General features: G+C 45.2%; 76 protein-coding genes. 28 read left to right on the top strand and 48 right to left on the bottom strand.

What is annotated here, in order from left to right; genetic code table 11:
- The first annotated feature begins 265 nt into the window (after positions 1–265).
- Both DVG78_RS19840 and DVG78_RS19835 read left to right on the top strand, forming a co-directional pair.
- On the top strand, positions 266–610 hold the full coding sequence (locus DVG78_RS19840) for a LytR/AlgR family response regulator transcription factor (protein ID WP_114462788.1): 345 nt from the start codon (positions 266–268) through the stop codon (positions 608–610).
- Between the two features lie 420 nt (positions 611–1,030).
- The gene (locus tag DVG78_RS19835; RefSeq protein WP_114462787.1) at positions 1,031–4,294 is read left to right on the top strand and encodes a purple acid phosphatase family protein; all 3,264 of its coding nucleotides are present in this window, start codon (positions 1,031–1,033) and stop codon (positions 4,292–4,294) included.
- Positions 4,295–4,309: 15 nt separating this feature from the next.
- Here DVG78_RS19835 and DVG78_RS19830 read toward each other — a convergent pair whose 3' ends face one another.
- The 8 genes from DVG78_RS19830 to DVG78_RS19795 all read right to left on the bottom strand — a co-directional run bounded on the left by DVG78_RS19830 (position 4,310) and on the right by DVG78_RS19795 (position 13,140).
- Complete coding sequence (locus tag DVG78_RS19830; protein ID WP_114462786.1) at positions 4,310–5,353, bottom strand: glycosyltransferase family protein; 1,044 nt, start codon at positions 5,351–5,353, stop codon at positions 4,310–4,312.
- Between the two features lie 97 nt (positions 5,354–5,450).
- The gene (locus tag DVG78_RS19825) at positions 5,451–6,809 is read right to left on the bottom strand and encodes a methyltransferase RsmF C-terminal domain-like protein (protein WP_114462785.1); all 1,359 of its coding nucleotides are present in this window, start codon (positions 6,807–6,809) and stop codon (positions 5,451–5,453) included.
- Positions 6,810–6,928: 119 nt separating this feature from the next.
- Complete coding sequence (locus DVG78_RS19820) at positions 6,929–8,077, bottom strand: glycosyltransferase family 4 protein (protein WP_114462784.1); 1,149 nt, start codon at positions 8,075–8,077, stop codon at positions 6,929–6,931.
- Entirely contained in the window at positions 8,077–8,922 is an 846-nt protein-coding gene (locus DVG78_RS19815) for an ion transporter (protein WP_114462813.1), read from the bottom strand. Before DVG78_RS19815 ends, DVG78_RS19820 begins: the two co-directional genes overlap by 1 nt.
- Before the next feature lie 123 nt (positions 8,923–9,045).
- Positions 9,046–10,251 carry a hypothetical protein gene (locus DVG78_RS19810; protein WP_114462783.1) on the bottom strand — a complete coding sequence of 402 codons (1,206 nt, stop codon included), beginning with the start codon at positions 10,249–10,251 and terminating at the stop codon, positions 9,046–9,048.
- A gap of 11 nt (positions 10,252–10,262) precedes the next feature.
- Positions 10,263–11,054, bottom strand: a complete 792-nt coding sequence (locus tag DVG78_RS19805; RefSeq protein WP_114462782.1) for a hypothetical protein — start codon at positions 11,052–11,054, stop codon at positions 10,263–10,265.
- Between the two features lie 61 nt (positions 11,055–11,115).
- Positions 11,116–11,391, bottom strand: coding sequence for a hypothetical protein (locus tag DVG78_RS19800; RefSeq protein WP_114462781.1), 276 nt, complete (start codon positions 11,389–11,391; stop codon positions 11,116–11,118).
- Between the two features lie 117 nt (positions 11,392–11,508).
- Positions 11,509–13,140 carry an amidohydrolase gene (locus DVG78_RS19795; protein WP_114462780.1) on the bottom strand — a complete coding sequence of 544 codons (1,632 nt, stop codon included), beginning with the start codon at positions 13,138–13,140 and terminating at the stop codon, positions 11,509–11,511.
- 153 nt (positions 13,141–13,293) lie between these two features.
- Here DVG78_RS19795 and DVG78_RS19790 point away from each other — a divergent pair, with 153 nt between their 5' ends.
- Positions 13,294–14,625 carry a TolC family protein gene (locus DVG78_RS19790; RefSeq protein ID WP_114462779.1) on the top strand — a complete coding sequence of 444 codons (1,332 nt, stop codon included), beginning with the start codon at positions 13,294–13,296 and terminating at the stop codon, positions 14,623–14,625.
- A gap of 72 nt (positions 14,626–14,697) precedes the next feature.
- On the top strand, positions 14,698–15,036 hold the full coding sequence (locus DVG78_RS19785; RefSeq protein WP_114462778.1) for a hypothetical protein: 339 nt from the start codon (positions 14,698–14,700) through the stop codon (positions 15,034–15,036).
- Positions 15,037–15,082: 46 nt separating this feature from the next.
- Here DVG78_RS19785 and DVG78_RS19780 read toward each other — a convergent pair whose 3' ends face one another.
- From DVG78_RS19780 to DVG78_RS19760, 5 genes are all read right to left on the bottom strand, one after another.
- Positions 15,083–16,156 (bottom strand): phosphotransferase family protein, encoded by a 1,074-nt coding sequence (locus tag DVG78_RS19780; protein ID WP_114462777.1) that lies wholly within the window; start codon positions 16,154–16,156, stop codon positions 15,083–15,085.
- A 97-nt stretch (positions 16,157–16,253) separates the two neighbouring features.
- Positions 16,254–18,623 (bottom strand): M1 family metallopeptidase, encoded by a 2,370-nt coding sequence (locus DVG78_RS19775; protein ID WP_114462812.1) that lies wholly within the window; start codon positions 18,621–18,623, stop codon positions 16,254–16,256.
- A 110-nt stretch (positions 18,624–18,733) separates the two neighbouring features.
- On the bottom strand, positions 18,734–19,810 hold the full coding sequence (locus DVG78_RS19770; RefSeq protein WP_114462776.1) for an LptF/LptG family permease: 1,077 nt from the start codon (positions 19,808–19,810) through the stop codon (positions 18,734–18,736).
- Between the two features lie 199 nt (positions 19,811–20,009).
- Positions 20,010–22,052 carry a protein-disulfide reductase DsbD family protein gene (locus DVG78_RS19765; RefSeq protein ID WP_114462775.1) on the bottom strand — a complete coding sequence of 681 codons (2,043 nt, stop codon included), beginning with the start codon at positions 22,050–22,052 and terminating at the stop codon, positions 20,010–20,012.
- Positions 22,053–22,087: 35 nt separating this feature from the next.
- On the bottom strand, positions 22,088–22,684 hold the full coding sequence (locus tag DVG78_RS19760) for a hypothetical protein (RefSeq protein ID WP_147277125.1): 597 nt from the start codon (positions 22,682–22,684) through the stop codon (positions 22,088–22,090).
- Between the two features lie 135 nt (positions 22,685–22,819).
- Between DVG78_RS19760 and DVG78_RS19755 the strand changes: the two genes are divergently transcribed.
- A complete protein-coding gene (locus DVG78_RS19755; RefSeq protein WP_114462773.1) occupies positions 22,820–23,599 on the top strand; it encodes a LytR/AlgR family response regulator transcription factor in 780 nt (259 codons plus the stop codon).
- A gap of 295 nt (positions 23,600–23,894) precedes the next feature.
- On the top strand, positions 23,895–24,983 hold the full coding sequence (locus DVG78_RS19750; RefSeq protein WP_114462772.1) for a GntR family transcriptional regulator: 1,089 nt from the start codon (positions 23,895–23,897) through the stop codon (positions 24,981–24,983).
- 96 nt (positions 24,984–25,079) lie between these two features.
- Here DVG78_RS19750 and DVG78_RS19745 read toward each other — a convergent pair whose 3' ends face one another.
- From DVG78_RS19745 to DVG78_RS19700, 10 genes are all read right to left on the bottom strand, one after another.
- Positions 25,080–26,201 carry a glycoside hydrolase family 88/105 protein gene (locus DVG78_RS19745; RefSeq protein WP_114462771.1) on the bottom strand — a complete coding sequence of 374 codons (1,122 nt, stop codon included), beginning with the start codon at positions 26,199–26,201 and terminating at the stop codon, positions 25,080–25,082.
- A 91-nt stretch (positions 26,202–26,292) separates the two neighbouring features.
- Positions 26,293–28,122 carry a rhamnogalacturonan lyase gene (locus tag DVG78_RS19740; protein WP_114462770.1) on the bottom strand — a complete coding sequence of 610 codons (1,830 nt, stop codon included), beginning with the start codon at positions 28,120–28,122 and terminating at the stop codon, positions 26,293–26,295.
- A gap of 96 nt (positions 28,123–28,218) precedes the next feature.
- A complete protein-coding gene (locus DVG78_RS19735; protein ID WP_114462769.1) occupies positions 28,219–29,595 on the bottom strand; it encodes a glycoside hydrolase family 88/105 protein in 1,377 nt (458 codons plus the stop codon).
- 184 nt (positions 29,596–29,779) lie between these two features.
- Complete coding sequence (locus DVG78_RS19730; protein WP_114462768.1) at positions 29,780–31,027, bottom strand: sulfate adenylyltransferase subunit 1; 1,248 nt, start codon at positions 31,025–31,027, stop codon at positions 29,780–29,782.
- Between the two features lie 111 nt (positions 31,028–31,138).
- Positions 31,139–32,071, bottom strand: a complete 933-nt coding sequence (gene cysD, locus DVG78_RS19725; RefSeq protein WP_114462767.1) for a sulfate adenylyltransferase subunit CysD — start codon at positions 32,069–32,071, stop codon at positions 31,139–31,141.
- Positions 32,072–32,128: 57 nt separating this feature from the next.
- Positions 32,129–32,842, bottom strand: a complete 714-nt coding sequence (locus DVG78_RS19720) for a phosphoadenylyl-sulfate reductase (RefSeq protein WP_114462766.1) — start codon at positions 32,840–32,842, stop codon at positions 32,129–32,131.
- A 60-nt stretch (positions 32,843–32,902) separates the two neighbouring features.
- Positions 32,903–33,274: a nuclear transport factor 2 family protein gene (locus DVG78_RS19715; protein WP_114462765.1), complete on the bottom strand. Its 372-nt coding sequence runs from the start codon at positions 33,272–33,274 to the stop codon at positions 32,903–32,905.
- Positions 33,275–34,465 carry a trans-sulfuration enzyme family protein gene (locus tag DVG78_RS19710; protein ID WP_114462764.1) on the bottom strand — a complete coding sequence of 397 codons (1,191 nt, stop codon included), beginning with the start codon at positions 34,463–34,465 and terminating at the stop codon, positions 33,275–33,277. It lies immediately after the preceding gene.
- 107 nt (positions 34,466–34,572) lie between these two features.
- Positions 34,573–35,469, bottom strand: coding sequence for a sulfite exporter TauE/SafE family protein (locus DVG78_RS19705; RefSeq protein WP_229598280.1), 897 nt, complete (start codon positions 35,467–35,469; stop codon positions 34,573–34,575).
- A 213-nt stretch (positions 35,470–35,682) separates the two neighbouring features.
- Positions 35,683–36,864 (bottom strand): acyltransferase family protein, encoded by a 1,182-nt coding sequence (locus tag DVG78_RS19700; RefSeq protein ID WP_114462762.1) that lies wholly within the window; start codon positions 36,862–36,864, stop codon positions 35,683–35,685.
- 155 nt (positions 36,865–37,019) lie between these two features.
- Between DVG78_RS19700 and DVG78_RS19695 the strand changes: the two genes are divergently transcribed.
- Positions 37,020–38,093: an MBL fold metallo-hydrolase gene (locus DVG78_RS19695; protein ID WP_114462761.1), complete on the top strand. Its 1,074-nt coding sequence runs from the start codon at positions 37,020–37,022 to the stop codon at positions 38,091–38,093.
- 72 nt (positions 38,094–38,165) lie between these two features.
- Here DVG78_RS19695 and DVG78_RS19690 read toward each other — a convergent pair whose 3' ends face one another.
- The 5 genes from DVG78_RS19690 to DVG78_RS19670 all read right to left on the bottom strand — a co-directional run bounded on the left by DVG78_RS19690 (position 38,166) and on the right by DVG78_RS19670 (position 46,814).
- Positions 38,166–39,983 carry a glycosyltransferase family protein gene (locus DVG78_RS19690; protein ID WP_114462760.1) on the bottom strand — a complete coding sequence of 606 codons (1,818 nt, stop codon included), beginning with the start codon at positions 39,981–39,983 and terminating at the stop codon, positions 38,166–38,168.
- Between the two features lie 497 nt (positions 39,984–40,480).
- Positions 40,481–41,233, bottom strand: coding sequence for a response regulator transcription factor (locus DVG78_RS19685; RefSeq protein WP_310589132.1), 753 nt, complete (start codon positions 41,231–41,233; stop codon positions 40,481–40,483).
- 24 nt (positions 41,234–41,257) lie between these two features.
- On the bottom strand, positions 41,258–43,090 hold the full coding sequence (locus tag DVG78_RS19680; RefSeq protein ID WP_114462759.1) for a sensor histidine kinase: 1,833 nt from the start codon (positions 43,088–43,090) through the stop codon (positions 41,258–41,260).
- Positions 43,091–43,163: 73 nt separating this feature from the next.
- The gene (locus DVG78_RS19675) at positions 43,164–43,895 is read right to left on the bottom strand and encodes a GLPGLI family protein (protein ID WP_114462758.1); all 732 of its coding nucleotides are present in this window, start codon (positions 43,893–43,895) and stop codon (positions 43,164–43,166) included.
- 39 nt (positions 43,896–43,934) lie between these two features.
- Complete coding sequence (locus tag DVG78_RS19670) at positions 43,935–46,814, bottom strand: outer membrane beta-barrel family protein (RefSeq protein WP_114462757.1); 2,880 nt, start codon at positions 46,812–46,814, stop codon at positions 43,935–43,937.
- Between the two features lie 148 nt (positions 46,815–46,962).
- Here DVG78_RS19670 and DVG78_RS19665 point away from each other — a divergent pair, with 148 nt between their 5' ends.
- The 4 genes from DVG78_RS19665 to DVG78_RS19650 all read left to right on the top strand — a co-directional run bounded on the left by DVG78_RS19665 (position 46,963) and on the right by DVG78_RS19650 (position 52,575).
- Positions 46,963–47,796, top strand: coding sequence for an aminotransferase class IV (locus DVG78_RS19665; RefSeq protein ID WP_114462756.1), 834 nt, complete (start codon positions 46,963–46,965; stop codon positions 47,794–47,796).
- Between the two features lie 76 nt (positions 47,797–47,872).
- Entirely contained in the window at positions 47,873–48,637 is a 765-nt protein-coding gene (gene map, locus DVG78_RS19660) for a type I methionyl aminopeptidase (protein ID WP_114462755.1), read from the top strand.
- Between the two features lie 2 nt (positions 48,638–48,639).
- On the top strand, positions 48,640–49,149 hold the full coding sequence (locus tag DVG78_RS19655) for a cupin domain-containing protein (protein ID WP_114462754.1): 510 nt from the start codon (positions 48,640–48,642) through the stop codon (positions 49,147–49,149).
- A 129-nt stretch (positions 49,150–49,278) separates the two neighbouring features.
- Positions 49,279–52,575 (top strand): 3-coathanger stack domain-containing protein, encoded by a 3,297-nt coding sequence (locus DVG78_RS19650; protein WP_114462753.1) that lies wholly within the window; start codon positions 49,279–49,281, stop codon positions 52,573–52,575.
- 64 nt (positions 52,576–52,639) lie between these two features.
- On the opposite strand, the gene DVG78_RS19645 is transcribed toward DVG78_RS19650, so the two are convergent.
- From DVG78_RS19645 to DVG78_RS19635, 3 genes are all read right to left on the bottom strand, one after another.
- Positions 52,640–53,725: an aminotransferase class V-fold PLP-dependent enzyme gene (locus DVG78_RS19645; RefSeq protein ID WP_114462810.1), complete on the bottom strand. Its 1,086-nt coding sequence runs from the start codon at positions 53,723–53,725 to the stop codon at positions 52,640–52,642.
- A gap of 88 nt (positions 53,726–53,813) precedes the next feature.
- Entirely contained in the window at positions 53,814–54,482 is a 669-nt protein-coding gene (nth, locus tag DVG78_RS19640; protein WP_114462809.1) for an endonuclease III, read from the bottom strand.
- Positions 54,483–54,570: 88 nt separating this feature from the next.
- Positions 54,571–55,038 (bottom strand): hypothetical protein, encoded by a 468-nt coding sequence (locus tag DVG78_RS19635; protein WP_114462752.1) that lies wholly within the window; start codon positions 55,036–55,038, stop codon positions 54,571–54,573.
- Positions 55,039–55,292: 254 nt separating this feature from the next.
- Here DVG78_RS19635 and DVG78_RS19630 point away from each other — a divergent pair, with 254 nt between their 5' ends.
- Positions 55,293–57,548 carry a S9 family peptidase gene (locus DVG78_RS19630; protein ID WP_114462751.1) on the top strand — a complete coding sequence of 752 codons (2,256 nt, stop codon included), beginning with the start codon at positions 55,293–55,295 and terminating at the stop codon, positions 57,546–57,548.
- A 100-nt stretch (positions 57,549–57,648) separates the two neighbouring features.
- Here the strand turns inward: DVG78_RS19630 and DVG78_RS19625 are convergent, their stop codons facing one another.
- A complete protein-coding gene (locus DVG78_RS19625) occupies positions 57,649–58,263 on the bottom strand; it encodes an IMPACT family protein (protein ID WP_114462750.1) in 615 nt (204 codons plus the stop codon).
- Between the two features lie 174 nt (positions 58,264–58,437).
- Here DVG78_RS19625 and DVG78_RS19620 point away from each other — a divergent pair, with 174 nt between their 5' ends.
- Entirely contained in the window at positions 58,438–61,242 is a 2,805-nt protein-coding gene (locus DVG78_RS19620) for a M16 family metallopeptidase (RefSeq protein WP_114462749.1), read from the top strand.
- 80 nt (positions 61,243–61,322) lie between these two features.
- On the opposite strand, the gene lacZ is transcribed toward DVG78_RS19620, so the two are convergent.
- Complete coding sequence (gene lacZ, locus DVG78_RS19615; protein WP_114462748.1) at positions 61,323–64,727, bottom strand: beta-galactosidase, LacZ type; 3,405 nt, start codon at positions 64,725–64,727, stop codon at positions 61,323–61,325.
- Between the two features lie 236 nt (positions 64,728–64,963).
- Between lacZ and DVG78_RS19610 the strand changes: the two genes are divergently transcribed.
- Positions 64,964–65,740: a type III pantothenate kinase gene (locus DVG78_RS19610; protein WP_114462747.1), complete on the top strand. Its 777-nt coding sequence runs from the start codon at positions 64,964–64,966 to the stop codon at positions 65,738–65,740.
- 26 nt (positions 65,741–65,766) lie between these two features.
- On the opposite strand, the gene DVG78_RS19605 is transcribed toward DVG78_RS19610, so the two are convergent.
- The 5 genes from DVG78_RS19605 to DVG78_RS19585 form a co-directional block, all read right to left on the bottom strand.
- Positions 65,767–66,480, bottom strand: a complete 714-nt coding sequence (locus DVG78_RS19605; RefSeq protein ID WP_229598279.1) for a DUF2490 domain-containing protein — start codon at positions 66,478–66,480, stop codon at positions 65,767–65,769.
- Positions 66,473–67,135 carry a DUF4956 domain-containing protein gene (locus DVG78_RS19600; RefSeq protein WP_114462745.1) on the bottom strand — a complete coding sequence of 221 codons (663 nt, stop codon included), beginning with the start codon at positions 67,133–67,135 and terminating at the stop codon, positions 66,473–66,475. Before DVG78_RS19600 ends, DVG78_RS19605 begins: the two co-directional genes overlap by 8 nt.
- A 27-nt stretch (positions 67,136–67,162) precedes the next feature.
- Positions 67,163–67,969, bottom strand: a complete 807-nt coding sequence (locus DVG78_RS19595; RefSeq protein ID WP_114462744.1) for a polyphosphate polymerase domain-containing protein — start codon at positions 67,967–67,969, stop codon at positions 67,163–67,165.
- The gene (locus tag DVG78_RS19590; RefSeq protein ID WP_114462743.1) at positions 67,970–69,409 is read right to left on the bottom strand and encodes a CotH kinase family protein; all 1,440 of its coding nucleotides are present in this window, start codon (positions 69,407–69,409) and stop codon (positions 67,970–67,972) included. It lies immediately after the preceding gene.
- Between the two features lie 327 nt (positions 69,410–69,736).
- On the bottom strand, positions 69,737–71,674 hold the full coding sequence (locus tag DVG78_RS19585; RefSeq protein ID WP_158550058.1) for a T9SS type B sorting domain-containing protein: 1,938 nt from the start codon (positions 71,672–71,674) through the stop codon (positions 69,737–69,739).
- 149 nt (positions 71,675–71,823) lie between these two features.
- Between DVG78_RS19585 and DVG78_RS19580 the strand changes: the two genes are divergently transcribed.
- Positions 71,824–73,074 (top strand): bifunctional 3,4-dihydroxy-2-butanone-4-phosphate synthase/GTP cyclohydrolase II, encoded by a 1,251-nt coding sequence (locus tag DVG78_RS19580; RefSeq protein ID WP_114462741.1) that lies wholly within the window; start codon positions 71,824–71,826, stop codon positions 73,072–73,074.
- 74 nt (positions 73,075–73,148) lie between these two features.
- Here DVG78_RS19580 and DVG78_RS19575 read toward each other — a convergent pair whose 3' ends face one another.
- Positions 73,149–73,808 (bottom strand): hypothetical protein, encoded by a 660-nt coding sequence (locus tag DVG78_RS19575; RefSeq protein ID WP_147277124.1) that lies wholly within the window; start codon positions 73,806–73,808, stop codon positions 73,149–73,151.
- A gap of 83 nt (positions 73,809–73,891) precedes the next feature.
- Positions 73,892–74,602 carry an ATP-binding cassette domain-containing protein gene (locus DVG78_RS19570; RefSeq protein ID WP_114462739.1) on the bottom strand — a complete coding sequence of 237 codons (711 nt, stop codon included), beginning with the start codon at positions 74,600–74,602 and terminating at the stop codon, positions 73,892–73,894.
- 151 nt (positions 74,603–74,753) lie between these two features.
- Here DVG78_RS19570 and DVG78_RS19565 point away from each other — a divergent pair, with 151 nt between their 5' ends.
- Complete coding sequence (locus DVG78_RS19565) at positions 74,754–77,240, top strand: T9SS type A sorting domain-containing protein (protein ID WP_158550057.1); 2,487 nt, start codon at positions 74,754–74,756, stop codon at positions 77,238–77,240.
- 87 nt (positions 77,241–77,327) lie between these two features.
- Here DVG78_RS19565 and DVG78_RS19560 read toward each other — a convergent pair whose 3' ends face one another.
- Positions 77,328–78,836 carry a DUF4301 family protein gene (locus tag DVG78_RS19560; RefSeq protein ID WP_114462737.1) on the bottom strand — a complete coding sequence of 503 codons (1,509 nt, stop codon included), beginning with the start codon at positions 78,834–78,836 and terminating at the stop codon, positions 77,328–77,330.
- Positions 78,837–78,967: 131 nt separating this feature from the next.
- On the opposite strand from DVG78_RS19560, the gene DVG78_RS19555 reads away from it, so the two are divergent.
- Positions 78,968–79,471, top strand: a complete 504-nt coding sequence (locus tag DVG78_RS19555; protein WP_229598278.1) for a (deoxy)nucleoside triphosphate pyrophosphohydrolase — start codon at positions 78,968–78,970, stop codon at positions 79,469–79,471.
- Here the strand turns inward: DVG78_RS19555 and DVG78_RS19550 are convergent.
- Positions 79,461–82,325, bottom strand: coding sequence for a metallophosphoesterase (locus DVG78_RS19550; protein ID WP_114462735.1), 2,865 nt, complete (start codon positions 82,323–82,325; stop codon positions 79,461–79,463). The genes DVG78_RS19555 and DVG78_RS19550 overlap by 11 nt on opposite strands.
- Before the next feature lie 83 nt (positions 82,326–82,408).
- Between DVG78_RS19550 and DVG78_RS19545 the strand changes: the two genes are divergently transcribed.
- The 3 genes from DVG78_RS19545 to DVG78_RS19535 all read left to right on the top strand — a co-directional run bounded on the left by DVG78_RS19545 (position 82,409) and on the right by DVG78_RS19535 (position 87,670).
- Positions 82,409–84,559 carry a S9 family peptidase gene (locus DVG78_RS19545; RefSeq protein ID WP_114462734.1) on the top strand — a complete coding sequence of 717 codons (2,151 nt, stop codon included), beginning with the start codon at positions 82,409–82,411 and terminating at the stop codon, positions 84,557–84,559.
- A gap of 243 nt (positions 84,560–84,802) precedes the next feature.
- Positions 84,803–86,833, top strand: coding sequence for a tetratricopeptide repeat-containing sensor histidine kinase (locus DVG78_RS19540; RefSeq protein WP_114462733.1), 2,031 nt, complete (start codon positions 84,803–84,805; stop codon positions 86,831–86,833).
- Positions 86,834–86,884: 51 nt separating this feature from the next.
- Positions 86,885–87,670 carry a LytR/AlgR family response regulator transcription factor gene (locus DVG78_RS19535; protein WP_114462732.1) on the top strand — a complete coding sequence of 262 codons (786 nt, stop codon included), beginning with the start codon at positions 86,885–86,887 and terminating at the stop codon, positions 87,668–87,670.
- Between the two features lie 72 nt (positions 87,671–87,742).
- Here the strand turns inward: DVG78_RS19535 and DVG78_RS30400 are convergent, their stop codons facing one another.
- Entirely contained in the window at positions 87,743–91,540 is a 3,798-nt protein-coding gene (locus tag DVG78_RS30400) for an isoleucine--tRNA ligase (protein ID WP_229598277.1), read from the bottom strand.
- Positions 91,541–92,032: 492 nt separating this feature from the next.
- On the opposite strand from DVG78_RS30400, the gene DVG78_RS19520 reads away from it, so the two are divergent.
- Complete coding sequence (locus DVG78_RS19520; RefSeq protein ID WP_114462731.1) at positions 92,033–97,741, top strand: Kelch repeat-containing protein; 5,709 nt, start codon at positions 92,033–92,035, stop codon at positions 97,739–97,741.
- 45 nt (positions 97,742–97,786) lie between these two features.
- Here DVG78_RS19520 and DVG78_RS19515 read toward each other — a convergent pair whose 3' ends face one another.
- Positions 97,787–98,518: a head GIN domain-containing protein gene (locus tag DVG78_RS19515; protein WP_114462730.1), complete on the bottom strand. Its 732-nt coding sequence runs from the start codon at positions 98,516–98,518 to the stop codon at positions 97,787–97,789.
- Positions 98,519–98,794: 276 nt separating this feature from the next.
- Here DVG78_RS19515 and DVG78_RS19510 point away from each other — a divergent pair, with 276 nt between their 5' ends.
- From DVG78_RS19510 to DVG78_RS19495, 4 genes are all read left to right on the top strand, one after another.
- Positions 98,795–99,373 (top strand): RNA polymerase sigma-70 factor, encoded by a 579-nt coding sequence (locus tag DVG78_RS19510; RefSeq protein ID WP_114462729.1) that lies wholly within the window; start codon positions 98,795–98,797, stop codon positions 99,371–99,373.
- A gap of 14 nt (positions 99,374–99,387) precedes the next feature.
- The gene (locus tag DVG78_RS19505; protein ID WP_114462728.1) at positions 99,388–100,458 is read left to right on the top strand and encodes a FecR domain-containing protein; all 1,071 of its coding nucleotides are present in this window, start codon (positions 99,388–99,390) and stop codon (positions 100,456–100,458) included.
- A gap of 12 nt (positions 100,459–100,470) precedes the next feature.
- Positions 100,471–102,429: an STN and carboxypeptidase regulatory-like domain-containing protein gene (locus tag DVG78_RS19500; protein WP_114462727.1), complete on the top strand. Its 1,959-nt coding sequence runs from the start codon at positions 100,471–100,473 to the stop codon at positions 102,427–102,429.
- 133 nt (positions 102,430–102,562) lie between these two features.
- The gene (locus tag DVG78_RS19495) at positions 102,563–103,261 is read left to right on the top strand and encodes a porin family protein (RefSeq protein ID WP_114462726.1); all 699 of its coding nucleotides are present in this window, start codon (positions 102,563–102,565) and stop codon (positions 103,259–103,261) included.
- Between the two features lie 102 nt (positions 103,262–103,363).
- On the opposite strand, the gene DVG78_RS19490 is transcribed toward DVG78_RS19495, so the two are convergent.
- From DVG78_RS19490 to DVG78_RS19480, 3 genes are all read right to left on the bottom strand, one after another.
- On the bottom strand, positions 103,364–105,007 hold the full coding sequence (locus DVG78_RS19490) for an amino acid permease (RefSeq protein WP_114462725.1): 1,644 nt from the start codon (positions 105,005–105,007) through the stop codon (positions 103,364–103,366).
- Positions 105,008–105,220: 213 nt separating this feature from the next.
- Positions 105,221–108,310 carry a protein translocase subunit SecDF gene (secDF, locus tag DVG78_RS19485; protein WP_114462808.1) on the bottom strand — a complete coding sequence of 1,030 codons (3,090 nt, stop codon included), beginning with the start codon at positions 108,308–108,310 and terminating at the stop codon, positions 105,221–105,223.
- A 165-nt stretch (positions 108,311–108,475) separates the two neighbouring features.
- The gene (locus tag DVG78_RS19480) at positions 108,476–108,844 is read right to left on the bottom strand and encodes a hypothetical protein (RefSeq protein ID WP_114462724.1); all 369 of its coding nucleotides are present in this window, start codon (positions 108,842–108,844) and stop codon (positions 108,476–108,478) included.
- A 365-nt stretch (positions 108,845–109,209) separates the two neighbouring features.
- Here DVG78_RS19480 and DVG78_RS19470 point away from each other — a divergent pair, with 365 nt between their 5' ends.
- A complete protein-coding gene (locus DVG78_RS19470; RefSeq protein ID WP_114462722.1) occupies positions 109,210–109,635 on the top strand; it encodes a hypothetical protein in 426 nt (141 codons plus the stop codon).
- 136 nt (positions 109,636–109,771) lie between these two features.
- On the opposite strand, the gene polA is transcribed toward DVG78_RS19470, so the two are convergent.
- Entirely contained in the window at positions 109,772–112,639 is a 2,868-nt protein-coding gene (gene polA / locus DVG78_RS19465; RefSeq protein ID WP_114462721.1) for a DNA polymerase I, read from the bottom strand.
- A gap of 147 nt (positions 112,640–112,786) precedes the next feature.
- Between polA and DVG78_RS19460 the strand changes: the two genes are divergently transcribed.
- Together DVG78_RS19460 and DVG78_RS19455 are read left to right on the top strand one after the other, a co-directional pair.
- Positions 112,787–114,466 carry a S41 family peptidase gene (locus DVG78_RS19460; RefSeq protein ID WP_114462720.1) on the top strand — a complete coding sequence of 560 codons (1,680 nt, stop codon included), beginning with the start codon at positions 112,787–112,789 and terminating at the stop codon, positions 114,464–114,466.
- A gap of 78 nt (positions 114,467–114,544) precedes the next feature.
- Positions 114,545–115,105 (top strand): acyl-CoA thioesterase, encoded by a 561-nt coding sequence (locus DVG78_RS19455; RefSeq protein ID WP_114462719.1) that lies wholly within the window; start codon positions 114,545–114,547, stop codon positions 115,103–115,105.
- Positions 115,106–115,343 lie beyond the last annotated feature (238 nt).

Below are 115,343 nucleotides of genomic sequence, written 5' to 3'. Positions count from 1 at the left end.
AATCCTGAGCAGAATCATTCGTTTTGTTGTATTTTATCATTCAATTGTTATGTCTCAACGTCTAGCTTCGCCTTAGTTTTTTATCACTGCTTACTTTTCATCAATCGCTACTTTTATTATGAAGCTGACAGATTACTTATTCAGAAAACGGGTCGTTTTATTGATTCTCATCCCGAATTAGCAGAATTTAGGTAACCTACCTTTAATCGACTTCCCAGAAAACCTATTCAGATTAAATATTGCTAGATTCCAAAACTCTACTTCCATGAATACTATCTTCGTTCCAGGCTATTCGAAAGACAAATCAATACAAACGAATGAAATCGTGAGGTTGGAAGGCTCTGGGAATTACACCATTTTTCACATGATTGATGGTCGTCATTTCCTTACTTCCAAAAGTTTGATTTATTACGAAGAGTTACTTTCTTTCCCATTTATAAGAATACATAAATCCTGTTTGATCAATATTCATTATGCGCTACAGCGAAAAACGTCTGATTTAGTGAGTATGGTAGACGGCACTGAAGTGCAGGTATCAAGGCGAAGAAAACCTGAACTGAAGAAATATTTAAAATGCCCCCGTAAACCTAGACGCCGGCCAGCGGAATGATATTTGCCATCGCCTATTTGGTAGATCAAAAATCAATTTATCGTGTGTAAAGGGTTGTTTTCTGTTTTATTTTGTTATATTTTTACTTTGCATTGTACCATTTTATATTTTAGGCTTTTTCCCGAAAGAAAGGAATATCGTTTTCATCACGTAATCACTTCAATCTCAAAAAATAGCTTTCGAGTTGATAAAAAATCTTTCTAGCCCTAAAATCTCTTACCCTTTTTAGGTCAACTATTACGCTTCCACACCTAACTATTAAACAAGCTCTTGTTAGACAAATACTTTTGGGTGAAATCATCCATTGGTATAAGCAGTGATACCGACAACATGAGGTCGTAAACGCTGCCGTTGCCAGTGGTAATAGCCTACTTATTGATTTTTAATGCCCTATTTATTCAATCTTTACTCTGCATACTTATGAAAACCTTTAGTATTTTTTTAGGGAAGTTTTTTTCCCTTTTCCTGATTACAATCATCACTAGAGACACCTTGGCCCAAACCACTTTTGTTGCTTTTAAATCAGAGGATTGGAAATACCGTGAGGCTTTTCAGGATCCAGTAAATATAGGGAACGGTAACTGGAAAACGGACGGGTACAATGATGCGGCTTGGAGTAGCGGGCAGGCACCATTGGGGTATGAAGATATTACTTCTTCACCACAAAAACCTTTAATAAACACGTGGCTTCGCCCTCAAGGGTTTTACCCTCAAGGGCCAAACCCTCAACCTACCTCCCCAAGGGCTAATTATTTTCGAAAATCATTCAATGTAACTAACCCTGCGCAATTTAGCAGCTATCGCATCAAAACGTGGTGCGACGACGGATTAGTGGTCTATGTCAACGGGACGGAAGTGTACCGCCTCAATATGCCCGCAACCGCAGTGGATTCTTCCCTTTCGGCCTCTGCAACAGCCACAAATGATTCTATTTATGGTGAAATTACCATTCCTGGTCAGTTATTAACTGGCACTAACGTCATTGCGGTAGAAGTACACCAGTCAGGGTCTACCAGTATTGACCGGTATTTCGACCTATCCATCGAAGGAATTGAAGTGACCCCACCCACGTCTCCTGAATGGCCTATTGCCTTCAAATCACCGGGTTGGAAATACCGTGAGGCTTTTCAGGATCCAGTAAATATAGGGAACGGTAACTGGAAAACGGACGGGTACAATGATGCGGCTTGGAGTAGCGGGCAGGCACCATTGGGGTATGAAGATATTACTTCTTCACCACAAAAACCTTTAATAAACACGTGGCTTCGCCCTCAAGGGTTTTACCCTCAAGGGCCAAACCCTCAACCTACCTCCCCAAGGGCTAATTATTTTCGAAAATCATTCAATGTAACTAACCCTGCGCAATTTAGCAGCTATCGCATCAAAACGTGGTGCGACGACGGATTAGTGGTCTATGTCAACGGGACGGAAGTGTACCGCCTCAATATGCCCGCAACCGCAGTGGATTCTTCCCTTTCGGCCTCTGCAACAGCCACAAATGATTCTATTTATGGTGAAATTACCATTCCTGGTCAGTTATTAACTGGCACTAACGTCATTGCGGTAGAAGTACACCAGTCAGGGTCTACCAGTATTGACCGGTATTTCGACTTATCTATCGAAGGCGTAGGAGGGTGTCCTTCGGCAACGCTTGTACGCCAGCCTTATTTGCAGATAGGCACGCCTACGTCGGTGATTGTGCGCTGGAAAACCAACGTTGCCACCAACAGTAAAGTGAAGTACGGGACCGACCCCAATAACCTTAATCTGCAAGTAACCTTACCCACAACCACCGTTGAGCATATTGTGCCATTAGCGGGGTTGTCGCCCAACACAAAGTATTATTATTCAGTGGGCTACACCTGCGGAATGGCCGAAACCACCCTAGCGAGTGGCACTGACTATTATTATTATAGTATGCCCAGCAACAATACCACCGATTCGTTGAGGTTGTGGATTTTGGGAGATGTATGTAGCAATAACCCACTGGGCTTGCCGAGTGTGACCGACGGAACGCGCCGCCAAGTAAATGTCCGAAATGCCTACATGAACTATCTCGGAAACAAGCGTCTGCATGGCATTCTCTTTGGGGGGGACAATTCAAAATTGGAGCCTTTTGACGGGACCGACGCGGCACTTGATTATAATCTATTTCCCGTTTACCCAAATCAATTCAGGAATACCGTTTCTTGGATTTCATTAGGAAACCACGATTATGGATATAGACCCTACGCTGATTCAACGATTGCTGGCTATAATGCCTTCTCCTACCCAACGTTGGCAGAAGCTGGCGGAGTACCCTCCGCAAGTAAAGGCTATTATTCTTTTGATTTAGGAGACGTACATGTTATCATGCTAAATCCTTATCACCCAGATGCTTTTCTTACCCGAGGGGCCATTTCTGGTTGTACGGGCGGTGGTTGGCTTTGTCTCACCAGCTACCCTATGTCGATGTTCTTGTTGAAGTTTGATGAGCCTGCTAATCGCTTAAATCTTTTCAATCAACTTCAGCAGGTCAAATGGTTGAAGGCAGATTTGGCCGCTACTACCAAAAAATGGAAAATCGTATTATTTCATACGCCACCTTATACCAAAGGAACGCACGATTCGGACCCTAAATCGACTACTTTTCCAAGCAATGATGGCGAGTTGACCGTAATGAGGGAGTTATTGGTGCCCGTTTTAGAACAATATAAAGTAGACTTAATTGTGACCTCCCATACGCACGCCTATGATCGCTCTTTCCTGATGCAGGGCGTAACAGGCACACCTACACAAGCGCAATTTAGGACAAACCCTAACCAACTACTACAAAATTGGTCCGGGACCTACGGCCCATCCTCAAAGCCATACATCAAAAATAGCCCCTACAACGGTGCTGTTCACGTAGTTACGGGCAATGCGGGCAGGGGTGCGACCCCAGGAGCGGGCGACGGCAAAGAGACGAGTGTTAATAAACCTCACCCCGTCATGTTTTACAGCGATAGTACCGATGCGCTCCTTTCTACAGGAGGAAGCGTAGAGCTTGTCATCAACCAAAATCGTCTGGATGTTAGGTACTTAAAACTCGTTGATGATAACAGCCTAAGTTCTACCCCTCCGTACACGATCAAAGACCAGTTTACCATCATGAAGGATGTGAACAAAAAAACCACTTACAATAACCCTACTTTACCCCTCAACCTGACGGCCTCATGGGAGGGAACTTATTCATGGAAAATCCTCGGTGGTGGCATTTTACCCAATACCACGAAAGGGATTACGGTATCGCCCGTTGCCAACACAACCTACATTGTCAATGACGGCTACAACGGCGGGAATGGGTTTTTGGCCGATACTTTTATTGTGGTTGTGAACGCCTGCCCACCGACCATCACCCTCAACACCACCATTACAACAAGTACGGTCTATCAGGCGTCGCAGTGGATCAAGGGGACCAATACCAATATCATTGCGCCGTCGGCTACGGTAGAGTACCGGGCTGGTTACATTGAATTAGTACCTTCAGGAAACGGTACCGCATTTCTGGCAACACCAAGCAGCGGTCATTACTTTTTGGCCGTACCAGTGGGCTGCAATCCTGGGGGTGGAGGAAGTGGAGACCAACCTAGTAGTTCCCCAACACAAAAAGTTTCTGACGGCATTGTACCACCGAATACAACTACCATCAAAAAGAAAAAATAAAACCTTAAAAAAAAATTAGTGCAAATGCGCTTCTATCAATTTTTGCGAAATGGCCTCCCACGTGTAGCGACGTCGGAGGTCATTGTCAAAAATAAAATCTTTCTTTTGGGCAATCAATTGTTGAAGTAATAATTCAGAATCGGAAGAATAATAACTTTCCAACACATAGCCAAGGCGATTTTTGGCTACAAATCGGGATACTTTAATCTCGGCATTGATGATAACTGGCGTTTGCGATTGCACCGCGTCATAAATCTTATTTGGGCTGGCGTTGAGATTATTGTCGTTGATGGGTTCGTACACCGACAAAATATAATCACATTCCGATGCCAGTCGCATGGTTTCCTGCTGGGTTTTTACGCCCCAAAAGGTCACTTGTGGGTGTTGACTCATCAACCGTGTAGGCTCATCATAGACCCAACCAATCATCCAAACTTTTACTTTAGGCGAGCATTTCAACAATTCTGTCAAGAGCACCGTACCCCGAGTAACGCCCAACGAACCACTGTATAAAACCAGCAACTCGTCGGCCGCCGCTGCCTTGGATTGAACGTCATAAAAAGCGTAGGGGTAATTTTCCACAACGACGGTTTTTCCCTGAAATTCATTCGGAACAAGGGTTTTACGATTATCGTCGGTCACAATGATGGTTTTGGGCAATCGGTACAAAAGGGATTGCAGCGAGCGTACGACGGGACTGGCAGAGCGCAGAAAAATAGAATCAAAAATATCTGCCACAACCCGCCGTCGACTCCAAATCAAAAACGGAAAAAATATCAGCAACAACTGCTCATTGATAACGTGAATACTACGAAATGACTGGGTAAAATAGCGTTTGACAAACGAAAAAAAATACCGAACGAGCGTTCCAAGAGATTTATGATGGCCTTGAATTAAGCAAAATTCTGCACAATAAGGCTTGACAAAAGCCTGCGAATCATCCCGACCGATACCCAAATAAACAACATCAAAATGAGCAGCTAAAGTCTTGATTTCTTTATTGATACGCGTATCAGAACCATCATTAATACAAAGATAAAGCAGCTTCGGTAAAGACATATTCTGTAGTACGGGCCTTCTGCCCGTTATAATTTAATCAATTTTACGTTTTTATTGGATGGGCAGACGTAAACGGAACGCCGCTGCGGGCCTGCCCCTACTCTGGAATCTCCATGCGAATGCGCCATTCTTTGGGCAAATAATTATTGATTCGGTTGCCTAGCCCTTTGACCCAGCCCAATCCTAACCCCCGATGCGTAACCAAGAGCCAACCCTTGGGCGCGTCAAAAAGCAAATTTTCTTTTTTCAAAAACTGCAACACTTCGCCCTCCGAAAGCTCCAGGCGCGGCAGTTGAGCTGAAAGCGCCGTACTCAATGCCAAGGCGTGAGAAGGAATAAAATCAGTGCCTTTAAAAGACCCCATTTCAAGCCCCAACCCTTTGGCAAACAATAAATTATCCAACACAATCAAATCATTTTTTTGGCTTTCCAACAACGCAATCACTTCGCCGTTGGGTTTCTCATAAAAACTAAATTCGTCGGGTTCTTGCAGCCATCGGCTTATTTCATTTAGCTGTTTTTTGTGCAACGGCTTGAACGAACGCGGCCGTCCGCCCTTTTCCATATTATAATAAAACGAGTCCAGTTGTGCGGTTTTTCGAAACGCCGCCAGAAAAAAACCTTCACCCCTTACCTTGTGGGGATAACATTGATACCCCATTTTTTTGGCCACAATGCCCCAGTCGGCAGGCCATTGCAACTTTACTTCTTCAAACTGATGGGTATCTACCACAAACGCACTGCTGTCTTGATTTTCGGCATCGTTGTAGGTACAAGTACAATAAATCAAAACACCGCCCGCACTCAACAACGGCATGGCCGCACTCAAAATCCGTTTTTGTCGGCCCGCGCATATCTGCACATTTTCCATCGACCATTCGTCAACGGCAGCGGGGTCTTTTCGAAACAGCCCCTCGCCAGAACACGGGGCATCTATCAAAATTACGTCAAAAAAACCTTCGAGTTTCCCTAAATCTTCGGGGTCATGGTTGCTTACGTGGACGTTGGGAAAGCCCCATTTTTGCACATTTTCTTTCAGAATCATCACCCGACTACGAATGACTTCATTGGCCAATAAAAGGCTATCCGACGATAATTTTGACGCCAAAAGGGTGGTTTTTCCACCTGGTGCCGCGCACAAATCCAGCACTCGTAACGGCTCCGAAAGGTCAACGGTTTGTGCGAGCGCTTCGCCAATCAACATCGAAGACGCTTCCTGTACATAATACGCCCCCGCGTGGAAAAGCGGGTCGAGCGTAAAAACGGGCCGCGACGCCAGATAACTCGCCTCCGAACACCATTTTACGGTATCTTCCGTTGGTAAATCAGGGAATTTGGCAGAATTATACCGAATACTGACGGGAGGCGAGTACCGCAAAGCCGCCTCAAAATCAGCGTATTCATCACCCAATTGGGCTTTTAGTTCTTGTATAAACGGTTGGGGAAATTGCATCATGGGATTACTTTCAGAAAAGCACTACATCAAATAAAGCACCAGCGTGAGGCACAGGCGTCCGACGGTTTGAACGGGGGCACCTAGCCCGTCAGACGCTTACACAGTCAGACAGTTGATGGCTACAAAGATGCGTAGATTTCCGTCAACTCTTTCGCTATTTTCTCGGCCGCAAACTCCTTTACGTGTTTTTGCCCTTCTGTTATCAGCAATTTTCGCAATGTTTCGTCTTGCCAAAGTAGCGTTAACGTTTGGGCAAAAGCGTTCGCATCATTTGGGTCAACGTACAGGCCGCCTTTACCACCAGCTTCTTCCAGACACGAGCCAGTTGATGCTACCACCGGCACACTGCTGTGCAAGGCTTCTACAATAGGAATGCCGAATCCCTCAAAAAACGAAGGATAAGCAAATACCCGAGCCGATTGGTATAAAGCAGGCAAATCAGCAAAGGGAACATTGTTTAAAATCTTGACTTTTGTAGCCAACTGCTGTTGCACAATGTACGCTTCGATTGTTTGCTGGTAGCTTGTTTTCCCCCCCACTAGCACCAGTTCAGCGTCTTGCAATTGCGCCTCATGAAATGCCTTGACCAAATGAAGCTGGTTTTTGCGCGCTTCGATGGTGCCAACACTCAACACATAGGGTTTGCCAATATTGTATTTATGAAGGAGAGGCGAGACTTCCCAAGGCTGGGTGCCCCCGACGGGGCGTCCCCGTTTTAAAACTTGGGAAGTCTGATGAAATGCCTCATGACAATCCTGATACACTACTTTTATCTTCTTGGGCGAAGTACCGTAAAACGCTACAATATCGCGTTTGGTCTGCTCGCTAACGGCCACAATGACGTCGGCTTCGGCACAGGCATTTTTGAATTTTTGACGGTAAAAAAAACGGTCAATCGCAGGGTATAATTCAGGATAACGCAAAAAAATCAAATCATGAATCGTCACCACAGATTTAATGCCCACCGCCGACAGGCCATTGGGGAGTTCATTGCTTAACCCATGAAACACCTGAACGCCCTCCTGTACCAATTTTTTTTTGATACCATAACTCCGCCACCACGCACCGTACAATTTGTTTTTAAAGTCAGGAAGTCGAATAGACTTTTCGGAAAACTCATCAAAAAACCCCGCCTTGAGTTGTGGTGTGTAGGCTAAATACTGATGTTGCGGCGCAAACTGTTGCAGCGCATTGAGCACAAAACGGCTGTAATTGCCCAATCCAGTACGGTTATTAAAAGCCCTTTTGGCGTCAAATCCTATGCGCATCACTCTTTTTCTTCAGGCTTATGAACGTGCTTAACCTCTTGCAAATCAACCCATTCGTTACAATGAGGACATTGAATATACTTACGTCCTTTGTCCCGACGAATTTGCTCCATAAATCCCGACGCAATGATACCCGTAGGAAGCGCAAACAACGCGATTCCCAAAATCAAAACAACGCCTCCGAAAAACTTTCCAGCAGCCGTAATGGGATACATATCGCCGTAGCCGGTCGTGGTCATCGTAATCACCCCCCACCAAAGCGTTGCGGGGATACTCTTAAATCGTTCGGGTTGCAGGTTATGTTCCAAATAGTACATCACACTCGACGAAATCAGCAACGTAAAAATAATAAACGAAAAACAGATAAGCAGTTCTTCTTTGGTTTCCAGCAACACGTTCCGAATCATCTTGAGCGCGCGAGAATAGCGCGTGACCCTAAACAACCGGAACAACCGGAACACCCGCAAAATCCGAATAATGCCGAAATCAGAAGTGAGGAGTGTGAAATAAAAAGGGAAAATACCCAGAAAATCCACGATGGCCCAAAATGAGAAAATATAAGACAATCGCCCGCGCCAACTGCTCGTAATGTTGGGATTCTCGACACAAGACCATATCCGCAGAAAATACTCAATGGTAAATATGACTACCGAAAAAATCTCAAAATCCTGAAAAAAGCGCTCATAATGCTGATTGTGTCTGATTTCGGGAACGGTATGAAGAATAATAGCGACGGAATTAAGGAAAATAATGGACACCAAACCAATATTGATGTACAAACTCAGCCCTCTTCGCCCGATGGCCGAAAACTCTAGCGTGTTATAGACTCGTTTGCGTAGGGTCACGATTGGTACTTTTTTTGGCAAAAGTACGGAGAAGTTGCCGTAAAATTCGAGTTCGTTATCGCTAAAAAACAATCCCCTTTGGCCAATGACCAAAGGGGGTATGATATTTGAAACTCAAATCGTTTATTCAATTCCTAAACGCTCTATATATTTCTTGTCAGCGATTTGTAGATGAAGGTAATAAACTCCTTTATTTAGTTTCCCAGTGTCAATTTCCACAAAGTTCTTGTCTTTAAAGAACTTGCCCATTTTGGCCTCTTCTTTACTTAATGACCATATTACCTTCTCTTTTTCACTGTAAAGTGTCAATCCCTTTACTAAATCATCGGCATATTTCGCATCGGCAAACTCAACACGTATTTTATCGCCGTTTTTGACAGGATTGGAAGAGGCCATGCGATAACCGCTATAGCCATTGTCCTGAATGTAAAACATATAGCTTTCCCCACTGCCAAATTGATTGGTGGCGGTAGCCTGAAGGCGCATAAATGGCGAAGGATAAGCATGACAACTAACGCCATAGGGAGAGATACTTCCGCTTCCCCCATCAATGTTCCAATCTGCACCGGTAGCGGTATTGTCTGTAAAGAGAAGTAAATATGCCCCGCCATTCACATAGTTCATGCTTTGAGCAGGTGAGCCATTGACTGTTTTACTGGCTATGTAAGGTGTTCCTACCACAATCTCATTACTCCAGTCTCCACTACCACCGCAGGAATTATTTGATCTGACCTTAAGTTTTCCTCCAAAACTAGTAGTACTTACGGTTTGGCTGGTTCCCCCAGTATAACTGGTACTACCATTCACTCTTACACCACCTGTGGTTTGCCAAGTGACATCACTATATGCAATCTGATTACCTACATTTACCTGATAAGTAGCCGATTGATTAGCACCATATAAACCAGGTGTTGAAGAAAATGATACAGGAGGTCCCAGTTTTGCATTTACGCTAATTAGAGTAGATGAATTTTTAAACTTAAGTGTAAGTGTTCCTTGTTGTCCTGTAAAAGGTGTAACATACGCATAGGCCCAAGGTGGAGGAAAACTACCTCCACTGGTATTAGTATAATTTACAGAGTTCCAGCCGCTTGGAGTAGTTACATAATCAATTTCTTCAAAACCATAACTACTTCCCTGATATGATTGTGCAAATATTTTAGCGTTTTCATTACAGGGAAAATACACTGTTTCTCCGCCATAAAGTGTTGACTGATTAAAAAAATTGGGAGGGCCAAAACCGATGACAATTCTGGGAGGGTTCTGGGCATTTGCAAAGAACGTATTTGCAAAGAAAACTAAAAGAAAAAATTTAAACGATTTAATCATTGCTTTTCGCTTTAAAAATGAAAACTGAAGTTTAAAACCGATAAGGGGCTGATCAGCGTTTCCCAATAACTTACTGAGGCATAAACATTTGTTGTTTCTGTGCTTGTAGGGGATTGAATAATTTCAAAAGGTAAAATTGTACTTTGTTTCCCCCTGTAAACAGTAAGATTAACCTCTGTTGAAACAGAAAAATGTTTGTGGAATTGATATTTTATTCCAGCCAGTAAAATACCGCCCCATCTTCTATTGGTACTCGTGATAAAATCTCCACGGGCATACAGATCATCCCCCAGATAAAGTCGGTTACGCCAACCATTATCTACGTTGTTTTCCATTATTTTTTTTCCAAAGGAATAATGTACTTCAACACCATAGTACGCAATTATCTTATCTTCCCAAATGAACTTATTTCGCTCGTATCCTACACGGAACATAACATCGCCTTTATCCCAAAGACGAGGAATCGAGCCACTTGCAATAGAAGTCGAAGTACCAATACGAGCACGCAGTACATTCTCATCCGACAACTTCCTTCTAACCAATAAAGAATATTCAGGAAGCGTATTTTTATTAATGAGCCAAAGCATGTCCGTTCCAACTTCCCATTTGGGAGTATCCTGTGCCTTGAGTTCACTCCCAAACCCAAGCATTAAAATAAATAGTAATCGTGTGGTCGTTTTCAAAAAGGCGTCTTTCAGTTTTAGTGTGGTGCCTACTTGCTTGCGGGCGTTTGGGCGGTGGCCGTCGTTGATCAACGCCACAATGTTAGGAGTTGCCACTGCAAACGGCTTGCAGTGAGTCATTTTTTTTTGTCTTTTTTCATAGCTTTAGTTTTTACAATACAAACAATTGATAATCAATAAATCACCTTCCACTATTGTTATTATAGAAAGGGTAATTGAAGAATTTTTGCACGAAATCTTGCCAATGAGAAGCGTCGTCGGTGTAGTAATAACTGCACCTGAAGCGGTCGTAGAGAATCGGCAGGCCATAGTCGTTACGGAGCCGGTCGAGCAGGTAGTACCATGCTCTTTCGGAGAGGCCAAGGCGCTGGGCCATTTGGCGGGGCCTACCCGTAGATTTGGCGGTGATCAAATCGTCGGCCCGCTTTACCAATACAAACTGATGGTGAGGAAGCATCACAGAAGCTTGGAATACGTGTTGGTTATAGAATACACTTACCCAAACGTCTGTGATTTATCTTTACTTTACAATCGTTTATCAAAAAAGTTATCAAACGGTAAAAAGCATACTTTTCTACTTCCGCTCAAACACCTTCTCACCCGCTACGTAGGTTTTTAGCACTTTCAAATCCCTTAATTCATTGGCGGGGGCCATCATCAAATCTTTTTCCAGAATGATAAAATCAGCGGCTTTGCCCGTTTCGATACTGCCCAAACGGCCTTCTTCAAAATTGCCGTAAGCGGCCCAGATCGTCATGCCGCGCAGGGTTTGTTCGCGGCTGAGCGCGCCTTCCATTTGGTAGCCACCTTCGGGAAATCCTTTGGCGTCTTGCCGGTACACGGCCGAATGAAACGTATAAAACGGAGAAACGGCTTCTACTGGGAAATCCGTTCCGAATGTCACCTTACCATTTTGTTGAAACAACGCCTGAAACGCATAACCATTTTTTGCGCGCTCTTTCCCCAAACGCTCAACCGCCCAATACATATCTGAAGTAGCGTGGGTGGGTTGAACTGAGGGAAGTATGTTAAATTTTCCAAAAGTGGGCACGTCGGCTGCGTCCACGATTTGGGCGTGCTCGATGCGCCAGCGGCGATTATTTTTGCCTTTCAAATACTTGGCATACAGATTGAGCATGAGGCGGTTGGCCGAGTCGCCGATGCAGTGCGTATTGGCCTGAAACTCGCTGTTGGCGATTTGCTTCACAAAATTTTCCAGTTCTTTAGGGCTTAGCAACAAAAACCCGGAGGTTGGAGCATCGCTGTAAGGCTTGAGCAAACACGCACCCCGCGAGCCCAACGCCCCGTCGGCATAGATCTTAAAAGAACGCACATTGAGGCGGTCAGTCACGTACACGCCTTTTTTCAGTATTTTATCCACATTTTCCTGATTGATGCTCACCATTGGATAGAGCCGTATCTTCAGTTCGCCTTTTTTATGCAAATTATCCATCAGCTCAATTACTTCCGGCGATACGCCGGCGTCACCCACGTTGGTCAGGCCATAGGAAAGACACACTTCCTGCGCTTTAAGCAGCATGTCTTTAATTTCGGCTTCCGACGGCTGAGGATTGGCAGCCCGCGCCAAACGCATGGCATTGTCGACCAGAATTCCCGTTGGCTGCCCGTTTTTCATGGGAATGTCGCCACCATCAACTTTCGTTTTACCGGTAATTTTGGCCAATTGCAACGCCTTGGAGTTTACCCAAGCCGCGTGCCCGTCGATGCGAGTCAAGTACACTGGATTATTTGGAAATGCTTTGTCCAACATATCTTTATCGGGAAATTGCTTCACTGCCCAATCATTTTGATCCCATCCGCGCCCAATGATCCATACGCGGTCAGGGTGATCAGATTGGTATTTTTTCAGGCGTTCCACCACCTCTTCGGCCGACTGCGTTTCTACCAGATCGGCTTGGTCGAGCATCTGACCCAAGCCGTAGAAGTGCGCGTGAGCATCGTACAATCCGGGATATAAGGCCTTGCCTTCGGCATTGAGCACAGAGTCGGATTTGTACGCACCAAACACCGAAGCTGAGTCGCCAACAAGCACAAATTTCCCTTCTTTAATAGCAAACGCGGAGGCTTTGCTGAAGGTAGAATCAACGGTGTAAACGGCCGCATTATAGACAATTAGGTCTGCTTTCTCTTGGCTTGAGCATGACGCTAAAAAGGCGGCGAATAGCGCGTAAAAGTAGTTTTTCATCGTGTCGGGTTTAATTGATGCTTAAAGCTACGTTATAAAAAGTTATTTTTGAAACGTCAAACGCGTTTTGTCGCCCTCTTGGGGCCTATATTCCCGTTAATAGATGCTAAACGACATGACAAAATAAGGCTAACCTGTTTCGTTTTTGCTTGTATGACACGATTTTTGCTACTTCTGTTTATTCTTTTTGTACCGACTTTTGCTTCCTTTTCTCAAGAACTTTTGACCCTTGAAAACGCCATTTCTGTGGCGTTGGAAAAAAACTACGCCATCAAAATAGCCCGCAGCCGCGAAGCCATTGCCCACAACGACAACACGCGCGGCAATGCTGGTATGTTGCCCGTCGTAACGGGTTCATCGCAGGCAAACTTTAATAACAACAGTGTTAACCAAACGTTTTTTCCGCTGGGAACCACCACCCGCGAACCCCTCGTGCAAAGAGGTGTGCAGAACCGCAACTCCAACTCAGGTATCAACTTGGTGTGGACGGTTTTTGATGGTATGGGCATGTTTGCCACTGCTGAGCGACTACGTGAAATTGAACAATTTGGCAAAACCACCGTTAAAATCAACATTGAAAATACCGTAGCGCAGGTAGCCGCGGCTTACTATGACATCATTCGCCAAAAACAGCGCCTCGAATCGCTCAAAGACGCGTTGGATATTTCGAATACCCGCCGCGAACTGGCCAAAGCCAATTATGAAGTGGGAGCCACATCGAAGTCGGAGTATTTGGCCGCGCAGGTAGACTACAATGGCGACCAAGCCGCTTTGGTGGCGCAGGAACAATTTTTACAAAACACCAAAGTAAACCTGAACGCGCTATTGATGCGGGAATTAAACATTGATTTTACGATTCCTGATACCATTACTTTTCGGAAAGATTTGGAATTGGTGCAGTTGCAACAAAGTTTAAAAAGTCAAAATCCGAATTTAATCGCTGCCAATCAAAACCGTAAAATTGCCTCGGTAACGGAGCGTGAAATAAAAGCGGCCCGCCTGCCACAAGTGGATTTACTCGGGAGCTATACCTACAATACCCTCAACAACGAAGTAGGTTTTGGCGTAAAAACCAGCCGAAACGGTTCTCTCAACTACGGCGCTCGCCTCGTTATTCCGATTTATGACGGCTACAATCAACGCCGACGTGAAGCTAATGCCAAAATCGGGACCATGATTGCGGAATATCAGGAGTCTGACCTAATGGTGCAGTTGCTTTCAGCGCTCGAACGGACCTATAATACCTATCGAAACAGCATTGCTCTTTTTAGTTTTGAAGAACAAAACCTTAAAATTGCCCGCCAAAACGTAGATTTGGCGTTTGAGCGTTATAAATTCGGAAACTCAACGGCCATCGAATTTCGGGAAGCACAACGCAACGCGGTTGCCACCGAATCGCGCCTGATTGAAGCGGCCTACAACGTCAAAGTAACCGAAATTGAACTGCTTCGCCTGAGTAGTTCGATTATCAATGACGTTAAATAAAAAAACAAACGACCATTGAGGGCGTTGGCTTACCTTTGTTAAAAACGCTTCGTCTTTAACAAAGCTTGTCTTATGGAGCCATTCTGGAACAAAACCCTCACGCGCGACGCCCTCATTACGGTCCTCACCAGTGCTATTTTAGCCTTGAGTTGTTTCTATGGCCCAACGATTCACCTCCCGTTTTTAGTCGGGGTACTGTCGGGCATAAGTTTGGGCGTTCTTCAACCGCGCAAAGGCTGGATTCTTGCCATCGAGCAGGTGTTGTTGGTTATAGGCTTTTATTTTCTTATCAACAACCTTCGGTTGCTTCCACCTTTTGACGCCGATGCTACGCAGTTCACGGCTTTTTTGCAGTTCTTACCCATTTTTGCGGGTAGTTATTTAGGCGGTTTTCTCAAGCGAGCTTTTTAGATTTTGGGCAGTAGCTCGCATTTCACCAAGGAACGTAAACTAACGGTTAAATGCGGCCTAGCTCAATGACTTTTGCCGCCGTATTGCTCAAGGAGTGAACCCCCATAATTAGCCCCCCAAAGCGTTCATCTTTGCTGAATCCCTGCTTCCAGCGTGCATAAATCTGCTGAATCACCACCGTGTTTTTAAACAACCCAAAAACGTAGTAATACAAAATATTGGAAACATCGCGACCACTTTGTTGGGCATAGCGTTCCGCAAATTCTTGACGGGTAAAATTGCCCAGAAGCCACGTGAGATTAAAGCTTTTTTCAAATGCCCCGTCCGTTGCCTCTGACCAATAGGAGAGCGAAGTACCCACATCCATCAGCGGGTCGCCGACGGTCGTCATTTCCCAATCTAGCACAGCTAGGATGTCGGTCAAATCGTTGGCGTTAAGCACTACGTTGTCGTATTTGTAATCGTTGTGGATAAGCGTGGGCGAATTTTCGGCGGGAAGGTTTTGTACCAGCCATTGATAGACTTGCTCAAAGACTGGCACTTCGTCGGTTTGGGCGTGTTGATAGCGTTTGTACCAGCCTTGCACCTGACGCTGCACGTAGCCTTCAGGTTTGCCTAAATTAATCAACCCTGTGGTCTGAATATCAATAGAATGTAGCGCCACCATATTGTCCACCAAAGCCGCCGACAGTCGGCGGAATGTATCGGGTTCAATGCCCATTTTGGGAGCGGAATGGGCGCGCAAAATCACTCCCTGCACTCGTTCCATGACATAAAACGGGCAATCTAGCACACTTTCATCCTCATAATAGGCAATCGGGGCGGGGATTTTGGCATATTCTGCCGCTTTTAGAAGCGACAACACCCGAAACTCACGCCCCATGTCGTGTGCCCCTTTGATGTGTTTAGCCCCAAACGGCGGCCTACGTAGAACATATTCTTTCCCCGTATTGGTTTTCAAAAAATACGTTAAATTGGAATAACCACCCGGAAATTGGTTAACATCTGTAATCACACCAAAATCAGGCACTTGCTCAGCAAAATACGCGTTCAGTTTGGCAATATCCAATTGCTCGCCTTCACGCACCGCTACGGGTATATCGGTTTTTAGAATTTTCATCGGGTTTAGGTACTCTTTTGATCTGTTAAAAGGCAAAAATAAGAGGTTTTATTTTCGGCATAAAAAAAGGGCGGAAGTTAATCCGCCCCTCAATTTATTAATTTTTTGCACCGCCCTGTTGACCAGTTTTTGGCGGCTGATTTTGTTGCGCTTCTCGCATTGGGTTGGGTGCCCGCTGAATTCCCTGTGATTTAAACAACTGGAATCGCGTCGGTTGCGCGGGTTGGCGCGGGAAACTGTTATTTTCAGTGTCAATGTCGGCAATTTCCTGATAGGGGTCGAGCGTCCATTGAACTACTTTTTTCTTGCTCGTAATCACTTTCGAAATATCTTGGTCATTCAAACGCCAAATTTCGGCGGGGAAACGCACTACCGAATCCGTACCGTCTTCGTATTGCATTCTGATAATGACTGGCATCGGCAAGCCACCCTTATTTTTCAGCTTGATGGTATAAAAATTCAAGCCTGATTCAACCAACTTGCGTTCATCGGGCGTGAGACTCGCCAGATAGGTTTCGTATTTTTTCTTATCGTTTTCTGTTACTTGATATGGGTCGTAGGTATTATAAAAATCCTTCATGTCGGGGTTTTTGTCTACCACGCTTTCTTTGATGTATTCTTTATCCCGCTGGCGCGCCACAGTGTTGCGCTTGGCTTCGGCGGATTTTTTGGCTTCGGCTTTATTGACCTCGGGATTCTGCGTATCTAGCGCAAACCATTCGACCTCGGTCAAATCCTGATCAACGGGCTGTGTGCCGTAGAACCAACCTTTCCAGAACCAATCCAAGTCCACGCCCGAGGCATCTTCCATAGTACGGAAGAAATCGGCGGGGGTAGGATGCTTGAATTTCCAACGATTGGCGTATTCTTTAAAAGCATAATCAAACAGTTCGCGCCCCATGATGGTCTCACGCAGGATGTTTAAACCCGTAGCAGGCTTGGTATAAGCGTTGGGGCCAAAACCCATGATGTTGTCAGAACTCGACATGATAGGCACTTGCTTGCTTGGGTCGGTGCGCATGTATTCGACAATGTTCTGCGGCTCGGCCACGTCGCCGCCCATGTCGCGGTCCCATTCTTTCGTAGACAAATACTCCATAAATGAGTTCAATCCTTCGTCCATCCAAGACCATTGGCGCTCATCAGAGTTGACAATCATCGGGAACCAGTTGTGACCTACTTCGTGAATAATTACCTGAATCAAAAAGTCTTTGGTTCCTTTTGAATATGTGCCATCTGCTTCTGGCCGCGCACCGTTGAAAGAAATCATCGGGTATTCCATACCGCCTACTGGCCCGTGTACCGATTGCGCCACGGGATAAGGATAATCAAACGTAAACTTTGAATAGGTCTTGACCGTATGCGCTACAAGCATGGTCGAGTATTGTCCCCAAAGCGGATTGGCTTCTTTGGGATAGAAAGACATCGCCATAATTTTTTTGCCGTTCAATTCCACATTCATTGCATCCCAGATGAATTTGCGCGAAGTGGCAAAGGCAAAATCGCGTACGTTATCGGCTTTGAAAATCCAAGTTTTCTTGCCTGTAGGCTTATTGGCTTCATTCTTTGTCGCTTCTTCCTGACTCACAATCAACACTGGTTTGTCAAACGTTTTACGGGCCAGTTCCATGCGCTTGAGCTGCTCGGTCGAAAGCACTTGGTTAGCATTTTGCAGTTCTCCCGAAGCACCAACGATGTGGTCGTTGGGAACCGTAATGGCAACTTTGTAATTTCCGAAGGCCAAAGTAAATTCTCCTTGCCCCAAAAACTGCTTATTCTGCCAGCCGTTTACATCATCATAGACGCACGCTCGTGGAAACCACTGGGCTATTTCGTAGATAAAGTTGTTGTCTTTGGCAAAGTATTCGGCCCCCGAACGGCCCTGCGCAAAACGAAAATCAGTGATGTTATAATTCCAATCAATCTGGAAACTCGCCGATTGTCCTGTCTTAATCGGAGCCACGAGTTCAATACGCATCATGGTTTCGTTGATGGTGTAGCGCAGCGGTTGTCCCGTTTTAGGGTCTTTTACGGCCGTAATCTTATGCCCATAATCTTTGTCAATCATAGAGCGCATGGTGCTACTCATCGGCATTCCTCTTTCATTGACCGAACTCGTACGGGTCAGATTGGCGATTGAGTTTTTGGTGAATACGTTCTGGTCTAGCTGCATCCACACATAGCGCAATTCATCTGGAGAATTGTTGAAATAAGTCACACTTTCCGAACCCATCAGGTGTTGTTTCTCGTCGTTTATCTCGACTTTGATATCGTAATCAACGCGATTCTGCCAATACTCTTTCCCAGGCGCGCCCGAGGCGGTGCGGTACGTATTGGGAGTAGGCAATTGGGTGCCCATTTGCTCAAAACGCGAATTGGCGTGGTAAGATGCTGGGGCAGGGGCCTGAGCTTGCAAATAATGGGTAGTTTGCCATAGGCACAAAACTAGAAACAGGGTTTTTCTCATGGAATTCGTCTGCTGAATGATTTTTACAAAAATAGGATTTTCTAGGCAAATAGGAAGGTCATCAAACAAAGGTATGCATCAATATCCCCCAATTTGGGGTAAATAATCTATTAACGGGGTAAAGTTTTATAAAGCACAAACCCAATGCCCGCAAAGATGATATTGGGTAGCCATACCGCCGCCACCGCAGGGATTTTGCCCGATTCGGCAATACCTTTGGCAAGCATGAAGAAGAGCAGATACACAAACGCCAAAATAAAACCCAAAGCAATCTGCCACCCCGAGCCCCGCCGGCTTTTACGGGCCGATACCACTACGCCTATGATGGTCAGAATAATAAAAGCAAACGGGTGCGTAAAACGCGTATATTTTTCGAGCAGGTACGTCTGAACGCCATCGGCGCCGCGCAGATTGAGTAGGTCGATGTACTCATTTAACTGGCTCAAGGTCAGCTCTTCAAAGCGGTTTTTATCATTCTCAAAGTCTTTTGGACTCAACGAAATAGCAGTATCTATCTTAACACCTTGAGTTAAGAATTCTTTTTGTCCCTCAAACTTTCGCACTTTATAGTCATGAATTTCCCATTTTTTCTTCTTGGGAGCCCACGTAATGCGGTCGGAAGTTAGCTTTTCCTTTAGTTGATTGCCTTCGATACGCTCCAAAGTAAACTTATAACCCGTTTGCGATGTATTGTTGTAGCTTTCGAGGTAGGCATAAGTAGTTGGCGCGACTTTTACGTGGAAATTCCGACGGTTGAAATAAAATTGTTCTTCGATGTATTTGTACTCAAAAGCCAACCGAATTTTGTTGGCGCGCGGAATGACCCAGCCTACCATGTAAAAAGTAAAAGCCGCCAATATGACTGAACCGATAAAATACGGGAACAAAATTCTGATAAAGCTGATACCGCTGCTAAACATGGCGATGACTTCGGTACGGGCCGCGATACGCGCCGTAAAAAAAACCGTAGAAATAAAAACCAACAACGGACTGAGGTAATTGGCGTAATAAGGAATAAAATTGAGGTAGTAATTTACGATAATTTCGTACGGCGTAGGATTCGTCTTTCTGAAATTATCTACCTTTTCCGTGAAGTCAATCACGCAGATAATCAGCAGCGTGACAAGTACCGTAAATACGTAAGTGATTAAAAAATTCTTGAGAATATATCGGTCTAATATTTTCATGCAATAAGTCTTTCGTCGTATGTTGTCCGTCTTGCAGTACAACGCAAATCTCCACAAGTTATGCTTTGATTCGGTAAAGGTTGCTTTTTTTAGATTTTTTAACAAACAAAGCAACTTCCCCCAAGCCGAAACTTTCAGGAAGTTGCTTTTAAAGGATTCTCGAAGACTTTCTTATTGCTGGAAAGCCTTCTTATCGGCTTTACTTTTTATATTTTGTCAATCCTTCATCCAGAAAACGCGTAAATTCTTCGGCACTTGTATAACCGACGGGCTTGGTCAATAGCTCGCCTTCGGGCGTGACCAAACAGTAAAACGGCTGTGCGTTGTTGTTGAATTTTGTAATCTGCAAGTCGGCATTTTTATCCCCAATGGTTGTTTTTTCACGTTGGTCGTAGGTAGACACAAACTGCTCTTCTTTGGGCAGTTCAGTCTTATCATCCACGTATAAAGAGGCAATCACGAAGTCTTTTTTAAGACGGTCCAACACCTCTGGTTGGGGCCAGACGTTGGCTTCCATTTTGCGACAATTGGCACAATTGAAGCCTGTAAAGTCGATGAATACGGGTTTGCCCTGGGCTTTGGCCTCGGCCAATGCTTGCTCATAGTCAAAATAACCTTCCAATCCGTGCGGCAAATGTGGCTTGCGACGGCCCGATGCCGTCAGGGCAGGAGCCGAAGTTCCACTGCCAACGGCGTTGGTCAGGTAAAAATCTTGCGTTTGTTCGGGAGGCAACCACCCCGACAACACCCGCAAAGGCGCGCCAAACATACCCGGAATCATGTATATCACAAACGCAAACGTGGCCGATGAAATCAGCAAACGTGGAATTGTGATTCCTTTTACGGGTGAGTCTTTATCCATCCGCAGTTTTCCCAATACGTAAAAACCAATGATGGAGAATAAAACTATCCAAATAGCCAAAAACACCTCACGGTCAAGCACTTGCCACTGATACGCTAGGTCTATGTTTGATAAAAACTTCAAAGCCAATGCAAATTCTAATAAGCCAAAAACGACTTTAAATTCATTGAGCCACCCGCCCGATTTGGGCAGGCTTTTGAGGAATTTCGGAAACATGGCCAAACCTGTAAACACCACCGCGAACGGCAAGGAGAAGAATATCATTCCTAGCACTGGGCGCATTACTTCGTTGCCTTTGGAAGCCAAAATCAACAAAGAACCCGCAATCGGGGCCGTACACGAAAACGAAACCACCACCAACGTAAGCGCCATGAAGAAAATCCCGATGAGGCCACCTTTGTCGGCTTGTTTGTCCACACTGTTGACGAAAGAATTGGGCAATACAATTTCAAATAAGCCCAAAAACGAAAGACCAAAAAGGATAAACACAACGAAGAAAATCGCATTGGGTGCCCAGTGGGTACTGATAAAATTGGCCGCCTGCGCACCGCCAACACGAGATACTAAAAAGCCCAACAACGTAAAAATAGCCACAATCGAAAGCCCGTAGACCAAGGCTTTGCCGGTGCCGTGTTCTTGCTTGGTGAAATAACTCACCGTCATGGGCATAATGGGATAAATACACGGCATAAAAATAGACGCTAATCCGCCGAGGAAACACGCCAACAAAAAACTCCAAAGCGATTCTTCGGGCTCTGAGACAGGCAGGTCAGATGGGGCCTTTTCCGCAGAGGCCGTGGCTTCGGCCTGAATAGTATCTACTTTGGATGCCGTTGTAGGTTGTACATTTTCAGTCACCTGTGGCTCGGCAGTTTGGGCAATTACCTCTGTTTTTGAAGCCTCAACTGGCGATGCGGCCGTTACTTTTATCGAAGGAAACTTAAAATCATTCTTTAATAAAACGCACTGTCCATCTTTGACGGTACAGGTTTGACCATCAATCACGCCTTCTATGACGGGGTTTTCCTTTAAAATCCTTATTTTTTGAATAAAAGACGCTTTTCCCTCCGCAATGCTGACGGTTCCAAAAAACTCATCTTCTTTGTTATGAAAACCGATGGGTTTTACTTTTCCAACCAACTCAAAGGTTCCGTTCTTTTTGTACTCAAAAGTGGTTTTTATGGGGTCTTCGGCTGGAAATTCACTCGAATACAAATCCCATCCTTCATCAATGATTGCATTAAATTTTATTTCAATCACGTCTCCCACTTTTACCTCTTTTTTGGGCACTTCAAACGTCCAAGTGGCGTGGTTTTTGACCTGGGCAAAGGTCGAAATCGACACCACCAACAACAACAAAATAGCAGCTATGCGCTTCATATATATTTGACAGATAACAGTTTACAAAACAGTTTTTACTTTTTATTTTTCACCAACGACTTGCCGTCTACTTTTCGTATCACTTCGTTCTTTAGAAACTTTACGCGCCAGAGTCCTAGTTTTGAGGCATCGTCGCCAAAACACTTTTGACAAATCATATTTTGAACCGCAATCGGCGCATTGTAAATCAGCACCGAATCACCTAATTTCTGAATATTGGTGGATTGTGGAAGTTTGTTTTCAGCATTATAAAGATACGCGTCCAATACCTCCTTTTCTTTGACAGACAATTGGCCGTTTTTCATGTCTTTCGTTCCCAAAAGCAAGATTTGTACCCCGTACAATTGCTCCAATGAGTCTATTTCAGCAATTCCCTGTAATTGGCACAACGCCGAAAGATTGGCGTTGGGCTTCTTCGCCTGTGCTTCCCAGTCCAGCTGCGCCTGCTTAACAATCCGCTCACCCCAGTCATCTACAATGGTCACTACTTGGGGAGAAGTGACGCGTTTGATTTGCATACTTTTCATTCTCTCGACCGCTTCTTTGGAACCTTCTACGCGCCGTTCGGGATTGCAGGAGGCAAAAAATAGGCCAATAATCAGTATACTATAATGAATCAGTCGGTTGCTCACGGTTATTTTTACTTCAAAATTACAGGTTATTCTCGGCAAAATGAAAACGCCTCTTGCCGCCGTTTGGTTCAGGCAAAAAGTTTGTAACTTGCCATTGCCTATTTATTCAGAACAAAAGACCACTGCCCATACGCCATGAACACCTCTTTTAAAACCCTTCTTATCGACGATGAGCCGTTGGCCCGCGCCCGTTTGCGTCGGCTGTTAAACAAATTTGAAGCAACGTTTGAAATCATCGGCGAGGCTGCCAATGGCGCAGAAGGCCTTACACTGGTGGAAGAATTACAGCCCGACGTTATTTTTCTGGACATCGAAATGCCCCTAATGAACGGCTTTGAGATGCTTTCTCAACTGACGTTTATGCCGATGGTCATTTTTGCCACCGCCTACGATCAGTACGCGATACGGGCGTTTGAAGAAAACTCTATTGACTATTTACTCAAACCCATTGAAAACGACCGGCTGGAGAAAACGGTGGAAAAATTAAAAAAAAGGATGGCTTCACCTCAGGAAGAAACCACTCAAAACGCCTTCAATTCCAGTCTTTTACAGATTATTGAACAATTCAAACCTAAAAAAGATTTACACACGATTTCGGTCAAGTTTGCCGATAAGATTTTATTGATTCCTCTGGATGAAATCAGCTATTTTGAAGCCGAGGATAAATATGTATTTCTAGCCACCAAAGAAGGATATAAGTACCTAACAAGCTACACAGTGGCGACGTTGGAAGAAAAACTTCCCGACCATTTTACCCGCGTCAGTCGGTCGGCGATTCTTAATTCTCGCCATGTGCGTGAAATTCAGAAGCATTTTGACGGTAAATTCATTTTGGTTCTGAATGATAAAAAAGGCTCCAAAATTACCTCTGGGCAGTCATTTGCCGAAAATGTTCGCCGACTGTTTGAACTCTAACAATGCAGTTGTCTCGCCTTTCGATGATTAACAAATTAAAATAATCTAATTTATCTTATTTCCTTCTTATTCATTTTGTCTTGAATAGCGTCGCAAAATTTTGTGACTGTACAGAAATTTTGGTCAATTTCTCCAAAACATTTCATTTTGACAACGTTCCCGATAACGATTGCATAAATAAATCGCCTTTTGTCTTTACAAAGTTTAATATCATCTACATATATTACAATACATTATACATTCCACTGAAAGGGTACTTTTTAAGGTTTTCTTAGAAAAATTCAAGAAGTCTGCTATGACAACCACAATTGCTTCTATCTCTCGCCGTCGCGGCCACCACTTTGGAATAGACCATTGCCAAAGCACGGCGGCCCTGTATCAATTGCAATTTAATCCTTCCGACAAGATGCCTAAATACAAGCAAATTGTTCATTCGGTGATTAAGGATATTGAAAGGGGGGTTTTGCAAAAAGGGAATCAATTGCCTTCCATCAGCGAGCTGAGCATTGAATACCTTTTGGCCCGCGACACGGTAGAAAAAGCCTATCGGGAGTTGCGCGCGCGCGGCTACATCACATCCGTACAGGGAAAAGGATACTATATTCAATCAAATCACGACAAAAAGCTAAAAGTTCTGCTCATTTTCAACAAGTTAAGCTCCTATAAAAAAATCATTTACTACTCTTTTTTGAAAACATTGGGCGACCAAGCCATGGTAGATTTGGAGATTCATCACTACAGCGCGGGGCGTTTTCAGGAAATTATTGACAAAAACCTGGGCAAATACAATTACTACATTGTAATGCCCCATTTTACGGAAGATTTAGATAAAGCGGATTACCTTCAAACGCTCAAAAGCATCCCTGCCAATGAGTTAGTGCTGCTCGACCGCGAAATCCCCGAACTTCCACAACAGCCGTTGAGTATTTATCAACGTTTCGACAAAGACATCTTTGAAGCGCTGGAAAATGCCACAGATTTGTTGTCAAAATACCAACGAATGGTATTGATTTTTCCGAGCGATGGCAATTATCCCCTCGAAATTGTGCGCGGATTTCGGAATTTTTGCATCAATTACCACAAAGAATTTGAAGTCCGAGAAAACTGCGATGAATCTGTGATTGAAACCGGAACGGCCTACATTGCCGTGGAAGAAAATGACTTAGCAGAATTAATCAAAAAAGCCCGTCGCTGCGAACTTACCATGGGGAAAGACATTGGGGTAATATCGTTCAACGAAACCGCACTCAAAGAGCTTTTGGACATTACGGTTATCACCACCGATTTTGAACTAATGGGCCAAACTGCCGCCACACTTTTAATTAGTAATCAGCGCGTTAAAGTAAAAAACCCATTTTACATGATTCGGAGGGGTTCACTGTGAGGAAATCAAAAGATAACGCACGACATTGCAAAAAAAATCCCAAGCCCTGACAAAAATCGGGGCTTGGAAAACGAAACAGATATGAGGTGGGTAAAACTACAATTTTGCTACTTCAGTGCCCGCCAACAGAAAACATCCTAAGCCAAAATCTTCATAATCGGGTTCTTTCTCGAAGCTCAACGGCTGCCCATCTTTGGGTTCTTTGCCCGTTCCTTGTACCCACCCCAAAAAACCGTTGGAATGTACGCAGTCTTTGAGCATGGCATTCATGGCTTTGCCCACGATGGGTTGATAGGTCTTTTTGTCCAACAAACCGTTGCGCATTCCCCACGCCATTCCGTATACAAACAGCGCCGTTCCGGTCAATTCTTTACCGCCAAAATCTGTTTCGTCGGTCAAGCTCACGTTCCAGAAGCCATCCGCGCGTTGGAGCGGCGCAAGGGCGCGCATCATCTCCAAATAGGTCTTCTGGTACTCGTCGCGGTGAGGAGCGTCTTTGGGCATAATATCCAACACGCGCACCAAAGCAGCCACTACCCAACCATCCCCGCGCGACCAATAGCAATTTTTGCCTCCTGGCGTTTTGTAGGGTGGGTCAAAGTCTTTGTCACGCCACCAAAGTCCTTCGGCGGGGTTGTAAAGGCCCTTGTCGCCGTGCTGATTTTTAGTAAACATATACATCTCGTACATTTTTTCGTAATAACGATTATCGTTGTACAGCACACCCAATTTTGCAAAAACGGGCATTGCCATCTGCAACGCATCCACCCACGACCAGTCGTCTTTTTTGTCGCTGTTGACCATGTTGTCCATGCAGGCTTTGATGTCACGAATGCGCTCTTCTTTTTTATCTATAAGGTACAAATCTATGTAGGTTTGGCCGCAGCATTGGTCGTCACCATTGCGGGTAGTAATTCCGTTGCGCAAACCCCATTTGTGCGCTTCGCCCCACGAAACGGCGTAGTCTAAGTAGCTTTTTTGCGGGTCGAGTTTATACAACGCCATCAATCCTTCGTAGTATACGCCCCGCGTCCAGATGTTGCTTGGACGCGTGCGGTCTTTCCCCACTATGGGTTTGCCCACATCGGGCCATTTGTTCATAAAATACGCATTGGCCGAGGTCATCGCCTTTAAAAGCTCCTTCTTTTTGGGAAGTTTTTGGGCAAAGGTGGTTGAAGCGATGAATAAAAGGCAAACGAGAAGCTTTGTTGATTTCATAGATTAATGAATTTGAATATTTTAATCATTTAACCACTGAGTTGCACTGAGTACCACAGAGAATATTACGATTAAGTCCTTGGTTAAGATTTTAACGTTTAATTAGTTTTATCACCTGTTTAGGCGCTTTTTTCATACCAGTGCCCAGATAATAGCTTGTATGCGGGGGTTGGTTATAGGCTACATTTTGGGCAGCAATGCTCAGCCGATACTGCGGGTCGTGCATAAGCGTAACGAGGCGATGTTCGGTCAGAATCGTGGTCGAATAAATCCGTAAATTTTTGTTGTCGTTGGTTCTAAAAATAACTTCTTCGCGCCAATCTCCGAATAAATCAGCGCTGAGCGCAGGGGTCGATTTGGTGCCGTTGTTGGAAGTACAACCTTCAGCCGTAAGCAGACGCCCAGCCCTGTATTTGTCAATGTGATTTCCATCCAACAATTCACGGCCCAAATCGCCGTCCCACCAGGCCAAAAAGTTGGCCGAATTGGGTGCTTCGCCAATGTCTTCGCCTTTGACATTCAGCAATCTGCTTTTTCCATCTACCACCATGCCACCCCATAATTCAGCGCCCAAATGTACCGAGTCAATGTCTGCCGCTACGCCTCGGCCTACGTCCTTGCCTTCTGCGGTTCTCACTAAGGTTTTTCCCGTTTTGGCATCATACAGCGCCATGCCTGGGCGGGTGGCATCCTTATCTTTGTTTTCGTGAATACCAAATACCTCCAATCCCTCATGCGTAGGGTCTAAGTCGCTCACGTGGATGGCATCTCCATGCCCAAAGCCAGTGGAGAATAAGCCTTTGCCATTATCATCCACGACCATTGCCCCAAACACAATTTCATCCTTACCGTCTTTGTCTACGTCGGCAGCGGTGAGGTTATGGTTTCCCTGTCCTTCATAACTCGGAAAACCATTTTTTGTATCAAATATCCAACGTGAGGTTAATTTTCCACTGCGCCAATCCCAAGCTGCCAACACCGTGCGGGCATAGTAGCCTCGACACATGACGACACTGGGTTGTTTGCCATCGAGGTAGGCTACACACGCCAAAAAGCGGTCCGCCCGATTGCCGTTTCGGTCATTGTGTTCGGGGGTACCCCAACTATCAATCGGAAAGCGGCTCGGCAAATATTCGGTTGAAGCCAGCGCTGCACCCGTTTGTCCTTCAAAAATGGTAAAGAACTCGGCCCCTTCCAAAACTCTTCCTTGGGTATTTCGATAGTCTTTGGATGCATCACCGATGGTTTTTCCTTTGCCATCCGTGATGCCATCTGCAGTTTTGCAAGCAACTTCAGCTTTGCCATCTCCGTCTAAGTCATATACCATAAACTGCGTATAATGAGCGCCAGCGCGGATATTTTTACCCAAATCAATTTGCCATAATCGTATTCCATTGAGTTTATAGGCATCCAAAAACACATTACCCGTGTAGCCATCTTGAGAATTGTCTTTGGCATTGGAAGGCTCCCATTTCAGGATAATTTCGTATTCACCGTCGCCATCCAAATCTCCAACGCTTGCATCGTTGGCGTTGTAGGTATAGTTTTTTCCGTCAGGGGTGGTGCCGCTGGCAGGAATTTGTAAAGGAATTTCTAAGTAAGATTTTTTAAAACTTAATGCCGTTGCTGCATTTTTCTGTTCTACTCCTTTCAGCACCGCGCGAAGGCTATAAACAGCCCCCTCTACGGGATTTTTGTCCGTAAAATTACTGCTCACCAGTGGCTTGGTATTTAGTTTTTCCTTGTTCCGATAGATATTAAAAGCTACACTTTCAGGGTCATTGCCTAACAGCCGCCAACTAATAAACATGCTTCCTTCGGCAGTAGGCACTGCCACAACGCCTCGGTTGAGGGCTTCCATTTGCCGTTGAGCAAACGAAGGCTGAGACAAAATGAGCAATAAAAAGAGTTTTTTGAGCATCTTTTTTGTTGAATCTTTACAAAACCATTTCGAAATGAGACCCGCATTCTATTCTTTGTGCTCTATGTGTCTAGCTGACGGTTGCCGAAGCGGTTGCTACTTCTTCTGCAACAACTGTACTGAGCTGTCATTGATTTCAAACTGCTTGTTTTTCAACAAACTAATCACCTCAGCCCCCGCCAAAATCACGGGCCCGTAGCCATGCGCGGCAAAAGGACTAATGGGACGATGATAGTAAAAAGCAGGGTCAAAACCCATACCTGTACCTACACAGGTTCCTTCTACTTGGCCTTTTTCATTGACTTTGGTTGCCACGGCATTCCATCCCAAGAGCGTCATAGGTGCATACGCCAAGCCGTCAATCCAGCCTTTGTTGATGGCGTGAGCAATGGCATAAGTATAAATCGCCGTAGCCGACGTTTCCAGATACGAATCTTCTTTATTGAGCAATTGATGCCAAAAACCCGACCCCGACTGATAGGATGCCAACCCTTTGGTGTGCGCCTTCAACAAAGCCAAAATCGCAGGGCGCGATGGGTGATTTTCGGGCAGCACATCCAACACTTCTACCTTAGTCAAAATGGCCCAACCGTTGGCTCTGGCCCAGTGAAATTGCGGGTGCTCAGTCATACCTTCGACCCAACCGTGCATGTATACGCCTTTTTCTTTGTTAAACATCCGACCCGCAAATTGCAGTATTTGTTTGGCCGCTTCGTCGTAGTATTTTTTGTCGCCCGTCAGCTTACCCATTTGTGCTAGCGCAGGCACGCCCATAAACATATCATCCAGCCAAAGTGTATTGGGTTGGGGACGATTGCGGGCCAGTGTACCGTCTTTCAGCCGGTGTTCTTTGGTCATAATATAATTAATGTGATTGTCAATCAACGGGCGCAAATTTGACTTATTGCCTTCACGCGTGGCCTTAATCATGGCCGCGCACATGGCTCCGCAATCGTCCAAAGCATGGGGCGTCAACAAACCCCGCAGAGGCCCTTTCGTGCCCCAATCGGCGTTTTCTTCGGTCGTTTTTTTGAAGTACGGAGCGGCATTGGCGATAAAAGCCAATCGTTTATCCGTATATTCTTTGTAGCGATTATCTCCCGTTACCTGACTTGCCAAGAGCATTCCCCCGTAAGTAACGCCCCATTCATAGCTAACCAAGCGATAATCGCCTTTTTGCAAGGCGGTATTTTCGTCAATTTTGGATAAATCGGTCAGGACTTCGCCCGTTTTGGCATTGACAAAGGCCGCAGGAGTCACATTGTTTAAATATCCATGAATTCTATCCAATACCCTCTTTACTTCCTCGGTTTTCACAATCCCGTAAGGTACTGGATAATCGGGTTGCAGCAAATGCAAAGGCGTATTGGAGTCATTAGCGTTGGTCACGTTGCGTTGCGCAAAAAGGGGCGTTGTCAGGCATAACACCACTCCAATCGCCGACAATTTTTGACTAGACAGCAGGGTTTTCATAGGTATAAAAGGGGAATAACCGTGGTTTTATTGGAAAGATACAAAGTTGCGGGGAATTACGACATCAACATTCCCGTACCCACCTGTTCACGACTGCGATAAAAAAGCCCTCAACTTCGAAAGAAATTGAGGGCTTATCAAATTCGTGCGTATTAGGTCCTTTCAGGACGACAAAAAAATATAATTAGGCTTCTACCATGCACGCACCGACGGTCACGTGAGAGGTCTCATCAATCAGAATGGCAGCACCATTGGCGCGATTTTTCAGGTATGAATCATAGGCAAGCGGTTTTGCCGTGCGAAGCGTCACTTTGGCGATGTCGTTTAGCTTGAGGCTTTCGATGTCTTCCAAGTGCTCATAGTTGTTTACATCAATGCGGTATTCGATGCCTTTGACCGAGCAACGTACTAGGCTTGTGCCGTGTTGTAGCGTGTATTTATTACCTACTTTTAACTCTTTTCGGTCGTCCATCCAACAAATAGTGGCTTCAACATCTTGACTCAAAGTCGGCTGATTCCCCGCACCGCTGATTAAGTCTCCCCGGCTGATGTCTACGTCAGTTTCCAGCAATATCGTCACTGATTGCGGAGCCGTAGCTTCTTCCACTTCTTCGCCGTAGACTTCTATTTTGGCGATTTTAGAAGTTTGTTCTGAAGGCAAAACGGTAATAGAATCACCTTTTTTGAAAACTCCGCTTTGAATTCGTCCCGCATAGCCACGATAATCATGTAATTCTTCGGTTTGCGGACGCAGTACGTATTGCACCGCCATGCGTGCATCGGTCAAATTCAGATCGTTCAGCACGTTGACATTTTCGAGAAAATGCAGCATTGTTTCGCCCGTATACCAAGACATAGCCTCCGACTTATCTACAATGTTATCACCCGCCAACGCACTAACAGGGATGATTTTCAGGTCTTTAATTCCGAGTTTATCCGCCAGTTGTTTGTATTCTTGGGCAATTTGCAGAAACGCATCTTCTGAATAGCCCACCAAATCCATCTTATTGACCGCCACCACAATATGAGGAATGCCTAACAAAGACGCAATCAGTGAGTGACGGCGTGTTTGTTCTACCACTCCCTGACGAGCATCAATCAAAATAATAGCCAAATCTGCATTGGAAGCCCCAGTCACCATGTTGCGGGTGTACTGAATGTGACCGGGCGCATCAATACTGATAAACTTGCGATTGGGCGTTTGGAAATATTTATAGGCTACGTCGATGGTAATGCCTTGCTCACGCTCCGAACGGAGACCGTCTGTTAATAAAGCTAAGTCAATTTCGCCGTCACCTCTGGTTTTGCTGGCGCGCTCAACGGCCTCCATTTGGTCGGCCAAAATGCTTTTTGTATCGTAAAGCAAGCGGCCAATCAACGTACTTTTTCCGTCGTCAACACTACCTGCGGTTATAAATCTTAGAATGTCCATTTGTTCAATTTACAGTTTACGTTTCACACGGGGTCGCCCGAGAGGTTTACAGTTAGTTCTATTTTTAGGCGGTTCATCTTACTGTGAACTGCCTACTGTTGACTGTAAACTCTAAAAATATCCTCCCTTTTTACGGTCTTCCATCGCCGCTTCGGTTTGTTGGTCGTCGATGCGGGTTTCGCCACGTTCGCTGATGCGCGTTGCCTTGATTTCGCTTACAACTTTCTCAATCGTATCGGCATACGACTCTACCGCCGCCGTACAGGTCATGTCACCTACCGTGCGGAAGCGAACGGTTTTGGTTACAATTACGTCGTTTTCATCTTTGAAAATAAAATCGGCATTGGCCAACAGATTTCCATCCCGCAAAATCATTTCGCGTTGATGCGAGAAATAAATGGTGGGCAACGGAATTTTTTCGCGCTCAATGTACGACCACACGTCGAGCTCGGTCCAGTTGGAAATCGGGAAGCAACGTACATTTTCGCCTTTGCTGATTTTGCCGTTAAACAAATTCCACAATTCGGGACGCTGACGCTTAGGGTCCCATTGACCAAACTCATCACGGAAAGAGAAAATACGCTCTTTGGCGCGGGCTTTTTCTTCGTCGCGACGCGCACCGCCAATACACGCATCAAATTCAAACTCTTCAATGGTATCCAGTAACGTAAAGGTTTGCAACCAGTTACGGGTAGCATTTTTACCAGTCTGTTCCTTCAACCCTTTGGCTTTGATAGTATCTTCTACTTGACGCACAATCAACTTAGCGCCTACTTCATTGGCCAGCCAATCGCGGTATTGAGTTGCTTCGGGAAAGTTATGTCCTGTATCGATATGTACCAATGGGAAAGGGATTTTACCAGGAGCAAAGGCTTTTTGGGCCAAACGTACAAGGGTAATCGAATCTTTACCGCCCGAAAACAACAACGCGGGGCGCTCAAATTGCCCGGCCACTTCACGCATGATGTAAATGGCTTCGGATTCGAGTTGGTCTAAATAGTCCTGACGTTGGACAATAGACTCTGGACTTTGGATATTGGACATGATTTATCGTGTCTGATTTTGTAATTTACTTTTAAAAGAACGGGGACTCCTTCTCTTCTATTTAGCGTGTAACCCACACTCTTTTTTGCTTTCATCTTCCCACCACCAACGGCCTGCGCGGAAGTCTTCCCCTTCGCGGATGGCGCGGGTACAGGGCGCGCAACCAATACTTACAAAACCTTTGTCGTGCAATGGGTTATAAGGCACATTGTGCGCCTTCACGTAGCTTTTTACTTGGTCGAATGTCCAAGGCAAAAGTGGATTGTATTTAAACAATTCATGTCCTCCATCCCACTCAATGGCCTGCATATCGGTACGATTGGGTGATTGCTCCGCGCGGATACCCGTTACCCAAATTTTCACACCTTTCAGCGCACGATTCAAAGGTTCTACTTTGCGAATAAAGCAACACTCTTTGCGGTTTTCGATGGATTCGTAAAAACTCAAAGGCCCTTTTTCGGTCAGCAGTTGTTCAACGGCTTCGTTTTTAGGGAACATCACTTCGATTTTGGTATCGTAGCGATTATTGGTTTTCTGTAATGTCAGGTAAGTTTCCGGAAACATTCGGCCCGTATCTAGCGTAAAGATTCGGATGTCAATTCCATTGGCTAAAATCATATCCGTGATTACTTGGTCTTCATAGCCCAAGCTGGTCGAAAAAGCCACCTGTCCAGGAAACATTTCTGCCAAAAGGCGCAATGCTTCCACTTCGGTTTTACCGCTAAGTAAACTAAGTAACGATTCTGTTGTATGTGTTTCGGTGAGTATCATTTGTACCGTTGCAATAAGTGTTCTTTTTTATAAGGTCCTGTAAAGGGAGTAATTCTAACATTACACACTTGTGGGGTGTGGAGGTAACGAATAATAAAACCGTTGATGAATGATTTGGCCCTTTTCCCAGCGCTGAACAAACGCCTCGTTCAATTGTTGCGGGCCGCTTTTTTTACTGTCAAACTTAATTTCCATTTCACCCAATACCAACCCCTGCATTTCATCAATCACTACCGTAACGACTTTAATGCTCAGACTATTGACGCCGGCCAAGTTGGTTGCTTCGTATTGCCGTAACACATCTTTTCCCCGTATTGGTTCGTCTGTGTTTTCAATTTGAACAATTTCCTCCGCGTACCATTCCTCTATTGCTTCAAGGGTTTTTCCCTGTTCAATGAGGGCTTGGAAACGGAGGAAATTTTGTTTCAACATTTATATTTTCTCCGCAACCACCTCAGCACTTACCACTGCGGCCTGCGTAAAATCTTCAATTAAATCTTCCACAGATTCCAGTCCCACCGAAATACGAATCAACCCTTCTGTAATGCCTAACGCCGCTTTTTCGTCGGGTTTGAGTTTGGAGTGAGTGGTCGTAAATGGATTGGTGATAATGGTACGCGTATCGCCCAAGTTTGACGACAAGGTTGGGATGGTCAACGCTTTCATAAACGCACTTACGCGCTCAAAACCGCCTTCTAATTCAATGGTCACAATGGCTCCGCCCGCATTCATTTGCGCTTTGGCAAGCTCATATTGGGCGTGGCTTGGCAAATAAGGATAATTTACTTTTTTCACTTCGGGCAATGCCTCCAACGCTTCGGCCAAACGTAACGCATTTTGGCTGTGACGCTCCATGCGTAATTCAAGCGTTTCGAGGCTTTTGCTCAATGTCCACGCATTAAACGGCGACATAGAAGGGCCAGTATGACGACAGAAAAAGCGAATTGGGGCAATGTATTCAGCTTTTCCGACCACCACTCCTCCCAATACACGTCCCTGCCCATCCATAAATTTGGTGGCAGAGTGCACAATCAAATCCGCGCCAAAATCCGCGGGTGTTTGAATGATGGGGGTAGCAAAGCAATTATCAACGTTGAAAATCAAATTATGTTTTTTACAAATCCGACCAATCATGGCCAAATCGACCAACTCCAATCCAGGATTAGACGGAGTTTCCAGATATACCATGCGGCTATTGGGCTGCACGGCCGCTTCCCACTGTTCTTCAGAAGCATCGGCATCCAAATACGTATAAGTAATACCCCACTTTGCAAAAATCTGCGTAATAATCTGGTGCGCCGACCCAAACAACGCCCGGCAGGCAATGATGTGGTCCCCAGACTTGAGAATACCGGCCATACTTGCAAATACCGCCGCCATTCCCGTTGCAGTAGCAAGACCATCTTCCGCACCTTCCAGCATACACACTTTATCCACAAACTCCTGAACACTAGGGTTTGAAAAACGGCTGTAAATATTACCTTCCTCGGTTTCATCAAAGAGGGCTTTGCCTTGCTCAGCCGACTCAAATGAAAAACTTGAGGTAAGAAACAATGGCGTCGAATGTTCGCGGTATTGCGTCTTTTTGGTTTGAATGCGGATTGCTTTCGTCTTACGTTGCATACTTTTCTTGAAAATTTAGACTTATGATGTGTACACCAAATAATCTGGGAAACACAACAAGTCTTTTAAATGACCTGATTGGATGAGGTCGTAAAATTACACATTTACTATAAAATAGCTTTCAATACAACCCTTAATCCTAAGAATATCACCAATAAACCCACAATCACCATCAATGGTCGGCGGTTGACCCGATTTACTAGATAAGCACCAAGCGGAGCGGCTATCATGCCTCCGAGCATCAATCCCAGCACAACCTGCCAACTATTGATACCTTCAAAAAGGAGGAACGTAACCCCACTAGCAAACGCAACGGCAAATTCGGCGGCGTTGACCGAACCAATGGTATAGCGCGGGTCGCGGCCACGGCCAATGAGCGTAGAAGTCACAATCGGCCCCCAGCCTCCCCCACCTACCGCATCCATAAAACCACCGAAAATGGCTAGAACCCCCAGCCGCTTAGTGGGCTTTTTGACATTCGTCTTTTTAATGCCCTTGCTCACAATAATACAGCCCAACACCACCATGTATGCCGAGATAAAAGGCTTAATAACATTGCCATCTATTACATCAGAAAGCAAATAAGCACCAATAACGGAACCGATTACGCCCGGAATCAATAAAGTTTTGAATAGCTTTTTATTGATATTCTTGAATTTGAAGTGTGAAATAGCCGAAGCGCCCGTGGTAAACATCTCCGATAAGTGAACACTCGTACTGCTTACCGCAGGAGGAACGCCCAAAGTCAATAAAAAGGACGTTGCCGTAGCGCCGTAGCCCATGCCCAACGCACCATCTACCAACTGAGCCAGTACCCCTACCATCAGGTAAAACGCCAAATCTGAATTAAAACCCGCCATGAAAGAGTCAATAGTAAAACTTCCTGCGTGTTTGTAAATCAAATATCCTATGATAATCGTCAACAGCCCAACGGGTATACCAACCCACAGCCAATCTTCAATGTCTCTTGGTTTTTCGACAGGGATAACCGGTGGTTTTGTCATGGAGCTCATAGCCGTTTCTGAAATTTATACTGGTCGTCGAAAGCAATTGCCGCAATTTGTTTAAGTGACAAAAGCAATTTTAAACACCTAATACCAGATATAGTATATTGATTATATAGAGAAATTAATATAAATTAAATGCCGCTTTTTGGGGCGGCATTACAAAAGTAGAAGCAATAGTTAAAAAGTCCAAGAAATGAGCTTAAAAACTTATTAAATTCTTACAAAAATCCGATTTCGGTACATCCAGCGTAAAATCAGCCACTCGACTAAAAGAATCAATCCACCCCGAACCAAGGACTCATACGTGATTCCAAATACCTGATCGTAGGTTTGAGACACGTGTGTTTGAATAGAGTGATGAATAAACTCTACTATGGTATGGGAGATAACGTAGGCGGCAATGGAATTGGTTCCGATAATAATCAACCAAATAAATGCCTTACGCCACCCCTGTATATCTACCAACCAGTAAAAAGCTGCGAGCAACACAAAACACCATCCACCGCTAAACAACACCCAAGTAGGCGTCCAAATACGTTTGACATTGGGACAAATCCCCAGCCAGTTGAGAAGAGAACCCACCACCAAAAGGGCTACGCCTAAAGTTGCAAACCGCTTTACTTTTTCCATCGGTGCTGAATCTGATTTGAGCCACTGGCCCGCCAACAGCCCTAAAACCATTGTACCCAACGTTGGAATAAAGCTTAAAGTAGAATATCCGCCGCCATTTCTAATGAAAGGTTTCTCACGAGGAAAAAGGTTCATAAACCATTGGTCAAATGCCCATGCCGCATTTGTATTTTTATTCCAATGAGCCGCAAACCCCTTTAAATTATGTTCCCAATCGGCAGTAACACCAACGGCTGCATAATCAAAGTCGGCGCCCGGAAGCGGGTAAACAGCAAAGAAAAGCCAATAGCCTACTAAAATAGTACCCAAAGCAATGAGTTGGGTGCGGAATGTGCGAAAACCCAGCCAAAATAAAACGGGGTAACCCAAGCCAATTTGAGTGAGCGTATCTTCAAACGTAAAGTTGGTTTGTTGGCGAGACATTGAGCGCAGAAAAATTCCGAGAAAAATTAGAATCAACGAGCGCTGAATGGTGTGCCCAAACATTGCTCCGAAGTTTTGCCCTTTAGCCATCCGACTCGCAATAGAATACGGCAATGCCACACCCACCAAAAACGAAAACGACGGTTGAATCAAATCATGCAATGAACAACCCACCCATTCAACATGGTCTTGGTTATAGGCCAAAAACGCCCAAAAAGAACTATCGGGCAGGGCTTTGGAAATACTGCCGAATTCGAGCACTTCGGCCATCATCAAAAACATAACAAAACCTCGGTAAGCATCTACCGACGAGATACGGGCGGGCAAGGTGGGCGCCATAGCGTTAGGAAAAAGTTTAGGAACGTAACAGGGTTTGTATACCTAAAGTAAACAAAAGTGAATTTATAACTTATGAGCGAACTATGCAGTAACATCCCCTGTTTTTGATACTACTGAATTTCAATCCTTTGATACCTTTTCTCGCCCTAAAAAAAATGATTATCAGCTTCGTTTTTGTCCTGTCTTTGGCAGGAGGTTTTTATTTCTTTGTGTATGAGCGTTTTACGTGGGAGATAAGCAGTTATCGCTCTAATCCTGATTTAAAAACCGTTCGCCTCGATTGGAAAGGCAACCCCGTAAATCCGCAAGGACGCTTTTTGAATGAAAACTTGGAGCCATTGCCTGGGTTTAGTGATTTATTGAAATGGCAACGTGAAACCAATCCCCAAAAAGCTGAGAAAAAAACGGACACATTTCGCCTGAAAGTGACTAAAAATAGCGATTTTCTGAACAACAACGATGATTGTATCGTGTGGTTAGGTCATGCTTCGTTTTTTATTCGGCTCAACGGCCTCCGAATTTTAACCGACCCAGTACTGGAAAGTCCCTCTGCACTCATGAAACGGTATTCGGAGTTGCCCGTGGCGGTTTCAGAATTAAAGGATATGGATTACATCATCGTCTCACATGACCACCGTGACCATTGCGACGAAAAAAGCCTCAAAATGTTGGCACCTCAAAACCCAAATGCCACTTATTTGACGGGTCTTGGACTGGATACATTACTTTATAATTTTACAAAAAGCCCTAACATTCAGGCGGCAGGCTGGTATCAAACCTACCAAACAGATACCTCTAAGGTTGAAATCATCTATTTGCCCGCCCGTCATTGGGCACGACGTTATTTAAACGATACCAACAAAAATCTGTGGGGGGCGTATTTGATTCGAGCCAACGGCAAAAGCATTTATTTTGGGTCAGATTCGGGCTACGGAACGCACTATCAGGATTTTGCCAAGTATTTTGGCGGAGTTGATGTGGCCCTGTTGGGGGTTGGTGCTTATAAACCCGAATGGTTTATGTCTGCTAGTCATGCCGGACCAAAAGATGCCGTACACGCAGCCCACCAAATGAAAGCAAAACGAATGATTCCGATGCACTACGGCACGTTCGATTTGTCAGATGAACCTTTGGGAGATTGCTACCGCTCGCTCCAAAAATTACAGAAAGAACCTCAGAATCAGGGATTAATCCAGGTGGCGGGCGTTGGAGAAGTGGTAAAGATGTAGACTTGGAAAGAATTATAAGATTCACCCTCGGCAAGACTTTAAGCCTTCCGAGGGTGAATCAAGCTATAAAAATTAATTCACCGTAGTTTTGAAAGCCTTCTTTGCCGCCAAATCGTGGGCCGTATCGTAGTAAGAGCGCAGATTTCCCCAATCGAATACATCCGAAATATTCTCTACTTTATTACGTTGTTGAATACGCTCACGCAGGTTCATACGTACAAATTTGAACATGATGTTGGCCAATTGGTCGGCGGCTTGATCAAAGTTTTGTGTTTTGCGATTGATCACATAAATACCTCGGTTTTCGTAATCACGCATAATTTGCATGATAAAATCACCGAAGCCCGACAAGTCGCTCGTAACGGTGGGAATACCACGTACTACGCACTCCAATGGCGTATACCCCCACGGCTCGTAGTAGCTTGGAAAAATCCCCAGGTGACATCCTCGCACAAATTGGCCGTAATCCAATCCAAAAAGTGGATTTGTTGAAGCAATAAAATCAGGATGGTATACGATTTTGACGCGGTCTTGCTCGTGGTTTTTCAGGCCCGAACGCTCGCAATATTCTGTGATGGAATCAGGTTGTTTCAGGTCGTGGGTTACGTAAGGCGGCAAGCGTTTCGTTTTCCAGGTTTGAATAGTCCGACGGAGACGTAAGCGCCAATATTCGTCCACAAATTGATTCAAATCAGGCAAATGGTGGTCGGTAGAAGAAGCAGAAGCCAAAAATAACTTATCACCCAATTGCTTTTCAATTGCTTCGCAGGTATCCTGTATTTCACCCAAAACTGCTCTTGACTGAAGTACATCGGGGTTGATAGAATGATAAGGTTGGCGCGTCACGATAAACATCACCACCGTCATATCCATCTTGGCCTGCACCATTTTCCAGTTCAACCGCGCCAAGGCCTCCATCGTAATGTCGTAGCCTTTGTTGACAAATTCATAGCGACCCGACGTGAAGAAATAAAGCGTTTTGTCCAGATTGAAAGAATAGCTTTGGAAAAAGTGCCCCATGATAAACCGATGGATATTTTCCTTGTACTTCATGTGTAGGTTCTGAAACTCGTGCACTGCCGCAAAGCGCTGAATATTAAGGCCATTTGGCAGTACCAAGTCGGGATATTTCCCCAAAAACACTTCACATTCACGCGCCGTTACGTCACTGACGGTGGTACTCACGTGAGCGCTCAGGTAAGCAAGGCGCTCGATGGTGGCCTGGGCCTCAATGGCGTAGTACCGCGCCTCTTTTTGCCAATCAAATGAGGGAAGTTTGGTGTAGAAATCCCGCTCGTTGGAAGCGATATACCGTCCCAACATAGTGGCGTGGGTGGTAAATACGGTCGCAATCCGAACATCATCTTTACGCAAATCTGGTAATCCCGAACTTGCCATCCATTCGTGAAAATGGGCTGTAATTTCAAATTTTTTGGCGTAATCTTCCGCAAACTGGGTCAGAAAAACCCGCACCATTTCGCCAAAACCCAACGTTTGATTGACCAAATCTTCAATATTGACCGTCGAGATTTGATGCCGTTCCCACAGACCATACTTTATACGGTCTAGCTGCGCCGCTACACTCCTAATGTCAAACAGCACCACGCGAGGTTTTCCGGTAATGAGCCAGTAGCCATATTCGACTACGAAACCTGCCTCGCGCATCTTTTCTACGGTCTGATAAATCCCCGACCCGTCATCTGAAGTGATAGGCTCATATTCTGTTAAAGCACGTTGAGGGAAATAAGGCCCCAAACATACATAATCATCCCCCCATTGGTCGACCATCGCAGGGACTTTGCTCCGAATTACGGTATAAATTCCTCCCACTTGGTTGCATACTTCCCAAGCGACTTCAAATAAGAGGGCTTTTTTAGGTTTCTTTTCCACGATTAATGAAGATTTTTAATGTACAATTTTTAATTCAAAATGTACAATTTTATAGTTTTGAATTGCAATAATAATGTTTATTTACTTTTATTCAAGGAAAACAAACGCTAAGGATAAAGTTGGTTAAAATACTTACAACATGTGTTAGGAAGGTTTTCGACCTGTTTTTTCAAAATACAACTTACTCTTTATTTGACATCCGCCCACAATTCACTTCCAACCACCTCATTCTCAACAAGGTGGTTTTTCTATCTAAAAATAGATTTACCCGTTACACTACTTGATTATTTGATATTATTTTATCGGTAACTATTTTGAGGAGCCTATTTTCTAATAGCATTCTAATATTTTTAACCAGAATATCAGAGTTCCTAAAGATAATGCCCATATCGTTCAATAAAGGCATAAATGAGAAAAAAATAAAATTTCTTTCCCAACAATACTATAAAAAATAATGGCATTATCCCTCATCACTGCGGGGATTTTGGGAAGTTTTCTCAAACTTCACACTTAAACAAGTAGCCAACTCCTTTGAGGGTGACGATTTCGAGGGCAGGGTCTTCGCGCAGATAGTCGCGTAGGCGGGTGATATATACGTCTAAATTGCGGGAATTGAAGAAAGAATCATCGCCCCAAACCCGCATCAAAATATCGCGACGCGGTACCGTGAAGTTGCGGTTTTCGGCCAATATAGAAAGTAATTCCGTTTCGCGGTGGGAGAGTTTGCGCAGATTGTCGGCGCGGTAAAGTTCATACTTATGAGGATAAAAAGTATAGCTACCAAGCACAATATGGCCGTTTGGAGCAACTAAGACGGGCTTAGCGTTGGTCAATTGAAGTAAATTCTGAATCCTGACAATCAGTTCCTCCATGCTAAAAGGCTTCCGTACATAGTCATTCCCTCCTGCCTGAAATCCTTTCAACACGTCTTCGGTTTGGGTTTTGGCGGTTAGAAAAATAATGGGCATTTCGGGGGCCAATTGACGAATATCCTGCGCCAATGCGTAGCCATCTCGGTGCGGAAGCATCACATCCAACACACAAATAACGGGCTGAAATGCTTTAAATTGGGTGATGACATCGCTGCCGTCGGCTACCATGCACACCTCAAATTGGCGGCTTTCGAGGCTTTCTTTTACAATTTTCCCTAAAAAGGGCTCATCTTCTACGTACAGAATCTTGGTCATACTTTTTTTGGGTGGTGACAAACGGTGCGCCGCAATTTGGGTTTCGGGTGGAGACAAACGCATATCAGGCGGAGGCGAGCCCCGCCCCTACGGTTTGGGGATGATGATGGTAAAGATACTGCCTTTACCTACTTCACTTTCTACTTCGATGCGGCCGTGGTGTTGTTTGACAACCGATGATACGTAGCTCAATCCTAGCCCATACCCTTTTACATCGTGCGTGTCGCCCGTGGGCACCCGGAAAAATTTATCAAAAATCCTCGATAAAAACTCCGACTGAATACCGATACCGTTGTCCTTCACCGAAAGGCGCAGCTCCGCGTCGGTTTCTTGCAAAAACAACGAAATTTGGGGCCGTGTTTCGGTGTATTTTAGGGCATTATCCAACAAATTATAGACCACATTGGTAAGGTGAATTTTGTCGGCAGAAAGTAGGAAAGAATTCCCTATTTTGTCAAAATCTACTTTTGCTTCGTATTTCTCAAATTGCAATTTCATTGAATTCAGCACCAACTGAATGAGTTCGGCCCAATCAACGGTTTCGGGCGAAAGCGTCAGTCCGTGCTGCTCAAAGGTCGCCATTTTCAGCACTTTATCTACCAACAACGTCAGGCGATTAAGTTCACTTTTTGATATTTCAAGGTATTCTTTGGTTTGCTCGGGGTTTTGCGAAACCCCAAAATTCTGCAACGCCTCAATTGCTACGCTGACGGTGGCAATGGGCGTTTTGAGTTCATGCGTCACGTTGCTGATAAAATCATTTTTTAGTTCCGTCAGGCGGCGCTGCTGGCGAAGATTTTGGTAAATCGCCCCAAAAGCCAAGCCTGTAATGGCCAACAGAAAAAACGAAAACAGGCTTTGTGGAAGGATTTTTTTCAATAAAAAACCCTCATAACCAGAAAACACCGCCGTGTAGGTGCTTCCAAAGGCAATCGTCGTTGGAACGGCCGAGGTAGCTAAAACCTGCTCATTCGTATTTTTAGGCAAAGTAATCTCCTGTTTTTCAACCAACGGCTTCGTCGATTGTCGCACCACTTGAAACGGCAAGTCAATTTTTGACTTCTGAATTTGACCAACATACGCCCGCTTAATGTCTTGGATTTTCAACGAATCGTGGCCCAACCGAATGATAAACTGATTCTCAATAGGTTTATTATTTGCTTTGTTTTTGCGTCGCAATGGCGCTTTTTCACTCCGCTCAATCACTGAGATTCTCAGGTTATTATTTCCTTCTGAAAGTGGCGTAAATGACAAAACACTGTCGCGATTTGGGCGATTATACATAACCACTTTGGCCATTCGGCCAAGCATTCGTTGGAGGGTGTCAGACGGTTGATGCGATTTTACAATGATAATTTCGGATTTGCCCTGCGGTGTAGTGTCGGCAACGGTCAGCTTGGTAATGTCCAAGTTGCCCACTGAATTCAACTTAATGGCACGAATATCTTCGGGTCGGGTTTTTCGTAAAACGTCGTGCAGTTTACTTTTTGAAAGCGTGGTATCTACACCCAGTGATTGAGCCATTCGCGCCGCCGTTTGGATATAAAATAAGTTGAATGCTTCTGCTCTTTCATTTTTGCCGTCACGCGTTTTTTTTTCCGAATAAACGACAGGTGTAGGAGGCGTACTGTCGAGGGTGTATCTAAAGGTGAACTTTCGGTCAATGGCAACTTTATTCGTTTTTTGAGCTTGTGAATCAATCAAAAATACTTTCTTCATCGGAAAAGTTATCTTTTTCTGAATCACCGAGTCTTCCAAGGCCTGAATGGTGTTTTTGAACAAAATATCGGCTTCTTTCTGCAAAATGCTTTTTTGTTCATTGTATTCTTTGCGCAGCCAAAATACCTGAAAAGCCGCCAGTAAAAGCATACTGGCGACCATCAGGGATAAAGAAGTAATAGCTGACTTAGTATTCCTCATTTTTACCACTTTTATTAACAGTACATGAGTTATATAGGCCCTTTCAGGGGGACAAAATGCTAATTACAAAATACTAATTTCGAATGATTCTGATGCCACCTTGTCCTCCCATTTCTTTCATGAATTCGTCACGTTTTTTGGTAAACTCGGCTTCGGTTATTTTCTTCCCACCCGAAGGCAGTTTTATATCGTTTGCGGCCAATTTTTTAAATTCCGCTTTGGTCAATGTATAAAGCATATCGCCGTCATTGACGTCTACTTCCAAAATTAAGCCAGGCAATCCCCCAAATCCTGCTGGCCCGCTCGGTACGGGGATGGCCTCCGTAAACCACGCTACGATGGGCTGGTTATTTACTTTATTGGTCATGGTAGCCTTCATGCAGTCATAGCCCTGAATCTTTTTGGTCTCTCCCGCCAATTTCCACGGCATCCGGCGCAGGGTATCTTCAATCAAAAACTTTTGCCCCGCCAATTCGCGCAATTCTACGGATTTTTGGGTTTCGTAGTTGCGGTAGGTTTCATTTTGCGGAACGCGAATCACCATGCGCACCGTATTTCCGTTGGCATCCGTGTTTTCTTCGTCTTCGTTGGGTTGTGCGGCAGCCTTAAACAACGATTCGCTGGCCCGAACCAAAAGTTGCATTTTGTTGGTACGAAACTCAGGCACCATGGCCTTCATCGACTCGTCTTGCATACGTTTATGCATGTTGATTTTTTGGTCGTACAACACCACTCCTTCATTTTGTTGGCCAAAAGCCTGCAACAAACAAAATATCAAAATTAGGCTTAAACTTGTCTTTTTCATTGGTTTATGATTTAATTATTTGTTTAAAAATGAATATTTTTACCCCTGACGTATCACGCGCATTCCGCCCGATGGCATACCGCCCATGAAGCTTTTGAGGCTGTACGTAAAACTCAACAGGAAGTAGCGGCCCAAGGAGCGAATCCGCTCATCTTGTACGAAATTGGCCTGCGCAATGCGGTTGATGCCCACGTTACGATTTAGCATATCGACAACAGAAAACTTGAGTTCTCCACGGTTAGCTTTCAGGAAAAATTTAGACACCGACGCATTCCAGATAGGCACTTTTTGGTTAAAAGTTGAACCCGCAAAATCGTAAATATTGTAGTCCAGTGTCGAGTTAAGAGTGAGCGTTTTGGTTACTTTTAAGTTACCTTCTACATCATATACCTGATTCACAAACGACTGATTAAGATTGGGATTGAGCGAATATTCCGTTTGGTTGTAGGTAATGGCCGCGCTCGTCGAAAGGTCCAAAATTTCCTTATAGCGGTACTCAAACCGAAGCCGGTTGCGACTTTCGAGGCGACGCGTGAGGTTGTCTACGTCGTTGACGGGCGTAATGCCCCGATTTAACACCAAATTAGTACTAAAATTCACCCGAGTACCGAGGGCTTTAATCCGAAATCCCTTCGAGATATTGGCGTTGACGGTATAGTCATCTTTTACGTTGACGGGGCGATACATACGCACCAAATTAGCATCTACTTGCTGCGCATTGGCAATTTTGTTGGTGGTATAGGTCAGATTGGCGAAGGCAAAGAAATTGCTGAATTTGAGTTGATTAAAATTAAAGAAGTTCAAATTGAGGCGGTGATTGTATTCAGGGCGCAGGTTCGGGTTGCCGGTCACGATATTGAGCGGGTCACTGTTATCCACAATCGGCGACAATTGTTGAATGCTCGGCTCGCGCACATCTGTGTCGTAGGTCAGGTTGATGTTACGATTTGCGGCAAAATTGTACTGATAACGCAGATTGGGCAACACATTCACAAATGTGCGCTCAATGTGGGCATTTTGTAAGATCAAATCTCCATTCAATGCCGAACGTTGCACACTTACGCCCGTTGAGAAATTGTATTTTTTATCATTCATCCGAAAATTCAGCCCTCCCCTTTGGTACATAAAATCGTTGCGGAATTGATTGCTCAACTGCGTATTGAAGCGCGGCGCACGACCTTCTCCATTGACGTCAAAAACCTGCCGGTCAACGTCATTTTGGGTAAAATTCAGGGCATAATTTACTTCGAGATATTTGCGTTTGCCGAGCGGCTCGGTATAAGATGCCGTCAGTCCATAGCTCTGACGATCATTGGTTTGGGTGTTGGTTTGGCGCAAAGTATCCACCCGATTGCGTTGTCCCGTCGGATTATAAAATGTATTGACGGCGCGCAGGCTACCATCACGACCACTTTGTTCCATTCCCAAAATAAAGTTGGTTGACAGTGTACGTCCTTTTTTACCAAATTTATGCCGCCACAACAATTCAGAATTGAGTCGCCACGTATCGCCTTGGGCGTTTGACTGCCGCGTACCTTCATTTTCGAGAATCCCACTGCCGTTTATGGAACGGGTGCTGCTGCCTGTGTTGGATGAATTTTGGGAATAATTGAAGTTATTGGTCCATTTAAGCGAATTGAGCGAATCAATTTTATGGTCCAAGGTCACATTTCCTCGGTGCGTAGCATTGGTGGTTTTCTGGGCGGTATTTTGATTGGTTTTAAAATTACCCATCGGCAGGAAAGTCTCTCGATTGGTCTCACGTTCAATCAATTGGTCGAGTTGATTATAGAAATAGTTACTTTGCAACTCGGTCTTTTTGCTGAGCTGGTCATTGTAATTCAAGCCCGCCCCGCCCGAGGTGACAAAGCCATTATTGCGCCCACCAAAATTGAGGGGAATAGCCGCATCATCATCTGAGTTAAACTGCAACCGCACCCCACCACCGGCCATCATGCGTTGCGAAGCGCCCGTGAAGTTCATGTAATCATCTATGGAAAACCCCTGTTGATTGATGTTGTTGGCCATTCCCAAAAACGACAATTGGCGGGTTTTGCTGAAACGGTTAAAATTACCTTTGAGCGAATACCGACTCGCATCACCCACCCCCGCCGTGACATTGCCAAAAATCCCTTTTTTCTTTTCCTCTTTCAACGTCAGGTTAAGGGTCTTTTCCCGCTGACCATCGTCAATGCCCGTAAACTGCGCTTGGTCTGATTTTCGGTCAAATACCTGTACTTTATCTACTACGTCGGCGGGCAGGTTTTTGGTCGCCATTTTGGGGTCACGTCCAAAAAACTCTTTGCCGTCGACCGTCACCCGTTGCACCTGCTGTCCTTGGGCGCGAACCGTTCCGTCGCGGTCTACTTTTACACCCGGCAGACGTTTGAGTAAATCTTCCACCGCCGCGTTGGGCTGTACTTTAAACGAGCCTGCATTGTATTCAATGGTGTCTTGCTTGATGGTCACGGGGTCGCGCTCGCCTTTGACAATTACTTCTTTTAAATCCTTAGGAACAGGCGCCATCTGAATCGCTCCTAAATCCAACAAATCTGTTGTTTGTGGCTGAATCAATTGACTCATCGGTTGCAAGCCCATGTAAGTGGCTTTGAGAAAATACGGGGCATTGGTTACGTTTTTAAACTCAAACGCCCCCGTCGATTGGGACCTCGAAAAAGAGACTAGCGATGTATCTTTTCCATCCAACAACATCACCGTTGCGCCTTCCAACGGGCGGTTGGCAGTGTCGCGAAGCGTTCCTTTGATGGTTAATTTTTGGGCAAGTGAAGCCGACGAAAGTACCAGAAAAAAAAGCCCCGACAGGGCATAACGTTGAAAGAAAGAAGTTGCCTTTTTTCTTTTTGTCAACGTCGTGTTCTGTCGGGAGTTCACTGTAACACTTTTACTTAAATAACGCATGGCTGTAATGGGTTTTTGAATGACTACGGGACAAAACTAATGAGGCTCTCGGCCAAAGTAGGTTAATGGTCGTAGAAACAATGTTAATTAAGGTTAATGCCAAAAACCCTATCTTTGCAAACACTCATCTTAGACATCTTCATTCACCATGCATTGCTACTTCAACGGCGACATTATCCCTGTCGAACAGGCTTCGGTCAAAATCAACGATCTTGCTTTATTGCGCGGCTACGGCCTTTTTGACTACTTCCGTACCTACAACGGCGTTCCTTTTGAGTGGGATGGATACTGGGCGCGTTTTACCCGTTCGGCCGAAGTCCTACGCCTGCCCGTAGCGCTTACACAGGCTCAAACCGCCGATGTATTGGCAAAACTCTACAAACTGTCCGATCAGCCAGATATTGCGTACCGTTTTGTCTTAACTGGCGGCTATTCGCCCGACAGTGTCAGCGTGGTAGAGCCCAATTTTTTGATTATTGCCGAAAACCTGCCCAAAGACAACCCCGAAGGGCGTTACCGAGGCATCAAAGTGTTGCCCTTTGAGTTTGTGCGCGACTTGCCCGAGCTTAAAAGCACCAATTATCTCCACATGATTCGCCTCGCCGCCGAGATGAAATCGCAGGGAGCGGCCGATTTATTATACCACAAAGACGGTGAAGTAAGCGAATTGACGCGCAGCAACTTCTTCATTTTCAAAGGCGATACCCTCATCACACCCGACCAAAACATTTTGCACGGCATTACGCGCAGGGTAGTGTTGGAACTGGCCCAAAAAGATTTCAAGGTAGAAATTCGTCCGCTGAAAGTGGAAGAACTGGAAGAAGCCGACGAAGCCTTCACCACCAGCACAACCAAATGGGTGATGCCCGTGGTGCAAATTGGCCGTCAAATTGTGGGCGACGGCAAGCCCGGCATCAGAACCCTGAAGTTATTGGGGCAGTTTGAGGAATTGGTGACGGGGTATGGATTGGTAAAAGCCTAGTTTTTGGAGGGCTTATTCTCAATACTCTTAGGTTTTAACGTTCTATCTACCGCTTCTTTTAACCAATAATAGTCTCATGTCTATCACCAATCCTGCCGAACTAGACGGCATGAAAAAAATCAGCGAAGCCGTCGGCACTACCCTCCGAAAGATGCGCGAGTACGCCCGTCCTGGCATGACCGCCAAAGAACTAGACGATTACGGCGGACAAATACTCCAAGAATTTGGGGCCAAATCGGCCCCACGCCTTACCTATGGTTTTCCGGGATGGACGTGCATCAGCCTCAACAATGAAGTAGCGCACGGTATTCCTTCCGAACACAAAATTCTAAAAGAAGGTGATTTAGTTAACATTGATGTTTCGGCCGAACTCGACGGGTTCTGGGCCGACAACGGCGGCTCTTTTGTATTGGGCGAAGACAAAAACAACCACTTAAAACTGGTCAACGCCTCAAAGCAAATTTTACACAAAGCCATTCATCAAATCAAAGGAGGCGTCAGAATTGCCGACATTGGCAAATTGATTGAAACCGAAGCCAAAAAATCAGGCTATCGGGTCATCCGCAACCTCGTCGGGCACGGCGTAGGTAGGAGTTTGCACGAAGCGCCGTCCGAAATTCCTTGTTTCTATGACCGCTTTAACACGAGCCGTTTCCGAAAAAACTCCATTGTAGCTGTAGAAACCTTCATTTCCACCAAAGCCACGCTTGCGCACCAAAATGGCGACGGGTGGACGTTTGTGACCAACGATGGCAGTTTTGTAGCCCAACATGAGCATACCATTATGATTACCGACGGAAAACCTGTGATACTTACCGAAAGCAACGAAATCTGGAATTGAACATGAAACAGGCAAAGTATTGGGTGGAGAAATACCAAATGCAGGCGCACCCTGAAGGTGGCTATTTTACCGAAACTTACCGTTCGACGGAAAGCATTTCACAAAGTGCACTTCCGAGCCGTTTTTCGGGAGACAGAAGTTTTGGCACGGGCATTTATTTCTTACTGGAAAACCATCATTTCTCGGCACTACACCGCATTCAGGCCGATGAAATGTGGCATTTTTACGCGGGTGGGCCGTTGAATGTCTACGTTATTCACGAAGACGGGAAACTGGAAATCATAAAATTAGGCTCTAATCCTGACAACGGAGAAGTGTTTCAAGCAGTAGTGCCGGCGGGTACATGGTTTGGTTCTAAGCCCGATGCCGCAAGCGATTATTCTCTGGTAGGTTGCACCGTCGCGCCAGGCTTTGATTTTGCCGATTTTGAACTGGCCGAACGGGTAGATTTATTAGCAACTTATCCACAACATGAGGAAGTGATTCGGTTGCTGACGCTTGAAAAAGGTTAGTTTTTGAGACTATACCATACAGAAAACTCTCTACAGATTTTTCGGTAAACAGAACGGTATATTTTATGTCGAAAACAGTTTTACGTACAATTACATAGCCATAAATTCTCCACTAAATTTTCATTACTGATGGCGAATAAAATTCCCATTTATTGGATTATAATATTGTATTTAACAGTCTTACTCAACGTTCCTGTCAAAGGCCAGTCAATTTCTATCGTTTCCACCGATTTTAGTTCTCTTTGCGTAGGTACAACCATCTATGTTCCTGTTACATTATCCGGTATCTGGGCACCTGATAATAAATTTGTACTTAAACTTAAGGAAAATTCGGGCTCGTCAAGAGATACCGTTATTTATATAACCGCTGATAATACATCCTCTCCTCTGCAATTTAAACTACCTAAACTATACGCTGATAAAAATCGAACATGGAAATTGTTTCCAGTTGCGAGCATAAGCTCGACCAACCCGGTTGCAGTCAGCAATGAAACATATTTTAATGTTGGCCTTTTGCCTACTATTCAACTGGAACAGCCCATGCAGGCAGTTGATATTTTCCCTATTTCAAGATTCCCGAATGAATACACCAATGCAGGACAAGCACGGTATGTGGGCCATAAATTATACCGAGGCGATGACAATGTAATCGGTAAATTGGCTGACAATACCCTTTGGTACTTAGGTGGAGAATGGGGATTATCACCTAATCAAACAACTGTTTATCAATTGGTTCAAATTCAGAACAGGTGCGGTATAGGCAAAGTTATTCCCCCTAATACCATTACTGTGAAAGTAAATCCATTTAAACTGAAAATAACATCTGTATATCCAAAAGCAATTTGCGAGGATCGAAAAATTAACGTCAATATAGATTACACAGGTGAACTTAACCCTGACCAAGTAGTGATCGAAGTCGCCAATGTTAAAGGCGACACCATCAAACAACTTTCCACGACGGTTGTAGATGCCCGCAACTTCACCGGTACTTTAGATAATTCATTTTCATCAGGAACTTATTTTGTACGAATAAGATCCATTGCTCCTGACGCCGCCACTGATTTCGTTCCGATCTTTATGAATAGTGCCCCGAAAATTGAGTTAGATTGGCTGGACGGTGTCACAAATCCGGTGGGATATAAAAATAAAGTTTGGCTTAGAATACGCAGTGTTGGGACAACAGAGTCCGGCAGACCTTTGACACTCAAACTCTCAGATGGCACCATTGTCAATAATTTCAATAGCTATAGTGGTGCAAGTTCCGGATATATGGCCGACGTTTTCCTTAACCCTGAAAAAACACATTATTATAAAGTTGATTCGTTGATCACAGCGTGTGGAATTTCCCGGGAATATTCCGTTTCAGGAGAGCGGGAGCTTGTTGTAAAAAACGATTTTTACATTGAGAATTTACCAAAACTCACCTATTGCGAAAACGAGAAATTAAGGCTAAAAATAAAGTCGTCACTTCCTTTTACTGCCAGTACGACCTTTACTGCTAAACTGTATTTGAGCAATAGTACGGTTTTGTCATTGCCAACCACTCGTATTTCCTCCGACAGTTTGGTATTTACGATTCCCGCCGCTTCATCTTTTGAGTCTACGGCATTCAGCTTTGGCCTAAAAATTGAAACTAATGCTCCGGCCGCTTCAAGTTCATTGTATTGGCAACAAATCAAAGTAACTCAAAAACCTGTTCCGGTAACGGCATGGGCATCTACACCGATGACAAGCCCCGGAAACGGCTATCTCTCTTTTTTATTCAAAGGAGGGTCCCCCGGGTCGTTGATATTTACCGATGGGCAACGCGACGATACATTATCTATTTTCGCGAGTGACATTGAATACACCAGAGACATTTCCCTGCATCCGCTCATTACACAAACCACTTCTTTCCGATGGAAGACCCTCGAAAACAGATGTGGAAAAACCGAAAATTTCCCTGTTCCGGAGGTTACAGTAACCGTTACAAATACCACACAGAAAAACATTTTCATCGTAAAAAGTCCTAAGCAAGTTTGTTTGGGAGGCACCTATACAATTGAAATAAAAACTGCCGGGACTTTTTCAACAGAAGATGAGTATTTAGTCCGGTTGGTACGATATATCAATTACGTCCCTGTCGTTTATGAAGTAGGCAGAGGCAAGTCAAAAATTTTATCTATTCAGATCCCGACCAATATACCTGTTTCGGCAGACAACAATTTCTGCAAGTTTGTTATCTCTTCGGTTCAGACGGAAGTTGATAACCTACCTACCGCCTTTCGCGAGGCATCTTCGTATATTACAGTCAACCAAACAGCTTCTCTGTTTGTGAATACATTTGATTTAAACGGGAATAAGATTTTAAGTAAAACTATTGATCTGTTAAAGGGAGAAAGTGTGCCGCTTATTATACAATCTTCCACTTCTAATTCCAATGAACCTTATAATGTTAAGATCAATAGTACTTGGTATAATTATGCCGCCTACGTGAATAATAACTCAGGCATGGTAAACGGTCTTTACATTAATATAAAGCCCTCCAACGATACACTGTTGGTATTAAATGCGCTGGAAAATATTTGCGGAGTTACATCCCTGAATGACACTGTAAAAATCAAGGTAAGACCTTATCGAATCCAAACCGCACTTGTCGAAGCAGGTATAAGATGTCAGCAAAATATAGTGGATGTAATGTTCTCCATCGAGGGCAATCCGCAAAATGTACCGACTGACTACAAAGTGTATTTCAGACCGATTGCGCCTTATGCTCAGACATATCCTGATTCCCTTCGATTTGAGGCCCCTGTTGTCACAAAGCGCCCTTTTCATTATACCGTCCAAATTCCTGATATGCCCTATGAGGGCGGTTTTGGGGTTGAGGTAGAGCCATTAAGCCATGAAGGTCATTTCGCCAAAAACTATCGTTTGCCTCGAATTTCTATTTATAAACGCCATCAGGTCAAACTAACCGCTTCTGATGGCACCTCTATCTTATGGGTTGATGGCAGTAACTCATCTGTCTACCTGAAAGCCGAAACACTCAACTCCAACACTCCTCGTTGGGACGGAAAAACGGTGGTAAATCCCACTACTTTCGGAGGAACAACCATACAGGCATACACAAAAGTGACGCCTATATGGGCTTCGTCAACACCCGGCAATGTATATACTTTAGCCGACATTGAAAGCGTATGCGGTTATGGTCAGGCAATAGGAAAAGTACGGGTAAAAAGGTGTTATGGAGACGTAAATCCGGGCTATATCTATTCGGACAGTAACGAATACTATTCCAACAGTACTATTAAAAGCGGCGCTCCAGTCATTAAAAACAACACGTTATTTTCTGCTAAAGAATCCATAGAATTAACTCCCGGCTTCAAAACCGAAGGCCAAACACTATTCAGCGCTGAAATTAAAGGATGTGAAGTAACTAAGCCCTAAACTTTTGTCTGCACAAATAAGAAGTATGTTAAACGAAGCGAGCCTTAATCGCCCGCCTCGTTTATTAATTCTCCAGTTTCTTCAATTCGCCAATCAACGCTTCTACCTGCTCAAACGATACCGCAGGGAAATTGGCGATACGGATTTGACTTTCCTTGAAAGGTCCATAACCGCTCCCGACAATCATATTGGCTTGTTTTACCTGAGCAATTACTTCGGGCGACGGAATGCGGGTATTGGCCACTATCACCGTGCGCGAACGATGCCGCTCTTCGGCTACCGATGGGCTGAAAGCACGACTGGTTTCAATGTATTTATTAAGTAATTTATATTTTTCTTCGGTCTGTTTACGCACCGTTTCGGCACCGATTTTGTTCATATCTTCGGCTACTTTTCCCAACAGATAAATGCTGATTACGTTGGGCGTAGCGGGTGTTTCATAATTCTTAAAGTTCTTCCACAGCATGGGTAAACTGTTGTGCGCCCCGATGGTAGCATCTTCGTATTTCTGCAAACGCTCGGCTTTGGCGAGACATTTTTCATTGGCAATCCATACCCCCAAACCCGCAGGTAAGCCAAAAGCTTTTTGAACCGAAAAGAACGCGGTATCAATCACGCTAAAATCTAAGTCGGGGTACGGCGCCGACGACACCATATCTACCGCAATGAGTTTTTTAGAATTGCTCCGCTTGAGTTTGTGGATGTCGGGCTCGCGCATTTGTACGCCCGAACTGGTTTCATTGTGCGTGACACAAATCAATTCGGCGTATTCGGGCACTTCCACTTCAGCGTAGTCAAAACCTTCACCAAAGGGTTTTTCTTGCTTGTGGGCGTATTTCCGAAGCGATGCGCTATACTCGTAAAATTTCTTGGAAAAAGACCCGTTGACCAAGTGAAAACTTTCGTGCTCTACACAGTTTTGTACCACCCGCTCCCACACTTCTGAGGCAGAACCCGTAAAGAAAATCCCGTGCGTATCAGGAATATTCATCAAAGTACGGAGCTGCTCTACCGTAAACTGATAAATGCTCCGAAACTTCTGGCTACGGTGCGAAATCGAACCCAATTGCTGCTCAACGGCGGTCAGTAAGTGCTTCTCAAACGTAGGATACATCTCAGCCGGCCCGGCTGTAAAATAGACTTGTTTCATCTGATTTGGAGCCCTATCGGTAAGGCCTTTGGTTTGAGGGGGCAAAATTACGCTAAAAACCCGTTTTTTATACCAATTACTACAATTCCTACTTCTTTTTAGAAGTGTTCAATTTTTTTTGAAGCGTCTCATAAAACTTACAGGCGTGCGTCAGTTCGCATTTGTTACATTGAGGGCTGCGCGCCACGCACACATAACGCCCGTGCAAAATCAGCCAGTGATGCGCCAAAGGAATCACCGTATCGGGGATGTATTTGACGAGTTCTTTCTCAACCGCCAAAGGAGTGGTGGCGGTTTTGGCAACCAAACCCAGCCGGTGAGAAACCCGAAAAACGTGCGTATCGACCGCCATCGTGGGCTGATTGTAAATGATAGAAGCAATGACGTTGGCCGTTTTGCGCCCCACGCCCGGCATTTGTTGCAACTCCTCAATCGTGCTCGGGACCTCGCCGTCAAATTTATCAAGCAACATCCGGGCCATCCCTACAAGGTGCTTGGCTTTGTTGTTGGGGTACGACACCGACCGAATCAATTGAAATACTTCCTCAGCGGTACTATCGGCCATGGCCTGCGGGTCAGGATAACGCTGAAAAAGTGCCGGCGTAACCATATTGATACGCTTGTCGGTACACTGCGCCGACAAAATCACCGCCACCAATAGTTCAAATGGATTGGAATAATTTAGTTCTGTTTTAGCTTCGGGAAATTTCTGCGAGAAATGTTCGATTAAAAGGCGATAGCGTTCTTTCTTTTGCATAGGTTTGGACAGCCCTTTTTTGGCTTTCAAAGATACTTGTTTCCTGAAGAAGCCTAATGTCATCAGGAAAAAAGTGGTTGTAATTGTTCTACTTTGATACTTTTCTCCACTTATCCTTTTGGATTGAAGACGTATCAATTTTCCAAATAAAATTGAATAACGGTGTTAGGGGCTTTATGTAAAATGTTTCATAATCATAATCTGTGGTTGCTCCACAATTAAGGTCTCTTTTCACGATTTTATCGTTATTATTCTCTTTTGCATATAATTCTCTCTCTTCTTCCCACCTACAGAGACCCGTAAAAAGAAATAGAGAAACTACTGCAAAAACCACCAAAAGAGGAACCGTTACCATCAAGCTTTCCCATAACCTCAAGCCCGACTTGCTCCCATATATAAAAAAAAGAATCCAAAAAAATAGTAATCCTACCAAGAAAAGATTGTGCCAGTACTTAAAAGACGCTCTAAAGTCAATCTGACTAAACTCTATTGGAATGATAAAACCGATAGCTTTTAAAATAATAACTATAGATAACAACCTTTGAAAGAATTTCATTGGACACTATTTTTAAAAGTTAATTTGGGATTAGATTTTCATTTACATCATTAATAATCAGACTTTTATGACCATAAATAAAAAATATTATCAGAAATATAACATTTAAATGTGCAAGACCAATTCTTAGAATTATTACTTCATAGACTATAATCCATGTTTCATTTCCCGCAATATGGGTGATTTAATGGTTGGTCAAGTTTTCCCTATCTTTGTCTCATTGCGTCTTATTTGTTCACTTATTCATCAATTTCATGAGAAAAACCTTTCCTTCAACCCATTATCGGTTTACCGTTCCATCTTTTATTTTTTATTTGTTTTTTGTCTCGTTTGTCCAAGCCCAGCCAAAAACCGTTACCCTCAATGATATTTACGGCCCACAAGGCTCTGTCTTTACCCCGCGTAGCGTATCTGGCGTAAACTGGATGAAAGCTGGCGGGTTTTACACCGCCCAACAAAGCGGGAAAGTCATTAAATATAGCATTGCCACGGGCGAGGCCGTCGAAACGCTTTTTGACCAATCGACCGTCAAGGTAGAGGGCACCAATCAAAACATCCAGTTTGACAGCTATGAACTCAGCGCCGACGAGCGTAAACTGTTGTTGACCACGGGCATCGAGCGCATCTATCGTCGGTCCTTCAAGGCGGAGTTTTACGTGTATGATTTGGCGAGCAAAAAGTTGGTGCAGCTCTCCAAAAACGGCAAACAAATGTTGGCTACGCTTTCACCTGATGGCAGCAAAGTGGCTTTTGTTCGGGACAACAACCTGTATCTTACCGACCTTTCTACCCTTACCGAGCAGGCCATCACCACCGATGGAAAACGCAACGAAATCCTCAACGGTGCCTCGGATTGGGTCTATGAAGAAGAATTCAGTTTTGCCAAGGCTTTTGAATGGGCTCCCGATGGCAAGAAAATTGCTTTTTATCGCTTTGACGAGAGCCGCGTTCCTGAATACAACATGCAGCTTTGGGGCGATTTGTACCCTAAAGATTACCGTTATAAATATCCAAAGGCAGGAGAAGCCAACTCGCTGGTGGAGATTTGGGTCCATGATTTAGCTTCCAACAAAAAAACAAAAGTGGACGTTGGCCCCGAAGGAGACCAATACATTCCGCGCATCAAATGGACACAAAACCCTGGTTTATTGTCCATCAAACGCATGAATCGACTGCAAAATCGGTTAGACATTCTGCACAGTGATGCCGCAACGGGTAAATCCAAAACCGTGTGGAGCGAAGAAAGTAAAACCTACGTGGATTTAGAATTTACGGACGACCTTAGCTATTTGGCGGATGGAAAATCGTTTATTCAATCCTCTGAGCGTAGCGGTTATAAGCATTTGTACCAATACGATATGAACGGTACGTTGCTCAAAACCCTGACCTCTGGCAATTGGGAAGTAACGGATTTGGTCGGAATCGACGAAAAAACGCAGACCCTGTACTTTACTTCGCCGATGGTTTCGCCGATGGAGCGGCATTTGTACAGTTTGAGTTTTGCCACTCCTCCCGTCAACAAAAAATCCAAGAAACCCCTTCCAGTGCCTCAACCCGTAAAATTGACCGAGAAATCAGGTTCAAATACGGTCAACATGAGTCCTGACTTTAGTTATTATTTGATTTACAACCAGTCGACGCAAGAACCGTTGGCTGTGAGTCTGCATCAGACACCTACGGGCAAAGCGGTACGTACGTTGGAGGCAAATCAAAAACTCCGCGAGCGCTTGACCGAATATCGTATTTCTAAACAAGAATTTTTCAAATTTACCACTACACAGGGCACGAGCCTCAACGGCTGGATGATGAAACCGCTTGACTTTGACCCCACCAAAAAATACCCCGTTTTAATGTTCGTTTACGGCGGCCCTGGCTCACAAACTGTGACCGATACTTGGGGTGGTGGGTTGTTTTATTGGTTTCAGGTGTTGGCCAGCAAAGGCTACATGATTGTATCGGTAGATGGGCGCGGTACGGGCGCGCGCGGCAATGCCTTTCGGACCGTTACGTACGCTCAACTTGGCAAATACGAAACCGAAGACCAAATTGAAGGGGCAAAATACTTAGCCACCTTGCCCTACGTGGATGCGTCTCGCATCGGGATTCACGGCCACAGCTACGGAGGTTACATGGCCTCGCTGTGCATGACCATCGGTGCCGATTACTTCAAAGCGGGCATTGCAGGCGCGCCCGTGACAACGTGGCGGTATTATGACACCGTTTACACAGAACGCTACCTCAAACGCCCGCAAGACAATGCTTCAGGCTACGATGACAATTCCCCCATTCAGCACGTTAATAAACTGAAAGGCAAATTCTTCATCGTTCACGGAACGGGCGACGACAACGTTCATTTTCAGAATTCCGTCGATTTTGTCAATGCCCTCATCAAGGCAGGTAAGCAGTTTGACAGCTTTTATTACCCCAACCGCAATCACGGCATCAGTGGCGGCAATACCCTCATGCACCGTTATCAAATGATGACGGATTGGGTATTAAAGAATTTGTAGTTTTTAGGAGAAAGCAGTGCTAGTACACGGAAGCACGGAGAATACGAAACTCAGGCGTCTGACGGTTTAAAACCGTCGGACGCCTAGTTGACCTCCGATGTTAAATCGTTCCTTCAAAATCAAGTCGCAATGCATCAATTTTTTCCAGTTTGCCTAATACTTGATTCAGGAGCGTTTTGCGGATTTCGATTTGAAGGCTGCATTCATTGTCGAATTGTTGTTTTTGAGGCGTCAGGTCAAACGCTTTGATGACTTTCATAACCTCGTTCATTTGTTCGTACGGATACGTCAGCGTATACACGTCACGCACGTGCTTGGTCACAATTTGAGCTTGACTGAGCGCTTCTTCGGTCGCCACTTTGTAGGCATTGATCAAGCCCGGAACACCCAACAACGTACCCCCAAAATAACGAACTACTACCACCAGAAGATTGGTAATATCATGAGCATAAAGCGTATTTAAAATGGGTTTTCCCGCTGAACCAGACGGCTCGCCATCGTCATTAGCGCGAAAATGCGTCCGGTCCAACCCAAGGCGGTAGGCGTAACAGTGATGATTGGCTTTGGGATGAATTTCACGTAATGCAATGAGGTATTGTTTTACGTCCTCTTCGTTCTGGATTGGGTATCCAAAAGCCAAAAACTTACTGCCACGGTCCCGAAAAAATCCCTCTATCGGGGCAACTATTGTTTTATAACTATCGTCAAATAGCATCAATTCAATAACTTTGTTAAAAAACTAATTTTTTCGTTTTTAGCCTGCTGTTATGACAATTTATTTATCAGCAAACCTTGATTTCGACCACTTATCCACAATAAATTTGTGAACAAGTGCGTAAACAACTTGTTTTATCATTTACTTCTCTTTTCATCTAAACTTTCGCAATCCATGAAACAAACAAAATTACTACTATTTATGGTAGTTTTCGGTTGGGCAAATGCAGCCTTTTCCCAAGCCGACCTCAAAAAGCCCATTCCCTTTGACCCAAAAGTCCGCTATGGCAAATTGCCCAACGGGATGACGTACTACATCCGTAAAAACGAAGAGCCCAAAAAGCGCGCCGAACTCTATCTAGTCAACAAAGTAGGAGCGATTCAGGAAGAAGACAAAGAAAATGGTCTAGCCCACTTTACTGAACACATGGCTTTTAACGGCACGAAAAGTTTCCCCAAAAACGAGTTGGTCAACTACCTCCAACGCGCTGGGGTCAAATTTGGGGATGACTTAAATGCCTTCACAGGTCAAGACCAAACGGTATATCAACTTCCCGTACCGACCGACTCCGCCGACATTTTCAACAAAGCATTCGTCGTACTTGAAGATTGGGCGCACAACATCACCATGGAAGGCTCCGAAATTGACAAGGAGCGAGGCGTAATTCTCGAAGAATTTCGCGGTGGCAAAGGCGCACAACAACGCATGCGCGACAAGTGGCTTCCTATTCTCGTTGGGGATTCAAAATACGGTAAACGTACCGTGATTGGAACCGAAGATATTCTCAAGAACTTTACGCACGAAACCATCCGCAACTTCTACAAAACTTGGTATCGTCCTGATTTACAAGCAATTTTAGCTGTAGGAGATTTCGACATTGACCAGGTAGAAAAGACCATTAAAGAGCGCTTCGGGGCTATTCCAAAAGCCGCCAATGCTAAGCCGCTCGGAAAATATCCCGTGGCTGATTTTAAAGGAACCCGCGTAGCAATTGTCACTGACCCAGAGCAGCCTTACATGATTGCTCAAATAGTAACGAAATTGCCCAAGGCGGAAGAAAAAACCTTGAATGACTCGCGCGAAACCATCAAACGCAACCTGTTCAACCAAATGTTGCAGGCACGCTTGCAGGAGCTTACCCAACAAGCCAGTCCTCCTTTTTTGTTTGGCGGAGCAGGCTACGGCGGTTTTATCGGTGACTATGACTCGTTCAGCAACATTGCAGTCGCTAAAGATGGTAACCTTGAACTGGCCGTTAAAGCGGTCTTGGATGAAGGAATCCGCGTGAAAAATTTCGGTTTTACCGCCACTGAATTGGAGCGTACCAAGACGCAGTTGCTGACCAGCGTTGAAAAGCGCTTCAAGGAAAAAGACAAAACCAAATCAGCGAGTTATGTGAATGAATATATGAATCATTTTTTGGAGGATGCGCCCGCAACAGGCATTGAGTTTTACTACGAATTTGTAAAAGAACAACTCAACGGCATCAAAATCGAAGAAATAAACGCATTAGCTGGCAAATATTTAACGCCCGACAACCGCACGGTCATCATCATGGCCTCGGAAAAAGACAAAGCGAAACTTCCGACCGAAGCCCAAATCCTGGAATGGGTCAACGGTGCAGGCAAGGGAGTGACCGCCTACGAAGACAAAGTAATCAACAAACCATTGATTGAAAACTTACCAGCGGCGGGCCGTACAACTTCCACTAAACAAATCACCGAACTGGGCGTGACCGAACTTACGCTGAGCAACGGCGTCAAAGTTGTGCTGAAACCCACTGACTTCAAAAATGATGAAATACTCATCGGTGCCCGCAGCCAAGGAGGTACGTCGCTTTATAATGACAAAGATTTTATGAGCGCTGGCCTTTCTGACGCGGTGGTGGAAGAGAGCGGTGTGGGTGAATTCAACCAAAACGCCCTCAAAAAATACCTGACCGGCAAAGTGGTCAACATCAGTCCTTTTGTGAGCGAAAACGAAGAAGGTTTTACAGGTAGCAGCAGTCCCAAAGACCTCGAAACCGCCCTCCAACTGGTCTACGCTTACTTTACAAAACCCCGCAAAGACAACGAAGTCATCAAAGGATTTATGACAACGCAGCGCTCGGCTATTCAAAACATGAAAGCGTCGCCGTCGCCAGAAATGGTTTTTCAGGATACCTTGAATACTTTGCTGGGCAACTACAATTTCCGTCGTTTGCCCATCAGCGTAGAGCGTTGGGACATGGCCAACCCAGACCGTTCGTACGAGATTTACAAAGAGCGTTTTTCCGATGCGTCCGATTTTACTTTTTTCTTTACGGGTTCATTCAATGTAGAGCAAATCAAACCTTTGTTTGAAAAATACCTAGCCGTTTTGCCAGCACAGGGCAAAAAAGAGTCATTCCGTGACTTGGGTATTCGTGCTCCGAAAGGCAAAATTGAGAAGAAAGTTTACAAAGGCATTGAGCAAAAAAGTCAGGCAACATTGGTTTATAGCGGTGATTATGAATACAATGATGACAACAACTGGCAACTCGATGCGTTGGAAGAAATCCTGAATATCAAGTTGATTGAAGTCATTCGTGAGAAAGAAAGCGGCGTATACGGCATCGGTGCTCGGGCGGCTTACAGCAAGATTCCAGCTCCCCGCTATAGTTTACGCATTGGTTATGGCACGGGCCCTGAGCGCGTTGAAGAATTGGCCGTCAAAACTTTAGCGGTCATTGACGAAATCAAGAAAAATGGCGCTACGCAGACCGATATTGACAAGTTTAAAGCCGAAACCCGCCGGGCAATGGAAGTCCAAACCAAAGAAAACGGTTTTTGGCAGAGCCAACTGATCGACGCCTACACCAAGGGCGAAGATCCAAAAGCGCTGTTGGATTGGGAGAAGCAATTGAACAAAATCACCGTAGCAAGCACCAAAGCAACGGCCAATAAATACCTTAGCGATGCCAACTTCATCAAAGCGGTGTTGTTGCCAGAAAAGAAGTAATAATCCGTGGTATATCCACAAAAATACCCTAACAAAAAAGCCGGGCTAGCCCGGCTTTTTTGTTTATAACTCGCAATCTATTACCGTTTTTTCTTCTTTTTAGCCACGGGTTTTTTCTTTTTGGAAGACGTTTTTCTGCGAACTGGCTTCTTCTTTACGTATTTTCGGGCTTCCGCTTTTTTGATGGCCGCTTCCTGGTCTTCATCTGATACAACCCCCGTAGGAGCCTCCTTCACAATGGCCGCTGGCGCACCCAATTCGGAGGCAGCCTGTGACTGAGCCGTTATTTCGGGCAACACCGTTTGAACCACCGTTCCGATTTGAACGGTAGCATCTAAAGGGCGTAAACGGAAGGAATAATTGTATTCTTTTTCGGTCAAAAGAAATTCAGGATGCGTACGCGGGGTCCAACTGTCATCCCCGCCAAGACCCATCATTTGATGATCAAAATGCAGCACCGTAACCATTCCACGCGGTAGATTTTGCGTTGTTTTAGCCGCCAATAAATCCGCATCGGTATAATCTTTGGCGCTAAAATTTAGCGTAGGCTCACCGATAACCAGCCAGCCAAAGCCCAAAGAATCCGTCACGGCCGCCCAGCGTACATCTGTTTTATTACCATTCTCTTGGGCCATGATGTACGGAAAGTGCTGATCCATTACTTTACCGCTGTACTCTCCTACGAGCGCTGCGGTTTTGCGATCACTATAACTCTCAAACGGCCCTCGGCCATACCAACTCAGGTTACGATATGCGGCAGGGAGCTGCATCTGCATCCCTACTTTTGGCAGGGGAGGTACATTATTTCCGTTTACGAGAATATTATTTTTGACCTGCATATCTCCCGAACCGTACACCGTATAAGTGGTTTTATGGACAATTGAAGTCCCCGCTTTTCCCACCCACGTTGTTTGGGTGTGTACACGCGCAATAGAAGGACTTATCTGCTCCACCCGAATATCACCACCTATGCGTCGAAGGCTATCCAGACCAGCCATACGCCAGCGTTCGGCAAAACCCGCATTTCCTCCACCTTCGTCATTATCGGTCGGTACCCGCCAAAATTCAGGTTGGAGTGGCTGCCCGATTAACTCATGATTTTTATAAATAAACGAACTAATTCCCACCGATTTCCGGTCAAAAACCACTTTAAACTGGGCGTTGGTCAGTTGAATTCCTCCCCCCCGAATGAGTCCCACTTTTACCGTCGCATTGGTAGGCCACGTCAGCAGCGGCTTAGGAGTTGGCGGCGTTTTAATGTACATCTGTTGAAACGCCACTTCATGCCCCGTCGACGCCCAAGGCATATTTTCTTTCAGTTTTAGGCTTAAATTCAAAAAATATTCACCTCCAGTACCCCCTGGAATGGTGAACGGAATGGTCACGTTTTGGCTTTTGCCAGCGGTGGCCGTCAGAGAAGAAATTTCGCCTTGCTGAATTGGCCTTCCATTTTCGAGCAATTGCCACACCAATTTAAAAGGGCTAAGGCTCAGAAAATCGTAGTTATTAATGAGCGTAACGGTCTGGCTTTGGGGTGAAATCGTGTCTTTTGGCGTAAATTTTACGTATTGATATACGTGCTTTACTTCGTTGATTTCGGGTTGAGGCGTGCGGTCTGGATTGACCAGCCCGTCGCCAGCATTGGCGCCGTCGATGTAATTGACATGGTTGACATACGAGCGTCCGTTTTTATCTTTAACAAACAATCCCTGATCAACCCAATCCCAGATAAATCCACCCTGCATCCGTGGGTGTTTTTCGATAGCATCCCAGTATTCTTGCAAATTACCGACGCTGTTTCCCATTGAATGGGCGTATTCACAAATAATCAACGGTCGGCTCGGGTCTTTTTCAACCATCGCTTCCATGACCTTCACCGAAGGATACATCGTACCATTAATGTCGAAATTGGTGCTGGGTTGGTTAACCTCTTCAAATGTTTTGGGATAATTGGCCCGTCCTTCGTAATGAATGGGTCGCGTAGGATCAATCAACTTGATAATCTGCGCCATGTCCTGAAAATTGCTTCCCATCCCCGACTCATTGCCCAAAGACCAAATAATGATGGACGGATGGTTTTTGTCGCGCTCTACCATGGCCTTGCCACGGGCAATAAACGCGTCTTTCCAATCGGGATTATTGGCCAACACAATTCCTTTTTGTTGCCATAATTCATGGCTTTCAATGTTGGCTTCGTCAATGACATACAAGCCATATTCGTCGCACAAGTCGTACCAAAGAGGGTCGTTTGGATAGTGAGAAGTGCGTACGGCGTTGATATTGTGCTGTTTCATCAACAAAATATCTTTTATCATAGATTCACGGCTGATTGTCCGTCCAGTATTGGGATCAAATTCGTGCCGATTTACCCCTTTAAACATGACGGCTTTTCCATTGACCAATAACTGTCCGTTTTTGAGCGTCACCTCCCTAAAGCCCACCCGTGTACTAAGCACTTCCGCCGTTTTCCCCTCACCATCAACTACTTGAATCACCAGTTTGTAAAGATTTGGCGTCTCGGCAGTCCAGCGCGCAGGCGATGTAATGGGCACATTGAGGGTCAGATAAGACTCATCTTTAGGGTCCATCATTGGAACGTTTTTCACAAATTCTCCCTGAAAAATCCGCCCATCGGGGTCATAAAGTTTAAACTTGACCTGATATTTATCCTGAACCTGCGACGAGAAGTTTTTGACAAAAGCCGATACTTTCAGCGTACCATTTTGGTAATTTTCATCCAAATCAGTCACCACATAATAATCTCTGACGTGAATTGTAGGCGCGGCAAACAGGTACACGTCCCGGAAAATACCCGAGATGCGCCAAAAATCCTGATCTTCCAGATAACTTCCATCTGACCAATTGATGACCTGCACTGTTAGTTGGTTTTCGCCCGCTCTTAAATATTTTGTTACGTTAAACTCAGCCGGTGTCATGCCATCTTCGTGGTATCCCACCTGCAATCCATTAACCCACACATAACAAGCGGATTGAACTCCCGCGAAATGCAAAAACACATCGCGACCCTGCCAATTGGGAGCAATCGTAAACGATGTTCGATACAGCCCCACGGCGTTGGTATCGCTCGTAATGCGGGGCGGTTTGGTCGGAAAGGGATGTTTTATGTTTGTAAAAATGGGGCGGTCATACGCACGCCCTTCACGCGCACCCACCACCTGCCAATTGGAAGGAACCGGCAAATCATCCCAACCAGAGATGTTAGTATTGACCTGAAAAAAATCACCTGGCACTTTGGAGGGGTGAGAAACCCACTTAAATTTCCACGTTCCATTTAATGATTTAAAAAAAGGCGACGCCGCACGGTCGGATTTAAGCGCCGATGCTTCGTCGGCGTAGGGGATAATCGTCGTATGAGGCCGTTCGGTATTTCGGCTGATAACCGACGGGTTTTCCCAGTCGGGTAAATCTTGAGCAAATCCAACACAAGGTAGTAAGAGGGATAAAAAAACGCTTAACTTGCGCATAAATCATTAGCGGGTTAAATTTTCCAGAACGCAACTCAGTTTCACAAAATAAAGGACTTTTGGCTGAACCAATAGAAAGACAACGAAAAAAGACGGCCGAATATTGGATATAAACGACCTGCTTCAACGAATCGCTTCGGTATTTTGGATAGGTTCCGTTAATTTTTTAATCCGATTTTACCTTAGTGAAAATTTGATATTTACAAAAAACACATCACCACAAACCTCAGTCTATCATGCTTTTAGCCGTTGATGCAGGCAATACTGACACCGTTTTTGGAATTTGGCAAAATGAAGAATGGACGCACATCTTCCGTACGCGTTCACTGCCCGAAGAATCCCCGAATTATTTTGAAAGTAAACTACGGCTTCATTTTTTAGAAGCTGACTTAGCCTTGGAAAATGTCAGTATTACGGTTTTGAGCAGCGTGGTTCCGCCGCTGACGCCCACCCTCCGTACCATGCTATCCAACCTCTTTGGGGAGCCTCCCGTAGTGGTCGGGCCCGATATTTACCCTGATTTAAAAGTGGAAATAGACCATCCTCACGAAATCGGTAGCGACCTTGTAGCCAATGCCGTGGCGGCTTTTACCAAATACAACCGAAACGCCGTGGTGGTGGATTTTGGTACAGCACTTACCTTTACGACCGTATCGGGAGATGGCCGAATCTTGGGCGTTGCCATCGCGCCAGGCCTGAAAACCGCCGTCAAAGCCTTGTTTTCCAACACCGCTCAATTGCCTGAAGTGCCTTTAAAGTTACCCGAATCAGCCATTGGAAAAAATACCAGTCATGCCATTCAGGCGGGGATTTTGTTGGGGTATGAAAGTCTGGTGCGTGGAATGGTGACGCGCATCCGCCGCGAACTCGACGGAGATTGTATTGCGCTCGCTACGGGTGGTTTGTCCTCCATTATTGATACCTTACACGGCGAGTTTGTGGAAGTAAATCGAAGCCTAACGCTCGATGGTCTGCGCATCATTGGCGAGAAGGTTAAACAAAAAAGTGTATAAAACGGGGCGAAATCTCGCCCCAAATCTCAGAATTTAACTTTATAGCTCACGCCAATCAGAAACCGATTCTCCTGACTTCCAATCAAGCGGTAATCGGTAAAGCCCGATAATTCCAGTTTATGGTGCTTATTGAGCGCAATTTCTACACCCGCTTTGTTACGCATTTGGTCAAAACCATTCCCGATTTCATAGAAAAAATCGGTTGAAATGTAGGGCGTAAAACGTGATTTATTGGGATACGACAATTCAAACTTATTACGGATGTAGCTGCTGTTATTTTCGGCCGCGCTTTCATCATCCTGAAATTGATTCTGGTAGCGCAGACGATAATCAAATTTCAACTTCCATAGCTTATGATCATAGGATAAATCAGCATAAAAACGGTTGTACGAGCGGTATTCATAACCAGTTTTGTCCTCGTTTCTTTTACGCCGGGCTATGTAGCGATAGTACCCGCTCACTTCCCAATGCTTGGTGAGTTTATAAGAGAGGCCTACTTCCCCCAAATACGCTTTTAAAACGGAAATATTGTCTGTAAAACGGGATTGCACATTGACGTTGGCCGACCATTTTTTAGTAATCTTTTTTTCTACTCCGACACCCGCCCAAAGGCCAATATCAGCGGCCTGCGAATAGCCCACCATTGGAATAACCAACAGCCAAAGTAGAACATAAACCCTTCTAAACCAACACCTTGATAATCCTTTGATAAGCGCAGGGTTATTTTCTAATTTATGCATTTTCCAAAATATTTTCTTCGACTTTTTTTTCATTTTTGGCAGGAGTTTGGTAGTAAAAAATCATGATAAGGGCCGAATCTCTCAGAAAATCCATGGTTTGAATTTCTACACGGTGAATATTCAAACCCGTACGTGCCCGCAGGTCTTGAATCAATTCGGCACGCCGTTCGGGCAAAATCAAATCAATTTTGTCGTATTGCACAACCTTTGTCAACTCCCGTTTGATAAGCCAATTGCCTTCCAACAGCCACACACTCAGCACAATCATACCATTGACCAAGCCCAATTCGTCCCAACTTCCTTTGATAATAGCGGAGATAAGCCCCAGCGAAATGACGATAAAAAGATAGGTCATGTCTTTGGCCGAAAGCCCTTCGGTGCGGTAGCGGAGCATCGAAAACACGGCAAATAACCCAAAGGCAGCGCCCATCGACATCTGCACTTTATTAAGCAAATAGGTAATGAGAAAAATGACCAAATTGAAACCGAAAAACGTCAGAAACAAGTCCGTGCGACGGTAGAGGCGGTAATAAATCAGTCGGATCAGAATCGTGACCGTCAGCAAATCAACCAACAGGCGTACGAAAAACTTTTCGGGAAGTTTATTAAACCATTCAAAGGTGTCGGCAGTGGCAAGCTCTTGGAGAAAAATCATTTTTTTATCGTTAGGTATCAGACAATGTTAAGCAGAATAATGGCTATTTTCGGGCAAGGAAGTACATCGGGCATTTATTTTTAACACATGATTCAACTTTGCTTTAAACCGATTGTGTTTGACCGTTTTATTGAGACTAATAACGCCCAAGCAATACTTACTCAGGGAGCCTTGTCGTAATTGATACTTCTTCATTAAGTCCAAAAATCGGGAGTGTTTTAGCGAATCCTGTTTTACTTCGGCTACCACCAATTGTTCATAACTTTTGCGGCTTGCCTCATTGTGAAACGTCAAATTCAAATCCATCGTTAGGCGTTCAGCCGTCGTGCGGCTCACAAGGGTAATCCGGGTATAATCCACCCGAAGTACTGGCGTCAGTGTGGTAGGGTCAACTGGTGTTTGTAGGCTTAAAAAAGCGTTGGTTTCATCAGTCAGGGTAGTATTGACGGGTCTTTGATTCAGCAAACGGGTCTTAATCGTACGCCCTTTATTATTCTTGAATTTTACTTCCGTAAAAATTGTGTTACTATGAACATACTTGCGTTGCCGAATTTTATACCGGTTCAATCGTCCTGCTTGATGGTCGTGGTAAAACCGTAAATCAGGTGTATCAAAATAGAGCGTTTCATAATCACACATCCGATGCCCATTGATTTCCAACAAACGATAGTAGGGCCGCAAATCCTCCAACAACGTGGGTAACATTTTTAGAGGAACCAAAAACTTAGCATCGGTGCGGTTCATGAGTTTGACGCCGTCCATTTCGGCCAGCGAAATAGGATCATACAGCCCTATTTTTTGTACAATCGTGGGGGTGAGAAATTGCGCTGCCATCTATTTTAAAAAGGTATTAACGGCCTGATTTCGCGTTGATACATGTTGTTTTAATGCCGTGAGAGCGGTGGTGAAAGCGGTGGTATTGGTTAGATTGGTATACGGTGCCACCTCTTTTTCCGTTCCGTTGACGTACGACGTAATTAGGTTTGTGTATTTGTCAAACAACTCATTCATTTTGGCCGTCGTAAATACTTCATCAGTGAATATTCTAATGTATTGTTTGTACTTGGCATAGTACACTGGGTCGGCCGCTACGTAGCGAATCAGCGGCCAGCCCGTACCTACTTCGGTCATTGCTAACGACACCGCCGCTCGTCCGCCGCCAGCACCGCCTGCATTTCCACCTCCAGCGGTACTTGTCATCGACATATTATGGTCCCACGGAATCCACGTGAGCTTATTGGTGGGAGAATTGTAAAGATAATAATTATGCGCCATAGCCCCGTAAGTATCCCAGTTGACAATCGTGTTGTTGATGGCCAAAAATTTCAGATAATTATCTACGTTGAACGTTTTCTCCAGATTGGCACGCCATTGGGCGGCATTAATAGTGCGGTCTGTGCTGTTGAGGGCCGCCACAAATGCCTGTACATCACTGTAATCAGCGGCAGTTTCATTGTTTTTCTTTTCAAATTGTGATTGCACAAACGTCTGAAAAGTTGATTCAGGTTTGTAAATATTGCCTTTGTCTTCCCCAAATTGATCTTTGACCATCGTGTCGTCAATGATTTCGACCATGGTATAAACGCCGCAATACTTAAGACCATCGCCAAAATTCAAATACACTTTATAAAAGGCCGTCCGAGCCGCTGCCACGCCACCCATTCTGAAAATATCCGCCACTACTTTCTCCCGAATCAGTGAATTATCAGAAAATGCTGGCGACATCGACAGTTCCTTAAATCCATAAAAACGCTGATTATCGATTTCGGGATATTTATCTTCGTATTCATCCATTTTGAGGCGAAACGGTAATTTATAAATCCCCGCCCGCCAGATAGACGAAAGGCTAGAATTGCCTTTGAGTCTGAACCCGACGTTGTTCCAAGTTTTTCCGTTAAATTTCAGGGCAGTAGCTACGTAAATAGGGTCTCCTGGAATAAGATCCAAGCCTCCAGCACCATTTCCCCCAGGAGGCCTACCACCCACCATTCCCCCCTGAGTCGTTCCGCCACCCGCTCCAAAAGCCGTTCCGCTTTTGGTTTGCATATCGGCTTTCATGGCGGTCCAGTCGGCGGCGGTCATGGTGATTTCTAAGGTATTTACCTGATTTTGCGGAAAAACGATATCATAGTTGGGTGCAACATCATTACTGTGCGATTCGATGGCCCAATCAGAATTGGCATTTTGCAGAACCAGGTCTGTGGTTTTATCCTTACAGGCCGAGACGACCCATAACAGCGCAGCAGTAAGCAGCGTAGAGTGAATTGATTTCATTGTAGTGTTTATTGGTGTTCAGGTATGTTTTGATGTATACGCAAGTTTTTGCGTCATCGTTGCGAAAAACCTTATCACCACAGACACTTTCTGATGGTTAGTTTCGACACAGCTGATCAAACCTGTGCGTTGAAAGGTTGGGAATTGAAGGTAATCAATTATTTATCGGCGGTTCATAACCATCCGCAAAAAGGCCTTTGGCCTATTTGTACAGAGAAATAGAGAGAGAAGTTTACAAAAAATCCAGAGCACGACTTCCACTGCTTCAATTTTGCAGGGAGCATCAGTCCTTCATTGTAGCGTTGGATAAAATCACCGCGCAAAACGCTAGCGTGCCAGCAAAACAGTTCCTGTTTTGACGAAGTTTGCACCCAACGAATCGGTTATTTCAATCCGAAATACGTACGTTCCCTCTACGGCTGGTTGCCCGTTGATGGTGCCATCCCAGCCTTCGAGCGCGTTGCTGGTTTCAAAAAGCACCTGTCCCCAGCGGTTATACACAATCATACGCGACTTATCCACAAATTGACCTTTGGGGGCAAAAATATCGTTGACATTGTCGCCGTTGGGCGAAAAAGCATCAGGAATAAACAACAGCGCATTCTTCTTGAATACGTAATAGTTGGAGTAACTATTGCCACCTCCACCCTGCGCAAATCCTAAAATCCGGTACCGAAACAACTGCTGGTCAGAAACATTGGGCGAATAGCTGGTATTGGCCCCCACTGGAATTTGGTCGTATGGATTCCCCTGCTCGTCCAGAATCTCCAGTTGATAACGATTAACCGGCACCAAAAATGGCGTTTCTGGCGTCCAATCGACCGTTGAACCTGATTTTGAAGACAAATAAATAGAACAAATAGGATCGGAAGGCTGCGAGCGATTGCCGCAGGAATTCTCGTAGGCAATCCTATAGCAATACGATTGTTGGGTGGGATTCACGGCATTATCAACGTACGAAAGTGCATTATCCAACGACACTATTTCTTTAAAGTCTCCGCTGCCGTTTTCTGTACGAAAGAAAATCGTTTTGAATTTAGCAGGGGTCGCTCCCGAAGCGGGAGGGGTAGAAAAAATGTTTATTTTCCCTTCATCTTCTACCGTAACAAACGCATTTTGAACCACCGACGGAAACTCCGTAGAGATAGCCTTGACACATACCGAGGGTGAAACCGACTCGGCTCCGCCCGCCAATTGGACCGTTACCTGATAACAATATTGCTCCCCGCAGGTCACATTGGCATCGGTTTGGGTAGTATTGGTACGCAAACTTGCGCCGCCCAAACTTACCAGATTACGTGTGATACGATAATTCTGAAAATCGGCGGCGTTGGGATATTCTTTCCAAGCAGCCACATTCTGACGGTTTTCCGCTTTTACTTCTAAAGGCGTAGCACAAACTACGTTGGACGTTAAAGCGGCATTATTGGCACATCCATCGTTGGTATTCAGTCGGAAGCAGTACGTGTCTTTCAGCGCATTTACGTCTCTGACCGTAATGGTTGCCGTGTCTCTTGTGAGGGTTATTTGCCCCGGAAGCCCCGTAAAAGTTCCGTTATTCTGACTTGCCTGCACCGCTGTTGTCGTTCCCACAGGGGCTCTAATCAAGACCGCCACTGAGCCGTCGTTGTTTAGGGTTACTCTACGAATTGAAGTGGTGGATAAATCTGTGCTGTTGAGGACAATAGGCGTAGCTGGAAGAGAACACCCCAGTGATTGTACTCCAATCCCCCCCGTGACAAATACCGAGGCCACATTCGTGGTTGCTCCGTAATCATGGCTATAGGTTCCTGTTGAGGTAACCGTCTCTTTTACACCAGTTTCCCACTCAATCGTAAAACTATCGTAACGTTGAGTTGTGCTGTCTTTTGGAATAATCACTTCGACCTTCCGATTACTGCATGCTTTAGCAGTATAGTTTGGTGGAGGAAGTACTTCTACTGTTTTGCAAGTGATTGACCCGGCTCCGTTGCTGCCATATTGTAAAATTTTATAGGTTCCGGGTTTAGTATATTTAAAAGTCGTGGCTTTTGTAGTATCTCCACGTGCTATACTTTGGGGGATAGTTCCACCCTTGTAATCATAAACATAGATATAGTTTTCGCCTACCGTTTTTTCAACTTTTACTTCAAAAGGAGTACATCCGACCGCAGGACCTACAATATTAAAGCCAGGTTGAGCAGGGGGATTTAAACACAAATCAACTTGAGCGTAAGAACCTCCAATTGAAAGTACCAGTAAAGCAAGTAAAAGATAGATTCTCATAGATTTGGTTATTCTTCTTTCGTTCCGTTCAAAGAACGTATCTTTGCCCACAGTTGTTTTAACTGCACAACCATGCTCACAATGAGCCAGCTCAAGCGGGTAACTAAGCATAAAACGTAATTTTTGACAAACTATTTTTTACTTGATACATGGATAGCAATAATAATACCAATTCCATACAACTTGATAGAATTGAAGATGCCATTGCCGATATTAGGGATGGGAAAATCATCATTGTCGTAGACGACGAAGATCGGGAAAATGAAGGGGACTTTGTCTGTGCTGCCGAAAAAATTACCCCTGAAATGGTGAATTTTATGGTCCGCGAAGGACGTGGGTTGATGTGCGCCCCACTCACCGTAGAGCGCTGCGAAGAATTGGGCCTTAAAATGATGGTGGGTGATAATACCTCCACCCACGAAACGCCGTTTACGGTTTCTGTAGACCTGTTGGGCTACGGCTGCACCACTGGCATCTCCGCTTCCGACCGCGCCAAAACCATTCAGGCGCTGGTAAATCCTGAAACAAAACCCGAAGAATTGGGCCGTCCGGGACATATTTTCCCGCTTCGGGCTATGCCAGGAGGAGTATTGCGCCGTACTGGTCATACCGAAGCCACCATTGACTTTGCCAAACTGGCAGGGTTAAAACCAGCAGGGGTGCTCATCGAAATCCTGAACGAAGACGGCACCATGGCCCGTTTGCCACAATTGCGGATTTTGGCCGACAAATTCGGAATGAAGTTGGTGTCTATCAAAGACTTGATTGCCTATCGTCTCCGCACCGAGTCACTCATAAAACGCGAAATAGCGGTCGACATGCCTACCGAATGGGGCCATTTTGACATGATTGCGTACCGCCAGTTAAACACCGACGAACTCCACTTGGCGTTGATCAAAGGTTCGTGGGAAAAAGACGAAACCGTGATGGTACGCGTCCATTCTTCCTGCGCCACGGGCGACATTTTCGGTTCATGCCGCTGCGATTGCGGCCCTCAACTCCACGCCGCCATGCAAATGGTCGAACGTGCTGGAAAAGGGGTGGTTTTGTACATGAACCAAGAAGGCCGTGGTATTGGTTTAATCAACAAACTGAAAGCCTACAAATTACAAGAAAACGGTTTGGATACGGTGGAAGCCAATCTTGCATTAGGGTTCAAGATGGATGAGCGCGACTATGGCGTCGGAGCGCAGATTTTGCGGGATTTGGGCCTCACCAAAATCAACCTCATTTCAAACAATCCCAAAAAGCGCGTTGGATTGATGGGATACGGGCTCGAAATTGTCGACAATATTCAAATCGAAATGGCCGCCAACCCCCACAATGAAGATTATCTTCGGACCAAATACAACAAAATGGGCCACCGCCTGACGCAGTTCACGACCGTCAAAGAAGAATAATATCCTGTTTTTTATAAACCAAAAGCGCCTTACTTGCTCAGTAAGGCGCTTTTGGTTTATAATCCTTTTGAGGTCTAAAACAACACCGCCCTAATCACCAGCGGACTAGATGTTGGGTAGATGTTTTGAGTTCGGTCGCTTGGATTTACCAAGTTATTATAACTTAAATTATACAAAACAATCAGGTTAAAGGCCCTGACAAATCTACCACCGATGGGTGTAGAATAAGAGGCTCCCACCATTGCTGAATTCAGCCAAGTTCTTCTGTAAATTTGGGAGGTAAAATCAGGATATTCTACATTTAATGATTCATATTCAGCATTTAAATTAATGCTTTCAAATATATTGAACATTCCAAAAAAACGGCCACCATAGTTATTTGAGTTAGTTTTAACCCTCGTATATGGATTTTTATAACTTGAATAAGTATAGCTAAGCCCGCCTCCCAAAGACAAACGTTCGGTTACTTGATAGCCCGCTATTGGTGAAACTCCGATACTCGTAAAAGTACCAAACGACAGCGGGCCGATACTGCCTCCCAAACGGATTTTATCAAGTGCCGAAGGGGGGCGTTGGGGGTCTTCGCTTTTACGGGGGGGCGCGTCTAGCACCTTGATGGGGCCTTCATTCTGACGAACGGGCGGCGGGGGTGCATCAGGATTAGCCGTACTTTGGGCCGTTGCCGAATAGGTCAACAACACACCAAATGCGAGCATTAAATAAGTCTTTCTCATGGTTGTCTTTTCAAATAAATACGCTTCTGTTACTATTACGTCAAAATCGAAAATTATGTTTCAAAACGAAGAATAAAGGTCGACTATTGCATGGTAAGCTCCCGGAAAACCACTTCTAACGGCTTACCTTCGTTTTGCAAGTCTTTCAGAGAGCGGTCGGCTACTACCTGCCCGCGGTTGATAATCACGACTCGGTCACAAATCGCTTCTACTTCCTGCATGATATGAGAGGAGAACAAAACCGTTTTTTCTTTGCCAACGGTTTTAATCAAGTTGCGAATTTCTACCAATTGATTGGGGTCCAAGCCCGTCGTGGCTTCATCCAAAATCAATACGGGTGGGTTATGAATCAACGCCTGCGCAAGTCCGACGCGTTGACGATAGCCCTTAGAAAGTTGGCCTATTTTTTTTCGTTGTTCAACCTCTAACCCACAGATTTCAATCATTTGGCTCACCCGCTTCGTCAGGGTTTCGCCTTTTAAATGGTATAAAGCACCCACAAATCGCAAAAACTCCTTGATGTACATGTCGGTATAAAGCGGGTTGTGTTCTGGCAAATACCCGATACTCCGGCGTACATCCATAGAATGTTGCGTCACGTCAAAACCATTGACTTCCACCTGACCGCTCGTAGCGGATAGATAACAGGTTGTGATTTTCATCGTCGTTGATTTTCCAGCCCCGTTTGGCCCCAAAAATCCGACGATTTCGCCACGACTAACGTCAAAACTTACGTCATTGACGGCCTTCTGACTGCCGTATACTTTGGTTAAATGTTGAATCCGAATGGACATGATTTTCTAGAATTGGGGCGAAAATACAAAATTCTCGCGTAGGGTCTTGTATCTTTGTCAGCAGGAAAAAATGCAGTTTGAATGTCCGAAGGATAATATCCTCTTTTTAAGGAGTTATACCGAGCGAATAACATTTAACGGAAAACGTTTTATGAGATTGTCTATACGTGTTGAGTTAGTACTGATTTTGCTTTTAGTTTTGGTAAAAAACGCCCTTTTTGCTCAGCTGCCCACCATTGTCACCAACAACGTAAGTGGAGGTACGGCCTGCGCGGGCGCTACCCTACCCGTGTCGTTTGTAACATCCAACCTGACCACGACCAATCGGCTATTTATTGTCCAGCTTTCCAACGCGGCTGGTACATTTACCAACTTAACCTCCATAGGCACTGGTAACAGAAGTCCCATTCAGGTAACACTCCCCGCAAGTACTTTAAGCGGAGACTATCGTCTGCGCGTGATTACCGACACAACAGGCGTAAACTACACCCCCTCGGCGGTTTTTATGATGCTCAAACCACCGACCGCTTTTTTGAGCGGTGATACAAGTATCAATGTTGGCGGTACGGCCCAACTTTCTATTGCATTTACAGGTAACGGCCCCTGGACGTATACCTTTACCAATACCAACACGGCAACCACCTCGCTCAATCCACTCAAAGGATTGGTACAACCCACGGTTTCAACCACCTACGCGCTGCAATCCGTCACCAATATTTGTGGCCCTGGCACCGTATCTGGCAGCGCACGAGTTACGGTTTTTCCGCGCATTACCACAGATTTTACCGCCACAAGTTTGTGCGCAGGTGCTGCCGTAACGGTCCCTTTTACCGTTACGGGCACTTTTGCTAGCCCTGGGGTCACGTATACCGCTCAACTTTCTAACGCCGCAGGAAGTTTTCTCGCGCCCACCACCCTCGGCTCAGGCACTACCAGTCCTTTGAACGTAACCCTACCCACCAACTTGGCTGCCGGGAATTATCAGGTTCGCGTTATTGCGAGTTCGGTGGCTACGTATGTCAGCAGCAACGCGTTTACGGTCAAACCCTTACCAACCGCGACCCTCAGTGGAACCGCCGCTGTGGGTATAGGAGATACCACAAGTTTAAGCATTGCGTTTACGGGTGATGCACCTTGGACCTACCAACTTGCCTCTGGCTCCGCAACGACAACTTCCACTAATCCCACGAAACTCGTTGTTAATCCCACCGTAACCACAAATTACAGCTTGGTGTCGGTCAGCAACGCTTGCGGCGCAGGAACGGTTTCAGGAACTGCTACTGTCACGGTAGTACCTAAAATCAGCGTGGCAGATGTCGCTTTGGGTGGGGTTTGTGTCGGCACCAACATAAGTCTTCCTTTTTTGGTAACGGGAACGTTCACCACACCAGTTACCTACACCGTACAGCTTTCGGACGTAGCCGGGAGTTTTGCCACCCCGCGCGTTTTAGCTTCGGGAGCGGGCAGCCCCATCACCGTCAGCATTCCCACCAACGTTGTGGCAGGCACCGGATACCGTTTGCGCGTAGTGGCTAGTGCAGCCGCCTCGTCTATCAATAGCCCAGTCTTCACGATTCGAGCGCGCCCTACTGCCGCTTTGAGCGGCAGTTCAACCGTTAATTTCGGAGAAATGGCCTCGCTCACGCTCAATTTTACGGGTGAAAGCCCTTGGACATTTACCCTTTCTGATGGCAGCACTGCCACCGCAACCCAAACACCTTTTACGGTCAATATCACACCCACCCAAACCGCAACCTATGTGGTAAGCTCGGTACGAAACCTGTGTGGGGAAGGCACTACATCAGGCAGTGCGCCCGTCACCGTTATTCCCCGTTTGCTGACCGAAAATCCAAGTACTGCCATCTGTTCGGGAAAAGACGTCGAAATAAAATTTACGGTTGGCGGCGTATTGTCGGGCACGACCAGTTTTCAGGTGCAACTTTCTGACAGCGTGGGCGCATTTACCAACCCAGTGCTGATCGGCACAGGCACACAAAGCCCAATCATTGCTTCTATCCCTGCCACTACACCCGTAGGCGGTAGCTATCGCATCAGGGTAATTGCCACGGGAGGTTCGGCCATCACCTTGGTACCTACCAATGCTTTCTTTTTGGGGCGGCGTCCCGGAGCGGTTTTGAGCGGTGGTGGCACCACACCACTCAAGCCGGGAGAAGATGTTTTTCTGGTCATTCAGTTTAGTGGTGATGGCCCGTGGACGTACACTTTATCAGACAATACCACCGGCACCACTGCTATCAGCCCAGCGTTGCTGACCGTTGCTCCGCAATTGCCCACCACTTACACCCTCAAATCGGTGAGCAATACCTGCGGTACGGGGAATGTTTCGGGAAGTGCGTTTGCCAACGTGATTATCACCAGCATCGCTGACCTCACCAAAAGCGGCATCAATTTTTTCCCTAATCCTATATCCAAACAACTGAGCATCAGCATCTCTAATACGGTCGTAACCGAATGGCAATTGGTGGATAATCAGGGAAGAATTTTAAAAAGTAATCGTTGGGAATCTCGCCCCACGTATGAAGAAACCGTGGACACTCATTCTTTTCCCGCTGGAGTTTATTTTATCAAGATAAAAATAAACGACCGCTGGTTCAGTACAAAAATGGTAAAGGAATAAGTAAATGAATCATAGAGTGAGAGGTTAAAGGTTTTTGGATTTTATTTTGAATTTAGACACCTTAACCTTTAACCTCTCTAACACCCCCTATGACTGGTGCTCTTTGCGGAGCAAGTCATTGACGGTTTTTACGGGATTGAACGTAATCAAAGGTACTTCTACAAATACCGTGTTCCAATCAGACATGGAGCCGTTCCACAATCCCGGCAACTCCTGCGCTTTGAGGTCTTTACCGTCTTTTGATTTTTGGGTGATGAATCCCGTATTGATGTCTACATATTTCATCAATTCAAATTTCTTGCCTTTGTAGCCTCTCAAGGAGCACACCAAATCGACGGGATTGAAGTGAGTAGCCGTATCAAACAGGGCTTTTTGGGCCGCATCTGTCATGTCAATCTGCGCTGACTCAACCACTTGGAGCGACGTTGTTCCGTCGGGGTTGCTCGCCCAAAACGGCCCGCCGCCAGGTTCTCCCACGTTTTGTACCATGCCGCAAAGACGGAATGGACGATCCAGTTTTTGTTGGAAATAGGCTAATTTCTCCGCCGAAGAAGACGCTTCAAATCCTGCGGGAGGTAATGTAAACAAGGTTTTTTCAAAATAGTGGGTCAACTCTTCCAGCAGGGCATCGCTGGTTTCTCCGTTTTCGATTCGCTTCTGAAAATCAAAACCTTGTTGACGGTAGTTCAGCAATAACGCCCCCAGCACTTTCTTGTACGTAAAGGTGGTTTCTTTCAGACTATCAGGAACCACGTTGTCAATATTTTTGATAAAGACCACGTCACCGTCTTGCTCGTCGAGGTTGGCCAACAACGCCCCATGCCCAGCGGGACGGAACAACAAGCTGCCATCGGCATTGCGGAAAGGCGTATTGTCTAAGTTGACCGAAATAGTATCTGTCGACGGTTTTTGTTCTGAGAAACTAATATCGTAAACCACCCCAAACTTATCTTCATAAAGCGGTTTTACGGCATCAATCAAGGCTTCAAAACGGCTCCGGTGTTCGGGCGAAACGGTAAAATGGATGCGTACTTTACCTCCCGAATTTGCATAGTTTGTACCTTCAATCAAATGCTCTTCTACGGGCGTACGGGCCCCGTCGGGATAGGCATGAAACTTCAGGAGTCCTTTGGGTAAGTTTCCGTAATCCAGCCCCTTACCCGTGAGGAGATAATCCGCAATCTTCCGAAATTCTCCCGCGGCCATATCGGCTTCAATGGCTCCACCCTCGGTGGTCATGATGGTTTGGAGGTCTTCAAAAAAGGCAAAATCGCGCAAGCGTTCGCTAAACTCAACGATGGATTTATCGCTTTTGCCTTCATCCTTGAACGCAAACAGCGCCTTAAACATACGCGTAGCGGCGCCCGAAGCGGGGACAAATTTCAACAAAGACACTTGGTCAGCCTGAGCGTCAAAAGCCTTGACCAATGCCTCCAATTCGTTTTCTTCGACCCGTACAATTCCATCCCCTACGGTTGCGGCTTTGAGCACCTTGAGATACGGAAAACCGTTGACAAAATGACTGATTTGTTGTTGAATAGTTTCGATTGGAATGCCTTGTTTGGCAATTTGCTGATAATCTTTTTCCGTAAACATAATTTTATAAAAGGGTTGAATAAAATCTTACACAATAAAGGGAATACAGGTCAAAAACCACTTGTAACTTGGGCTGAAAGTAAAAAATATTTCTCAAGTTCACGACCGCTTGATAAAAAAACCCTTCACAAATGATTTTCCGTCGTACCTTTGTGCAAAAAATCACCCATTATATGTCTACCCCATCTGAACATTCGAGAAACATCGTGATGGTTCCCTGCGCCATTTTCGAAAAAGATGGGCAATTGTTTGCCGCTCAACGCAGTAGTACCATGTCGTTACCGCTCAAGTGGGAATTTCCCGGCGGAAAAGTGGATGAAGGTGAATCCGAAACCGAAGCCCTTCACCGCGAAATCATGGAAGAATTGAGCATCGAAATTGAAATCGGCCCCCGCCTCGCTCCTGCCTACAAAGAAGATCCAAGCCGCAATCGTATTATTTGTTTGGTGCCTTATATCTGTCGCATGACTAGCTCGCCCATCATTCTTACCGAACATGCGCAATACAAATGGGTCCGCATCGACCAACTTTCAAAAGTAGACTGGGCTGATGCCGATTTGGAAGTGATTGATACGTATCTCAAATACAAAGAACAACGAGCGCTTTGCTGGAATAAATCAAAGGTTAGAGTTTAATCAGTTTTCTGACAATCGTTTGTTCGCCCAGTGCAATTCGCAACACGTAGGTTCCTGACGGTAATTCTGCTACGTCTATCTCAAAACTGCTCCGCTGACTTTTTCTTACACTCCCCTCTTTCACCATTCTGCCATCTACATTTACCAACTCCCATATCAGTGATTGGCTTTGCGGAGTATTCACCTCTACTTTCACTTTTGTCTGGGCGGGATTGGGGAATATTTTTATCTTATTTTCTTCTTCCTGCACGGTACCTGTAATAATCACCTTCACTAAAGCACTTCCACTTACCACACCTGCGCCGCATACATTCGTGACTGATTTTAAGGTATAAACCGTGGGAACGGTCGGGGAAACCGCAACGGTAAATGGTGAAATATCGATGGTATTCGTTGAATTATCGGAAAGCACATAGGTCCACGGCGGCGTGCCTTCAAAGCGCAAGTTTAAAGAAGCCCGTTCTTCAAATTTAATGGCGGTATCGCCGCTGATGGTGGCCGAAGCCCGCTGGCGTATGGCAAATGCCCCCGAAGGCGCAACGTTGGTGGCGGTATTATTCTCAGCAACGATGCGAATCCGATAGCCTGTCCCGAGGGTAGCTGAAAGTGGGATGGTGACTTTGACGGGACTTTGGCTGCCCGAACCGATAAGCGTTGGTGTAGAGAAATCGCCATCTTTGTTTGACAATTGAGCAACGTAATTCACCGCTGTTTCAAATTGCCCCACTTGCGCAAAAGGCACATCCAACGCCGCTCCGTTGCATACAGTCGCTGTAGCTGGTAAAGTTGTTTCGATACGCGGCACTACCACTACCCGGACGTTGCCAGTAGCAGAACCGTCGCCGCAGGCATTTGTAAGAGCAGTAAAAGAATAGAGCGTGGTTTTCAACGGATTAACTGTCAGCGACAACGGATTAGCGGAGGTTGTACCGCCCGTGTTGTCAGAAAGACGATAAGTCCACGGGGCAGAACCTGTAAATGTCAGGGTGAGATTCGCGGTTTTGCCAGCGTCAATGGTTGCATCTCCCTTCAGCGTGGCGGTTGCTTTTTGGCGCACACTAAACGCCGCCGAAGGTGTATAATCAAACCCCTTTGAGTTGGCAACGACCCTTATTTTATAGCCTTCTCCTGCCGAAATATTTGCGGGTATGTTGACCATAACCGATGTTCCACTGCCACTACCCAAGACCATGGGCTGCTCAAAACCACCCATTGCATTCGACAACTGCACAGTATAGGTCCATTTCGCAGCGTCGGTATTGGTAACCGAAAATGGCACCATCAATGGGTCCCCGCTACAAACAGTTTTAAGGGTTTCGGTCGTAATTTTAGGGCGGGGAGATACCTCAATTTTGAAACGGTCTTCCAAACACCCAAGGCTATCACGCACCAAGATGGTCGTATCACCCAGAAGCACCAGCTCTTTCGTTGGTTTGCGACTGCCATCTGGCCAGAAATAGCTCCCTTTCCACGATGGTGTCAGTTTTACCACTTCACCGTGTCGGGCTTTCAGCTCGGTAGTTTTATTCACATTCTTATAGATAGTAAATTGGTCATGAACAATTTGGTCTGAACCTAACCAATTAAATTCCAAACGGTTATCTTCTACATCAATGTAAGCTGACCCGCCAACCGTCGCATTTTTAAAAGGCAAGGCAGGGTGAGGAACGCCGTTGAATCCGTTGTTTTGGCCCGAAGAACCCACTACCGCGTAGATAACCCCTTCAGTAGAGGGGTTTTTGATATAGGCGCAAGAATTAGGCGACCCATCATATCTACCCGACGACGTATTGATGACGTGCCTTTGGGCATCAAATGTGCTCGAATGCTCGGTATGCCCCCGCATCAATTTTGAGCGCTCGTATAAATGACTATGCCCACTCAAGACTAAATCAACCTTGTACCGCTCCAAAATAGGCGTCAGGTTTTTGTGAATTTGGACAAGTTCATTTTCAGCATCTGAGTCGTGCGAATTTTTTGTATACGGAGGGTGGTGAAACATCACAATCGTCCACGGCTGTTTGTTGGCGGCTAAATCTTTTTTCAACCATTCCACCTGCGGGCCAAGCGTATCGTAGAGCCTGTACTTTCCTTCTTCTATGCCATAAGAGTCTAACCCAACAAAGTGAACATTGGCGTAATCGAATGAATAATACATTTTGGTCCCAGACGGCACGCCTCCAGCCTCTCCATTTTGAGCAAAGGAAAAAATGTTGAAGAACGCGATTTCCCGCTTGGTTTGGTCGCCCGAATAGTACTCATGGTTGCCCGGAATAGCCCACAATACGTTGTTTTTGAGAAAGTGATTTTGATAGATATTGAAGAAATTATTCTGGAATTCCTCTTCAGTTCCTGTGCCATAGGCGTTATCACCCAAGAGAAGCACCAAATCCGTGGCTCGGTTATTTTTTTTGATAAAGTTCATGTACGAATCACGCACACTCAGCTGATTGGGGGTGCCACTACCCATATCCCCCATGGTCCAAATACGTATTTTTTGTTTGCTACCAGCGGGAGCGGCAGTTTTGAAATAATAATCATTGCCACTTCCCTCCACGCTACTAGTTGTACCCACCGAATAGAAATAAACCGTATTAGGCTGTAAATCAGCTAATTTTACTTCATGCTCAGTAGTAACGGCTTCGTCAACAGCGGTGCGGTTTAGCTGATCGGCAGCAAGTCCAAAGGTAATTTTACTGTTGGCAGGAACATCTGTTCGCCACCGTATTACAATACTCGTGGGAGCCCCAAGTTGGAGATAAGGCCCGCGAACGATTTTTTGACCCCAAATTTCTGTTGCCCCCACGGTCACAAGAACTGCGATAAGGAATGTTTTACACAACGAATACATCATAAAGTAGGATTGGCATGAAAGAGTAGACAAAAATGCACATTTTTTCACTAATTTGGTCTCCCAATTCTCAACCCTTTTTTTTCATGAAAACAATCAAAATGGCCCTTGGCCTTTACGTGCTGTTATTCTTCTGTATTTCAGCTTGCAAGACCTCCCCCGAACAAACAAAAGTGTTTACCCAAGCTGATTTTCCAGCGCCTCCCAAAGCCCCTAAGAAACCGCAAATATTTACCAATCACGGCTACCAACGCGCCGACGATTATTTTTGGATTAAAGACAAATCCAACCCCGAAACCATCGCTTATCTAAAAGCTGAAAATGCCTATGCCGACACCGTAATGGCCAGCACAAAAGGCCTACAAAAAACGCTTTTTGAGGAAATGAAAGGGCGTATCAAAGAAGAAGACCAATCTGTTCCATCCCTCGACAACGGCTACTATTATTACTCTCGCCAAGAAAAAGGGAAACAATACAGCATCAATTGCCGTAAAAAAGGAAGTTTAGACGCGCCCGAAGAGGTTATTTTAGACCAAAACAAAATGGCGGAAGGCAAACCCGCTTTCATTTTTGGCGGTTTTGAAATAAGCGATGACAACAACATAATGGCGTACGTCAGCAATACCACCGGCTCGTATGCTGAGTATGAACTGAAATTTAAAGACCTCCGCACGGGGAAAGAATTGCCTGACAAAATAGCCCGCATGGCTGGCGGTATCACTTGGGCGGCCGATAATAAGACTGTTTTTTACAATGTTCCCAATGCGGCATTACGCTCGCACCGCATTTATAAACACGTATTGGGCAACCCAAGCGACGCCTTGGTTTATGAAGAAAAAGACGAATTGTTTAACGCCTACGTGGGTCGTTCCAAAACGAAAAAAATGATTGCTATTTACGCCATGAGTTTTACAAGTTCAGAGGCCTATCTGCTCCCCGCCGACCGCCCCAATGATGCATTTAAGTCATTTTTGCCCCGTCAGAAAGACATTCAGTACGGAATTGATGATTATCCTGATCGTTATTTCGTCACTTGGAAAGACCCCCAAAACAAAAACCAAAAGGTGTATGAAGCCCCAAAACAGGGTTATGAAGACCGCTCCAAATGGGAAGAAATCATTGCTCACGACCCAAAAGCAAAGATTGAAGGAATCGAAGTCTTTGAAAAATACATGGTCGTCACTAAGCGGGTCAACGGATTACTGGAAATGAATGTGCGTGAAATCGCCAGCGGAACTACCAAAACGGTCAATTTCCCCGAACCCGTCTACACCGCCTACTCCAACGGCACGCCCGAGTTTACTTCCACTAAATTCCGTTACTCATACACATCTCTCAACCGCCCGACCACCATTTATGACTACGACATGGTGACCAACCAAGCCACAAAACTCAAAGAACGGGAAGTTCCGAGTGGTTTTAATGCCGACGACTACGAGGTAAAACGCCTGTGGGCCGTCGCCAAAGACGGGGTAAAAGTACCGTTGTCGATTGTCTACAAAAAAGGGATGGAATTAAACGGGAGCAATCCTTGCCTGTTGTACTCGTACGGCTCGTATGGGTATTCAACCGACGCCAATTTCAACGCCAATGTGTTTAGTCTGGTAAATCGGGGTTTTGTGTACGCCATTGCCCACATACGCGGCGGCTCGGATTTGGGAGAACAATGGTACGAAGACGGAAAGTTGCAGAAGAAGATGAACACGTTCACTGATTTTATTGCCTGCGCCGAGCATCTAATCAAGGAAAAATATACCTCTTCCTCAAAACTCGCCATCAACGGCGGCAGTGCAGGGGGGCTTTTGATGGGAGCCGTCACCAATTTACGTCCTGATTTATTTAGAGTAGTGGTGGCTGAAGTTCCCTTTGTTGATGTCATAAACACCATGCTCGATAGCAGTTTGCCACTCACAACGCAAGAATATGAACAATGGGGAAACCCCAATGTCAAAAAAGACTACGACTATATCATGACGTACTCTCCCTACGACAACCTTAAAAAAGCCAATTATCCCGCTATTTTGGCCACTGGCGGTCTGAATGATTCTCAAGTAGGCTTCCATGAACCTACCAAGTGGGTTGCCAAACTGCGCGACCTCAAAACCGACAACAATATTTTGTTGTTGAAAATCAATATGGATTCGGGCCACGGCGGCGCCACAGGGCGGTTTGACTATTTGAAAGAAGAGGCATTTAATTTTGCTTTTATTTTATCTCAAATAGGAATCTCAAACTGACATCTTTGTACATAAATGACGGAGATAAGCACTTATTTCCACCTCACATGTATACCAAAATCATGTATTTCACCCATAAATTACCAACATTCATCCCCAAAAGCATTGACAAAAAATGCATAATTTCCGAATTTGTGGAGTAGATTATCTCTACTCAACGATTTGAATAAGTCTCCCCGGCAAAGATGTCTTTCCTTTGTCGGGGCATTATAAATTTTCCACCGCCCCGCATTTTATCCCACTATGAATCGTCTGCTGATTTGGGCTTGTATAAGTCTGTTTGTTAGAACGTTATGGGCACAAAACGTCGCTGTTCCCGACAGTCTTTTACGCGCACCTTATGATTCTCTAAAAATCCGTTCGTTAGCTAACCTATCCCAAAACTTTATTTTCAGTGGTCATTTCGACAAAGCAAATGCTTATCTCCAGGCGGCGGTTAAAATGAACAAAACCGTACGTTCCAAATTTTGCGAAGCGGATATTATTTCTCACTATGGGCTTTTCTATCTGCACCAACACGATACGCCCAAGGCAGTAGAGCATTATTTAAAAGCGCACGAGCTTTTTGACCGTCATGCGTTCTACCGAGGCGCTTTTTTGAGTATTCATAAAGTCGGGTATGCCTATTTCAACGAACATGAGTTTAATCAGGCCGAAAAATATTACCAAAAAGCGCATCAGTACTACTTAGCTCATGCGGCTAAACTCCCCAAGAATTTCTTAGCCTATGTTCTCGAAAGCTTTGCAGCAGTAGAAGGAAAACGAAAAAACCACGAGAAAGCCCTAGTCTTCAATGAACGAGCCTTGGAAATTTACAAACATGAAAACGACGACGAAGCCTATTTTTCAGGCATGTATAATTACGCCCTTAAACTGGCACATCTAAAACGCACCGATGAGGCAGCTGCCCGTTTTAGTGAGATAGCACAGTATGCCAAAAAAGCAAAAGACAATTATTTGGAAATGTACGTTCAGAAAGGTCTTTGCGAGGTGTACCTTACCATTAATAACCCCGATGAAGCCATCAAAGTGGCAAACTATGGCATCGCGCTTTCTAAAAATCAGTCCGAACAAAAAGAGCATCAAAAGGACTTTCACCAGTTTCTTTCTCGCGCCTACGAGCAGAAAAAAGATTTCGGACAGGCACTTTCCTACTATCGAAGTGCCGTAGCGCTGAATGACAGTGTGCGAGACAACGAAAAAAAGAAGGCCATTGCCAAAATTGAAGCCGAATTTCAAACCAAGCAAGCGCGTGAAGCGGCCATGATTAATGCCCTCAACCAGCGAAAAATAGCCGAGACGCAGCAACGGTTCCAAATAGAGCAAACCGAATATTTGGCCACACTCAACGCCCAAAAAGAAAAACAGCTGGCCTTCATCAAAGCGCAATCGGAAGTTGAAAAAACCCGGTCGATTGCTGAAATCAGCACAAAATACGCGACTGAACAAAAGGAAACGAAAATTCAGCAGTTAAACTCAGAAAATCAGAGTAAAACACGCCAAATGCAATGGCTCGCGGCTGGAATGGGGGTATTGGCACTGCTGTTGGGTGGGATGATTTTTCTTTACCAAAAAGTACAAAAACAAAATATTACGCTTGCCACTCAACGCAATCAGCTAACTACCCAAAACCAAACCATCAGCGAGCAGTCCAATAAACTGGAATTGATGATGAAAGAACTCCACCACCGGGTCAAAAATAATCTGCAAATCGTGTCCAGCTTGCTGAATCTACAAACCTACAACCTCGAAGACAAAAAAGCCGTGCAGGCGATTCGTGAAGGGCAGCAACGCATCGAGGCCATGTCGCTTATCCATCAGAGGCTCTACCAAAAAGAACACCTCACTACGATAGACATGCGGGAGTACCTAAGCAACCTTGTCGAAAGCATCATGAAAACGTACGGCCATACCCCTGAGGATTTTGACCTTACGCTAGACATTCAGGAGCGCGAACTGGACGTAGAACTAGCGATGCCCATTGGACTCATTGTCAATGAATTAGTAACAAATTCATTCAAATATGCCTACCAATCAACCCACCATCCGTCGTTGACCGTATCTTTAAAGAATGACAACGGAATTCTGTTGGATGTGCGCGACAACGGCCCTGGCATCGACCTTACCACATGGGAAAGTCGCAAAGGTTCTTTCGGCAAAAAACTGATAAAATCGCTGTCGGAACAGCTAGGTGGCGAAGCACAGGTTCAGAACGACAACGGCACTTGGTATCATCTTCATATTCCGAGTACACGCCTAAAAACGGCGGCTTAATCAAAAAATATTTATCGCGTTACCTACTCACTTCTGACTATTTAACCCACTATGCATTCCATCAAAATCCTGATTGTAGAAGATGAAGCCGTTGTTGGGCTTGATTTGGAGGCCCGCCTTGAAGCCGAAGGATACGAAATCGTGAATGTAGTAAATAACGGCCCCAAGGCAATTGAAGTCTATAAATCCCAACAAGTAGATTTTATTTTGTGCGATATTAAACTTATCGGCAACATGACGGGCATTGAAGCCGTTCAGGAAATGATTGCGTTTCGGGAAGCTCCCGTCATTTACCTGACCGCCCAAGCCGACCGCTCCACCATAGAAGCCGCCATGAAAACCTATCCTTCGGCCTATATTACGAAGCCTTTTAATAACGAAAGCCTTAAAATTGCCATTGATTTAGCCATCAACAACTTTGCACTTCGTGCTCAAAATCAGCCGTTTACTAAAGAAAAAGAAGAGCCAATAAAACCTTTAAATTCAGCCCCCAAACTCCCCGACCGCGAAACCATTTTACAAATCAACGACTACGTTTTTATCAAAGAGAATTATAAGTTTCAGAAAATACAGTTGAACGACATTCTATTTTTTGAAGCTGACAAAAACTACACGACTATTCATACCGAGTCCCGAAAAATTGCCTTGCGCCTAACCCTAAACACGGTTTTAGAACGACTTTCCACCACCAAATTTATCAGAGTGCACCGTTCGTACGCCGTCAATATTGACAAAATTGATTCTTTCGATGAGCACGACCTCAACATTGGCAAATTTCAAATTCCCATTGGGCGGAGCCATAAGGAGGACTTTATGAAGTATTTTCTATTTCGATAAATAAAAAAAGGGATGATTTAACCGCCCGTTAAGGCCGTCAAATCATCCCCTGATTTTTGTATTTTGGGCCGCTTAATTGGCCACTTCAATTTTTACCTTCAACAAAAATTCGTCGATTTCTATCTCGGTTGCGGAACCATTCAAATCAGCAACTAAATCCAACGAAACCGCCTGAACTTCCTGACAAATATAGTCTTTGTTGGACGTCACGGCTTCCGCCAATTCAGGGCTGTTGTCTTGCACTGTAATTTTGATTTTATCGGTCACTTCAAAACCACTGTCTTTGCGTAGATTTTGAATACGATTCACCACGTCGCGGGCCAGACCTTCGCGGCGCAACTCTTCCGTAATGGTCACATCAAGTGCCACCGTCAGACTTCCCTGACTTGCTACCAGCCAGCCCGGTACGTCTTCGGCAATGATTTCGACGTCGTCGCGGAGCAGTGAATATTCTCCTGACACAAGTACGCCTTCTTTTTCAATCACCGAAATATCAGCGGCATTTAGTCCGTTGATGATGCCCGCAACTTCCTTCATTTTGGGACCGTATTTAGGCCCTAATGCTTTGAAGTTAGGTTTGATTTTTTTCTTCAAAATCCCGGTATCATCACTCACAAACTCAACGGCTTTCACGTTTACTTCCGACATAATTATGGGTGCAACGTGCTCAATTTGTTCCCGTATTTTTTCACTCAATACCGGAATCAATACTTTCGACAACGGCTGACGCACCTTGATTTTATTGCCTTTGCGCAACGAATGCACCAACGAGCAAATATCCTGCGCCAACTGCATCGACGCCTCCAAATCCTTGTCTACCCAATATTCATCGTAAGTATGCCAATCCGTGAAATGCACCGATTCGTGCTTGAATGGTGTGTTTTTCTCAATGGATTCTTCGCGAACGTGGTCAGTGAGATTCCGATACAGCCACTCGCCAAAAAACGGTGCAATTGGCGACATCAACTGCGCCACGGCCGCCAAACAGTGTTGCAGTGTTTCATAGGCGGCTCGCTTGTCGGCCGTCATTTCGCCCTGCCAGAACCGACGACGGCACAAACGCACGTACCAGTTTGACAAATCATCGCACACAAAATCCTGAATCAGGCGACCTGCTTTTGTGGGGTTATAATTATCAAACTGCTCGGTTACGTCTTTCACCAAGCTAAACACTTTTGAAATAATCCAGCGGTCAAGCTCCGACAATTGCTCTTTCGGAACGCGGTTAAACTGCTCAATTTTATACCCGTCTAAGTTGGCATAAAGCGCAAAGAAGTTGTAGGTGTTGAACAACGTACCGAAAAATTTACGCTGCACTTCTACCACTCCGTCGATGTTGAACTTGAGGTTGTCCCACGGCTCGGCGTTGGTAATCATGTACCAGCGCGGCGCGTCGGGACCGTATTTATCAATGGTCTCAAACGGGTCAATGCCGTTGCCGAGGCGTTTCGACATTTTGTTGCCGTTTTTATCCAATACCAAGCCCGTAGAAACGACGTTTTTGAAAGCAACCGAATCAAACAAAAGCCCCGCGATGGCGTGTAGCGTAAAGAACCAGCCACGCGTTTGGTCAACGCCTTCGCTGATAAAATCGGCAGGATACGAAGTAAGCGACTCATTGGCCGCCGTACCACCCATACTTTGGGGGTATTTGTCCAAGTTCTCAAACGGAAAGTGGAACTGCGCGTAGGGCATCGCCCCCGAATCAAACCATACATCAATGAGGTCGGTTTCGCGGGTGTATACTAAGTACTTCTTTCTAGTGCCATTATCATTAATAGGAGGCATTAAAACTGCCATATTCTGTTCTTCAGCAACAGACAATAAACTTTGATGGTATTCTTGAAAATCAGATTGGATAAAAATTAAATTATCAACAAAAGGACGATGTAAGTCAAATTCAGGCATATTGATAAATTCAGATGCTGGAATTAGATACTTCTTAATATGCTCAATTGTCGAATCGTCAAAAGAATAATAACATAAATCCCTAAATATATTATCGATTCTGTAATCATTCTCCTTCCACTTAAGTAGACCTTTGGTAAAGTTCCAATCTATGTTAGCAGGATTATTTAAATCAAAATCTTCAAAATTCAGAGTCGGCAAAACTGTTTCTGGATTATCATAATTCAAAGAAACCAAATAGTTTATTATTATTTGATCTGTTTCTTCTCTTAGTCTTTGAGCATTTTCTTTCGAAAGATAAAAAAAGCCTGTTTCCAAATCTTTTAAAGACCCTACAACTTTGTTAAGTTCATTTTCAGACTTATTTGTAAAATTTACAATACTTGGGCGCCAAATCGGCAAAGGAGTACCCCAATAGCGACTACGGCTGAGGTTCCAGTCTACCAAATTTTCGAGCCAATTGCCAAAACGTCCCGTTCCTGTACTCTCTGGATTCCAGTTGATGGTATTGTTCAACGCCACCAAACGGTCTTTCAGCGCCGTTGTTCTGATAAACCAGCTATCCATCGGATAGTACAACACGGGCTTATCCGTACGCCAGCAGTGTGGGTAAGGGTGCTCGTATTTCTCGACTTTAAATGCCCGGTTTTCTTCTTTTAATTTTATCGCAATCAACACGTCAGTCGGCTTAAAGTCAGGGTCTTCCTGCTCTTCGGCCGAGTAATATTGCTCTTTTACAAATCGTCCACCAAACTCACCAATTTCGGACACAAAACGCCCCTGTTTGTCCACAATCGGCACTTCTTTGCCATTTTCGTCGCGCACCATAATACCCGGCACACCATTGGCTTTGGCCACTCTAAAGTCATCTGCTCCGAAGGTTGGTGCGGTATGCACCACGCCCGTTCCGTCTTCGGTGGTCACAAAATCGCCTAAAATAACGCGAAAAGCTTTATCGGCATCTTCCAGCGGTTGCACGTACGGGAGCAATTGCTCGTACTGAATCCCTTCCAAATGCTGGCCTTTAAACTCCATCACAATCGACCACGGAATCACCTTGTCGCCTTCTTTATAGGCTCCCAACTTGGCGTCTTTTCCTTTTTCAGAAAAATATTTTCCCACCAAATCTTTCGCTAAAATAACGTTGATGGGAAGGTGGGTATATTGATTAAAAGTTGTAATCAACACATAATCAATGTCTTTCCCAACGGTCAGCGCCGAGTTGGCGGGAAGGGTCCACGGGGTAGTCGTCCACGCCAGAATGTAGATATTGTCGCTGTCGGCGGCATCAAACAAATAGCCTGATTTACCCGTCAATTTTATCTTAAACTGCGCTACAATGGTCGTGTCTTTTACGTCTTTATAGGTACCCGGCATATTCAACTCGTGCGAGCTGAGTCCCGTTCCAGCCGCGGGCGAATACGGCTGAATCGTGTAGCCTTTATAAAGCAATCCTTTTTCGTAAAGCTGTTTCAACAACCACCAGAGGCTCTCGATGTAGTCATTTTTGTAGGTAACATACGGGTCTTCCATGTCCACCCAATACCCCATCTTCTCGGTCATCGTCAGCCAGCGGTCAGTAAAGCGCATGACGGCCTCACGGCATTTTTTATTGTAATCCTCAATGCTGATTTTAATGCCGATGTCGTCTTTCTTGATGCCCAACTCTTTTTCTACCTGCAACTCAATGGGCAAACCATGCGTATCCCAGCCCCCTTTGCGCTTTACCTGATAGCCGCGCAGGGTTTTGTACCGGCAAAACATATCCTTAATGGTACGCGCCATTACGTGGTGAATACCTGGAGTACCGTTGGCCGACGGAGGCCCTTCATAAAACGTAAACGAAGGCGCGCCTTCACGTACTTCTACAGACTTTTCGAAGATTCGATTTTCTTTCCAAAACTCAAGGATGTCCTTGCCCAGCTGTGCGTAGTCCAATCCCTTATACTCTTTATAGTTCATCGGCATTTTTGATTATAAAAATGCCGTTAATCGTCATTTGTTAAACGTTACGGGACCATTTTTCGGGCATCCTTCTTGTTCAACCATTAACCATTAACGACTTCTATTGACAAATTTCTGAAAACGGAGTGCAAAGTTATGAATTTTTTAACTTAATCCGGTTTTACAAACATTTCTCAATTCCTGCCTAATCAGCGAAAACAATCTCAGTTAGGGGCTTTTTCCCGCCATAAATCGTCTATTTTTTAATTTATTCAAAAAATCTTCACTTCACCTCAACCTTTCAAATCGAAGGCAATTATTCCCAAGCTGATTTTAATCATCTATATAGGCCCACTACCATCATTGTAGCCCAACCAAATACTGGCTAAGTTTCAACCAAAAACATGGCCATGTAGTGGAGTGGCCTCTGTGTTTATTACCTGCGTAACTGGTTATGCGGTTTATCATTTTTGTACCATTCTTTATCTACTCCAAATCAGACAACAGCACATGCGTTTATTTACAAAATGGGTCGGCATAAGCATCGGAATTTTCTTTACTACCCTTACTTGGGCGCAGGAATGGGTATTGACCACCGCCACCGACGGGCAGGGTATTTACGGGATAAAAGGCATCCCGAGCGCCGAAAATTCGCCTGGAAAACGAATTGGTGCCGCCTCATGTACCGATAAAAACGGTAATCTATGGCTCTACGGCGGAGGAACCGACGGAAATAACTTCGGTGATTTATGGCGATTTGACGTCAGTACTTATCAATGGACGTGGGAGGGCGGCTCCAATCTGCCAAACAGAGCCGCAAACCACGGAACCAAGGGAGTTGCCTCCACCGAAAACTTTCCAGGCGGCCGAGTTGGGCATACCATGTGGGCCGACAACGACGGCAATCTGTGGCTCTACGGCGGCAGCCGCCCTTTAGCAGATGATTTTGCTACCTCCATGATCATTGGTAACGACTTATGGAAATATAATCCCACCACTAAAACCTGGACTTGGATGCACGGCTCCAATCAAACTGTGCAAAGCGCCAACAAAGCTATCTATGGTACGTTGGGGGTACCCGCGAGCCAAAACACCCCAGGTGGGCGGTACTTCGGTGCGGGTTTTAAGGATAAAATCGGCAACCTGTGGCTGTTTAGCGGCAACGAAGGTAATGACCTTTGGAAATACGACGTCCAAGCAAACGTATGGTCGTGGATAAAGGGCAATAACACCCCAAAAACTGCGGGTAGCTATGGACAAAAAGGCGTTGAATCTCCGCTTAACCTACCCGACAGCCGCACCCGTACCACGGGCTTTACGGATGCCAACGGTGATTTTTGGATTTTTGGCGGCAAGCATTACAACGACGACGATGATAGTTTTTACCTGAACGACCTCTGGAAATACAATTTCGCCACTAACCGCTGGGTGTGGATAAGCGGAACACAATCTTATAATCACAAAGGTACGTATGGCACACTGAGGGCTCCATCCGTCAACAACATCCCAAGGGCACGCGAGAGCGCCGCTGGATGGGTGAACAAAGACGGCTATTTGGTGGTATTTGGTGGCGCAACGGAGCAGGGAAATCTGCTCAACGATACTTGGTACTACAATCCTAAAACGCAGGAATGGTCTTGGCGCTCAGGAAGTAATGAAGTAAATTCTGATGGTGAAATAAGCCGTACCGACCCCGACGAAGACAATGCTCCAAGCGCCCGAAGCATTGCTGCCGTTTGGGAGGATTCGCTCGGAAGTTTATGGTTGTTTGGAGGGCTTGGAATCAAGCGTCAATATACCTTCGAGGGCTATACACCCATTAAAAACCTCGTGATGAGCCACCTCAACGACATGAATAAAATCTGGGTGCCTTCCGTCGATTTAAAAGCTGCCATTAAAACGGAAGCCGTTACGTATGCAGCGCAAAACCTGCAACTGCTTACGATAACCGTCAGCGAGCAAAGCAACTACGGCGCAACCCGTATAAAAGTACGAACGCCACTTCCCAAAGGCATGAAGTTTTACCGACGTAAATCCGACAGCGTTGTCTTGGGAGACCTGACGGTTTCGAATGACACCCTCGATTGGTACATTCCGTATGTTGTTCCTAAAACGACCGCCACGCTTCAATTTTATGCACAATTAGACGCGGCACAACAGCCCGATGGCAAGTTTCAGGTATGCAGCGCTATTTATTATCAATACGCACGAGAATCAAACGACGCCGACAATCAAGCGTGTATCACGGTAGAAAGCAGCACAAAAGTAATCAGTCGAGGCGCTTCATGGGCCTATTTGGATAATGGAACGCTTTTGAACAGCACCGATTGGCAGACAAACACTTACAACGACGCTACGTGGAAAACGGGGAGCGCCCCAATGGGCTTTGACCGCAACAACCGCTGGGCCAACGTAGATTATAAACCAGTAACGCTGCTTTCTCAAGGCCCTACGGGTGCTCAACACAAACAATATTATTTCCGTAAACAATTCGCCTCTGGTAAAACAACGGCCAATTTTCGCTTAAAACTCTGGTTTGATGATGGCATTGCCGTTTTTGTTAATGGCAAACCCGTCTATCAGAAAAACGCGACAGACACCGACGGCGATGGGTACGTAAACTATCCAAACGGCACCGAGGTATTGACCGACACCCTCTTGCGCCTCAATAATCTTTCCACCACCCAAGCCAATCAGGTGGCCGTAGTGGTCTATCAAAATAGTCCGACAAGCAGCGACTTATTGTTTGATTTTCAGTTGGAAACAATCCCTTTAGGCCTCACCCGCCAGCCCTACTTACAACTACCCGGCCCCAATACCATGACCATCCGCTGGTACACCACCGAAGCCATCAACGGCGTTGTACGCTACGGAACCGATCCCGCCAATTTAAACCTAACGGCGCAGGATTATACCCTCGATACGGTTCAGATTGTCAAGCTAGAAGGATTGGCAAGCGGTGCCAAATACTATTATTCGGTGGGCTACGGCGACCCCGAAAACCCAGTTGTGTTACAGAACAATCCCGAAATCAATCAGTTTCAGACATTATCCAGCACATCCACTACCCTGCGTTATTGGCTTTTGGGAGATGCGGGAGTGGGAAAAGCCCAAAACCAACGCCCCTATCGCGTCCGCGATGCGTACTTGAATTACCTCAAATCAAAAGGAAATCCCAACATAGACGGAATCCTGTTTTTGGGTGACAATTCTAACACCCAGCCTTTTGAAGGGCTACAACAGGCTTTGGATACGACTTTTTTCAAGTTTTATAACCGCCCCACCGACAAGCTCCTTTTGTCCAAAATTCCCTTTTGGACAGTTTTAGGCAATCACGACTACGACCCCGACAACGCCTTTATGTACAACGGGGAAATCATCAAAATCCATAAAGCCTACCACAAACAAACGGCGGCAAGTTTTTCGGCTTTTTCCTATCCTCGCCCTACACTGGGAGTTGAAAAAGGGTACTATTCTTTTAATCAAGGGGATGTTCACTTTGTGGTTTTGAATCCGTACCTTATTGAAGGAAATAAATTATGGGTAGACCCCAACGATAAAGAAGACTACAAACAAATATGGGGCGACCTTTCTATTGTGCGCGACCATAACGAAGGCGATGTAAATCAAATACCACAAATACAGTGGCTTAAAAATGATTTAGCTACCAACACCAAACGTTGGACTGTGGTCACATTTCATATTCCTCCTTTTTCTACCATCGGGCATTTAGAAGACGAATCTGACTTAAAAAGAGTGAGAGAGCGCCTGCTGCCTATTCTGGAAGAGCCTGCTTACCACGTAGATGCCATCGTGGTTTCTCATACCCATGCGTACTTACGGGCGGGCATGGTCAGAAAAAGCGGCCCTACCCGTAAAACTGATTTTAGCCTAAACGGTAACTTGGGCCGCACAACGCCATACGTAAAAACAAGCGCCGAAACGGCTTATTCCTACATTTTAACGGGTTCGGCAGGTAGAGGTTTTTACAGCTCCACTTTAAACGACGGCGGATACAACCCTACCGATGCCAATTTGGTCAAATCACCAAGTACTTCCATACTTCCATTGGACGTGCTTGCATCGAGCAATGATTTTTACCACGTAACTGGCGGCTCCGTCGAATTACTCTTCAATGACAATCGTCTGGATGTTAAGTTCATCAAGGAGCCAGAGGGTAGCAATACTTTCGTCGTTGCAGACTCGTTTAGCATCATCAAAGACCCCGATATAAAGCGCCTGATGCCTTTTACAAGCACGTGGTTTTCGCATGTGGAGTTGCACTCTTGCGTGGGGGGCAGTGGCCCTTATTACGCTCCCGAATGGAGCAATTTTACCGCTTGGAGCAAGGATACGGTCTGGAACCCCCAACGTGACAATGATTGGTACGGTCAGGCACCTTTTGTAGATTATACGGCTTGGAATACCAACGGGTTTAAAGACGGGACCCTCATCAGAGACCTTGAGATTGGCGGAAACGCCTATTTCAAAAAAATCTTTACCTTATCGCAAAAAGCCAACTTTACGGGCTTTCAATTGCAGATTTCCCGCTTCCAAGACGCGGCCGTGGGTATTTACATCAATGGCGTGAAGGTCGATACCCTTCTGGCTCAATCTGGAAATATTTTCACCAAAAATACCCTTAGCATTCCAGCCCAATTTTTTAAAGAAGGAGTCAATATTATTGCTTTAAAAACCCGTCCGCTGTGGTCATGCGGGGGTGGACGCAACTATACGCCCTATCTGTTGGATGCAGAACTCTCAGGTCTAACGGGCGCAACACCTGCTCCTGCTCCGAAGGCAGTTATGGAAGTACAAACCAATAAATTGCCCTACCCCACTTTATGTTCGGGCAATAGCTACAACATCCCTTTCAGTGTAAAAAACAGTAGCACTAATACCCTCTACAAAGCCTACCTTTCGGCCTCAAACGCCAGTTTTTACACGGGAAACACGGTCATTGGCACTGGTCAAACCAGTCCTATTAAAATTACATTACCCGATTCATTGCCCTATGGCGACTATAGAATCGCGGTGGTCCCTGCCCAAACTTCTATTTTTGAAGCAAAAGAAGCGGTCTTTTATACCATTCAACTGGCGCCCAAAGTTACCTTTTACACCCAAGACAACCGGCAAAGCGCTGAAATCTGGAAGGGCGAGAGTATTCCGATGCAACTTAAATTTACGGGCATTCCTCCGTGGAGTTTTACTCTTTCAAACGGCCTGACAGACCAAACCGCCCAAAATACCTACTTGTTTCGTACCACCCCCGACTCAAGCCAAACCTACACCGTAACCATGAAAAATAACTGCGGACTGGGTCGCGTGGCGGGTCAGGTGCGCGCAGTGGTCAAAAAAGCTACGGTCCAAATAACTGGTTTAAACAAAACAAATTACTGCCCTGCTGATTCGATAACAATAGGCTTCAAAGCCGATATTCCGACCGCAACGACGTACAAGTTTACGGCTTATTTATCCGACAAAAACGGTCTTTTCAACCGCCCAATTACGCTCGGAACCACTTCCGTTACCAATCCTGTTTTTCCATTTAACGGAGTCATCAAAGCGAAATTGCCTGATACGCTCTCCATGGGCACGGCCTACCAAATCCGCGTAAGTACCACCACCAGCCTTCCCACAGAAGAGGTTGTTTCTGTGCCTTTTGGGATGCGAATCTTGCCCAGTGGTACCCTTGTAGAAGCGCAAAAGAAAGACTCTTTAAGCATTCTGACGGGCGAACCTATCACCCTTCAACTGGATTTTAAAGGTAGTTCTCCGTGGAATTATGTCATTGGCTATGGCATCTCCGACACGCTTTCGGGTAGCACCACCCGTACGCCGCTTTTGAGGAGCGTTCAACCCAGAGGGTCAGATGTATACACGCTGCGCTCGGTGAGCAATGCGTGTGGAGAAGGGAAAGCATCGGGCAGAGTGACCGTTACGCTCATTACGGCCGTTGACAATTGGGGCGTTGCACCATTGCGGGTTTATCCCAATCCAACCACCGATTTTCTTCATATCGTGATTTCAGACACCACCTCAAGCGATATTCAGTGGCAGGTGGTTGATAATACGGGGCGTATATTACTAAATAAAGAAGCAAAAAATCTTGCTTCTTATGACGAAACCATCAACACCACCACTTGGCCCGCAGGCACCTACTTTTTAAATCTAAAAGTTGGCAACCGTAAGGCTACTTTCAAAATCAGTAAACAATAAATGTTACCAACGGAGCCGTCTAAGGCACGGCTCCGTTGGCTATTTTTAATCTTTCTTCACACTGCTTCCGCCCGATACATTGGAGCGTACTTCTGGACCACCACGGTAGCGCAAACTGCTGCCGCCGCTTGCATCTACTTTCAAGGATTTATCAACCGACACATGGGCACTGCTTGCACCAGAAAGGCCCAAGTCAACATTATCCACCAAGTAATCAAAAGCATTTAACTTAGAGGCCCCCGACAAATCGCCAATCAGACTTAGGCCCTGTCCGCGTAGGGTCAAATTGGAAGCTCCCGAAAGGTCAATATCTACGCGTTCCCAGTCGCCGTCAATCGTTGATTTTGATGCGCCCGACAATTCAACTTCCAAATCACGGGTATTGGTAAAGCCGTCAATGGTTGAAACGGTGGCACCTGAAAAATCGACGCCCCGCAAAACAGGCATCGTAATGTCGACGTCCATGTCATAGCGCCGAACCCGATAATTACGGTAGCCAATGACCAACTTGCCACTACGGTCTACAAACACTTCTAAGTCGTCAATATCGCGGCGGTCACCGCGTACAAAAACACTAAACTGGCCCGATTGGCGCACCTTTACATCGAAGGCGCTACCCATTTCCAACCGGTCAAAATCGCGGAGGTCGAAGGTTTCACTGTCAGGATTTTTAGGGTCCAAACGAGCATCGCCATCAATAAAAACGCAGGATTGAAGGGCAAAAATAAAAAAGACAAAACTTGCCAATCGGGCAGAAACAACACGTAACTTTTTCATGACTGTTATGGTATTAATTAAACTGTTTTGAACCTATGACAACTTACATTTAATCTTCCCCCATACTACACTGAAAAAATATTCTCTTTTTTTTAGTGGCAACACCTCACTTGAAAAACATCAAAAAAAAATACACGCCTCGCGTAGGGGTAAACTTTGGTTCGCTTGTCCTACCTAAAATGCGGTTCCAACCATCATTTTCAACAACTCGTCACAAAAACGGCCCTATCGTTAAGGGTAAAGCGTTAACTTTGCCCCAAAACGATTCGTCATTTCGTGCAATTATCGGATACACAAATACTTATAGCCATTGGGCAGGGAAATGAAGGGGTTTTCGAACAGGTGTTTCGAAAGCACTACGGTAGCCTATGCGCCTACGGACGTTCGATTTTGCGGGATGCTGACGAAGCGGAGGAAATTGTCCAAACCGTGTTTGTGAACATTTGGGAAAAACGAGCTGAGATTGAAATTACCCAATCGTTGAAATCGTATTTGTACCGGGCAGTGCATAATCATTGCCTCAACCGAATCAAACACCAAAAAGTAAGGGATGAACACCAACAATACGCCACGTATCACCAAGAAACCACGTATGAATCGGTAAGCCAAACGGTCTATAAAAATGAGTTGGAACAACAGTTATCGATAGCCATTGAAAAACTGCCCGAACAATGCCGAATCATTTTTAAATTGAGCCGTTTTGATGAACTAAAATACCAAGAGATTGCCGACCAACTGGGGCTTTCGGTCAAAACCATCGAAAACCAAATTGGAAAAGCCCTGAAAATATTACGAACTGAGCTTGCTGATTACTTACCCGTTTTGATTTGGTTGGGTTTAACCGACTGCTTATGATTGACAACTACTAAATGAATTCGAACGTACATATTCCTGACGATTTGCTGGCGCGTTACGTGGCAGGGGAAACCACCCCCGACGAAACCCGTCAGGTAAAAGCGTGGCTAAGCCTATCGGCGGGTCGTGAGGAAGAATTGCTTCGTTTTCAGAAAATATGGGAAGCGGCAGAAAGTATAAAACCCGTTGCCGAAGTCGACGTAGATGCCGCTTGGAAAAAAGTCAGTGGTCGATTTACAGCTCAACCTTCAACGCAAGCTGTGAACGATTCGGAAGTCGCCGCACAAAATCCGCTTCCGTTTACAATCCACAAAAACGACGGCGACATTCGGCCGCTTCGTTCAGGAAAATCGCCTTCCAACTTCCGTTTTTGGCGGGCGGCGGCGAGCATTTTAATCGTAATGGGCCTTGGTTGGTTTGGGTACCGTTTTTTTGAAAAAGCAAACGAACCTGCCATTGCCAACGTCTTAAAAACCCAGCAAAAAACCACCGAGCAAACATTACCCGACGGAACAAAGGTTTTTTTGAATCACAACACAACCCTTTCGTACGCCGATGATTTTGGGCAGGATACGCGTACGGTTATGCTGAAAGGGGAAGCTTATTTTGACGTAAAACGCGACGAAAATCACCCCTTTATCATTAAAGCCAACGGAACGAAAGTCAAGGTTTTGGGCACATCTTTTAACGTACGTGCTTACGACCAAAAAGTAAACGTTGCGGTAACGAGCGGAAAAGTGCAGTTTTCGACGCCAAAAGCCAAAACACTGTTGGTTAAAGATGAAACGGCCACCGCCCAAGCCGATACCATCATCAAACTTCCTGCCGTCGATTTGAACGCAATGGCGTACCGTACCAAAGTGTTTGTCTTTGACAAAACAAACTTAGGCGATGTGGTTGCATCGCTACGAGAAGGTTACCAAACCGACATTCAACTGAGCGGTCGTTTAAAAAATTGCCAATTAACGGCTCGCTTCGAACGCGAAAGTCTGGACGCTACCCTGAGCGTCATTGCCGAAACGCTTCACCTGCAAGTCACCCGAAAAGGGCAAACCATCCTGCTCGACGGGCAGGGTTGTCCGTAAAAAACACTAGCCATGAAACACGTATTGACTCTCAACATCTTCCGCTTTCTCAACTTGCGGAGCCGCGTAACTTACGTCATTTTTCTTTTAACCTTTGGGTTTAGCAGTTCGTTGAGCTACGCTCAGAAAGCCTCGATTCTAGACCGAGCCATTACGGTACGGGTCACCAACGAGCGCCTCGAAGAAGTGTTACGGGTGATTGGCGAACGGGGCAATTTTAGTTTTTCGTATAATCCCAACGAGTTTGATTTGAATCGACGCGTTACGCTCAATGCCGCTGGAAAAGCCATTCGTCAGGTGTTGGACGAAATATTTAAGGGGGGGGCCGCCTACAAAGAGCGACGTGGGCACATTATTCTCCAAAAAATCGCTGAATTGCCTGCCGAAAAACCCCAAGACATCATCATCAACGGCTACGTTTTTGACCGCGCTACGGGCGAGCGAATTCCCCAGGTCAGTATTTTTGAAAAACGTACTCTAGCATCCGCCGTAACCAATCAGGCAGGATACTATCGTCTAAAAATCCCCGCCACCCTTGCCAATCCGCGTCTGGAGGTTCGCAAAGAGCGTTATTTTGGTTCTAGCATTGGGGTCACCGAACGCTCTTTGGACATTAGTTTGGTACAAATGCCGCTTGATGACCGATTACAGGCGGTTGCACCGCAGCTCAAGACGATTTCTCGCCCCGCAACCGATACCTTAATCGTTCGTGTTCCCACCGTACAACCGATATTAATCGCCTCAAATGATACAGCACTTGCCACGGCCAAACCCAAGCGAATCAATTTAGATAACGTTGAAAAAACCTTTGTCGATGCCTTTGCCACGGCTAAACAGGCGGTTCACATTCAAAACGTACGAGATACGCTTTATCGACCGTTTCAGGTTTCATTGCTCCCGTTTATCGGGACCAACCACGTCATGAGCGGAAACGTTGTCAATTCAATGTCTTTTAATATCATCGCGGGCTATTCCTTGGGCGTCAACGCCTTGGAAGTGGGTGGTTTTGCCAACCTTGTCCGTTGGAATGTACACGGCGCTCAATTTGCAGGCTTTGCCAATTTGGTGGGTCGGAACGTATACGGAGTGCAGGCGTCAGGCTTTGCCAATGCCGTTTTAAAAAATGTTGAAGGTATGCAATTGGCGGGATTTGCCAATGCCACGGGAGGCAATCACAGCGGGGTTCAGGTGGCGGGATTTGCCAACTTAACGGGTCAAAATTTTTATAACGGCTTCCAAAGCGCTGGTTTTGCGAGTGTTACAATGGGCAAAATGTACGGCTGGCAGATGAGTGGCTTTGCCAACGTAACGCTAGGCAACATGCACGGCTGGCAGATAAGCGGATTTGGCAACGTAGCACTCAGGAAATTTCGCGGTGTTCAGATAAGTCCTTTTATAAATTACGCCACCATCCATGAAAAAGGGCTCCAATTAGGGGTATTCAATTATGCTGACTCATCAGGTGCTGTTCCCATCGGAATATTCAGTTTTGTACGGCGCAACGGGTATCGTCGTTTTGAAATCAGTACTGACGAGCTTAATTACGCCAACCTTACCTTCAAAACGGGCGTTCGGCGTTTGTACAATATTGTCACCATCGGCGGCAGTTTCGGCATCGCCGATAAACCCCTCTACACCTTTGGCTATGGCCTTGGCACCGCTATTAACTTCGGGCGCGGCTGGATGACCAACTTCGACCTCACCGCCAATAAAATCATGGAAGCCACCAATCGCTTCGATACATCCAATGGCCATTTTTACCGGGCAAGTTTAGGACTTGAAAAAAGAATCGCACGCGGGGTGGCCCTCTTCGGCGCGGCCTCTCTCACGGCCATGACAGCCCAACCTGGTTATCTAAAAGTAGACAAGTCAACTCTGTATCAAGTCTTTCCAAACACAACACTTCGCAATGGCCTTGATTTGACAAATTGGGTAGGTTTTCAGGCGGGTTTAAGGATTATGAACCGTTAACAATCGTTAACCAAACATTCAGTGACAAGTTAAAATACCCGCGTCTAAACGTCGTTAAGTGATAAAACAACTCTAGACATGATGCCAACTTTACGTAACTTTTTTATTGTTTAATTAACCATCTTCTGACAAAATGAAAAGATTACGTCATCTATTAACCGCCCTTTCAGTAGTATGTGTAGGTTTATCGACCCACGCACAAGTATCCATTGGGGCACGCGGAGGAGTATCACTTGCTAAAACCACAGGCAACGGCGGATTTATCGAAAATTTTACGGGCAACCTTGATTATATCGTGAGCGGCAACGGTGCTATTTTCTTAAAAGTGCCAATTGCGGGCGGCTTATCGTTTCGTCCTGAGCTTGGGTACAAGCAAAGCGGAGCGGGGATTTCTTCCAATAATCTGCTGGATCTCATCGGCGTAAATATCCCGTTGGGTGGAAGCATCAAGCAGCGCCTTACCTACATTCAGGCACCTATGTTGTTCCAATACGATTTTGGATACGAAGACAGCCCCGTCCAACCTTACCTTATTGCAGGGCCAACGTTCAATTATCTGGCCGATGGAAAAATCGTTTCGCGGGCGGATTTGATTTTATTTCAAACCCAACCTACACGGACAAAAATTGGCTTGGGGACGTTTAACCGCTTTGAAGTAGGAGCTGCGGGCGGTGTGGGCCTTAGTTTTACGGTAGGAAACAGTAAAATATTTGTTGAAGGTCGTTACGAGCGCGGCCTCACTCGACTCTACGACACCCCACTTGTTAGGGTTCCCGTTCATAACCAAAGTTTCAGTGTTTTGGCGGGATTTGCAATACCTCTCGGACAGTAGATAAGTGTGAAGCGAGGTTGCTCACAACCTCGCTAATGAAAAATTGCATAAAAAAACCGCCTCTCATCAAGGCGGTTTTTTTATGTTACCAAAAGACTAAAGTTATTTTTTCAGCCAAGTATATAAATAAGCTACGGCGTGAATAGCGGCAAAAATCAAAGAGAAATAAAACAGGGGAGCATCTCCCTCAATTGATTGATTGTGGTGTACAAAAGCGACCACCCCCAACACTGCGGCAAGCGCCAATCCTGACAAACACACTATCTTAAAATCTCCTTTTAAGGTTCCTACTCCCGTAGACAACTTACTATTGTGGATACCGTACCATAGATAGATATCGAAACCGATAATCATCCACACAATCAAACGAATCCAAGTATCTAATGGCAAAAATGCCATCATAAAGAAACAGGTAACAACGCCCAAAATAGGAACCAACGGCACCAAAGGTGTCACAAAAGCCCGGGGAGCATTTGGCATCTGCTTGCGCATTACGATGATACCGAGGCACACCAGAATAAAGGCAAACAAAGTACCGATACTGGTCATCTCGCCCACCACCCTTGCTGGAATAAATGCCGCAAACAAACTCACAAACAGCATAAACATGGCATTGCTCTTGACTGGCGTCTGGAATTTAGGATGAACGCTTGAAAAGATTTTTGGCAACAATCCATCTTTACTCATACTGAAGAATACGCGCGTTTGGCCCATGAGCATTACCAGAATAACCGAAGCATACCCCGCCAAAATCGCCACTATAATCGCCCGGTTCAACCAAGGATAATCCGGCACAATCACTCCTGCGGCATTGGGCGTTCCCATGTGCTCAATGGCTACTGCAACTGGCGCAATCCCGTCCTGCCCTTTGAAAGAAGTATAACTTGTTACACCCGTCATGACGTGAGCAAACAAAATATAGAGAATCGTACAAATCGCCAAGGAAGCCAAAATACCGATAGGCATATCCTTGCGCGGGTTTTTAGCCTCTTGGGCGGCGGTACTTACCGCATCAAATCCAATGTAGGCGAAAAACACAATAGCCGCCGCTCGAATAATACCACTGAATCCATATTCACCAAAGGTGCCAGTATTGTCAGGAATATAAGGAACATAGTTATCGGTATTGATATATTTCCAACCCAAAACGATGAAAATAATCACAACCGTTACTTTCAAAGCTACAATGATACCATTTACGGTAGCACTTTCCTGTGTTCCTTTCATGAGTAACAAACTCATCAGAACAACAATAAATACGGCAGGAAGGTTGATAAGCCCGCCATCCCAAGGTCCAACCGTAAGCGCAACGGGTAAGTGAACATCAAAGCCTTCTAAGAATTTTATTAAATATCGGCTCCAACTGATACTTACCGTGGCGGCCCCTACGGCATACTCCAACACTAAATCCCAGCCGATAATCCACGCGATGAACTCCCCCATGGTAGCATAAGAATAGGTATAGGCACTACCAGCCACTGGAATCATGGAGGCAAATTCGGCATAGCACAACCCAGCAAAAGCACAACCGAATGCAGCCACTATAAAAGAAATGGTAATGGCGGGTCCAGCCTGATTGGCGGCCGCTCCCCCTGTAATTGAAAATAACCCCGCGCCAATAATCGCTCCAATACCAAGAGCAATCAAGCTGCCGGGGCCAAGTGTACGTTTTAGTTGGTTACCTTCACCCGAAGACTCATTCATGAGTTTATCTAAGGGCTTTCTAGTCCAAAGTTGATTTGCCATGCTCGATTAGGTTAGAAATTTTAACAATAAGGTACTATCTGTTTGTGAATGAAATGGAATTGAAAAATACGCTCTTATTGGGTTGTTACCAAACAAATGCAAGGTAAACTTATTTTAAGGCAAAATAAAAGTGGTTAGTGGAATGACGAATGATTTGCTGAATAACAATCCAACTTTTCATGCAACATTCACGACTAACCACTTTGAGTTACTCTATTTTTTTAAAGAAGGCTTAATCAAAGGTGCTTTCTTTTCTTTCTTTACTTTCTCTTTTTCCTCTTCTTCTTCCTGCGGCATCTCTACTTGCTGCAAGCCACCACGAGGAGTATCAGGGAAATCAGAAATCAAACGAGCAGGTGCAGCTTTTTTCGAGTCACCCAATGCTTCATCTTTGGCTTGGTCGCGGGTCAATGAATCTACTACGATTGGCGTAGCCACAAACAACGAAGAATACGTACCCACGATTACCCCAATCAACATAGCAAAGGAGAATCCGCGAATTACCTCTCCACCAAAAATGAATAATACAATCAACACAAACATCGTCGAAAGACCCGTTACGGCAGTACGGCTAAGCGTACTGTTCAAGGCGTTGTTGATGATGGCTGGAATTGTTTCTTTCTTACCTTTATTGTCTCTCAAATATTCACGAACCCGGTCAAAAACCACGACAGTATCGTTCATTGAATAACCCATAATCGTCAGAACCGCCCCAATAAATGCTTGGTCAACATCCAATGAGAAAGGTAGCAAACCGTTGAAGATAGAGAATACCGCCAAAATAACGAGAACGTCGTGGAACAGAGCCACAATAGCCCCCCAAACGAACGCAACCTTACGGAATCGAATAAAAATGTATATCGATACCACCAGCACCGCCAATAAAATCGATTTCAAGGAAGTCATAATCAAGTCAAACGCAATCGTCGGCCCTACTTTTTGTGAACTTTGAATGGTTGCCTTATTGTTAGGCAACTTACTTAATCCTTCGTTCAATTTGGCTTCGGCCTGTTTATCGGCATCTGGTGTGGTGGCATCAGCCAAAAAGCTGGTCGTTACTTTTACCTGCTCATTGGCTCCGATACCGATTCCCCCAAATGTTTTTACTTCAGGAGCAGCACCAAACACTCCCGTCAAAATCTCACGAACTTCGGAAGTCTCAACTCCTTTTTCAAAACGGACAACGTAACTACGGCCGCCTTTGAAGTCAACCCCCAACCCAAATCCTTTGAAAATGACAGAGATAATTCCTAATCCGATAATGACCGAAGAAATAATATAATACACACGACGACGTGATACGAAGTCGAAGTTGGCATCTTTGAACAAGTTTTGCGACCATGAAGCGAAAAATTCAATCTTACGGCCTTTACCAACCCACCATTCTAAAATCAAACGAGATACAAACAATGCCGCAAACAACGACGTCAGGATACCAATCACGAGGGTCGTGGCAAAACCTAAAATCAAGCCTGTACCCAAGAAGAAAAGGATAATACCCGTCAATAAAGTCGTTACGTTTGAGTCAAGAATAGAAGAAAGTGAGTTTTTGAAACCATCCGAAATCGCTAATTTCAATTCTTTACCCGCTGCCAATTCTTCCTTGATACGTTCAAACACCAACACGTTGGCATCCACCGCCATACCAATCGTCAACACGATACCCGCAATACCTGGCAGGGTAAGGATTGCTCCCAACGAAGCCATAATCCCCATCAGGAAAAACAGGTTGATAACCAACGCCACGTCGGCAATCATTCCCGCCTTGTTGTAGTAGATGACCATGAAAATCAATACAACCAACAAACCTACCAACGAGGAAATTACCCCTGCACTAACTGATTCTGAACCCAATGTAGCTCCTACGATGGCCTCTTCCACGATAGTGGTCGGCGCAGGAAGCTTACCTGCTTTGAGCACGTTGGCCATGTCTTTGGTTTCATCAATGGTAAAGCTACCCGTGATGCTTGAGTTTCCGTTAGGAATTTCATTTTGCACGTTTGGTGCGGTATATACAAATCCGTCCAAAATAATGGCTACTGGACGGCCAATGTTAGCAGCAGTCAGGTTTTTCCATTTACGGGCTCCTTCGGCGTTCATACGCATCGACACTTCTGGACGACCGCGGTCATCGTAGTTGTTACCCGTTGCATCTACAATCACATCCCCTTCCAACGGCGCCTGTCCGTTGGCTTTCTTAATAAAGTAAATACCAACGATTTCGTTACGCTTGTCAGTCGTCTCAACTCCTTTGCGGTCCCACATAATAACGGCATCAGAAGGAAACATCGCCTTTACTTCTGTACGGGCCAAAAGCTCATTGGCACGGGCAGTGTCTTTGGCATACACACCTAGTTGACCTTGAGAAATTGGCACAAACAAACTAGCAAGACCTGTTTGGTTAGCGGTTGTATCTTTTGAGGTAGAATCTGTTTTTACCCCTTTGGCCAACTGAGCCGCCAATCCACCCGCTTTTGAAGTATCGGCAGCGGAAGTGCCTTTTTCAGCGATTTTCTTTTCCAAATCCAACTGTGTCAGATAAGCACCCAATGCATTAAGCGCTGGCGAAACTTCATCCAATGTGTATACTTCACAGAATTCAAGCTTGGCAGAACCTGTCAAAAGTCGACGCACACGCTCGGGGTTATCTACCCCTGGCAACTCAATCAGAATACGGCCTGAACCCGGCAAACGTTGGATGTTAGGGTTGGCTACCCCAAATTTATCCACGCGCTGTTGAATGATTTGGAACGCACGGCTCGTAGCTCCGTCCACTTCTTCTTTCAAAAACTTCGTTACTTCGCTGTCCGATGAGCTATTGCTAATTTTACCACGATTGGTGCTATTAGAGAAAATTTGCGCCAAAGTTGCGCTTGGAGCCACCTTTTTGTAAGAACTTACAAACAAGTCTACATAATTAGACTGGCTCGATTTCTGCGCCTCAGTGGCCTGTTTGAGTGCTTCGTTAAACTGACTGTTGCGCGCATTTCCGCCCGCCAATCCTTTCAAAATATCGGTGGGAGCTACTTCAAGCACCACGTGCATACCTCCCTGTAAATCAAGACCTAATCCTAACTCACGTTGGGTAACTTCCTGATACGTACTTCCCAAATAAACGGGCTCGCGACGAAGTGAGTCGAGATAACGCTCTTTTTTCTTTTGGTCTACAAGACCATCTTTTGCCGTAGCGTAGGTTTCAGCATCTTTACGAATCCCGCGCGCTACAAACGTGAAGGACAGATAATAGATACTCAATACCGCAACAACTACGGTCAAAATCCAAATGCCAAGTCTGTTTTGCATTGTTTTATTGAAGTAAATAAATGATTGAAATAAATATTTGTGAAACGATAGAGGGGTTTTATCCCCGTAAAGGGCCTTAGGACATGCCCCAAAATGAAAATACAATGTGCTTTCACAACTGCACAGTGAATCGAAGTGACAAAATCACCGTCATTTTCGCCTCAACTAAGGCGCATTAATCGCAATAAAATGTCCGAATACATTTCGGAAAAAGGAGAAGAAGTAATAAAAGATGTCAAACCGCTTTGGAAGGGCATTGGTGCCGGGCAGTTCGACACTAAAAATAGTAGGTAAAAAATAAAAGGATTGCTCAAAATCAAACGAAACCGCAGGAGCCACGACTGCCACCAACGACATTTCCTGCACCACAGGCCGTTCTTGGTTGGCTTTTTTGCTTTTAGAAGTTTCTTCAGAAACAGGCTTCTTGACAGCGGCTTTGGGCAACAACAACGACTTACCTGCAGTAGCTGTTATTAATAACAGCAGCGCCAAGGCAGCGGAAGTCAGTTGTGTAAAAAACCTGCGTTGTTTCATTTCTTTGGTTTAAGCACCGTTTCAACCTATAATGGTCTACGGTTTTAAAGGGCTCGCAAAGTTCGTACCATTTTTTTTGCAAAACAAGAGCCGCTTCGTTTTAGATTATCAATTTTGTCTAGCTATTTCTCTGAAATATCATACAAACTCAAAATACACCCCTATTTTCATGCAATCAGCCTCGTTATTTTTTTTGTGCGTGCGTACAAAAAACGCACGCACCGACGCATTTCGTTGGTTATGTATGCATTTATTGGATAATAATCCTTTGCTTTGAACCGACAATACGACATCAAAAATTTTCGTTTTACTGAAACATTGTTTTCGTTTGTGGTGTATAACGAGAACACTTAAAAAAGAATGCTATGAATCTGATGAAGTCAATTACCTCCTTTATATTTTGTCTTTTTGCTTTCACCTTTTTGTTTTCGTGCACACGCCCCGTCACTACCTCCGACGGTGGTTTAGGCATCCCTATCAAACTGGCCAAAGCAGATTATCCCATTGATGTATTTTACGAAAACCAACCTACCACCCGTCTTTATACCCCCATTGGCCCTGTCAAAGTTGAGAAGGAAGTCCCCCTTAGTGAGCGACAAACCAAGGAAGGGCGAATGCTATTTAGAGGAAACGACGAAGATCAAAAACGGGCGTTGCTCGACCAACTTATCTTGCAGGGTGTAGGCATGGGCGCCCACGCGCTCGTCAACGTAAAATACCAATACTATACTGCCAAAGATTATCAGGGTTTTGTGATGACAGGCACGGCGGTGAAGTACGGAAATCAGTAAGGGGTTGTGTTAAAGCTTCTCTATGAAGGTTTTGAGAAACACGGCGGCGAGCCATCCTGCCTGCTTCACCGCCGTGTGGTTGGTGTTGAGAAACCAACCACACGGTTGCTCACAACCCCATTTATTTATATCATTTTTAATGCGCTTCCAACCAGTTATTCCCCAATCCTATCCCAGTATCCATTTTAACGGGAAGCGGAATGGCATTGACCATTAACTCTTTTACGTGCTGGCTCAATAGCTCTACCTCGTCGCGGTGAGCATCAAACACCAATTCATCGTGTACCTGAAGAATCATCTTAGAGCGGAGTTTCTCTTTTTTCAGGAAATCGTGAATATTAATCATGGCCACTTTTATCATATCGGCCGCCGAGCCTTGGATGGGGGCGTTGATGGCGTTGCGCTCGGCAAAACTCCGCGTCGTTTGGTTCTGAGAATCAATATCAGCCAAATACCGTCGACGCCCCAGAATGGTTTCTACGTATTTGTTTTCCCGGGCTTTGTTAATCGATAAATCCATGAATGTTTTTACGGCGGGGAATTCTTCAAAATAGGCACGGATTATTTCGCCGGCTTCGCCACGCGGAATCCCCAACCGTTGGGCCAACCCAAACGCTGAGATACCGTAGATAATGCCAAAATTGACCATTTTTGCCTTGCGTCTCATATCAGAAGTAACGTCAGCAAGCTCCACTTTAAATACCTTACTGGCAGTACTGGCGTGAATGTCTAAGCCTTGGTTAAACGCCTCCAACATAGTAGCATCCTGACTGAAAGCCGCCATAATTCGCAATTCGATTTGGGAATAATCGGCCGAAAGAATCACAAACTCGTCGCTATACGGCACAAAAGCTTTGCGAATTTCGCGCCCTCTCGGCGTTCGAATCGGAATATTTTGGAGGTTTGGATTGGTACTACTCAAACGCCCCGTAGCCGCTACGGCTTGATTAAAGGAGGTATGAATTCGACCCGTTTTGGCATTAATCAATAATGGCAAGGCATCGACATAGGTAGACTTCAGTTTTTGCAGCTCGCGATAATCCAAAATTTTACGCGCTATTTCGTGCTCAGCTTCCAAGTCCGACAGAATATCCTCGCCCGTCGCATATTGACCCGTTGCCGTTTTTTTAGGCTTTTTAATCAATTGCATTTTTTCAAACAACACCACGCCCAATTGTTTCGGCGAAGAAATATTGAACTCCTCTCCCGCCAATTGATAGATGTCTTTTTCTACCAATTTCATATCCGTCTCCAACACGCCCGACATTTCTTTTAGGGCATTCATGTCTACTTTAATCCCTTCGCGCTCCATCCCCGCCAACACAGGTACCAGCCGAACTTCCACCCCTCTGAAAAGTTTTTCCGCCTGATTTTCAATCAATATCGGGTTCAGTTTTTCTTTCAATTGTAGCGTTACGTCGGCATCTTCGGCGGCGTATTCTACCAACTTTTCGATGTCAACATCCCGCATCGTAAGCTGTTTAGGGCCTTTTTTGCCAATTAATGCCTCAATCGAAACGGGCTCATAATTCAGGTACGAATTAGCCAAAATATCCATATTATGGCGCTTATCTGGTTCAATCAGGTAATGCGCCAGCATGGTATCATAAATGGGTCCCCGAATCTCAATCCCGTAGTTTTGAAGAACGAGCAGGTCGTATTTAAGGTTTTGGGCGATTTTCTCAATCTTTTCATCTTCCAACACCGCCCTAAAATCTTCCACTACCTTTTGAGCCTCTTCGCGGTCAGCCGGAACGCTCACGTAAAACGCCTCGCCTTTTTGGTAGGCAAACGACATTCCTACCAATTCGGCATCAATGGCATCTAGGGAGTTGGTCTCGGTATCAAAGCAAAAAGCCTCTTGCAAACTCAGATAATACGCCAACGACTGCCGCAACTCGGGGGTATCAACCAAATGATAGCGGTGGAGCGTATTGGCTACCGTGCGGCGCTCCGAAGAAAATTCGGGCGTTTGAAACGGCAACTCGCTTTCCGAAGACGTTACTGGTTTGTTTTGAGCGTTGCTTTCGGGCGTAGGAGCACTTTCTCCAAACAAACTAAGTTGGCCTTTTTTATCAGCCGAAGAAGCAGCGGCCGACAAGTTAGTTAGTTTGACATCGGTGGCATCTTCGCCCAACATACTTTTACGCAACGTGCGAAATTCCAACTCATCCAGCAATGCCGACAGCATATCACGATCGGGCTCACACATGAGGAGGTCTTCTTCGTGAAATTCAATCGGTACATTTATATCAATGGTGGCCAAATGCTTTGACAAAATGGCTTTATCGGCACCTTCGATGACTTTTTCTTTGAGTTTTCCCGCTAGTTTGTGAGTATTGACCAACAGGTTTTCGATAGAGCCAAACTCTTCAATTAGTTTTTGAGCGGTCTTTTCTCCCACACCCGGAATCCCCGGAATGTTATCCACCGCATCGCCCTGCAAACCCAGCATATCCACCACCTGACTGATATCTTTGACCCCCCAACGCGCGCACACTTCGGCAGGCCCCATGATTTCAACGCCTTTGCCCATGATGGCGGGTTTATACAGGTAAATATGTTCCTCAACCAACTGACCGTAGTCTTTGTCGGGCGTCATCATAAACACTTCAAATCCTGAGCGAGCGGCCTTTTTAGCAAGCGTTCCCACCACATCATCTGCTTCATAGCCATCTACCTCCAACACAGGAATACACATAGCTTTCAGCAATCGCTTCACGTACGGAACCGCGATGGTAATGTCTTCGGGTTGCTGCTGCCGTTGGGCTTTGTAGGCCTCAAACTGTACGTGACGAAATGTAGGCTTGGGCGTATCAAATGCTACCCCCAAGTGCGTTGGTTTTTCGTTTTTTAAAACTTCCCGCAAGGTGTTCAAAAAACCAAATACGGCACTTGTATTCAACCCTTTAGAAGTAATTCTGGGAGCTTTAAGAAAGGCGAAATGGGCACGATAAATCAGCGCAAAGGCATCTAAAAGAAACAGTTTTTTGTCAGGCTTCATGGGTCATTTAATGAGTAAATGATGCAAAGAAAGGAAAGTTTAACGGGATTTTTGATTTTTCTAACGAGTTGTTAAACTACCTATGGCGTTTGTGCGTTATTTTTATGCACTATCTGTACATTACGACTCGCACTCTGTAAAAGTAACATGGAAAATCCAATCCAAAACGATCGCCGCACCGTACGGTTGCCGATTTTATTGAGTATTACGTTAGCCGCTGGGGTATTTCTGGGCGCTACGTTTTTTGGGGGAAGCAAGGGAATCACTGACGTGGCCCGAGGCTATACCAAATTCAAAGAGGTTCTTCAACTGATTGATAATAACTACGTTGACACGGTCAATACCGACGAGCTGGTGGATTATTCTATCACTAAAATGCTCGAAAAGCTCGACCCACACACCTATTATTTCAACCCCAAAGATGCCGTTGCGGCTCGTTCTCAGCTAGAAAGCGGGTTTGACGGAATCGGTATAGAATTCAACTTGTACAAAGACACCGTATATGTGGTTTCTCCACTCGTAGGCGGCCCTTCCGAAGCGGCTGGTATTCAAAGTGGCGATAAGATTTTGAAAGTCAATAACGAAGTCTTTACGGGAACAAAGGTTGACAATGCTTTTATTTTTTCTAAGCTGCGCGGACCACGCGGCAGCGAAGTTAAAATCGAGATTTTACGCAGAGGTGTGCCTAAACCCTTGGCTTTTCAACTGAAACGAGACCGGATTCCTACCTATTCGGTAGATGCTTCCTACATGATTGATAAAGAAACAGGATACGTTAAAGTGACCCGTTTTTCTGAATCCACCTACGACGAGTTTAAAAATGCCATAAGCAGCCTCAAGACCCAAGGAATGAAAAAACTACTGTTGGATTTGAGAGGCAATCCAGGCGGCTACATGGACCGTGCCACCAACATGGTGGACGAATTGATTTCGGGCGATAAAATGATTGTGTATACCGACGGCAAAGATGACCGGTATGACCGCCAAACCCGCACCAAGAACGTGGGCATGTTTGAGAACGGAAGCGTGGTAGTCCTCATCGACGAAGGCAGTGCTTCGGCCTCTGAAATTGTAGCGGGGGCATTGCAGGACCACGACCGCGCTTTGATTGTGGGTCGACGCTCGTTTGGAAAAGGGTTGGTGCAAATGCCCGTCAATTTATCGGATGGCTCCGAACTGCGTCTGACTATTTCCCGTTATTTTACTCCGAGTGGTCGCAGTATCCAAAAACCTTACACCCACGGTGATGTAGAAAGTTACGAAAAAGACATCAAAAATCGTTTTTCACACGGAGAGCTTTTCGTTGCTGACAGCATCAAAAACAACCCCAAACTCCAGTTCCGTACGGATGCAGGGCGGGTCGTTTATGGCGGCGGCGGAATCACCCCCGATGTGTTTGTGCCCCGCGATACCAGCATGATGACGCCGTATTTGTATGAATTATTTGGCAAAAACATCGTTCGCGATTATGCCGTACGATACGTGGGCGAAAATAAAAAGCAGTTGGAAAAACTTACTTTTGCTGACTACCTCAAAAACTTCACCCCAAGCGAGGCAGACATGGAGATTATTCTTCGCAATGCCAATAACGACGACATTAAGTTTAACGAACAAGAATACAAGCGCTCAAAGCCTTATATCCGTACTTACTTGAAAGCGATGATTGGGCGTTATGCCTACCAAAAACGCGATAAAGCGGGCTTAAATAATGAATTTTACCAAGTAATGTCCGACTTAGACGAAGGCTATAAAAAAGCAGTAACCCTTTTTGACGAAGCCGAAAAACTGTCGCGCACGAGTGTAAGCTTAAAAGACGGCAAAAAGTAAGTTTGCGAATCCTCAGGTTATTGTAGATTTTTGTTAGAAGTTCTTTAATAAAGTCTGCAATAACCTATTTTTTTGCCCATGCTCGCCAAATCTGTCAACTTTTCCCGCACAACCATCACGGAATTAATGATTCCTTCGTACGCCAACTTCGGTGGCAAAATCCACGGAGGAATTTTGTTATCACTCATGGACAAAGTGGCTTATGTGTGCGCTTCCAAGCACGCAGGCACGTATGTAGTGACAGTATCGGTCGAAGGCGTCAACTTTCTCCAACCCATCGAAGTCGGGCAATTGGTATCACTCCACGCCTCCATCAATTACGTAGGTCGCAGTTCGATGGTAGTGGGTATCAGGGTGATTGCGGAAGATGTTAGAACAGGTGTTCAAAAACATACCAATACCTCCTATTTTACAATGGTTGCCAAGGACGACGAAGGAAAGCCCACCGAAGTACCTCCGCTCAGCCTCGAAACCAAAGAAGATACACGGCGATTTTTGGAAGCCATCAAACGCAAAGAACTGAAAACCACCTACGCGGGTGAATTCGACAATGAGAAAACGCGGATGAAATTGGAGGAGAATTTGCATCTGCTCAAAAATGAGCGATGTATTGTTAACCATGACGCCCAAAGTTCATAAACTCGCGCATCCCAATCTACAAAGGCTATTCCGAAGCTTTTTGGATTTTTTCTCGCCTATTTCTCTTTAGGCTAAAAACAAGAAACCCGTCGCTGATAACGACGGGTTTTCTTAGGCTTCCCTTGGAAATTACTTTGGACTTTGTTTTTCTTTAAAAACCCCAGCTAACTATTGCTGGGGTTTTTAACTTTTGATTAACTTACCACAGAATAATACAACATTTACAAATTTTTCATCT

It is taken from the genome of Runella aurantiaca (genome assembly GCF_003339505.1).
Classification (GTDB): domain Bacteria; phylum Bacteroidota; class Bacteroidia; order Cytophagales; family Spirosomataceae; genus Runella; species Runella aurantiaca.
This window is presented reverse-complemented; position numbering and strand designations above follow the sequence as displayed.

What these genes read in the sequence shown, in the direction of transcription:
- secDF (WP_114462808.1), bottom strand. Translation starts at nt 108,310, where the DNA reads ATGCAAAACAGACTTGGCATTTGGATTTTGACCGTAGTTGTTGCGGTA.
- DVG78_RS19630 (WP_114462751.1), top strand. Translation starts at nt 55,293, where the DNA reads ATGAGAAAAACCTTTCCTTCAACCCATTATCGGTTTACCGTTCCATCT.
- DVG78_RS30400 (WP_229598277.1), bottom strand. Translation starts at nt 91,540, where the DNA reads ATGAACTATAAAGAGTATAAGGGATTGGACTACGCACAGCTGGGCAAG.
- DVG78_RS19765 (WP_114462775.1), bottom strand. Translation starts at nt 22,052, where the DNA reads ATGAAGCGCATAGCTGCTATTTTGTTGTTGTTGGTGGTGTCGATTTCG.
- DVG78_RS19605 (WP_229598279.1), bottom strand. Translation starts at nt 66,480, where the DNA reads ATGCATAAATTAGAAAATAACCCTGCGCTTATCAAAGGATTATCAAGG.
- DVG78_RS19565 (WP_158550057.1), top strand. Translation starts at nt 74,754, where the DNA reads ATGAGATTGTCTATACGTGTTGAGTTAGTACTGATTTTGCTTTTAGTT.
- DVG78_RS19570 (WP_114462739.1), bottom strand. Translation starts at nt 74,602, where the DNA reads ATGTCCATTCGGATTCAACATTTAACCAAAGTATACGGCAGTCAGAAG.
- DVG78_RS19480 (WP_114462724.1), bottom strand. Translation starts at nt 108,844, where the DNA reads ATGAAACAACGCAGGTTTTTTACACAACTGACTTCCGCTGCCTTGGCG.
- DVG78_RS19750 (WP_114462772.1), top strand. Translation starts at nt 23,895, where the DNA reads ATGACAACCACAATTGCTTCTATCTCTCGCCGTCGCGGCCACCACTTT.
- DVG78_RS19655 (WP_114462754.1), top strand. Translation starts at nt 48,640, where the DNA reads ATGAAACAGGCAAAGTATTGGGTGGAGAAATACCAAATGCAGGCGCAC.
- DVG78_RS19540 (WP_114462733.1), top strand. Translation starts at nt 84,803, where the DNA reads ATGAATCGTCTGCTGATTTGGGCTTGTATAAGTCTGTTTGTTAGAACG.
- DVG78_RS19715 (WP_114462765.1), bottom strand. Translation starts at nt 33,274, where the DNA reads ATGTTGAAACAAAATTTCCTCCGTTTCCAAGCCCTCATTGAACAGGGA.
- DVG78_RS19550 (WP_114462735.1), bottom strand. Translation starts at nt 82,325, where the DNA reads ATGATGTATTCGTTGTGTAAAACATTCCTTATCGCAGTTCTTGTGACC.
- map (WP_114462755.1), top strand. Translation starts at nt 47,873, where the DNA reads ATGTCTATCACCAATCCTGCCGAACTAGACGGCATGAAAAAAATCAGC.
- DVG78_RS19495 (WP_114462726.1), top strand. Translation starts at nt 102,563, where the DNA reads ATGAAAAGATTACGTCATCTATTAACCGCCCTTTCAGTAGTATGTGTA.
- DVG78_RS19720 (WP_114462766.1), bottom strand. Translation starts at nt 32,842, where the DNA reads ATGATACTCACCGAAACACATACAACAGAATCGTTACTTAGTTTACTT.
- DVG78_RS19575 (WP_147277124.1), bottom strand. Translation starts at nt 73,808, where the DNA reads ATGAGAAAGACTTATTTAATGCTCGCATTTGGTGTGTTGTTGACCTAT.
- DVG78_RS19620 (WP_114462749.1), top strand. Translation starts at nt 58,438, where the DNA reads ATGAAACAAACAAAATTACTACTATTTATGGTAGTTTTCGGTTGGGCA.
- DVG78_RS19645 (WP_114462810.1), bottom strand. Translation starts at nt 53,725, where the DNA reads ATGAAACAAGTCTATTTTACAGCCGGGCCGGCTGAGATGTATCCTACG.
- DVG78_RS19675 (WP_114462758.1), bottom strand. Translation starts at nt 43,895, where the DNA reads ATGAAAAAGACAAGTTTAAGCCTAATTTTGATATTTTGTTTGTTGCAG.
- DVG78_RS19835 (WP_114462787.1), top strand. Translation starts at nt 1,031, where the DNA reads ATGAAAACCTTTAGTATTTTTTTAGGGAAGTTTTTTTCCCTTTTCCTG.
- DVG78_RS19670 (WP_114462757.1), bottom strand. Translation starts at nt 46,814, where the DNA reads ATGCGTTATTTAAGTAAAAGTGTTACAGTGAACTCCCGACAGAACACG.
- DVG78_RS19785 (WP_114462778.1), top strand. Translation starts at nt 14,698, where the DNA reads ATGGAGCCATTCTGGAACAAAACCCTCACGCGCGACGCCCTCATTACG.
- DVG78_RS19770 (WP_114462776.1), bottom strand. Translation starts at nt 19,810, where the DNA reads ATGAAAATATTAGACCGATATATTCTCAAGAATTTTTTAATCACTTAC.
- DVG78_RS19755 (WP_114462773.1), top strand. Translation starts at nt 22,820, where the DNA reads ATGAACACCTCTTTTAAAACCCTTCTTATCGACGATGAGCCGTTGGCC.
- DVG78_RS19820 (WP_114462784.1), bottom strand. Translation starts at nt 8,077, where the DNA reads ATGCGCATAGGATTTGACGCCAAAAGGGCTTTTAATAACCGTACTGGA.
- DVG78_RS19780 (WP_114462777.1), bottom strand. Translation starts at nt 16,156, where the DNA reads ATGAAAATTCTAAAAACCGATATACCCGTAGCGGTGCGTGAAGGCGAG.
- DVG78_RS19610 (WP_114462747.1), top strand. Translation starts at nt 64,964, where the DNA reads ATGCTTTTAGCCGTTGATGCAGGCAATACTGACACCGTTTTTGGAATT.
- DVG78_RS19585 (WP_158550058.1), bottom strand. Translation starts at nt 71,674, where the DNA reads ATGAGAATCTATCTTTTACTTGCTTTACTGGTACTTTCAATTGGAGGT.
- DVG78_RS19460 (WP_114462720.1), top strand. Translation starts at nt 112,787, where the DNA reads ATGGAAAATCCAATCCAAAACGATCGCCGCACCGTACGGTTGCCGATT.
- cysD (WP_114462767.1), bottom strand. Translation starts at nt 32,071, where the DNA reads ATGTCCAATATCCAAAGTCCAGAGTCTATTGTCCAACGTCAGGACTAT.
- DVG78_RS19805 (WP_114462782.1), bottom strand. Translation starts at nt 11,054, where the DNA reads ATGACTCACTGCAAGCCGTTTGCAGTGGCAACTCCTAACATTGTGGCG.
- DVG78_RS19840 (WP_114462788.1), top strand. Translation starts at nt 266, where the DNA reads ATGAATACTATCTTCGTTCCAGGCTATTCGAAAGACAAATCAATACAA.
- DVG78_RS19810 (WP_114462783.1), bottom strand. Translation starts at nt 10,251, where the DNA reads ATGATTAAATCGTTTAAATTTTTTCTTTTAGTTTTCTTTGCAAATACG.
- DVG78_RS19730 (WP_114462768.1), bottom strand. Translation starts at nt 31,027, where the DNA reads ATGGACATTCTAAGATTTATAACCGCAGGTAGTGTTGACGACGGAAAA.
- DVG78_RS19560 (WP_114462737.1), bottom strand. Translation starts at nt 78,836, where the DNA reads ATGTTTACGGAAAAAGATTATCAGCAAATTGCCAAACAAGGCATTCCA.
- lacZ (WP_114462748.1), bottom strand. Translation starts at nt 64,727, where the DNA reads ATGCGCAAGTTAAGCGTTTTTTTATCCCTCTTACTACCTTGTGTTGGA.
- DVG78_RS19650 (WP_114462753.1), top strand. Translation starts at nt 49,279, where the DNA reads ATGGCGAATAAAATTCCCATTTATTGGATTATAATATTGTATTTAACA.
- DVG78_RS19735 (WP_114462769.1), bottom strand. Translation starts at nt 29,595, where the DNA reads ATGAAAACCCTGCTGTCTAGTCAAAAATTGTCGGCGATTGGAGTGGTG.
- DVG78_RS19665 (WP_114462756.1), top strand. Translation starts at nt 46,963, where the DNA reads ATGCATTGCTACTTCAACGGCGACATTATCCCTGTCGAACAGGCTTCG.
- DVG78_RS19695 (WP_114462761.1), top strand. Translation starts at nt 37,020, where the DNA reads ATGATTATCAGCTTCGTTTTTGTCCTGTCTTTGGCAGGAGGTTTTTAT.
- DVG78_RS19600 (WP_114462745.1), bottom strand. Translation starts at nt 67,135, where the DNA reads ATGATTTTTCTCCAAGAGCTTGCCACTGCCGACACCTTTGAATGGTTT.
- DVG78_RS19790 (WP_114462779.1), top strand. Translation starts at nt 13,294, where the DNA reads ATGACACGATTTTTGCTACTTCTGTTTATTCTTTTTGTACCGACTTTT.
- DVG78_RS19775 (WP_114462812.1), bottom strand. Translation starts at nt 18,623, where the DNA reads ATGAGAAAAACCCTGTTTCTAGTTTTGTGCCTATGGCAAACTACCCAT.
- DVG78_RS19470 (WP_114462722.1), top strand. Translation starts at nt 109,210, where the DNA reads ATGAATCTGATGAAGTCAATTACCTCCTTTATATTTTGTCTTTTTGCT.
- DVG78_RS19700 (WP_114462762.1), bottom strand. Translation starts at nt 36,864, where the DNA reads ATGGCGCCCACCTTGCCCGCCCGTATCTCGTCGGTAGATGCTTACCGA.
- DVG78_RS19580 (WP_114462741.1), top strand. Translation starts at nt 71,824, where the DNA reads ATGGATAGCAATAATAATACCAATTCCATACAACTTGATAGAATTGAA.
- DVG78_RS19455 (WP_114462719.1), top strand. Translation starts at nt 114,545, where the DNA reads ATGCTCGCCAAATCTGTCAACTTTTCCCGCACAACCATCACGGAATTA.
- DVG78_RS19515 (WP_114462730.1), bottom strand. Translation starts at nt 98,518, where the DNA reads ATGAAAAAGTTACGTGTTGTTTCTGCCCGATTGGCAAGTTTTGTCTTT.
- DVG78_RS19505 (WP_114462728.1), top strand. Translation starts at nt 99,388, where the DNA reads ATGAATTCGAACGTACATATTCCTGACGATTTGCTGGCGCGTTACGTG.
- polA (WP_114462721.1), bottom strand. Translation starts at nt 112,639, where the DNA reads ATGAAGCCTGACAAAAAACTGTTTCTTTTAGATGCCTTTGCGCTGATT.
- DVG78_RS19825 (WP_114462785.1), bottom strand. Translation starts at nt 6,809, where the DNA reads ATGATGCAATTTCCCCAACCGTTTATACAAGAACTAAAAGCCCAATTG.
- DVG78_RS19635 (WP_114462752.1), bottom strand. Translation starts at nt 55,038, where the DNA reads ATGAAATTCTTTCAAAGGTTGTTATCTATAGTTATTATTTTAAAAGCT.
- DVG78_RS19685 (WP_310589132.1), bottom strand. Translation starts at nt 41,233, where the DNA reads ATGCGTTTGTCTCCACCCGAAACCCAAATTGCGGCGCACCGTTTGTCA.
- DVG78_RS19500 (WP_114462727.1), top strand. Translation starts at nt 100,471, where the DNA reads ATGAAACACGTATTGACTCTCAACATCTTCCGCTTTCTCAACTTGCGG.
- nth (WP_114462809.1), bottom strand. Translation starts at nt 54,482, where the DNA reads ATGCAAAAGAAAGAACGCTATCGCCTTTTAATCGAACATTTCTCGCAG.
- DVG78_RS19555 (WP_229598278.1), top strand. Translation starts at nt 78,968, where the DNA reads ATGATTTTCCGTCGTACCTTTGTGCAAAAAATCACCCATTATATGTCT.
- DVG78_RS19590 (WP_114462743.1), bottom strand. Translation starts at nt 69,409, where the DNA reads ATGAAATCAATTCACTCTACGCTGCTTACTGCTGCGCTGTTATGGGTC.
- DVG78_RS19710 (WP_114462764.1), bottom strand. Translation starts at nt 34,465, where the DNA reads ATGCAACGTAAGACGAAAGCAATCCGCATTCAAACCAAAAAGACGCAA.
- DVG78_RS19680 (WP_114462759.1), bottom strand. Translation starts at nt 43,090, where the DNA reads ATGAGGAATACTAAGTCAGCTATTACTTCTTTATCCCTGATGGTCGCC.
- DVG78_RS19795 (WP_114462780.1), bottom strand. Translation starts at nt 13,140, where the DNA reads ATGAAAAACTACTTTTACGCGCTATTCGCCGCCTTTTTAGCGTCATGC.
- DVG78_RS19740 (WP_114462770.1), bottom strand. Translation starts at nt 28,122, where the DNA reads ATGCTCAAAAAACTCTTTTTATTGCTCATTTTGTCTCAGCCTTCGTTT.
- DVG78_RS19545 (WP_114462734.1), top strand. Translation starts at nt 82,409, where the DNA reads ATGAAAACAATCAAAATGGCCCTTGGCCTTTACGTGCTGTTATTCTTC.
- DVG78_RS19800 (WP_114462781.1), bottom strand. Translation starts at nt 11,391, where the DNA reads ATGCTTCCTCACCATCAGTTTGTATTGGTAAAGCGGGCCGACGATTTG.
- DVG78_RS19705 (WP_229598280.1), bottom strand. Translation starts at nt 35,469, where the DNA reads ATGACAAAACCACCGGTTATCCCTGTCGAAAAACCAAGAGACATTGAA.
- DVG78_RS19595 (WP_114462744.1), bottom strand. Translation starts at nt 67,969, where the DNA reads ATGGCAGCGCAATTTCTCACCCCCACGATTGTACAAAAAATAGGGCTG.
- DVG78_RS19830 (WP_114462786.1), bottom strand. Translation starts at nt 5,353, where the DNA reads ATGTCTTTACCGAAGCTGCTTTATCTTTGTATTAATGATGGTTCTGAT.
- DVG78_RS19625 (WP_114462750.1), bottom strand. Translation starts at nt 58,263, where the DNA reads ATGCTATTTGACGATAGTTATAAAACAATAGTTGCCCCGATAGAGGGA.
- DVG78_RS19490 (WP_114462725.1), bottom strand. Translation starts at nt 105,007, where the DNA reads ATGGCAAATCAACTTTGGACTAGAAAGCCCTTAGATAAACTCATGAAT.
- DVG78_RS19535 (WP_114462732.1), top strand. Translation starts at nt 86,885, where the DNA reads ATGCATTCCATCAAAATCCTGATTGTAGAAGATGAAGCCGTTGTTGGG.
- DVG78_RS19745 (WP_114462771.1), bottom strand. Translation starts at nt 26,201, where the DNA reads ATGAAATCAACAAAGCTTCTCGTTTGCCTTTTATTCATCGCTTCAACC.
- DVG78_RS19520 (WP_114462731.1), top strand. Translation starts at nt 92,033, where the DNA reads ATGCGTTTATTTACAAAATGGGTCGGCATAAGCATCGGAATTTTCTTT.